This is a genomic window from Acholeplasma laidlawii PG-8A (genome assembly GCF_000018785.1).
Classification (GTDB): domain Bacteria; phylum Bacillota_I; class Bacilli_A; order Acholeplasmatales; family Acholeplasmataceae; genus Acholeplasma; species Acholeplasma laidlawii.
Genome location: NC_010163.1, coordinates 115,344 through 230,686 on the forward strand (window position 1 = coordinate 115,344; position 115,343 = coordinate 230,686).

The following is a 115,343-nucleotide window of genomic DNA, read 5'->3' on the forward strand; positions in this document are numbered from 1 at the left end:
TTATGTCGATATGATCTCTAATGAAATTAAACGTATTTTTGAGTTAGTGAATGTAAAGTATGACAAATTTATACGTACAACAGATACATATCATAAAGAAGTTGTTCAAAATATCTTTGAAAAATTACTTGAACAAGGTGATATTTATCTAGGTAAATATGAAGGATGGTATTCTGTTGCTGATGAGGCGTTTTTAAATAAGGCGGATATCGTAGATGGACTAGCACCTAGTGGAGATATTCCTGTATGGATGAGTGAGGATACTTACTTTTTTAAATTAAGTAAATATCAAGATAGAATCGTTAAACATATTAAAGATAACCCATCATTTATTGAACCTGAAAATAGACGTAATGAAGTACTACAAAGTTTCTTAAGTGAAAAACTACCAGATTTAAGTGTATCTAGAACTTCTTTTAAATGGGGGATTCCAGTTAAAAGTAATCCAGAACATGTTATTTATGTTTGGATAGACGCTTTAAGTAACTATATTACAGGTTTAGGTTATAATCTAGATAGTAATAGTGATGCTATGAAAGATTTTTGGCCAGCGGACCTACATTTAATTGGTAAAGATATTATGCGTTTCCACGCTGTTTATTGGCCAGCACTGTTACTAGCATTAGGCTTGCCATTACCTAAAAAGATTTTTGGTCACCCATGGGTTTTAGTAGATAAAAATAAGATGAGTAAGTCTGTTGGTAATACGCTTTATACAGATAATTTGGTTAAACATTTTGGTGTAGATGCTCTAAGATATTATGTATTACATGAGATTCCTTTTGCAGCAGATGGTAATATAACTTATGAGTTAATGATTGAAAGAAATAACTCTGATTTAGCAAACACTTTAGGTAATTTAGTAAACCGTACCATTGGTATGGTGAATAAATACCAAAATGGTTTAGTTAAAAAAGTGATAATCAACGAACCATTTGATTATAGTTTAAAAAATAAGTGTGAAGCACTACTTGATAAAGTAAGTACTTTAATGAATGAACTTAGAGTAGGTGATGCGATTGAAGAACTTATGATTGTTGCTAGAGCAGCAAATAAGTATATCGATCTATCAGAACCTTGGAATTTAAATAAAAACGGCGAAACTGAAAAGTTAAGTCATGTATTATATAGTTTAGTTGAGACGATTCGCTTCTTAGCTGTCTTCCTACAAAGTTATATGCCAGAAACTGCTTTAAAAATATTTGAGCAATTAAATATTGAAGCATCTGGATTAGATAGTGTTAAAACATTTGGGTTATACCCAGAACAACAAATTGGTACTGCAAAAGTATTATTTGAAAGATTTGATTTAGAAAAGAAATTAAATGAGATTATAGGGTAAATAGATGAATAAACTTAAAGCTTGGATTGGTTCCACAAAGTTTCAAAGGCAAATTAAACCAGAAATAAAAAGAACGATCGCTGTCATAGTATTTACAGTGATTTATGGTATTGGTGTTACCTGGTTTTTAGAGGCTAGTGTTATACCAATGTATACCGGTGGTATACCAGGGCTAGCACAATTAATTAGAGATTTTATGAAGTTCACGCTTGGCATTGACACTTCTGGGTGGGAAGGTTTATTTTTTGGATTGTTTATTACACTATCCAATATACCAATTATGATTTTAGGTTGGTTTGGTGTATCTAAGAAATTTGTTATTTACTCCATGATTTCAGTTATTATTCAAGCAACCATGTTAGGATTTATTCCTTCTATTAATATTGGATTATCAAGCGAATCTCAAGCCTTGACAGCAACCATTTTAGGTGGAATATTCATAGGTATTGGTGTGGGTGGTGCCTTAAAATATGGTACATCCACGGGTGGACTTGATGTCATTGCACAATATATTTCATTAAAAAAAGGACAAAGCGTCGGCTTTGTCTCAATGGTATTAAATATTGTAACAGCTTTACTGGGTGGTTTAATCACAGCACCCGACCTGATTGCAAGAGGTGTTTTACCAGGTGTTACCCAAACACTTGCGGCAGCAGGTATCGTTATTAGTTATACCATTTTAAGATTAATTATTACAACGATTGTTACAGATAAACTGCATACCGCTTATCATTTTACAATGGTTGAAGTGATCACCAATAATCCACAAGACATTGTTTCTGATATTTTATCAAACATTTACCGTGGGGTTACATTAATTAATGTTCAAGGTGGTTATACAAAACAAGATAAGACATTAATTAAAGTAGTGATTTCAAGTTATGAGTTTACGACACTTCATCAGCTTGTTAATAGGCTAGATAGTAAAGCATTTATTGTTGTGACACCAGTAAAACAAGTCTATGGTAATTTTAAAAAGCGCACCATTGCATAATAATTTTTAATAGGGGGATTTATGAAAGACTTTATTATAGCTACAACACCAACACTTGAAGGATATCGTATTGTTAAATACATTGATGTGATCTTTGAAGAAAATATTTTTGGTGTAAGTTTAAATACATCTGTCCAATCATTTAATGATATATTTAAAGGATTTTCAGGTGAACGATATGATGCAATGTCTGATCGTATCGAAGAAGTGAAAATAGAGGTTAAAAAACGTTTTATTAGAAAAGCTATTCGCCATGGTGCAAATGCACTTATTGGTGTTGATATTGAAACGACCACAACTCAAGCGGGTGGTATTACAATTTCAATGTCAGGTACAGCTGTTATTGTTGAAAAAATATAAATGGTGTAGCGTGAAATTCACGCTACACCATTTTCCTTTATTTAAACATTTTGAAATAAATTTGGGTTAATTAGGGGAAGTAGTAAAGGCTGAAGGTAAGCACTAGCAGTCACACTTGAAATTAAGCTTCTTAAGTGTGGATAAATAATTTGAACAGCTGGTAATTGTAAGAAGTTTTCAATATCAATTTCACTAGAGTCTTCTGAGAAATTAAATGTTGCAGACATATGTGCGGTTAAATCAATTGGAAAGGGATGAGTTTCACTATTTAAAACACTAAACATGAGGGTTAGTGTATACGTAAAGTCATCTTCTTTAGCAAGTTGTTTGGTGTAAATGGGATTCATTTTAAAGTTACCCTTTAAGTTATGATTGATAATAGATATCTTTTTAGTTTGAATGATAGTATTAAGTACTTTCATATATTCACATCCTTTTACTTTATTCTATCACACAATCACTCTATGGTCTAAATATTATAGTTTTACCAATCTACTAATGAGCTTTATGATATAATTAAATCAAATAAGATCAAAAAACTAGCGAATTTTTAAACAAGTTGGTTAGAGGGAGAATTTTTTGATTATACTGGTTATATTGTTGGTTGTTTTTGGTTTATCCATACAGATTTTAATGATAAATACTCACAAAAGAAATATTTTGAGAAAAGACTACATTGCGCTAAATGTAGCACTTTACATAGATGCTTTTGCAACTATGCTTTTTATCTTTAGCGTCTACTTTGATGCCCCTACATATTTTCATTTAATATTTGAATACTTGATTTTTGTATCTATGGGTATCTTGTTTTTGATTATTATGCGTATCCTCAGTTCAAAATCTGAAAAACGTATTATTGCAACCTTTTCAATCGGTATTATAGGTGTAGGACTTATTATGATATTTGGTACTAAGATGGATAAAGTGCTTGCTCAATCCTTGTTACTTGTTATCTTATTATCTAGAATTCTGATTGTGGATTTTAGGAAGGTTTATCCATCTAAGTATATAAAATCTACCGTTTACTTGTTGTTTATCACAGAAACTGTGCGTTTTATTACGGAAGGGTTCATCACATCAGATCTTTTATATCACACCTTCACAGATACTTGGGTTTCTGCATTTTCATTCATTTTAAGGGCACTTTCAATGGTGTTTATTATTATCTTACATGACCAATTATCCATTAATAAAAATCTTGCAAAAACATTAGATATTCAATCATCAGCTAAACTACTTAACCAAGTCTTTGATCAAAATCCAAACGTTGTGATTCTAACCAATATGAAGCGTCAAATCATATATGCAAACAAGCAAACCATTAACTTAACAGGTTATTCAGAAGAAGAACTTATTGGAAGTACACCTAGTCTATTAAAAAGTGGTCTAACACCAAGAAAAACATATGATGAGCTTGAAAAAGCACTAAGAGCTGGTGAAAGCTGGGTGGGTGAGTTTATTAATAGAAAGAAAAATGGTGAAATATTTACTGAGTTATCTAAAATTATGACACTTAAAGGTGTCAATGGAAAACCTATGTTTCACTTAGCAATAAAAAATGATATTACAAAAGAAAAAGCATATTTACAAGAGTTAGAATATCGTTCAAATCATGATGATCTCACAGGACTTTTAAGACGTCAAGTTTTTATCCAAAAACTTGAATCTAATATGGGCATAAACCATGAACATAATCATTATTTCATACTGATGGACATCGATGAGTTTAAGTTCATCAATGATAATTATGGTCACTTAATTGGTGATGATATTTTAATTGAATTTAGTAGCGCTTTAAAGGAAGTGTTTGATATTAGATCTTATATTTGTAGATTTGGTGGCGATGAGTTTGCAGTCTATTTACATGATTATGAACCTGAACAGGTCAAACTTCTAATAGAACGCTTATATCAAATCCTTTCTAACCACCCAATCGAATCCATTTCTAACGAATACAGATTGAGGTTTAGTTATGGTTTTACTAAGATTGAAATACCCGTAGATTTCAGCAAAGTTTATGAAAATTCGGATAAAAATCTATATGAACATAAAGCCACTAAAAATAACTTAAGAAGATAAGTAGAGATAACTTCATTCCAATGATTAATTAATCACATATTTAGCATGATATACTTGACAAATCAAAGGGAATATTATATTATATTTCACGGTACGTTTTAAAGCTTATATTCCACAGCCCTTATAGCAGTGTAAAATTATAAGGAGAAAGTCTAAAAAAATATGAAAACATTTATGGCAAATGAATCAACAATCCAACGCAAGTGGTATGTTGTCGATGCTGAAGGTAAAACTTTAGGTCGTTTAGCAACTGTAGTTGCTAGCGTTTTAAAAGGAAAACATAAACCAACCTACACTCCACATGTAGACTCAGGTGACTATGTGATCGTTATTAACGCAGAAAAAATTAAATTAACTGGTAACAAATGGAATGATAAGATCTATTATAAGCATTCAGGTTATGAATCAGGTCTAACTGAAACACCAGCTAAAGAATTAGTAGTTAAAAAACCTACAGCTTTAGTTGAAAAAGCAGTTAAAGGTATGATTCCACATACATCTCTTGGTAGAGATATGTTTAGAAAACTGTTCGTATATGCAGGACCTGAACATAAACATCAAGCACAACAACCAGAAAGTTTGGAGGTATAATTACATGGCAAAAGATTTAGTTCAATACTTAGGTACAGGACGCAGAAAGTCATCTGTTGCTCGTGTTATCCTAACTCCTGGTACAGGAAAGTTTATTGTTAATGGTAGAGAGTTTGAAGAATATATTCCTTCAGCTGCAACACGCCTAGACGTTCTACAACCATTAGAATTAACTGAAAATGTAGGTAAGTTCGATGTTAGAGCTAACGTTAACGGTGGCGGTTTAACTGGACAAGCAGGTGCAATCCGTTTAGGTATTACACGTGCACTTATGGAAGTTGATGAAGACTTACGTAAAGTGTTAAAACCAGCTGGTTTAGTAACTCGTGATCCAAGAGCTAAAGAACGTTATAAATACGGTCTAAGAAAAGCACGTCGTGCAACTCAATTCTCAAAACGTTAATATTTATATACATTCAAAAGAAAACTTCCATGATGTGGGAGTTTTTTCTTATTAACCGATTTTATGTGTCTGTAGCTACATTAAGTGGTGCAATAGAAAGTTAAAATTTGTATGTTTAGTTAATTAGGAATAAGAAGTTAGATAAATAACAAGCATAATACATAATAAACTTGTTTATTCAGTCGAAATAATTTATAATAAAGGTTGCGAAATGAGGGTGAACATGAAAAAGTTTAGAGCGCGTTATGCACCATCACCTACAGGACATTTACATATTGGTAATGCAAGAACAGCATTATTCAATTACTTATTTGCTCGTCACCATGGTGGCGACTTCATTATAAGAATTGAAGATACCGATGTTGCAAGAAATGTTGAAGGTGGTATTACATCTCAATTAAATAATTTAAAATGGTTAGGTATGGACTGGGATGAAGGCGTTGATGTTGGAGGTTCTTTTGGTCCTTATAATCAATTAAGCCGTCTAGAACTGTACAAAAAGTACGCATTTGAGCTACTTGAAAAAGGTTATGCTTATAAAGATTTTAAAGAAGGATCAGAAGATTTTGCGATCCGTTTTAAGGTTCCAGAAAATGTATTATATGAATTTGATGACGTTATTCGTGGTACACTGAAATTTGAATCAAAAGATGTTGAAGACTGGATTATCTTAAAAGATAATGGTATTCCTACTTATAACTTTGCTGTTGTTATTGATGATCACTATATGGAAATTACCCACGTGTTTAGAGGTGAAGAACATATTACAAATACACCTAAACAACTCATGGTATATGATGCTTTAGGTTGGGAGTATCCAACATTTGGCCACATGACAATTATTGTCAATGAAGACCGTAAAAAGTTAAGTAAAAGAGATACTAATACAATTCAATTTATTGAAGATTATAAGAACTTAGGTTTCTTACCAGAAGCGATGTTAAACTTCTTATCATTACTGGGATGGAGTCCTAAAGATGATGAAGAAATTTTATCAAAAGAAGAACTTATCTCATTATTTGATGAACATAGACTAAGTGCTGCACCAAGTTACTTTGATAAGCAAAAGTTAGCTTACATCAACTCTAGATACTTAAAAGCTTTATCTATGGACGAACTAAAGGATCTAACCAGACCATTTTTAATCAATCACGGCATTGAAATTAAAAATGAAGCATGGTTAGAAAGTTTATTATCCATCTTAAAAGATAGATTATCCTATGGTGCTGAAATCACTAAGTACTATGATCAATTCTTCCATCATGATTTTGTTTTAGAACCAGCTGTTTTAGAAGAAATTAAAGAATTTGATAATGAAGTTGTTATTAAAGGCTTTATGGGTGCAATATCGTCTGTTGACTTTACAGATGACGTGGCAATTAACCAAGCACTTAAAGATACCGGTAAAGCCCTAAATATTAAAGGTAAACCACTATTCATGCCGATTAGAATAGCAACTACTGGCGAAGCACATGGACCAAGCCTACCGGTATCATTAAGTTTACTAGGTAAAGAATTAGTAATTAAACGCATGAACAAAACTTTAGAAGTACTAAAAGGAGAAACTAAATGAAAAAAGTTTTAACAATTGTTGCTTTTGCATTATTGCTTGTACTAGCAGGTTGTACATCACAAGCAAGATCTAATGCAAGAGCATATGTAACATCTATCTCTGCAACATCTACAGAAGTTCAATTTAAAGTAGAATTAAGAGACCCTGATACAGAATTAGATAGTAAAACACTCGTAGTTAGAGTGAAAACAAGCGGGGAAGCAGATGTTGACCAAACATTAGAGTTATCTACTGCAACACCAAGTAAAACAATTAAATTTACTGATTTAAAAATGGGTAGTAGTTATGATGTATATGTCTTTGGTCAAAAGAATAATAAACAAGTCCAACTATATTATTTAAGTGCTACATTTAAAACATTAAGTCCTGGTGATGAAGAAGCAAATCCAATTGTAATTACAACAACAGAAGAATTTAAATCAATGGATTCTAAAAAACACTATGCTTTAGGTAATGACCTAGACTTCGGTAATGTATCTATGATGCCTTTATTTACATCAGGCACACCATTTAGTGGTAGTTTTGACGGTAAAGATTTTACCTTAAAAAATATCAATATTACAGCTGAAGATGATGTATATAAATCATATCTATCCATCTTTGGTTATGCATCTAAATCAACGATTAAAAACGTTAAATTAGATAATGTACATATTGATAACGAAGCTAAACCATACATTGGTATCCACTATGTAGGATTAATCGTAAGTAAAGTATCAAACAATGCATTCTTATTAGAAAACATTGAAATAACAAATTCAAGTGTAACCATTAGCCACAATAGAAATCAATCCGTAACAAACCGTAACTTGTATGTTGGTTTAGTGGGTGGTTCTATGCAAGGTACATTAAGAAATATCGTAGTTAAAGACTCTATCTTAAATGTTGAACAAAATGCCTTAAATGGTGTATATGCTGGAGCACAAGCTGCAACTGCAGGTACATACGTAGGTGGTGCATTTGGTTTAATTGAACAAGATAAAGGTACAGGTATTGAACAAATAGCTGTAGTGGATACAGATGTTAATGTAAATATCAACCAAGATAAAGCAAGCTTAGGCACAGGTGTATTATTTGTTGGCGGTGTATTTGGAGCATATAGAAGTGATCGTAATACAGCTGAGATTTATTCAAATGCAGCAATTTCTGTATCACACACAAAACATGCAAATACAGCAAGCGATAAATTAGATACAATCTATGCTGGTGGTATTGTTGGTTCGATTATTAAATCAAGATTAAATGAAGTATTATTTAATGGTGAACTTACTATTAGTGCATCTGATGTATTAAACAGAGTACACACAAGTTTAGTTGCAGGACAAGCTACAACATCATCTACTAAGTTATTAGCAGGTGGTATTATAGAAGTTACAACTACAAATGGTAACCAAGTTGCAACAGCAAGCGAACTATACCCATATGCTTGGGCAAACAAAGTAAATGAAGTAAAAATTCTGAACAGTGCAGCAATTAATTTTGATGGTACTGCAGTTGATTTATCAGCATTTAATGTAGTTACATCAGCAGCTGATTTCTTAACATCTGAGTTTGTTTTAAGTCATTTAAACTAAACATAATTTAGTCAGATATCAATTCAATAAATATATAGTATAATTAAGGCTGGCAAATATCATTTGCCAGCTTTTATTGTTAAAAAAGGACACTTTATGGCACTTACACTTATTATATTTTCACTTACAGTAGTTATACTTATCTTGATGGTTATGTTTAAACCAAAACTTTATTTTGGTAATTTTTCTATAGAATCATTTTGGCTTGTTGCAGTTATTGGTGCACTTTTATTAGTGATATTTCAACTGGTATCTCCAAGTGAGATCTATCAAAGTTTAACAAAAAGTACTGGGATGAATCCAATTAAACTACTTATCATTTTTATTTCAATGAGTGGTTTATCTGTGATGCTTGATGAATTGGGATTTTTTAAGAAAGTATCTATTCTGGTTTTAAAAGCTGCGGGTACAAGTCAACTAAAGATTTTTATCTATTTATATATGACGGTATCCTTTTTAACGATATTTACTTCTAATGACATCATTATTTTAACCTTTACACCGATTATCATCTATTTTTCTAAACACGCTAAAATCAACCCAATACCGTATCTATTATCAGAGTTTGTAGCAGCCAATACATGGAGCTTAATGTTTATGATTGGTAATCCAACCAATATCTATTTAGCTTCAGCATTTAATATTACGTTCTTTGAATACTTTAAAGTTATGATGATTCCAACGATTGCTGCAGGTACATTTACATTTATTATCTTATGGGTGTTATTCAATAAAGATTTAAGAAAACCAATGGATAAAACCATACTAGATAATGTAGTACTAGATAGACCGGTACTTGTATGGGTTACTTTAATTAACCTAGTACTCGCAACCACGTTTCTTACCCTATCATCTTATATAGCTATAGAGATGTATTTGATTGCATTATGCTTCTTACTATTTAATGCATCCTTCATGGTCTTTTATCAAGTGTTTGTTTATAAAGAACATCCGGCATACTTTTTAAATACTGTTAAAAGAATGCCGTGGAATTTAATGCCTTTTGTTATCTCTATGTTTATTATGGTCATTAGTCTTAATAAATATGGGGTTACAGAAAATATAGAAGCTATGTTATCTAATTTAGATAGTTTATATGGATATGGCTTAACGTCCTTTATATCAGCAAACTTTTTAAATAATATACCAATGTCCGTGTTATATGCAGACATTATCCATCATATGCCTTTATTACCACAACAAGCACTTAACCGTGCGATATATAGCTCAATTATTGGATCTAATATTGGAGCTTATCTAACACCCATTGGAGCACTAGCTGGTATGATGTGGATGCGTATCTTAAAGAAAGAAGACATAGATTTATCCTTTGGTAAATTTATTTCATATGGTGCATTATTATCTATTCCAACCATGTTGATTGCATTAGTTGTATTACAGTTATTTATATAAAATAAATCTAAGGTTATATAGAGATTACTATATGACCTTTATTTATTATAAGAACTTTAAATCAAGGAAATTCTAACAATCTATAGTGATGAATCATGTATAATAAGAGTAATAGACGTTTAGGAGGAAAGTCAAAAATGAAACATACTTTAAATAAAATATCTAAAACGAGATTTATAAGAGGTATTAACTGTCCAAGGTTCTTTCCTTTATTTGAAATCTATAAAAGGGGAAGTAAGGATGCAACGGTATCCTTTACAGATGATTTATCAGATTTAATGACCGAAGAAAATGAGGCAAAAAAACAAGCCTTATTTGAACAAATGATTGAATATGAAACAGATGAAGAAACTGATGAAACAGAAGAAGTAGATTTAATTAATGTTGAAAATAAAAAATTAGAAGTGATGTTGCCATACTTTAATAAGATGGAAGAAATATCCGCTAAGTATGTACAACATAAATTTAATGCACCAGTGGTTGCAAGTACTGAAACGCGTGATCAAAAAAGATTTGAAGCAACCATAGGTGATTATAGTTTCTATAGTTTCTTGGATATCTACCAAGAAACTGATGACATCATTAGAGTTATAGAAGCTAAAGCAACCACATCTTCTAAATTTATGGATTTAACATTTACAGAAGATAAAGAAAAGTTTAACTTTTTTGAACTTACACCTGAAGGTATATTAATGTCAAGAGAAGCTCTAGGCTTACCGGTTGGAGAAAAGTACTTCAAGAAAAAACAAGCAATTTTAAAAAGAACCAATCCAATTGGTGGTTATCTTTATGATATTACCTATCAAAGATATGTGATAGAGCATTTCTTTAAGAGTAACAATATAGAAACGAAACCAATGAAATATTATCTAGCAATACTAAACCACAAATACATTTTTGATGGTGTTTATAAAGATGGACAACCTGATTATTATAAAGATATGGATAAGGAAAACTTCCTTATTCGCTTAGTGGATGTTACAGATTTGACTGGGAACTTCTTAGAAAGCTTTGAAGCAGATGTTGAAGAAGTAATTCATAGACTAGATCACATGACATTAGTACCTTTTCCACTATGTCCTAGAAAAGGTAAGAATAAATGTATGTTCCATGATATATGTTATAAAGACATACCTAAAAAGGATTCTATTTTTACCTATATTGGAAATCATAATGGATTTACCGATGAAAAAGGGGAAAAATATAAACCTGAAGATCTCATTAAGATGAACATGAAAATGGCACTAGACGTGCCATACTCATGGTTAACAAGAGAAAATAATCAAATTCAATATGAGGTCTTGAGTTCCGGTAAACCTTACATGGATAAACCACGTATTAAAGCCATTTTAGGAAAACTAGAGTATCCACTCTATCACTTGGATTTTGAAACCTTTGGTTCACCATTACCGCGTTTTAAAGGTGAGAAGGCTTATGACCAATCAGTCTTCCAGTTTAACTTACATATTGAACATGCTCCAGGTGTGAGTGATAAGGATTTAGATTCATATGTATATCTTGCAACAGACCACTTAGATCAGCGCTATCAGTTAACTAAGTACTTATGTGATCTAATAGGTCCTAAAGGTACGGTGGTTGCATGGAATGATTCATTTGAAAAAACTAGAATGAAAGAACTTGCTAAACTATTCCCTGAATTTAGTGATAAGCTAAATGATATTATTAGTAGAACATTTGATTTATGGTATGTCTTTAAAGGCAGTCACCATAAGTTATATGACAAGTGGGGTATTCCGGAGAAGAAAGGCTTTAATTATTACCATGAAGCACTCCAAGGATCTTTTTCAATTAAAAAGGTATTACCTATTTTTGTTCCTGACTTAAGTTATTCTAATTTGGATGTTAAAAATGGGGATGAAGCAGTCGTTGTTTATGGTAATTTTCCAAAGATGAACAAACAAGAATTCGAGTTTAATAAACGTGGATTAATAGAATATTGTAAACAAGATACTTGGGCGATGGTCGAGTTATTAAAGTCATTGCGTGAAATCATCTAAATGCTTTGCATAAAGGGGCTATTTTTTAGTATAATACTATGTAAAGGAATGTTTACTACATGTTAAAAATATATAACTCACTGTCAAACAAAATTGAAGAATTTAAGCCAATTCATGAAAAAAAAGTAAATATGTATGTGTGTGGACCTACAGTCTATGATGATATACATATTGGTAATGGTAGACCCGTTGTCTTTTTTGATGTTGTTAAGCGTTACTTACAATATCTAGATTATGGCGTTAAATACGCATCTAACATCACTGATGTGGATGATAAGATCATTGACAGAGCCCAAAAACTACATATAACTGAAAAAGAACTAGCTACTACTTATACCAACAATTTTTTTGAAATAGCTAAAAAAATTGGTGGATATAATTTTGATGTCACACCACATGCAACCAACTATATTGAAGAAATGATTAAGTTTATTGGTGAACTAATTTCTGATGGGTTTGCATATAAGACCCAAAGTGGTGTCTATTTTAGAGTGGATAAAATCAAAGACTATGGGATATTGTCGAACCAACAGGTTAAAGACTTAAAAACTGGAGTCCGTATTGATTTAGAAACTGATAAAGAAAAAGACTATGATTTTGCTTTATGGAAGAACACAGAAGAAGGTATTAAATATCATGCACCTTGGGGTGATGGTCGTCCTGGGTGGCATACAGAGTGTGTTGTCATGACAAACGAAATCTTTGGTGGTGAAATTGATATTCACGGTGGTGGGTTTGATTTAAAATTTCCACACCATGAAAATGAAATTGCACAGTCTGTTGCAAAACATGATCACCATCTAGCGAAGTACTGGATGCATGTTGGTAGACTGGATTTAGCTAATGAAAAGATGAGTAAATCATTAGGTAATGATATCAAACTTAAAGACCTTGTTCAAGTCTATAATCCAAATGCATATCGCTTAATGTTGTTAGCACATCATTACCGAGCGCCAATTCAGTTTAGTGATGACTTAATTGAACAATATCAAAAGGCTTATGATAAAATATCATATACACTGAATAAGTGGCATTTTCATATGATATTAAACAATATCAATGAAAATGGATTAGATCATGAAAGTATGGAATACTTTGAAGGATTTATGAACGATGATTTTGCTACACCTAGAGTTATTTCCTTAATTGATAAACTCATTAAAGACTTAAATAAAGCATTTAAAGTAGAAAACTACAACACGATCATACAAATACTATCCACATTAGGTATAAACCCTAATATCCTTGAAGTTTTAGAAGATGATATTCAAAACTATAATAACTGGCAACAAGCAAGGTTAGAGAAAAATTATGAGAAGGCTGATATCTATAGAAAACCATTATTAGATAAAGGTTTTATCTAATGAATGGGTTAGCACTTGCATATTTAGGTGATGCTTATTATGAACTTGAAATCAGAAAATATTTGATTACTCAAGGTATTAGAAATGTAGGTAAACTACATACTGAAAAGGTTAGATTAGCATCGAATGAAGCACAAGCTTCGATTATGAATTATTTTCTTAGTTTAGAGATTTTATCTGAAGAAGAAATTGATGCCTATAAAAAGGGTAGAAATAAATCTCACAACTCAAGAAAACAAATGGATATGGTGACATATCAACAAGCAACCGGATTTGAAAGTTTAATAGGCTATTTATCGATAATTGATGAGCAACGCGCTAAAGATTTAATTAATCTAGGTATTACATTTATAAAACAGGGTGGTTACAATGGCTAAAGATGTACAAAATGAACTGTTGGCGCTCTTAGATGAGCAAGACAAAGAACCAAAAACTAAAAAGAAATCAAAAACTCCTCAAACAGTCATTGTCGAAGAACCTTTCGAAATGAAGGGGGATCCTTTAGGCTTGATTGAAAATAAAAAAGTTAAAAGTGCACACACTCCAACTAGAATTAAGTCAAAAGGTGATATTGTTATTGAAAGATATAATCCGGATGTAGAACATGGGTTAACTACAGATGACGTTGAAAAAAGACAGCTTGCCGGGTTAGTGAACCTTTCTGATAAAGGTTCTACTAAAACATTAAGCAGTATCATTTTTTCAAACGTATTCACGTTCTTTAATATGCTTATTTTAGCGATTGTTATTATTTTACTTATAACAGGTGCTAAATTTACACAAACAGTATCGATTGTTATTGTTGCAATGAATACAACCATTGGTATTATTCAAGAAATTAACGCTAAAAAGATGATTGATAAATTATCTTTATTATCTGCACCAACAGCGATGGTTATAAGAGATGGCCTAGAACAAGAAATTGGTGTTGCAGATGTAGTGATTGATGAAATCTTAAAATTATCTGCAGGTAAACAAATTATTGTGGATGCTGTTGTAAGACAAGGTTCAGTTGAAGTCAATGAATCCTTGCTTACTGGTGAGTCTGATCCGATTGTTAAAAAAGCAGGGGACACTTTATATAGTGGTTCATTTGTTATTTCAGGTTCTGTTTATGCACAAGCAACAGCAATCGGAAATGATATTTATATAGAAAAATTAACTTCTCAAGCTAAAAAGTATAAAAAACCTAAATCAGATATCTTCAGATCTTTAAAATTAATTGTTAGAATTATCGGATTTTTAATTATCCCAATTGGTGCTGGTTTATACATGCTTGGATTAAATGGTAATTATGATCAAATCATTCAACCGATATTAGTAGAACGTACTGCGGGTGCAATTATTGGTTTAATCCCATCAGGACTGTTCTTATTAACATCTGTAGCGCTTGCTGTTGGGGTTGTTAGATTAGGTCAAAATAATACTTTAGTTCAAGAATTATATTGTATAGAAATGTTAGCACGCATTGATACATTATGTTTAGATAAAACAGGAACGATTACTGATGGTTCAATGACAGTCAAATCTGTTATTGAATTTGAAACAGTTCCAGGGTTAACTTTAAAACAACTAGTCTCTGCCATGCTTAATGCTCAAAATGATTCAAACTTAACATCTGATGCTTTATATGAACGTTTTGGTAATCAAAAGCGTATTCGTCATAAAGCGATTATTCCATTTTCATCTGCTAGAAAGTATTCAGCAGTTGAATTTGAAAAATATGGAACGTTTGCACTTGGTGCACCAGAGTTTGTATTAAAACAAGATTACAATAAAATTGCTAGTGAAGTTGAAAAACAAGCCAATGAAGGTTACCGTGTATTAGCAGTTGTTCATACAGATGATCCAATTGAAGGTAAAGAAGTAACGGGTAAATTAAAACCGATTGCTTTAATTATGATTGAAGATACGATCCGTGCAGATGCACCGGATACCATTCAATATTTTAAAGACAATGGTGTGAATGTCGTTGTAATTTCTGGGGATAACCCACTTACAGTATCTCGTATTAGCCAAAGAGCTGGTATTAAAAATGCTGAAAGTTATGTGTCACTAGAAAACATGTCGGATAAAGAAGTTGTTAGAATTGCTAATAAATATACTGTCTTTGGACGTGTAAGTCCTCATCAAAAGAAACTATTGGTAGAAGCAATGAAAAACAATGGTCACGTTGTTGCGATGACTGGTGATGGTGTAAATGATATTCTTGCTTTAAGAGAAGCAGATACATCCATTGCGATGGCATCTGGTTCTGAGGCAGCAAGAAACGTGAGCCACTTGGTCTTAATGGATTCTAACTTTGCAAACATGCCTAAGGTTGTTAGCGAAGGTCGACGTGTTATTAATAATATTCAAAAGGTGTCTAAACTTTATTTAACTAAGACATTCTTTACATTGTTCTTAAGCTTACTTATTATTATTAGAGGTTTAATGGGGTATGAAGCACTATATCCTTTAAAACCAAGTCATTTATTGATTATGGAAATATTAGTCATTGGTGTACCATCATTCTTTATTGCGTTAGAATATAACAATAACCGTATTGAAGGTAACTTCTTGGCTAAGATCGTTAAAGATGCACTACCTGGAGCTATTGTAGTCTTATTAAATGCACTCATTATCTTTAGTGTTGCACATACATTAGGTCTTGATGTAGGTATGGGTTCCAATCAACACAGTGGTATTTCAACCCTGATTGGCCTAACTGCAACTGCATTATCATTTATGGTGTTATATAGTGTGTCTAGACCACTAAATCCAAGACGTAGTATCTTATTCTTTACGATGCTATCCTTAGCAGTGTTTGGTGTGTTCTTACTACCAGAACTACTAGAGATTCAACCAATTATTACGATTAATAATGTCACACATTCTACACCGATGACATTACCTCAAAATTTATTACTTATTGTATTAATTTATACAAGTTATCCACTAATGTATATACTAACCAATTTAGGCAAATGGCTAAAGACAGCTGTTAGACGCATTATACATGTCATTTCGGAAATGAAGTAAAGGTGCATTAGATGCACCTTTTTCTTAAAAGTAAGGAGAAAAAATATGATTATTTACGGAAAGAACGTTATTAAAGAAGCAGTTTTGAATAAAAGACCAATCTATAAACTTTATTTAGATGAAAAATCTAGCGATAGTAAGTTCATTAATTTTTTAGAAAACAATAATATTAGTTATGAACTAACAAATAAGGGACAATTAAATAATTTAACCGACAATGCCGTACACAATGGTGTAGTAGCTGATGTTAAAGATTATCAATACCTAGAATTAGATGTTGTATTGGATAAAACACGCAGGCAACGCTTTTTAATGCTAGATGAGGTTCAAGATCCACATAACCTAGGAGCTATTTTAAGAAGTGTTGAAGCAACCAACTATGACGGTGTGATCATTTCCAAGAAACATCAAGTACCACTTACAGGTGTGGTTGCAAAAACATCTTCTGGAGCGATAGAACACGTTAAGCTGATCTTAGTATCCAACTTGTACCAAACGATTCTTAAACTGCAAAAAGAAGACTTTTTGGTTGTTGGTACAGCAGGCGAAGCAACTGCAAGCTATAAAGAGATACCAAAGAATCAAAACTTACTGATTATTATGGGTAATGAAGGCTTTGGGTTAAGACCTTTGATAAAAAAGGGTTGTGACTTATTAGTATCGATTCCAATGCTTGGTAAAGTAAACAGTTTAAATGTGAGTGTAGCAACCGCGCTACTCTTATATGAAACAATTTAGGTAAGTGCTATGTATAAGAATGATTATGAACTCATCTACTTATATCGAACGACAAAATCCGAAGAAGTGATTTCCATAATCTTTCAAAAATACAAACCACTTATTTTGAAAAACATCTATAAATTTTATATACCAAGTAAAGATCATGATGATTTTTTTCAAGAATCATTAATGACCTTATTGGATTGTATCCACACCTTTGATGAATCAAAAAACAAAACTTTTACAAAGTATTTTGAACTTGTCTTATACCGTAAGTTTATTACCTTAAAAGACAAGTCTTCAAAATATGTTTTAATTGAAAAACCAGAGCTCATCAAAGAAAGTTACACGCCAAATTATGAAGTGACTAATATAGATAATCTTTATTTATCACCACTAGAAAAACACATATATACAATGTACTTTGAAGATAAACTTACGATTGATACGATTGCCTTAAACTTAAATAAAACTCAAAAAAGTATAAAAAATGCGGTTTACCGTATAAAAGTCAAACTAAAGTAGTTAATAGTTGTTATAATAGAGTTGAAATAAGCTTTTAGGGGGACTAAATGAATAATCAAAGAAAACTCAAATACGGTACAATTGTATTTGTACTAAGTATTATCAATGTTGTATTACTCGCTATTATTGGTATTGGTTTTATATTTTTAAATGGATTTATTCAAATGATTCTTAATGTAGAGTTTGAATCTACATCAGATATTTTAAATATAGTATTTAATATGTTGGGACTTATAGTTGCATTAATGGCTGTATTTGTTTTGTTTGCAGGTTATAAGGCACAATACAGTAAGGGCTGGAATATAGCGATTGTAGTTGTATGCGGATTTATCTTATTAAGTTATAGTATTTCAAGTTTTGATTTATTTACAATAGCACTCTATGGATCTTTGTTAGTATTTGCTATATTAAATATAGTTGATGCAAATAACCAAGAAAGTTCCACTTATAAAGCAAAATCTGCAACAGATTTAGAGTCGAAATTAAAAGCGTTAAATGATCTATTTGATAAAGGATTAATTAGTCATGAAGAGTATCAAGCATCTAGACAGGAAGCAATCCGCAAAATTGATTAAGTTAAAATTCTAAAATGAATTAAATAAACTATGTAAAACTATAATTTTATAATATTATTGTTTATATAATGTGATATAATAGTTTAGCATTGACTTAAGTGAGTTACTTGTTGTAAAATAATATTACCAACAATTAACCACTACAAAAGGTGGTTTTTTAATGAGAGAAAAAATAATATTAGTATGTAGTGAATGTTTAAGTAGAAACTTCACAACAACTAAAAACAAACAAACATCAAAAGAGAGACTTGAAATGAACAAGTTCTGTCCAAGATGTAACAAACATACACTTCATAAAGAAAGTAAATAGGAGTTGATTTTTATGGCAATCAAGAAAAAAGAACAACAACCACAAAACAAACTACTTGAAATACTATCCACAGAATATAAAGGTGAATCTTTAATTCTTGGTATATTAGCAACCATTACAGCAGGTTTAGCTATCATGATTATTGGTAACGTTCAAGGATTTCATATCCCTGAGAGTTTCCCGGTATTAGGTGGTTCACCAAATGACATGATCTTTGCGTGGACAGTACTTGTTATTGCATTACTTGGTCTAGCACTTGTTATTTATCCATTTTTCTTACCAGCATTCCCGGAATTAAGAAAAGTGAGTTGGGCAGGATGGCTAGAGTTCTTAGATAATGCTGCACGTGTTATTATCTTCGTACTTATCGTTACAGGATTTGTATCAGGTGTAGATATTATTATCTTAAGATTACTAGAAGGATTAATATAATGGCAATTAGAACGCCTAAAAGACGTTGGTATGTCATTCAAACTTATTCCGGATATGAAAAAGCTGTAAAAGAAGACTTAGCCAGACGTGTAGATTCTATGGGTATGCAAGATTATATTTACCAAATTATCGTACCTGAAGAAACATATATTGAAAAGAATAAAGACGGAAAAGATAAAGAAAAGGTTCGCCAAATTTATCCAGGTTACGTTTTTGTTGAAATGTTAGTTACAGATGATTCATGGTTCGTTGTTAGAAATACGCCAAGAGTTACAGGTTTCTTAGGTTCATCTGGTGGTGGTACAAAACCAGTTCCACTATTAGAAGAAGAAATTAGACCAATTCTCTTAAAAGCAAACGTTATTTCTAAACCTAACTATGAATACTTACTTGGTAAAGAAGTTCAAATCATTTCAGGTGCATTTGAAGGCCAAATTGGTAGAGTATCTTATGTAGATGCTGACCAAGAGAAGATGATGGTAGATATCGATGTATTTGGTAGAGCTACTCCAACGGAAATCGACTTTACTCAATTTAAAGAAATCTAAAATATGAGACATCCATTTGGATGTCTTTTTTTAGTGTTTATAGACTTATATTTAGATGAAACAAATTTTACAAATATGGATAATCATATGATTATACTTAATTTATACTTAGTTATTTGATATAATCAAAGCGTAGGAAAGAAATGGTGGTAATACATATGAAGAAATACTTAATTGCAGGCCTGGTCATAGAATTTGATTATCGTTATGATCAATATTTCAAAAATAACATCGAAAACTATATATATGAAGGTAGTAGAGAAGTCGATCATACAATCACTGTGAAATATGCTCTAGAACTTCAAAAACCAACATCTAAGCTTCACAGAATCTTTTCAAAAAGTGTTTCTGGTTTAAAAGCATATATGAACTATGATGAAAACTATAGAAACATTGAAATTTGGATTGATGAAGATACATTTACAGATGCTGCGACAGCAGAATACGTTTATACTGGTATGATCTTTTTAGAATTAGCTCAACGCCATGGTCTACTACCACTACACGGTTCAGCAATTAACTATAAAGGGGATGTGATCTTATTTGCTGCGCCAAGTGGCACAGGTAAATCAACACATGCCAGAATGTGGAAGCACCTGTTTAAAGATGATGTATCATGGGTAAATGATGATAAGCCGTTACTTGATGTTACAAGTGAAGGTATCTTTGTTTATGGTGCACCATTTAGTGGACAGTACTCTTCTAATACTAATGATAAAAAACCACTTAAAGCTATTGTATTTTTACAACAAGGTATTACAGATAATGTTCAAAAATTAAATGAAAAAGAAGCATTAAAACACCTAATGACCAATACATTAAGACCAACTGAAGAAGCACTTTGGGATCAAGCTTTAAATCATTTTGAACAAATTATTAAGGAAATTCCAATTTACTTACTGGATGCTAGTTTATCTACATCCGCAGTGAAGTCTATTAAAAAGGCGATTTATAATGAATAAATATTATTCACAACAAAACCAAATCATTAAAAAGACAATGTTACTGTTTGTAACATTGTTTTTAACTGTTATAATGGTATCTTGTAAACCTAAACAAGATACTGGGGCTATTGAACTGATTAATCAAGCATATGAGGTCTTAGCACTAGAGTTTCAAGAAGGGGATACGATAGACAGTGTAACTGGTGACTTTAGATTACCGTTATTTGTTAAAGAATTCCCTGATGTAGCCCTTTTGTGGTCCTCAGGTACTGAAACTATCATTAAGCCACAAGGACTGTTTGCAGTGATTAATAGACCTCAAGAAGATACTAGTGTTGACCTAACTGCTACCTTAAGTTACAAAAAAGAAGCAAGAGATAAAATATTTAGCATCAATGTATCAGGCTACACAGACTATGAGTTTACTGGTTACTACGAAAGTTTAAGTGGACTACTCATGGATGAGTTCACAGTCGAACTCTCATCTATGATTAAAACAAAGGGTCGTGCCACAGGTACTACTGCACAAGTTAGACAAATTGATAACTATGAAGGTCAAAACTATAATATCTATACTGGATTTGAAGCATATGGTAATAGAGAACACGTTTGGCCACAGTCTCACTTAGGTGTTATAAAAGATGATCTGCACAATCTACGTGCTGCAAATTCACAAGTAAATTCTACCAGAGGTAATAAGTTCTTTGTAGATAATCCATTGGGTGGGTCTTGGAAAGTTATTGGTAACGGATTTTATCCGGGTGAAGATCATATTGGTGATGTAGCTAGGATTATCTTATACATCTATATTAGGTATGAGCTTAATATTCAACTGGTTGGACAACTTGATTTATTCTTGATGTGGCATGAGATGGACCCAGTAAGTCCATTTGAAATATCTAGAAATAATAAGATCTATGCAATACAAAACAATAGAAACCCATTTATTGATTATCCAGATCTTGTAGATATCATGTTTAATAATTGAAAAATATGACCGTTTATAGGTCATATTTTTATATATATGTAACCGTTATTATAAAATTAGTATAAAGATGCATATATTACTTGTAATTTGAGTTTAAATTATGTATATTGATATGTTACGCGAAAATTAAAGGAGAACATTCACACTATGAAAAACTTGTAACAATATTACAATCATGCTTATTTCAATATTTATAGTTTCATGTGAATCCATTGATACACTGCCGACTGAATTGCTTGAAAAAGTAGAAATTAATTTATCAGAAGGGGATAGACTAGATCATATTACTTCTGATTTCTCATTACCTTCTGGCTTAGAAGATAATAAAGAAATTACAATTACTTGGACATCAAGTGATCCTGTTGTTATCTTAATAGAAAATAACATGGGAAAAGTTACTAGACAAAGTGCTGATAAATCAGTTACTTTAACTGCTAAAGTAACTTTAGGTAGTAATTCAAAAGATATTACCTTTGATTTAATCGTTATTAAATTAGAAGATGTTATTACACCAGATACAACTAAACCAGTTATTACGGGTGCTAAAGACATCAACTATACAATTGGTGATGCTGAACCATCTTACTTAGATGGTGTGTCAGCAACCGATGATGTAGATGGAGAAGTTGATGTTACTGTAGATACTACTAATGTTAACTTAAGCGTTAAAGGCGTTTATAACATTATTTATACTGCAATGGATAATGCAGGTAATAAAGAAGAAGTTACTGTAATAGTAATTGTAACAAGTAATGAAGTACCTGTAGTTGGTGAAACTGTTACATTTAAATACACTGGTACTACTACTGGTAATATGACAACTGGAAATAATGCAGTCTCAGTTGGACTAGTAGAGTCAGTATTTAATGTCACAACAGACTCTGTAGGAGAGTTTAATAATATTATTGGTTTAAATAAAGATGGATCTGTAAGATTATATGCAGATAGAACAACTGGTAATGGTAATACATTAACAGTTGCAACATTAGGTGAACAAAAAATCAATGCAATTACAATTGTATTTGGTGTAGGTTCAAACACTGTTGAAGGTGAGACAAGTGGTTTATTAAAACTTGGTTCACAAGAAATCACATTAGGCTTAGCTGATTTATCAAGTACTACTAAAACATATACAGATTTAGATATTAAAGAATTTAGCTTAAAGAATACAACAACAGGTACTAAATCAGGTCAAATCTGGATTGTATCTATTGATATTACTTATGGTGGCTCAGGTTCAGTTACACCAGGTGAAGATGCTGTTGCACCTGTAATTAGCGGTGCTAAAGACATTACTTATGTAATTGGTCAAGATGCTCCAAACTACTTAGCTGGTGTATCTGCACTAGATGCAGTTGACGGTGTTGTTCAAGTATCAGTGGATGCTAGTGCTGTAAACTTAGAAGTTTCTGGTACATATGATGTTATCTACACAGCTACTGACTTAAAAGGTAATGTTGCTGAAGTTGTTGTACAAATTACTGTGACTGATGGTGAAGAAGTAGTTGATCAAGAAACATTAGTTCATCACTTCCAATTTACAGGTGATTTACAACATGGTTATTCTGATAGTGCTGAAGCATCTGTATTAAAGGATACTGTTACAAATAAAAATGTAGATATTTTAAAGAAACGTGCAAATACAACTGGTAATGAATTAATCTTATCTGGTGCATCCACATCACAAACAACTGCTTGGATTGTGTTTAACTTCCAAACAAAGATTAATAAAATCACATTTAACTTAAAAACTTGGAGTGATCTAGATTTAGCGGCAACAACTGTTGCTAAGCTACAAACTAAAGTTGGTAGTAATTGGGTTGACATCTTAGATTTATTACCACACTTAACAGTGGATGGTAAATTAATTGAAGTCACTGATGTTGAACTAGATAACTTACGTATCTTTGTAGATGCATCTGTAGGTACTCAAAATACAGCAAGAATTAAAATCTCTGATTTAAAAATGTTTAATCTAAAACCTGCTAAACCAGCAGAACAATTAAATGTAGAATTAGACCGTAATCAATTATCAATTCCAACAACATTTATTGAAAATGGAGTAGCAACACTTTCAAAAGTTGGTGCTAAAGGAAGTACAATTGTTTGGTCATATACAAGTGCAACAAACACAAACAACAATTTAATTAATCTTTCAACTGGTGCAGTAACTGTACCAAGTGAAGGTCAAGTAGAGGTAAGCTTAACAGCAACACTTACAAATGGTGAATTTTCTTTAACAAAACAATTTATTGTTAAATTAGGTGAGGGTAACCCAACAACTATTTTATCTGTTAGAGGTGAAACAAACCAAAGTTTTGTTAAAACAGTTGGTGTTGTTACATCTGTTTATACTAAAGGAAATGAACTGTTTGTCTTCATGGAAGACCAAACAGCAGCGATTTTAGTTAGAATACCAACTTCACTTAATGCAACACTAAAAGCTGGTGATGAAATTGAAGTTAGAGGTACAAAACTAACTGAAAACTCAAATATTTATATTGGAAATATTCGTGGTGTTAAAAAGTTAGCCACTAAAGAAGCATCTCCACTAATTATTACTGCTGACAAGATAGCAAACAATCCATCCAAATTAGTATCTATCTTTGGTCTAATGTCAACTAAATATACAAATACTCAAACAAACTATGTGTTACATACAAATCAAGGTAGTTTTACAATCTATGTACCACAAGATTTAAACCAAACTGAAAAATTAGCAATTCAAAACAAATTAGCAAACCTAGACCCAGGTCTAAGAGTAAGTGTCATTGCACCAGTTTACAAAGAAGGATCAAATAACTATATATTTGTAACAAGTGCTAGTGAGTTAATAGTAGATAACACAGTTGACTTTAACAACGTCTCTGCAATTATTTTAGATAACATTGTACTACCTACAATTGGTACATCAACATCAAGTAATCTAGACTTAACAGTAGCAGGAGAATTATTATTTGGTGCTACTATTAACTGGGTATCTTCAAACCCTGCTGTATTATCAAATACTGGTGTAATTAACCAAGGAGATAATGATGTTGTAGTTACATTAACATATACTATCTTATTTGATAGTGAAGTTGTTGAAACTAAATCATTTAATATTACAGTTAATTCAATTTCAAGTTTTACAGGTTACTATTCAGTATTAAATGGTTTATCTGGTAATGCTTTTAAATCAGCTTTAACAAATATGATTAAGACTATGGGTTCACAATCAGGTTCTACAAGCCAAGTACAAGCAATTGATAATTACAATGGAAAAAACTATAATATCTATACTGGTTTTGGTGCATATGGTAACCGTGAACACGTTGTACCAGCATCTAAACTAAGAGCAGTTGGTGCTAAAGAAGATGACTTACATAACTTAAGAGCTGCAGTAGTATCAGTCAACTCAACACGTTCTAATTATCCATTTACAAATGCTGCAACAGGTGCTAATTGGAAGTTGATTAATGGTGCATTCTACCCAGGTGAAGAACACGTAGGGGATGTAGCGCGTATTGTATTATATATCACATTACGTAACAACATTAAGATTACTGAAGTTGGTTCATACCAAATGTTTTTAACATGGCATGAACAAGATCCAGTAAGTGATTTTGAGATATCTAGAAACGAAAAAATATTTGGAATTCAAAAGAGCCGTAATCCATTTATTGATCATCCAGAATTAGTAAATGTTTTATTTAGCTAATCACTTTGACTAATAAGTCTTAGAAAGTAAGCTTAGACTCATCAATTATAAAAGGCAATAAACTTAATAAGATGTTAGTAGTGATTTATATAATCTATAAAAATACTACTAACATCTTTTTTCATAAAGGGTTAGTATTTCAAATTTAGGATATAATATATAATAACTTAATCACAAGGATGTAGATTTAATAAAAATTATGTCTTAGAAAAGTCTAAAAGAAAAATTAATGGTAAAATAGGGTAAACTAGGGAGAAGTTTATGAGAAAAATAAGTATTGGATTCATGATTCTATTTTTTACCTTTATATTGGTATCTTGTAGTGCTAGTCCAAGCGATATGGAGTTTAGACTACAGCAACCTACGAATATAAAAGTAGAAAAAAATATTTTAACATTTAGTGAGGTAGAGGGAGCAAGTTCATATATTTTAAGTATTAATGGAGAAAATATTAATATATATGAAACAACATATACCTTTACAGAAGATGGGTCATACAAGGTGCGTATACAAGCGCTTAGCGGTGTAGAAGACTTTGTAGATTCTTTGTTTACGGATGCTTATGAGTTTAAGGTTAGATTCTTACAATATCCAGATGATATTGGAGTTTTAAATAACCAAGTATTCTTTACACGCGATGAAGATGCTGACAGCTATGATGTAGAAATTAATGGCACAGTATACAATTCAAAAGAAGATTTACCACCATACTTAGAACCGGGCACCTATGAAATACGCGTTAAGGCAAGAAGTGATATGTATAATGAATCTGAATTTTCTCCAATAACGAAAGTTATTGTAGATAAATCAGATAGAGTAGTTACAAAGCATAACTACCAGTATAGTATTAACTCTAAATTTGAGTTACCACTATACACCTATAAAACAATAGGTTTAAACTATATTGAACTATTTGAAGCAAAAAAAGAAGATGATCATTTAGTAGAAGAAAATGCATTAAGTGAACGTATAGACTATTACGCGTTTAATCAAACTATCTACTTTAGCACAAGTTACATGAATTTTTTAACTAAGAATCTAAAAGATAATCAGCAATTAAAACAAGAAGTTTTAACATTTGTGATTCACACGAATTTAGGAGATCATGAAATTACACTTGAGATTAATAGATTAGATACACCTTATGCTTATAACGGTCAAATTCAAAGTACTAACTTTAAAGATGACGTAGAATTCTTATTTGAAACATTTGATTATGTATTTATCAGTGTAGAAGGTTATGATATTAAGGATATGCATTTTAAATTTGAAAATGGTGAATTAATCCTTTATGCAGACTACATACTTGATACTTATGGATTTAAAAGAAGTGCTGAAAAATTAGAATTTACTGTGATCTTTCAAAAAGATGGTATCAACTATAAATACCCAATATATATATTAAAATAGGTGGATAAAATGAAATTAAAAAAAGATTATATTTTAAAAACTGTTGCTGGTGAACATATTGTAGTACCTATAGGTGTTGAGGCAACTAAATTTCATGGCATGATTACATTAAATGAAACAGGTAAGTTTTTATTTGAAAACTTAAAAGAAGAAACAACAGAAGAAATACTTATCATGAAACTACTTGAAAGTTATGATGTGACACCTTCTCGTGCTAAAACAGATGTTGATAAGTTTCTTGGGTTACTAAAGAAACACAATTTATTTGATAATTAAACATAGTATTTTATTATTTACAGGTGACATTTTAAATGTCACCTGTTTTATTAAGTAATAAGAAAATATAAGTAATAAACGCTATTATATTGGAAACTGGGAGCGTTTTACTAAATTAGTTGATTTATTTTAATATATATAATACAATGTAGTGTTACTTGTAAATATTGATTCATGCAAAGGGGCACTTACTTTAAAATGTACAATAAAGTTATTAGTCTAATGGGTAGCATTTTATCAAATTTAAATATAAGAGACTGACCATTTTTTTGGTCGGTCTCTTTTAATGATTTAAGTGAGATTATGGTATCTAAATGATTAGTAAATTGAATGTAAACATTAAGTAAAGTCTTAGGATCTAAGGTCTTAGATCATGAATTTGTATAGTATACTAATGAAGGTATCTTATAAGTAAATAAAAATAAATAAAGGGAGAGAAAAGACATGAAGAAAGAAACACTTAAAAAGAAGACTTATGATAGTCCAACTATAGAGGTTACTGAGTTTTCAATGAAGGATTCGATTGCTACAAGCGGTGTTGGAGCTGCGTTTTTTGAGCAAGTATGGGGCGGCGGAGGAAGTGTATAATGAAAAAAATTAGTATTTTCTTTTTAGCATTAGTTGGATTAGTACTTATTGGTATGCACGCTGCACCTAAAGCTGCAGCTGCGGGGTTTGGCAATACTTATTCGTTTGATGTTACTATTGTACATGGTGAGAGTAATCTTGATGTACATAAACCAGATCTAGGTAGTTTTAATCATGGTAATAAAGTATCTATTGATATTACCTCTTTAAATGGTTTAGAGGCAGTTAATTCTAAACAATTTGCGTTCTTTGTTGTTAATGGACAAATAATAGAAAATAATTTAGAACAATTTATGGTTACATCAAATAGTAAAATTACGGCTGTCTTCACAAATGGTGAAGAAAAGGCTGCAGTTTTTATTGATTCTAACGGTGAGTTTTTATCAGTTGATTATGTTGATGGGGAAACAGCTCCAGTCGCACCTAGTGTCGCTAACTTATCAAAACCAGGGTTAACACCTGTTGCGTTTGGGGTTCTAGATCCAATCTCGGAACATACAGTATATGTCGTGGATTATGTACTTACTAATCCAGAAGCAACAGTCATGATTAACGGCGAAGCTCATCCATATAACTCAGTTGTTACATTAACTGCTGAAGGTCCATTTACACACTGGGAAGAAGATGGGGTTGTTGTATCGTATAATCCTAATTATAAATTCTCAGCGTTACGAGATAGAATAATTACTCAAAAGTCAGATGGTGGAACACCTTCAACAATTATTACACTGTCAGATGATTTGGGTTTAAGAAGTAGTGAAGGTAAATCTAGTTTCTTAGGACAGTTTGAATTAACCGCTGGTCAAGAGTTTGTCGAATCTGGTATCTTGGCAAGTGATGTATTTGTTAATAACTTAACAATTGACACACCAAATGTACAAGTTATCTCATCAGACGCTATTCAACCAAACACTAATGAGTTTTTAAGAACTGTTGATACAGATGCATTCGCACTTATTAGAGGATATGTTAAAACTAATACGGGTGTTTACTACTCTGATAATTTTACACCAAAAACAAATACAGGCTTGATGATATATGAAGTTTATGGTGGCGGTGGTAATAGTGGAGCACTTTATACGAATGATTATGCTGTTCTTTATAATGGAACTTCAGTTGACATTGATTTATCAAATTATACGCTACAATATGCAAGTGCTACTGGCCAGTTTACCAATAAAGATGAACTAAGTGGTACGATTTTAGCAGGTAAATACTTTGTAGTAAAATTAGGCGGTGGATCTACAGAATCTGATCTTCCAAGAGTTGACTTTACTGGTACTTTAAACCTATCTGGAACAAGTGGTAAGATTGCACTTGTTCTAGGTACGACTGAAGTGTCAACTAATGATTTATATAATGTAGTAGACCTTGTAGGTTTTGGTTCAGCAAATAAATATGAAGGTAATGCAGCGGTCGGTGTTTTAAGCAACTCAACATCGGCTAAAAGAAGTAGTTTTATTGACTCGAATAATAACGGTGAAGATTTTACTGTTGGAACACCAGACCTGACGTATACATTAGATGGAGAATTTTATACGGTAGCATTTAATACAAATGGTGGAAATACTATATATGATGTAGAAGTTTATGAAAATAATAAAGTATCACAACCTACAAATCCGACTAAACCAGGATATGTATTTGAAAATTGGTACACTTCAGCCGACTTTACCACTGTGTTTGATTTCAATACCTTAATAAATATGGATACCACTATTTATGCTAACTGGTTGGTTGAACGAACAGTGACATTTGTTGATGGAGAAACAACATTGAGTACATTAAAAGTAGCTAATGGGTTAAAAGCAACAAGGCCATCAAATCCTATTAAGTCAGGATATGCATTTGTTGATTGGTATGAGGATTCTGAATTTACTATTTTATTTGATTTTAATACAGAAATCACAGCCGATAAAACGGTTTATGCTAGATTTGATTTAGATGATACTCCTGTAGTCGATACTATTGTGTCGGTGTTAAAACCCACAGATTCAGGATATCCGACATCATATGGTAATATGACCTGGACTAGAGATACAGTTACATTCAGTGGTCAACAATTGACTAGGAATGGGAATGGAAGTTCAACGCCTTATGTAATACAAGGTAACAGTAATAGAAATCCTAGGTCAAATATAACTTCAAGTCAATTGCCAGGAAACTTACAGTTTGTAAGAATAACATTGGCTAGTTCAGGTACATTTGCCGGGGCATCAGCAAAAATGTATGTTGAAGTTTCTAGTACATCTGATTTTTTAGTAAGTACGAAATATGGTATAGGATCAGGCTATACATCAAACGCTAATATCACATTAACAGGCCACGCGAATGGAACTACCATAACAAATGCACTCACTTTAGCTGACCCCACACCAACAACTCCAAGTATTGTCTTTAATATTTCATCTGATAATGCACGTTTTGTAAGGATTGTTTGGGAAAGTGGAGCATCTTATTACAGTTCAATTGAATTTGAATATAATTCAAAGTAAATAACCCTACTGAAGACAACGAATCGCCAATAATTACATTAGAACCGGGCGTAAGTCCGGTTCGACTCTCAGTAGGGGATTCATGGACATTACCTACTGCAACTGCAGTAGATAATGTTGAAGGTGAAATTTCATTTATAGATGTAGATACTACACTTATCAATCAATTCTATAATAGTTCTACAAGTCAATATATATTCACAACAACAGGTACCTATGAAGTGGAATTCACTGCAGCAGATGAATCCGGAAATATAGCTACCAAAGTTATAATAATTATTGTGAGTGATGGTGTAGATAGTTATACAGGCTATTATGAGTCTATTAATGGACTTAGTGGCCAAGCACTAGTAGATGAATTGTATACTGTCCTAAATAATACAGGACAATATACTACAACAACATATGGCGCAGCTAGATATCATCTAGAACAAACCGATGCATGGATAGGATTTAATACAAACTACTTGTATTTAATTTATACAGATACATTAAAGGGATCTGTAAGTAGTGGATATCCTGATGAAGGATATGCACTAGCAAAATGGGATGAAGGTGCTACTTGGAATAGAGAACACGTTTGGGCTAAATCTTTATTTGGTACAGGTAACTACGAACCGGGAGCTTCAACAAGAGGTATTGATGCAGACTTACATAACTTAAGAGCTGCCGACACAACTGTAAACTCCACAAGAAGCAACAACCTATTTATTAACCAAGTATACAATGCAGGTGGTTTTGGTAACTACAATTCAAAATGGTATCCAGGAGATCACCATAGAGGGGATGTTGCTAGAATCTTATTCTACATGGATATTAGATGGGGTGGTTTAACCAACTTATCTAACATAGGTGATTTAGCAACACTGCTCCAGTGGCATGAACTAGATCCAGTGGATGATTTTGAAATCAATAGAAATAATCTAATATATGGATTCCAAAACAATAGAAATCCATTTATTGATCATCCAGAACTTGTCGATAAAATTTGGGCATAATAAATCAATAATCAATCATAATAAGCAGCAATCACATATATGAATGTGTATTGCTGCTTTTAATGAGATTATGTAATCAAAATAGAATCAGATATAAATTCATAACGTTTTTATTAAACATAACTAGATTTATGTAGAGCTCAATACAGATAAGCATTATATGAATTAGCTTAAATATGTTACAATATGATGTTAGGTTTATAAAAATATATAGAGATAGATTAAATCTTTGTATAATAAAAATAGGGGATTTGTAAAATGAAAAAAATAATGATAGTCATAGGTTTGTGCTTTCTATTCATATTAGTAGGTTGTACTACAAATAATAATCGTGACATAAGTTATAGTTATGTGTTCATTGGTGAAGATGAAAGAACTTTCCAAACAACACTTACAACAAAGAATGAATTAGATTCAATCAAACAAAAAATCAATGTGATAGAGAATAATTTAAAAGAGATCACACTTGATGAACCAGATTATAATCAATCAACAGTAAGTACATTTGGTTTTAGTTATAATGAGTATCGTGGTGGAAGATACTATTATTACACATTTGCCTTATACTATAAGATTGTTGATTCAAAACTAGAGTACACTATTCATAAAAATAAACAAGAGATGAGAGTTCGTGTACATAGTAAAGTACTCATGGAATATATATACTCAAGTAAAGAAGAAGGTACTTTAGTTAACTATACATTTGGCTTGTATTATAATGAAACTCCAAATGGTTTACAAACTCAAAAATATATACTAAAAATAAGTGAATCTGATGATAACTTGGTATATAAATTTGGTGGTTTTACTTTAACAAATAGTAATTATTAATAAGATTAAAAACAAGGATGGAATAATATGATGAAAAAGCTTAGCTTAGTCTTAAGTGTTGTAATGATTCTTATATTAATTGGGTGTGTAGATGATAAACCAACTACAAGATTGGAAACACCAACAAACCTAAAATTTGAAATTGCAACGCTTACGTTTGATGAAGTAGAGCATGCTACAAGCTACATTATTATTGCAGAAGGACTTAATGCAATCGTAAATACGAATAGCTACACCTTCCCACATGAAGGTGTATATAAGGTTCGTGTTGTTGCAAGAGCTAAAGGCTACCTTGATTCACTGTACTCCACGGAACTTGAGGTGGTTGTAAGTTTCACAGATCAAAAACCATACATGATATCAAGTAAAGATATAACAACTAACTTTAAGGATGACATAAAACTTTCCTTTGCTAGCTTAGGTTATACGTTTAAAAGTCTTAATGGATATGCTATTACTTCAAGTGACTATACATATGTAAATGATGTACTCACAATCAAGGCTAGTTTTCTAAAAACAGCATTTGAAAAAGAAAGTGAAAGAACATCTTTAATATTTTCATATACATTTGAAAAAGACGATCAAACACACTTAGGTTTTATTACAATTAAAAAATAAAATACATTAAAATTCCTATCAAATTTGATAGGAATTTTATTATATGGATGTTAATAGATGTTATAATATTAAGTGAACAGTTATCCAAAAACATATGAAATGTGGACCACCACATTTAAATAGAGCTATAGATAAATGTATCTTAAAAAATAGAGGGAGATTTTTTAACATGGCATATGTTATAAGTAGTTTTATCTTATTTGTAGTATTTCTTGCAGGAGCAATTGGTATCATTGCAAACTACAAACATAAATATGGAAGTAAAGTTTATTTTTCCATACTGGCTGCACCGTTAGCATTTTTAATACTCTTATTTGGTTCATTTACAACCGTAGGTGCAAATGAAGTAGGTATTATATTTGATGAATTAAATGGTGGAGTTTTAGAAGAGACCTATGGTCAAGGGTTACATGCTAAATCACCATTTAGACATGTAACAACTATATCTACTACAAATAGAACATCTTATATAGAAGTGTATTCTCAAACTGAAGATAGTATTTTTGCAAAGTTTGAGATTACTGTAATTTATAATATAGAAACAAATAATGCAGGGCTATTTTATAGAACAACAGGTAGTGTAGATATTTCTTCACAACAGTTGAACTCTATTGTTAAAAAGAACTTACAAAGTATAACTACACAACATAATATATTTGATATTATGGGTGTGTCATTAGAAGAGGTACGTGCTGCATTTAGAGATGTCTTATCAAATGATCTAATGAATATCTATCATATAACATTAGTATCAGTTTCTATTGATGATGTAGATGCAGGTACTGAAATTGAACAAATCATTCAAGATAAAGCAAAAGCAATTCAACAAATTGAAATCGCACAACAAGAAAAAGCAAGACAAGACGTTATCAATGAAACAAATCGTATTAAAGCTGAAATTGATGCAGAGATTGCTTTAATTAAAGCACAATCTGATTTTGTAGTAGCTGAAAAACAAGCAGAAGCTCAAGCTGTATTAAATGCAGCAGCAGTAAATGCAATTCAAACAATGTATGACCTACAGTTTGAAACGCCTGCAGAAAAACTAGAGTTTGAGACAAATGGTACAGGAGGATATCTAACAATTCAAGAGGTTTCTACAATTGTTATTAAACAACTTTACTATGATGTATGGGATGGCAAATTACCTACTGTTATTACAGACGGATCAGGCATTATTATTCAACCATAATTAAATATATATATAAATCATAATAACCCAATCACTTTCATGTGATTGGGTTATTTCTATATGGATAACTACCCATCACCACATAATTTATAAATTATATCGGGAAATTTTTTTCCGATATAAAAGAAGTTAAATATGATATAGAATTAAAATAATGGATTATTTGACACGTTATTAGGCATTTTTAAGTGTTTATGTACTGCAAGGGTTATCTAAATCGGGAATATTATTTCCGACTAGTCTTAATAATCGGGAAATTATTACCCGATTAAGGGGAACCATTAAATTAATATTGGCGTAACTCTTACATATTACCACGATCTATAAAATTGATGCACCTTACCACAAATCTTAATAATCGCATCGGGAATTAATTTCCCGATATTGCATTAAAAAAGTGATCTACTCTAAACTTTGTAGACCACTTCAATAACTTTATCTAAAATCAGTTGTTAAATATACTTTAACGTTGTTTACATCTTTAATATACACCTTATCACTGTCTTGGGTTAATGTGATATGAGCTTTGTCTATACGTTCTAGTAAAGTATTATATCTATCCTTTGGAATATATAAGGTATAAGATTTTAGACCGACTGCATTATCTGGATTATTTGGTATATTTTGACCATTCCATATATTAAAACCAATATGGTGGTGATAACCTAAATCACTTACGAATGCTGCTTGTGGGCCATATTCCATAGTGTTTTGAAATCCTAATATATCAATGAAGAAAGTTCTTGCTGCTTTCATGTTAGCTACATGTAAATGGATATGTCCCATGATGGTTTCATCAGGAATTTTAGTAAATTGTGTTTTTAGTGCTTTATTAACTAAGTCTTGATAGTCCATTGGACTGTTTACAACTTCATCAAATCTTGGCCATTCATTTTCTGGTTTATCTGCATAAACCTCAATACCATTACCATCTGGATCATCTAAGTAAAGTGCTTCACTAATACCATGATCAGCACCTCCAGATACTGGTGTTTTAGTATCGATCATATGCTTAATGAATTGTCCTAAGTGTGCTCTTGAAGGAAGTAGTATTGCGAAGTGATATAGACCGGTTGTAAGTTGTTTTGGCATAGATAGTGTATTATATACTAATGTTATTAAATGTGTATTGGTGTGTGTACCTAATTTATAGGTGTTATCAATTTTTTCTAGTAGTTTAAAACCAAATACTTCTTGGTAAAACTTTAGTGATGTTTCAATGTTTGAAACCATTAAAGTAACATCTGTTACTTGCATAAATTGATTAGAGTGAAAATTGTTCATGTGTAACCTCCTAAAGTATTTATGTTACGAGTTTATTATAACAGTGATAGTATCTTTTGGGAAGTAGGCACTTCTTGGTAACTATGTTACTTTACAACAAAATCCCAAAATAAAATCCATTCAAGCAAATGACTTGAATGGATGGGTTTATTGTTATTTCTTGTAAATGGTCATCCCAATACCGTAATCATGGATAAGTGTATCTGGTTTACATCTTATGAGTTTTAATATGACGTAGAAATCTCCTACACAGCCAGCGGTATGAATTGCTAGTATGATATATAAACCAAGAGAGTGCATCGGGAATAAATAGATGGATGCGACAAGTAGTGGTGTAATGATCATAAATGGTGCAATACCTGTTAGGATATAGTGATTTTTATAAAAGTAAATACCCTCCACGGATGCAGATGCTGCCCATCCGTGGAATTTATAACTAACCTTTTCTTTAGTACCTAGCTTAAAGAATATGCCATGAATGAGTTCATGAATGATGATTGAAAAGAATGCGAATACTAAATATAGAAGTATGTCTAATGGATTCATCGTAATGGGATCATTATAGGGATTTAAATCTAAATATATAACATAACCTAAAATGAAAGGTAGTATCAATAAAATAGAACCAATATTTAAGAATACAAGTATTTTCTTATCTTTTAAATTGATACTTAATTTTTCTTTGTAGCCAGTTGGTAGAGTATGATAACTTCTAATACGTTTCATGATAGTAACCTCATTATTAAGACTTATAATCGACTACATTATAGCAGTAATTAAATAAAAAGTGTTGAAAGATTGTAAGATGAAATGTCACAAAATTTTCATATCTTTTTTAGTGTGTGTGAAAATGCGGAGAGGTGACACTTTTCTTGTTGACATACACCCTCAATAATGATAGAATATTCACGCGTGTAAACACACCATAGTGGGAGAAATATTCGTACCACATACTTATTACAAAAGAAGGAGGTCGTGTTATGGCAGAAAAGAAAAAAGTAGTCAAACAAGTTAAGTTGCAAATTCCTGGCGGTAAAGCAACTCCAGCTCCACCCGTTGGTCCAGCACTCGGGCAAGCTCAAGTTAACATTCCGCAATTTGTTAAACAATTTAACGATATGACTCAAAATATGGTTGGTTATATTGTACCAGTTGTAATCTCTGTTTATGATGACAGAACATTCTCAATTGAAACAAAAACTCCACCTGCTTCTGACTTACTAAAGAAAGCAGCAAATATCAAAGCTGGAGCAAGTAATCCAAAGAAAGATAAAGTTGCTACAATCACTAGAGCACAGTTAGAAGAAGTTGCAAAAATGAAAATGCCGGATTTAAACGCATACGATGTGAAAGCAGCATCTAAGATCATCGAAGGTACTGCAAAACAAATGGGCATTATAGTTTCAGAATAATTTAGAACTTTAAAGTTTCTAAATTGTGGGAGGATATCCCGTTATACCACATTTAGGAGGAATTTCATGAAAAGAGGAAAGAAATACTTAGAAGCAGTTAAGTTATACGATAAATCAGTTGCTTACACTGGTTTAGAAGCTGTAGAACTTGCTAAAAAAACATCTGTTGCTAAGTTTGATGCAACCGTCGAAGTCGCATTCCGCTTAAACGTTGACCCTAGAAAAGCTGACCAAAACCTTAGAGGAGCTATTAGCTTACCTCATGGTACTGGTAAGACTGTTAGAGTTGTCGTTATTGCAAAACCAGAAAAAGCTAAAGAAGCTTTAGCAGCTGGTGCGCTAGAAGCAGGCGATGTAGAGTTAATCGATAAGATTGGTAAAGGTTGGTTTGATTTCGATGTTATGGTCGCAACACCAGATATGATGGCTCAATTAGGTAAATTAGGTAGAGTATTAGGTCCAAAAGGATTAATGCCAAACCCTAAAACCGGAACTGTTACATTAGACGTTGCTAAAGCTGTAGAAGAAATTAAAGCAGGGAAAATCGAATATCGTACAGATAAAGTAGGTAACATCCATGCACCAATCGGTAAAGTATCATTTGATTCAAATAAACTACATGAAAACATGTTAGCTATTTACAATCAATTAGTACGTATTAAACCAGCTACGGTTAAAGGTACATATATCAAAAAAATTGCTCTTTCAACAACTATGGGCCCTGGCATCATGGTTGAAGAAAACAATATCAAAAAGTAAGACACAACAATTAATTAAATATTTACCAAAGACAGTAGCTGTGGTATCCACTTAATTTGCTACCGAGGAAAAATAAACCTGGAACTTATTTTCTCTCTTTATATGTCTTTATATATTAAGAGGGATTTTATTTATTAAAAATGAAATCCAAAATCAAAACCTTACAAAAGGAGGCACTCATGAAGAAACAACTTCAACGTAAAGTCGATCAAGTGGCAACATTAACTGATAAATTCAAAATGGCTAAAACAATTGTTATGTTTGAATATAAAGGATTATCTGTTGCAAATTTAACATCACTAAGATCTGAATTACATAAAGAAAACATCGATTTAAAAGTTTACAAAAACAATATCACAAGACGTGCCGCAATCAATGCAGGATTCGATGCTTTAGAACCATCATTAACAGGTCCTTTAGCAGTTGCAATATCATATGATGATGTTGTAGCTCCAGCTAAGATCATTAATGAATTTGCAAAGAAAAACAAAACGGTTGTGATAACATCTGGTGTTATTGAAGCTAAAGTAGCTGACCAAGTAGCAATTATGGCACTTGCAAACCTACCATCAAGAGAAACTTTATTAACACAACTAGCAGCTGGTCTATTAATGCCAGTAAAAGAAATAGCTATTGGATTAAATATGCTATTAGAAACTAAAGAATAATTAAGGAGAATACACACATGGCTAAATTAACAAAACAAGCTTTCGTAGAAGCTTTAAAAGAAATGTCTTTATTAGAAATTAAAGAACTAGTGGACGGATTAAAAGAAGAATTTGGTATTGACCCATCAGCAGTAGCAGTAGCAGCAGGTCCTGCAGCAGCAGCTGAAGTTGAAGAAAAAACTGAATTCAACGTAGTATTAAAATCATTCGGTGACAAGAAAATCGAAGTTATTAAAGTAACTCGTGAAGTAACTGGATTAGGTCTAGTTGAAGCTAAGAAATTAGTTGAAACTGCAGACGCTGTAATTAAAGAAAACGCTAAGAAAGACGAAGCAGAAGCTCTTAAAGCTAAATTTGAAGCAGCTGGCGCAGTCGTTGAAATTGTTTAATTTAATTTAAATGAATGTTTAAAAACCTGAGATTACTCGGGTTTTTTCACTTCTTTTTTATAGGTGAATTTATGTCGCATTACTTTAGAAATGATCCCAATTTAATCAGTGAAGAAACTACGTATCAAGTCGAAATGTTTGATCAAAAATTTACATTTTTATCAGATAAAGGTGTTTTTAGTAAAGACCACTTAGATACTGGTTCATACGCACTTATAGCTAATTTAGATATACCAACTCATGCAAAAAGCCTACTGGATGTGGGCTCAGGCATAGGCGTCATAGGTATTATCTTAAAAAAAGTACATCCAAACTTGGATGTTACTCAAATAGATATTAATACACGTGCACTAGAACTTAACATTAAAAATAATAAACTCAATCAAGTTGAAACAACCGTGTATGAGTCTAATTTATTCAGTCATGTAGACAAAACATTTGATTGTATCGTATCTAACCCGCCTATACGTACGGGTAAAGCTACCATATACAACTTATATAAAGATGCCTATAAACATTTAAATACATATGGACAATTGTGGATAGTCGTTAGAAAAGATCAAGGTGCTAAATCTACAATAGATTATTTATCAACAATTTATGAAGAAGTAGAACTTGTTAAACGACATAAGGGTTTTTATGTGATACGCGCACAAAAGAGATGAAAACTGCCGTTTGTATTGACACTATTGTATACAATGTGGTAAAATTATAAAATGCATAGAAATGGGTTTTTTATATATTTATATATATAAATGAAGCCTAATACAAGAATTTTAAATAACGATAGGAGTGTGGATTCATGAGTTATAAAACCGTAAAATACGGAAAAAAAGCAGAACGACGTGATTATTCAAAAATGTTACATCAGGTTGAACTGCCGAATCTTATCGAGATACAGACTAAATCCTTTGAGGAGTTTGTAGAAACTGGTATTGATGAACTGTTAAAAGACATTTCACCAATTGAAGGACACAATGGTGACTTGAAACTCTACTTTGAGGAGAGTTCATTATCCGAACCAAAGTATTCTACTATTGAAACCAAGATTCGTGATCTAAACTATTCTAGACAATTATCTGCTAGAGTTAAATTAGAAAACGCAATTACAGGTGAAGTAAGAGAATCCACCGTATTAATGACAGACCTTCCTATGATGACACCATCAGGGACTTTTATCATTAATGGCGCTGAACGTGTAGTTGTATCCCAAATTGTACGTTCATCAGGTGTGTATTATACATCTGAATTGGATAAAAAAATAAACCAAATTAAGTACTCTGCACAAGTGATCCCAACACGTGGTGCTTGGATAGAGTTTGAACAAGGTTCTAAAGAGATTTTATATGCTAAACTTGACCGTTCTAAGAAAGTTCCATTAACAACTTTCATTAGAGCATTAGGGTTTACTACTAAAAAAGATATTGAAGAAACTTTTGGTCGCTCAAGCTTAATTACCAACACTTTTGAAAAAGATGAAACCAAATCACCAAATGAAGCGGTTATTGATCTTTACTCAAAATTACGTCAAGGTGAAAAAGTTCCGGCTGATGCAGCACGCGAATTCATTAGAATGCGCTTATTTGATGCTAGACGTTATGATTTAGCTAAAGTAGGACGTTATAAATTCATTAAGAAATTAGACGTATTAGCAAGAGCAGAAGGTACATACTTAGCAAACGATATCATCTTAGATGGTGAAGTGTTAGTTGCTAAAGATACACACCTTACAAAAGAAGTTATTCAAATTTTAGCTCAAAATCGTGATGCATTTAGAAAACAATTAATTACTAAAGAAAATAACTTACAAAATGAAACTGCTGATGAAATATTAGCAACTACTTTACCAGAAGGTGGTAACACACTTTATGCTAAAGAAAATGTTGTGAACTTAAAAACTGGTGAAGTTTTAGTTAAGAAAAATGAAGCTATTACTGAAGAAGTTTTAACAAACTTAAGAAAAAATAGACATTCAATTGACGAAAAAGTCATCAAATACTTCTTAACAGAAGACGTTTACAAAAAAGAATCATTACGCCAAGGCGTTATTTCTGAAATTCTTGATGTATATGTATATGATGATGCAGGCGATAAATCAAACGTTATCCGCATTATCGGTAGTGACCAAAGAGAAGATAGAATCTTCGTAGCAGTATCTGATATTGTTGCAAGTATTTCATACTTCCTAAACCTATATGATGGTTTAGGTAATGTAGATGATATCGACCACTTAGGTAATAGACGTCTAAGATTAATTGGAGAGCTATTAAAAAACCAATTTAGAATTGGTTTAGCAAGAGCTGAAAAGAACATCAAAGATAAGATGTCAACAACAAACTTTAATGATGCAACACCTGCAAACGTTATTAACATGACGCCACTTGTAGGTGCTATTAAAACATTCTTTGGTTCGTCACAATTATCACAATTCATGGACCAAATTAACCCACTAGCAGAGTTAACTCAAAAACGTAGAGTATCTGCCTTAGGTACCGGTGGTATTGCAAGAGATAGAGCTGGGGTTGAAGTACGTGACGTGCATAACTCTCACTACGGTAGACTCTGTCCAATTGAAACACCAGAAGGTCCTTCAATTGGTTTAATCTCCTCACTTGCTACATATGCTAAAGTCGATGAATATGGCTTTATTAAGACACCATTCTTAAAAGTTGTACAAAACGGAAATGAAACATCAGTGACTAAAGAAGTTATTTATTTAACAGCTGACGAAGAATCAGATCACGTGATTGCATCTGCTGCTACACCAATGGATGAACATGGTTTATTCATTGAAAGTAGAGTGATTGCAAGACGTAATGGTGAAACTGGTATTTATGATGCTAATGAAATCACTGCAATGGACGTTAGTCCAAAACAGGTCGTATCTGTTGCGACATCTTCCATTCCATTCCTAGAACACGATGATGCTTCTCGTGCGCTTATGGGTGCGAACATGCAACGTCAAGCAGTACCTTTATTACAACCTACATCACCGATTGTTGGTACAGGGGTTGAATACCGTGCAGCTAAAGACTCTGGTGCTGTAGTCATTGCTAAAAACTCAGGTTATGTAACCTATGTCGATGGTAAGAAGATTATCATCACACCAGAACCAACTGATACAATTAAATCAGGATCTAAAACACTATATAAAGTGGGCGGAGAATTTGATTATGGTATCGCTAAGAAACTATATGAAACCAAATCAGTTCAAAATGATCAATATGATTTAGTTCAATTCTTTAGATCTAACCAAGATACTTTAATATTACAAAAACCAATCGTTATGCAAGGTGAGTACGTTGATGCAGGCGATGTCATTGCTGATGGCCCTTCAACTGAAAATGGTGAATTAGCATTAGGACGTAACGTAACCGTGGCATTCATGACATGGGAAGGTTATAACTATGAAGATGCTGTCATCATGAGTGAAGACTTAGTGAAGCATGACGTGTATACATCCATTCACATTGATGAATATGAAATTGAAACAAGAGATTTAAAACAAGCTAATGGTAAAGAAGAAATCACAAGAGAAATTCCTAACGTTGGTCAAGAAGCAATTAAATTCTTAGATGAACGCGGTATTATCGTACCAGGCTCTGAAGTTAAAGAAGGCGACATCTTAGTTGGTAAAATCACACCAAAAGGTGTATTTGAACCAACTCCATCAGAAAAATTAATTCACGCTGTTATTGGTGATAAAGCTAAAGAGTATAGAGATTCATCCCTACGTGTACCTCATGGTGGCGGTGGTGTAGTTCAATCTGTTCAATACTTCAGTAAGAAAAATGGTGATCAATTACCAACTGGTGTAAACGAACAAATTAGAGTTTATATTGCTAAAAAGCGTAAAATCACTGAAGGTGATAAGATGGCTGGGCGTCACGGTAACAAGGGTGTTATTTCTAAAATTTTACCAAGAGAAGATATGCCATATTTAGCAGATGGAACATATGTTGACATCATGTTAAACCCATTAGGGGTTCCATCACGTATGAACATTGGACAAATCTTAGAAATTCACTTAGGAATTTCGGCTCAAAAATTAGGTATTAAAGTTGCATCCCCAGTATTCGATGGTGTGACTAACGATGAGTTAGGCGCAATCATGGAAGAAGCAGGTATTGCACCAGATGGTAAGACTACATTATATGATGGTCGTACCGGAGAACCTTATAACAACCGTATTTCGGTTGGTGTAATGTACATGATCAAACTATCGCATATGGTGGATGATAAACTACATGCTAGAAACGTTGGACCTTATACATTAGTTACACAACAACCAATGGGTGGTAAAGCTCAAAACGGTGGACAACGTTTCGGGGAGATGGAAGTTTGGGCACTTTATGCTTATGGTGCTGCACATACACTTCAAGAAATGTTAACGATTAAATCAGATGATATGATTGGACGTAATAAAGTGTATTATGCAATTACACACGGCCAAGAAATACCAAAAGCAAGTATTCCTGAATCCTTTAGAGTATTAACAAGAGAACTTCAAGCCCTAGGCTTATATGTAGAACTCATTGATGCAAACAAGGGAGAGAATGAGGCGATCAAGTCTTTAGTAGACAACTCGTCCAAAGGTTTTAACAAAGGGAGGTTTTAATCATGGCTAAGAACGAAGTATTATCCTTACCTGTAGATTCTTTAAAATTAAGTCAAACTGCATTAGATAGATTAAAACTATCTGGTATTAGTCGTTTAGAAGATTTCAATACATTTAACTTAAAAGAACTTCAAATGTTATTGAGTGATTCTTTTAATGAAGTCCTTCCAACATTAATTTATTACAAATTACCAAGAGATGTAAGAGATTTATCATTATCAGATGAAGTTGTTTCAGTACTTGAAACAGCAGGTATTAAAGATTTAGAAGCATTAACAAAATATGACAAATCTACACTTTATCATGTGTTTAAAGACGATGAGTTCTTATTAAAAGAAATCAACGATTTATTTGAACTATATCACGAAGAAAAATTATCTACTCTTAATGTAGCAACAGAAGTTTTTGAAGAAGTAGCACTTCCTCAAGAGGTATCTGTTGAAGACAGAGTAAATAAGATCATTCAACCAATTCGTAAAACATATGGTTCTAAAGCATTTACGCACTTTAAAGTGAGACTTGCAAGTCCAGATGAAATTAGAAACTGGTCTTATGGTGAAGTTATTAACCATGAAACTATTAACTATAGAACATCAAAACCTGAACCAGGTGGACTATTTGATGAAAGAATTTTTGGACCTACAAGAGATTACCAATGTGCTTGTGGTAAGAAACAAACTGTAAACAAAGGCCAAATTTGTCCAAAATGTGGTATTGAAATTACAGAGTCTAAAGTACGTCGTGAACGTATGGGACATATTAACTTAGAAGCACCTGTTGTGCATACATGGTACTTAAAGAACTCTCCTTCAAGATTAGCTATCCTATTAGGCATTAAAGCTAAACAATTAGAAGAAGTTGTTTACCATGCAAGTTATATTGTGACTGACCCAGGTCAAAACACACCACTAGCTAAAAAACAAATCTTATCCGAACAAGACTATTCTTTACTTGTTGAAGAATATGGTTCAAGATTTACAGCGCTTACTGGTGCTGAAGCGGTTAAAAAATTACTTCAAGATCTAGATTTAGATAAAGAAGTTAAAAATTTAAGAAAACGTCTTAAAACAAGTTCTAAACAAAAACGTGATCGTATTATTAAACGTTTAGATGTTGTTGAAGCATTTAACCAATCAGACAATAAACCTGAGTGGATGGTTATGGATGTTATTCCAGTCATTCCACCAGATTTACGTCCAATGGTTCCACTAGATGGTGGTAGATTTGCTACAACTGACCTTAACGACTTATATAGAAGAATCTTAAACAGAAACAACCGTTTAAAGAAACAAAAAGAACAAATGGCGCCTCGTTTAATTACTAAGAACGAAAAGCGTATGTTACAAGAAGCAGTAGATGCATTATTCGATAACGCGAAACGCGGTAAGAAGGCTGCTGTTGAACGTAACCGCCACTTAAAATCATTATCTGATTTACTACGTGGTAAACAAGGTCGTTTCCGTCAAAACTTATTAGGAAAACGTGTGGACTACTCTGGACGTTCAGTTATTATTGTTGGTCCAGACTTAGAGATGTACCAATGTGGTATTCCTCGTGAAATGGCAATTACATTATTTAAACCATTTATCTTACGTGAATTACAACTAACACATGGTGCAGAAAAGAAAAATGCAAACGCTAAATACGAAAGACGCGATGACGACACATGGCGTGCACTTGAAAAAGTTGTACGTGAGCACCCAGTATTACTAAACCGTGCGCCAACGCTACATAGACTTGGTATTCAAGCATTCGAAGTGAAATTAATTGATGGTAAAGCGATTCGTCTACACCCACTTGTTACACCTGCGTTTAACGCGGACTTTGACGGGGACCAAATGGCGGTTCACTTACCACTATCACCAGAAGCTCAAGCAGAAGCAAGATTATTAATGCTTGCATCTAACAACATCTTAAACCCTAGAGATGGTAAACCAGTTGTTACACCATCTCAAGATATGGTTTTAGGTAACTATTACCTAACTATTGAAGAATCTAAAGATCGTAATTTTGGTGATGATCTTGAAAGAACTAAGAAACACCAAGAAAAGCATCGCCATGAAGGTAAGTTCTTCTCATCTATTGATGAAGTTAAGATTGCTTATGAGAATAAAGATATTTCTTTACATACAAGAATTATCATTAAACCAGAATCAGTTAAAGACACATTTACAGTAGAACAAAAGAACATGTATTTAGTGACAACATTAGGTAAAATCATCTTTAACGAAATCTTACCTGAAACATTCCCTTATGTAAATGAACCTACAATGTCTAACTTAAGTGAAAAGACACCAGACATTTACTTTATTAAAAAGGGTGTGAATCCAAAGGATGCACTAAAGCATATTCCTACACCTGAGCCATTTAAGAAGAGATTCTTATCTATGGTTATTGCTCAAGTATTTAAATTATTCCACATTTCTGAAACATCAAGAATGTTAGATAAATTAAAAGACTTAGGATTTAAATATTCAACAGTTGCTGGTATTACAATTTCTTATGCAGACATCAACGTATACTCCAAGAAAAAAGAAATGGTTGAAGCAACCGAAGAAGAAATTAATGAAATTGAAGAATGGTTCGAAGATGGATTACTAACAGATTCAGAACGTCGTAAACTTGTTATTGATAAATGGACAAATGTTAAAAACGAAATTCAATCTGGTATTATGAAAGAATTCGATAAAGATAACAACATCTTTATGATGAGTGACTCTGGTGCCCGCGGTAACGTATCTAACTTTACACAGTTAGTCGGTATGAGAGGACTTATGAGTAACCCTAAAGGGGAAACGATTGAAGTTCCAGTTCAATCATCATTTAGAGAAGGTCTAACCGTATCTGAATTCTTTATCTCCACCCACGGTGCGAGAAAAGGTTCTACCGATACCGCGCTTAAGACCGCAGAATCTGGTTACTTAACACGTCGTTTAGTCGACGTATCACAAGACGTTATTATTGTTGAGGATGATTGTGGTTCAAGCCATGGTGTTTATGTAGAAGCAATTAAAGATGAGTCAGGTAAAGAAATCGTTCCATTATACGATAGAATTTATGGCCGCTTTGCTGCACATGACATTATCAGTCCAAAAACTGGTGAAGTATTTGTGAAACGTAATGAACTGATTACTGAAGAAATCGGTTTGGCAATCGTTAAATCAGGTATGCAAAAAGTTGAAATTAGAAGTATTATGACATGTACATCAAGTCATGGTATTTGTGCGAAAGACTACGGTATTAACTTAGCTACAAACCAATTTGTTGAAGTTGGTGAAGCTATTGGGGTTGTTGCTGCTCAATCTATTGGTGAGCCAGGTACACAGTTAACCATGCGTACATTCCATACAGGTGGGGTTGCTGCTGGTGCCGATATTACTCAAGGTTTACCACGTATTCAAGAGTTATTTGAAGCACGTAATCCAAAAGGTAAAGCAACGATTTCAGAAGTTGAAGGTAAAGTTAAAGATATCTCACGTCGTGGTGGTTCAATTAGCATTACAATTACTGATACCCAAGGCACTGAATACAAATACACGCTTGATCCAAACATTGAAGCTTTAGTTAAAAAAGGTCAAGATGTTGTTGCAGGTCAAAAACTATCTAGTGGATCTATTAATCCAAAAGAATTACTACGTGTAACAGATGTTAAAACAGCATCTAACTACATTTTAGAAGAAGTTCAAAAAGTTTACCGCGCTCAAGGGGTTGAAATTTCTGACAAGCACGTTGAAGTTATTATTCGTCAAATGTTACGTCGTATCATGGTAATTATTGAAGGTGATACCAACATCTTACCAGGTACAGAGGTATCTATTGATGAGTTTAAACGTGAAAATAAAGAAGTACTTAAAAACCGTGGTCGCTTAGCTGTTGGTCGCCCAATACTATTAGGTATTACTAGAGCATCTCTAAGAAGTGATTCCTTCTTATCTGCTGCATCCTTCCAAGAAACTACAAGAATCTTAACAGATGCTGCAATTAGAAGTAAGAAAGATGAATTACACGGACTAAAAGAAAACGTCATTATCGGTGGATTAATCCCAGCTGGTACAGGTATACTGCAAGAAAAATTCTTCCATTATGATCAACCAGAAGATAAAAAACCAATATATGATGATTTTGAATAATCATTAAGTAAAATCATTTTTAAAAGAGACTATTTCATATAAAAATAGTCTCTTTTTATATGAAAATGCTAATAATTTCAATAATTTATACTTTTAAAGTATAATATAGGTGTAATCAATTAAGTTAAGTCAAGGCTGTAAAGACTCAAGGGAGAAAGTTTTTACAGTCATAAAAATCATAAAAAGGGGTACGTTTTCGTATCCCTTTTTATCTAATCGGTTATAATAGAGTTATAAACCAAGTTGGAGGTAGACATATGATGTTCAAACAAGAACCCGGACGATTTTATATAAATGATGAATCGGGTAAAATGATTGCAGAAATTACTTATAAATATATTGGTGAATATATTGCAGCAACACATACATTTGTTGATCCTGTATTAAGGGGACAAGGTATTGCACAAAAGTTAGTCGATGAAGTTGTAAGACTTTCAAGAAGTGAAGGGAAGAAAATAGATCCTGTTTGTCCATATGTAAAAAATCTATTCGAAAAGGATATGCAGTATAGTGATGTGTATTTAAAACGTTAGATTATAGTTATTGACAGTTTTAAATTTAAGGTATGTTAAAATATTTGTTGTGTGATAAATAATTACATAGATTAGGGAGAAATCTATGCAAACTGTAAATATAGCTTTATTTGTTTATTCATTTATCTTATTGATTTCTATATATTTATCAAGTGGACAAGTTAGGTATAAGTTAATGAGTGATAGGCTTTTTAGGTCACTCATTAGAGTAACCCTGCTTCTTTTAATGGTTGATATGATAGCTAGGTTTGAGGGATTAGACTATTGGTTCTATCCTGTTTTTAGTCGTGTAGGTAATTTTGTATCCTATGGTATAAGTCACTTTATATCATCATTATGGTTCTTATATATTCATAATAGAATTTATACAGATACTGAACGAACAAAAAACTTATACAAATACTTTTTCCTAATTAATTTGGTAAACTGGATTTTACTAATTATCACTCAGTTTACTGGATGGTATTATTATTTGGATAGTTCAAATATATATCACAGAGGACCATTATTTTTCTGGACACAATTAGTCAATGCTGTAATTTTACTTAGTTCACTTGTATTACTTGTATTAAAACGTAAACGTATTGAACAAAACACGATGTTTGCATATATTTTGTTTAGTTTAATTCCGGCGATTGGCTTAACTTTACAAATTATATTACCTGGAATTGCCTATATTCCAAATTCAGTGGCTGCTGCACTCATTATTCTATATTTATTCGTTCAAAACAATAAAGTAAGATATGATCACTTAACCGGCATATTTAATAGAAGGCACATGGATTATTATTTAGAAGATAAACTAATAAGTGCAAAGCGCGGTAAACCATTTTCAGCTATTTTATTTGATTTAGATGATTTTAAAGATATCAATGATACATTAGGTCACTCTGTTGGTGATATTGCGATTAAAAAGACTGCGAAAATACTTGCCAGTGCAAGTAGTAAACATGAATTTTTAGCACGTTATGGTGGAGATGAGTTTTTGATCATAACAAGTAAGTATGAAAAACAAGATATTGATGAAATAGTAAAAAGGGTCTATGATGGTATTAATCAGTTTAATAAAATCAATGATAAATTTAAACTAAGTATTAGTCATGGTTATTATGTATATCATAAGGATTTAAATTTAAGTCGAGATCAATTCATTGATGTTGTAGATAGAAATATGTATGATAATAAAATAAAAAAGAAAAATTCTAGAGTATGATACAAAACACGATATTAAATCAATTAAATGAAAAAGGATTTGTAGTATCTAAAATAAGAGGGGTAAGTATGTGGCCCTTCTTTAATCAAAAAAATACGCAAGTCTATATTAAGAGTGCTCTTAACTACAATAAAAATGACTGTATTCTTTTTTTAAGAGATGATGGTAGTTTAATTATGCACCGTATTCTTTACTTAAAAAAAGACTTCTTCTTAGTGTGTGGGGATAACCAGTCACAATTAGAAAAAGTGTATTGTAGTCAAATAAAAGGTAAAATGACTGAGTATTATATTAATGGACATACCAGACGTCCAATAGGTATAAAATATCACGTGTATGTAAGATGGATAAGAATTACTAGGCCGATAAGAGTTATAAGAGATCTATTAAAGCATATCATAAAAAAAATAATCAACAAAAAATAACTTACAAGGAGATATGTAAATGTTTTATTATAAGCAAGCAAAAGTGAATATGATTACATATCTTGTTATTATTGTTTTTTTAAGTTTATTGGCTTTAATACCTTCTGAAGGTGATAATGAACTTATTATTTATCTATTAGGTGTTTATAGTTTTATTTGTGTATTTAATATGTTTTTGTATGTCCAAATCAAAAAACATATTAAAGGAAATCGTGTGATCCCAAGGTATATGAAAGTTGTAGTTCTTACATCACTTATCATAGTAGTTTTCTCACTTATATTTAATTTAGAAGCTGCAATTGATTTTTATAATGAAATCAAAGACAGCAAAAAAATACATTAATGTTTAAAAAAACGTAGCCGGATAGTTTAAACTTATCCGGCTTTTACTATGTAAATTTTATGAAAACGTATTCATTATAGTTTCATTTGAATTAATTTTAAAATCATATAAAATAGGGCTATAAAACCAATTCATATAACACAAGGAGAATTTAATATGGAAAAAGACACACTTATCTTAAACGAGGTAGATCTTTTAGTCACGTCTGCTTTAGAAGCACTTGACGAATACATGGAGTTTACCCAAGAGAAGATTGATGAGATTGTAGCCAAAGTTTCTGTTGAAGCAATTGATGCACATGGCCGTTTAGCCAAGCTTGCTGTAGAGGAAACTAAACGAGGGGTATTTGAAGATAAAGCAACCAAGAATTTATTTTCAGTAGAATATGTCATCAATCATATGAGACACCTAAAAACTGTAGGGATTATCTCGGAAAATACAGTAACGGGTATTACAGAGGTAGCTGATCCTGTTGGGGTAATTTGCGCTATTACACCAGTAACGAATCCAACATCGACGACAATATTTAAGTCATTGATTGCACTTAAAACTAGAAATCCAATCGTCTTTGCGTTTCATCCAAATGCGCAAAATTCATCAAAGGAAGCGGCTAGAATTATTAAAGAAGCAGCGATTAAATCAGGTGCTCCAAAAAATTGTATTTCATGGATTGAACATCCAAGTTTAGATAATACAAATAAACTTATGAACCACCCGGGGATTGCAACTATTTTAGCAACTGGTGGTAATGCAATGGTTAAGGCAGCTTACTCATGTGGTAAACCAGCTCTTGGTGTCGGTGCAGGTAACGTACCAGCATACATTGAAAAAACTGCAAACATTAAAACCGCAATCAATGATATTGTTATGTCTAAGTCATTTGATAATGGTATGGTATGTGCATCTGAACAAGCAGCTATTATTGATAAAGAAATCTATAAAGAAGCTTTGGCGGAATTTAAAAAGTTACATACTTTTTTATGTAACAAAGAACAAAAACAAATGCTGGAAACATTTATGTTCCCAGATGGTGTCAAGCTTAATCCTTATGTTGTAGGTAAGAGTGCACATCACATTGCAGAACTTGCAGGTTTCGAAGTTCCTTTAAATACCAACATTTTACTAGTAGAATGTAAAAGTGTTGGTAAAGAAGAACCACTTACAAGAGAAAAACTCTCGCCAGTATTAGCAATTCTTAAATCAAATGATGAAGTACATGGTGTAGCACTTGCAAAAAGTATGGTAGAACTTGATGGTTTAGGACACTCTGCAGTGATTCACACACAAAATGATGAACTTAAAAAAACCTTTGGTTTAGCACTTAAAGCGATACGTATTATAGTGAATTCACCAGCGACTTTTGGTGGCATAGGTAATGTATATAACAGGTTTATACCATCACTTACCTTAGGGTGTGGTTCTTATGGTAAAAACTCTGTTTCTGATAATGTCAGTGCCATCCACTTACTTAATATCAAACGTATCGGTGAAAGGAAAAATAATATGCAATGGTTTAAGGTTCCATCTAAAATTTACTTTGAAAAAGATTCTATTGAATACTTAAGACAAATGAGAGATGTTAACAAGGTTGTCATCATCACAGATAGAGTGATGGTTGACTTAGGTTATGTTAAAAAAGTAACTGATCAACTAAGTTTAAGACGTAATCATGTTGTATATCAACTATTTACCGATGTTGAAGCTGATCCATCCATTGAAACAGTTCATAAAGGTTATGAACTGATGAAATCCTTCCAACCAGATACGATTATAGCTATTGGTGGTGGTTCACCAATGGATGCTGCAAAAGCTATGTGGTTATTCTATGAAAACCCTGAAGTAGATTTTAACGACTTAAAACAAAAATTCATGGATATTAGAAAACGTGCATTTAGATATCCTGATTTAGGTAGAAAATCTAAATTAGTATGTATTCCAACAACCTCAGGTACTGGTAGTGAAGTGACTCCGTTTGCAGTTATCACTGATAATAAAGAGTCTAAAAAATATCCATTAGCAGATTATTCATTAACACCAACTGTAGCTATTATTGACCCTGCACTTACACTTACTCAACCAAAATCTGTTACAGCAGATACTGGAATGGACGTGTTAACACATGCAGTAGAAGCTTACGTTTCAGTACTTGCTAATGACTATACAGACTCACTTGCAATTCAAGCAGTTAAAATGGTATTTAAATACTTAAAACGTGCATTTGATAATGGATTGGACTTTGAAGCAAGAGAAAAGATGCATAATGCATCTACCATGGCAGGTATGGCATTTGGTAATGCATTCTTGGGTATATCTCACTCTATGGCTCATAAAGTAGGTGGAAGATATCATATACCTCATGGTAGAATTAATGCAATCTTATTACCACATGTCGTTTTATATAATGGTACAGTTCCAGCTAAGTTATCTACTTGGCCAAAATACACATATTATGTAGCAGATGAAAAATACATGGAACTAGCTAGAGCAATCGGATTAGATCCTAAATCTAAAGAAGAAGGCGTTAAGATGTTTGCTAAGGCATGTCATGATTTAGCAGTATCATTAGGTATTAATATGAGTTTTGCTAGTCAAAAAGTAGAAGAAAAAGATTTCTTAGAACACAGTGAAACTTTAGCTTATCTAGCTTATGAGGATCAATGTTCAACAGCTAACCCTAGACTACCTTTAGTAGCGGATATGAAGGTGATCCTAGAAAATGCATATTACGGCAAACTAGATATATAGTATATATTCAAATAATTAAATCAAAGACTTTCAAATAACTTATAGGTTTTAGTAAATCTTGTAAGACAAAAGTTATTTGAAAGTCTTTTTTTACTATTTAAACACAAAAAACGAAAATTATTTTCACCTAATGAAAATATATGCTAATCTATTGTATAAAATGATATTAAATTGCTAAATGATATACGAAAGTAAATCGAGTGTAATATAATCATAGGTAAATATGGAAGCGTTTTTATAAGGGGGAAAATATGATAAAAACGGTAGAAACAAAAAAGAGGGCATATGAGTGTCCTGTTATTGAAGTGGTCAAGTTTGAAGAAAATGTTCGAACTGGATCCGAGGGTTCAGCAAACGTGAGTGACTGGTGGTTTGAGGTATAGGTGATGAAGAAACTTACAATTATTGTAACTTTCCTAGTAACTCTATTACTAGTAACACCTTTTGTATTTGCAAGTAGTGGTGCACCTACAATGATAGAGGGTGCATCTATTAGAACAAGTGGAGAACAAGGTTTGAGATTTTATGCAAATCTTGAAAATGAAGCTGTAACTAGTCAAGGATTTTATCTTGTATATGGTGAAACTTCAGTAGTGAATCTTCAAACTGCTATTTCTAATGCAGTTGAAGACAATGTCATGTTAAATGGCAAAAAGGTTTTCAAAGTAGAAGTTGAAAACAGAGAACCAAATGGTGATTTCAGTGTTGTTTTAACTGGTATACCTGAAGTTGGTTATTTAGATAAAATAACTGCAATTGCTTATGGTGTTGTAGATAATGCAGAAATATTTGTAAGTGCTGGTACTACAAGATCCATTGGAGAAGTAGCTTATAATATGATTAAAGCAAATGATTACAACCAAGTGGCACTGGATATACTTGAATCTATTGATATCAATCATAGAGCACTTGTAAGTACTCATTGGGAAACGTACGAAGAATCATCTGCAATCTTTGAGACAGATCCATTAATATTAAAGACTCAGTTCATTAATGATTGGAATGCCAAATTCGGTACAACTTTAACGGATTTAATAGGAACTGCTTTTCATACAAGTGCAATTGTTGGTAAAACAGACCAAGCAGCTCAAGGATCAATGACTAATTTGACTGGAATGAGAATCTATGCATTCTTCAAAGATGAATTATATAGTTTAAAATGGGGTTGGCTTCTAGACTATATTATAAAGTATGGAAGTGGAATTATTCACCCAGCAAGACAGGCTGTTGCGTTAAAGGGCGATGGAACAAATAACAACCAAATACTCTATGATGCAAGCCATTTCAATTATTCTCTAGTTAATTTTTTTAATATGAGTAACCAAACTGGAGGTTATGAGCCTATTAATTTTACACTTCCAGGCTCTAAAGCTAGATATCAGGATGTTGTAAATTTTAACAATACAATACCTAAAATGTTAAGTATTTATAATTTATCAAAAATTGGTGATAGTGTTGCACTACCGCAAGATTTATCAAAGGATGGATATACGTTTAATCAAAGTTTCACAGAAGGAACTAATGTACATACAATAAGTTATATTTTGACTGGTCAAGGAAAAGTGCTTGAACCTAATTTTACAATTGTTAACTACAATATTAGCTATTTAGATGGTGCTGAAGAAGTGTTACCAAATGATTTATATAATATTAATCAATCTTTAACTTTACCTACCTATGAGAAACCGGACCATATCTTTGAGGGCTGGTTTGATAATCCTTCATTTACAGGTTCACCTGTAACCAGTATTTCCATGGGTACTACAGGAAATAAGGTGTTTTATGCAAAAACATCGCTACTAGATGATCCGGTTATTACAAGCTTAATTTCACAATTACCAACACATATTATGAATGATTATGTCCTTCCTAATGCAGAAGGTGTTACATGGCAACTAAAAGCAGGACAGGACACTACTTTATACAATGTTGAAACAGGAAAATTACTCAGATTCCCTGGTGAATCAACACTACTAACTGTAGTCCTTAACAAAGGAAGTATTAGTCAAGATGTAGTATTAAGATTTGGTATAGCAGATCCGACAAAAACACAATATTATTATAACGCTGATGCCAACTCAGTAGCGCAAACTGGTGGAACATTTACTACGCAACAAAACAAATCAGGATTCGGTGGGTATACAATAATAGTAGGTACAAAACAATACTTTATTGGGTATAGATCCCATATCTCACTTTCTGGTACAACAGCAAATGAAATAATGACAATCTCTCAGCTAAGACCATATGGGTTAGGAGGAGCAAATAATTATAATTTAGGATTGCTCACAGGAGGTATACCTGCAACTAATTCAAGAGGTTATGGGGTATTGTATGAAAATACAGGCAATGTACCGGTTCAATTTGATTTGAGAGAAACATATGGAAGAGCAGATTCTGGTTATGCGGGTTATGGTAAATTTATATTAAAGCCTGAAGGAAATGGACAATATAAAGTTAGTGCTCTATTACCAAACCATACTGGAGGACTGATGGTAACCTTAAACCAGGGCGAACTATTATGGGCACCCCACACTTGGGAAGTAGCTGGAACTTATTTATATCAACCAGGCGCAACAAAAGGGGTACTATTAGTAAACTCTATAATCAAAATTGAGACATTTAAAATGGATTTCACAGACTAGAAAAAATTAATAAGGCGCTATTTAATAGCGCCTTATTCTTATCAGAAAGGTACTATGAACACATATAAAATAGCAGATCTAATCATCAAAATGAATCCTAAACACGATCCACTATTAAGTCAAGCTAAAGCTTACTTAATAAATACGAGAGAATTAGTCGATTTTGTAATCCCTGATTTAACAAAGGATGTTTTAGCATATCATAATGATAATCAAGATTTAACAATCGGAGACTGTGAATACATTATGTATGCTTCTTATTTTTATACTAAGCTGATAGAATATAATGGTATATACTTACATGCGTCAGCTGTAGTTAAAGATGGTTTTTGTTATATGTTCTCTGCACCAAGTGGTACAGGAAAATCAACACATACTAATCTATGGCTTAAGAATATAAAAGATTCACTTATTTTAAATGATGATAAACCCGCAATTAGAATATTTGACGATACTATTTATGCTTATGGTACTCCATTTTCTGGCAAACATGATTTAAGTATCAACCAAAAATACCCTTTAAAGGGTATATCATTTATATATAGAGATTCTAAAAATACCATCACTAAAATCAATCCAAATGAGTCATTATCTTTAATGATGGCACAAACAGTTAGATCTAAACAAGAAAAATATTTAGTTAAAACACTATCTATGCTAGAAACTATCTTAACTAAAACACCAATATATAAAATGGGTTGTACAATATCCAAAGAAGCCGCATTAATGTCGTATAACACTATGAAAGGGCAGACACTATGAAGATCAAAAAAACAATAATTATCATACTAGTATGTTTAACCACTATACTATTATCAGGATTTACAAAGCCAAATTCAAATGATATAAAATCATTTGAATTTGAGTTTGAAACCAATCAAAAATTAAGAGCAGTCTGGGTTACACCAATTGTAGGAGAAGTCTCTACATTTACAACTGAAACTGCCTTTAAAAATGAAATGAATCAGATGTTAGATATCTTAGAACATTACAAAATAAATGCACTTATCTTTCATGTTAGAACACATAACAATGCTTTATATGATTCAGAATTAAATCCTAAAGCAACCGTTTTTGGTAGTGTTAATTTTAATAATTTTGACCCTTTATTATGGCTAGTTAATGAAACTCAAAGCCGTGGTATTGAGTTTCATGCATGGCTAAATCCTTATAGAGTGGGAACTAATTATGTAGGCACAATGCCTGCAGAAAACCCCGCATCAAATGCTAGTAACATATTAAGTAATCCATCGAATTCGGCACTTAAGATATTAAACCCTGGAGAACCTGTTGTACGTGATTTTATAGTTGATACTGTAATAGAAATTATTGAAAAGTACCCTGTAGATGCAATCCATTTTGATGATTACTTTTACACTAATTTAGGGGCTAACGGAGCACTTTCTGGTGCAACCACCATTCTAGATGAACCCGATCAGCAAACATATGTAACTTATGGTAGTGGATTTAATACAACGAGTGCTACTGATAAAGCAAATTGGCGTAGACACCAAGTTAATACCATGGTTCAGGCCGTATCTAATGCGATAAAAAATTATAACCAGTTAAATGGTAAGCATATACAATTTGGTATATCACCTACGGGGATATACAAAAATGGGAATGGTGTAGTAACTTATGATGAGTTTGGTAAACCAGTTACAACAGGATCTCTTACTACTGGTCAAACACATTATAGTTCTTATCTATTTTCAGACTCGCTTCACTGGATAAAAGAAGGCTGGTTAGATTATATTGCCCCACAAAGCTATTGGGCAACAAATCACAGTGCAGCATCCTACTATAATGTAATGGGCTGGTGGGAAAAAGTAGTTAAATATTTGGACGTTAATCTCTATTCTGGTATTGGTCTATATATGGCAGATGAATCGACAAATACCTTTAACTGGAAAGATGATATGTTAGAGATGCGTACTCAATTAGAATATTTAGAGACACTTAATGATGTAGATGGATTAAGTGTATACTCATATAAATATATTAGAAATCACTATAACAATCAAAATTCTACTTCAGCAAATCAAATGGAAAATGCAGCTCACTTATGGCAAGATTATTTAGTTTTACCACCACTTAAAAGTATGGAACCCATACTTTTAGATGGTGTATCTAATATCTTGCATGAAAATGGGGTATTAACCTTTGATAGACTGGATGGTGCCAAACAGTATTACATATATAGATCACAAACTAGCCTAACATATAGCCAATCTGAAATTGTAGGTGTTGTTGGTAGAAGTAATGATTTAAGTTTATCTTATAATACAGGCGATATCCAAAATCAATATGTATATGGGATTCGAGCACTATCCTATACAAATCATTTAGGTAGTACCACAGTAACTAATGATATTTCAATGATTGAGGGGGCATCGATTAGGCTTGCTACCGAATCAAGTGGACAAGGCTTAAGATTTTATGCAAATAAACCTCAATCTGTTTTAAGTGATACACATGGATTTTATATTGTTTATGGTGAGACCACAAGGCAAGATTTATTAGATGCAATAAACAATCCTATAAATAATGAAATTATAGTAAATCAAAAGAAGGTATTTAAAGTTGAAGTGCCTGATGTTGAAGTAGATGGAACGTATTCGGTAGTAATTACTGGTATACCAAGTATAGGATATACTCAAAAGATAAGTGTATATGCTTATTACACAAATAATCAACAAACCTATATATCTTCTAATGCCTCTATAAGATCACTACTTGAAGTAGCGGTTCGAATGGAAAATCTAGATCAGGGTGTTACTCAGAGCAAAGATATTATTAATGAGGTTAAAGACTCAACAAAGCATATCGTAAGAAATGCTTTTAATGCATATGAAATTACTGGTATTTTTGAAACGAACCACAATCTAATAAAAGCAGAATTTATTAAAGATTGGAACACTTTATTTCAAACTAACTGGACAGAACTAAATGCACAAGACTTTTATAACCATGCAATTGTAGGTAAACTATCTGGTGCTGAAACGCTTGCTGGTAGTAGATTATATCAGTTCTTTAATCACACAAATTATCAATTAAAATGGGCATGGTTATTAGATTATCTACTAAGTATTGATGGTACTGTTTGGACTTCAAGACAAATAGAAGCTATTAAACTAGATGGTACATTTGAGTCATACACTAATTTATATAGTGGTAATCATCTGATTTATTCTATCTATAATTTCTTTTATGAATCACATGTGGTAGGTGGATATACTGCAATTAATTTCGTTACTAATAAGCAATTTTATGATACAGTAGTTAATTTTAGTAATAGTATCTATTTAAAACTAGATAACTATGATTTCTTAAGTGTAGGTCAATCAATTAAACTTCCTAATCCACCGGCTGATTTATCAGCAAACTTTTCACATTACCTGATTGGGTCCACAACATATTATCCAGGGGATAACTATGTTGTTACAAGTAATACAAAAATTAAATTTATGTATCAGTAAAATCACCGAAGGTATAGATGTAAAAAATAATACATTTATACCTTTTTCTAGTGATATGAAATTAGAAACTTTGAATTGTAAGTGATTTATTATAAAATAGTGTGTAAAAGCAAAACAACAAAGGAGTACACGATGAAAAAAATATATACCCTATTCATATTGATATCAATACTACTTTTAAGTGGTTGTATCATATCAAATGATGATGAACCAAAAAGCTATGAAGTAGGTCTTGATGTACTATATGAACTAAATGATGAAGTCAGAGGTTTAGATATCATTGTTGATTTAACCATGGAATTTGATGTGAGTGAAGTGACTGACTTTTATGTCACACTATCATACATGGTAAATGCAACAACAGAAGATTTAGATTATAAGTTGCAATTACCAAGTGCTACAAAGGTAAACTTTTTTGAAGTCACTGGTAATCAAGCAGTTCAAACCTTAGAAGAAGTTATATTTGATTATAAAGGTGATTATATAAGTGCATATGTAACTGTACAGTTTAAAAAAGGTATAACGAATCATGTATATGAACTAAAAAGTATAAAGTCAACGAACCTTTATGAACTTGCATTAGTATCAGAGGGTACATTTGCAACTGAAATTTTAGAATCATATGAACCAAGTGCTGAGTTTCCTGAACTAGAAATTAGTTTAACTGCTTCATTAAACAATGAATTTAGAGGTTTTGATTTAGCATCAGTTCTAACCTCTAATGAGACCTTAGAGAGTTTAGAAGTGACTTACGGGTTTATTTACATACTTAATGATGATGAAGCAATCTATTTAAACACACCCGAGGTTACAAATATTACCAAGGAAGAAGTTATAACACTTGATTTATTAACGAACTTTGATACAAATATTAAGAATACTACGTTAGATTATGAGCTAGATAGAGTTTATGCGAGATCTTTTGTTACTGTAACTAAATCAGATGAATCATATACATACTATTCAGAAATCATTAATTTTACGCTATATGAATTAGCACTAGAATCTACCGGTGCATTTGCTGAAGAAATCATTACTGAAGTAGAATATCAAGAACCAGATCAAACAGTATTAACAATTGTAAGTATTAACGCAAATACTACAAACTATACAATTACTCTAGTAAGTGATCATGCAACTGCAACCATCTCAACAGATTACTTAAAAGTCACAGTTGTAGTTACATTAGATACTGGGTATAGTTTTTCTAATAACCTTATCTTTAAGTTTAATAATAAAGTAGTTAGTGTATCAAATTATACAATAGTTAATAACAAATTAACTTATATATTTAATGATCCGAACTGGTCAGGTATCTACTAATGAAAATAATTAATATAAAAAAAATAGTAGGTGTACTTGTTATGCTATCTTTAACATTCATGGTATTTGCATCAGCTCCAAAACTTGCTGCAAATACGCCGGTTACCCCAAATAATACAAAACAAGAGTTTCGTGCAGCATGGGCATCACACCTAATTGGTAGTATGCCTGCATACACGTCAGAATCACAGTTTAAAGCACGTGCAACAGAAATCCTTGATATACTTGAGTACTATAACTTTAACGCCATTATTATGCACTTACGTACGCATAATAATGCATACTATGTATCTGAGTTAAGTCCTAAGGCTGCAGCGTTTGCAAATGTGAATTTCAATACCTTTGATCCAATGCTTTGGTTTATAGAAGAAACACATAAGCGTGGTATGGAATTTCACGGATGGTTAAACCCATACCGATTAGGTACAAACTATGTAGGCACAATGCCGGCAGAAAACCCTGCAAGTAACCCAGCAAACATTTTAAGTTATAATGGTGCTTCCATCTTAAACCCTGGTTTACCACATGTAAGGGATTTTGTATCTGACACGATTGTAGAAATATTGGAAAGATATCCGGTAGACGCGATTCATTTTGATGATTATTTCTACATCAATTTAGGTGCTAACGGATCAACTAGTGGTTCAAATAATATCTTAAATGAACCAGATCAACAAACATTTGTAACTTATGGCAGTGGATATAATACAAGTAGTGCACCTTCCAAAGCAGACTGGCGAAGACATCAAGTAAATCTCATGGTTGAGTCTGTTTCAAACACCATTAAAAACTTTAATCAAGCAAACAATACCCATGTTCAATTTGGTATATCACCAACCGGTATCTATAAAAATGGTAATGGTGTTGTTACGTATGATGGAAATATACCTATAACTTCAGGATCTGATACGGGTGGTCAAACACACTATTCAAGTTATTTATTTGCAGACTCAGTTAAATGGGCAACAGAAGGTTGGATAGACTATCTACTTCCCCAAAGTTATTGGGCAAACTCACATCCTATCGCAAGTTATAACAAAATTATGACTTGGTGGAATGATGTCTTTAAGTATTTAGATGTTAATCTTTATTCTGGTATTGGTATTTATATGGCAGATGGTACGGGTAATACCTACGGCTGGCAAACCAATAACAATGAAATGAAAAATCAATTAGAATTCATTAAAGGCTTGGAAAATGTTCAAGGATCTAGTGTCTATAGTTATAACTTTGTAGATAGCGCATATAAAGGTAGTAGCGCAAAATCAGCCACTCAAATGCAAAATGCTAAAAGTACCTGGGGTGATATTGCAGTCTTACCTGAGTTAAAGAGTATGGCTCAAATTATGCCCGGTAAAGTTACTAATTTAAAACATGTAAATGGTACCTTATCCTTTAATAAAGCAGTAGATGCTAAACAATATTATGTGTACCGTTCAAAAACTGCATTAAACTTTACGAATGCCGAAATTGTTGAAGTCATTCGTTCGAGTGATAACATAATAAATTACCAGACAGGTGATTTAAATAATGAATATACCTATGCAGTACGCGCATTGTCATACTCTAATACATTAGGTGATGCAGTAACGATATTAAATCCGGCAAATGATACAAGATTAAATGTTGTTGAAGGTGCATCGATTCGAACTGCACCAAATGAAACGAATCAATCACTTAGATTCTATGCTCAGTTTGACGATGTACTTGGTCAAACTGAACAAGGATTTTATATGTAGAAGGTGATGTATCGTTAGCTGAATAAAATCACGAGTCAACGTAGAAACAACCATTCAGTTTTCCATAAATGGACAAAGTGTTGTTAAAGTACCTGTAAACGACGTAGATAATACGGGTAAATTTACAACGGTGATTAAAGATATAACGCCTGCTGATTTCAGTAAACTCTATACAGTTTTCGGATACTATAAAAAAGGTGGTGTCATTACACTATCTAATAATAAAACAACAAGATCTGTATTAGAAGTGGCGTATAAGATGACCTATGCAGATCAGGCAACACCACGAATTGAAACGTATACCAATCAATTAAAACTATTTGGTGAAGACGCTTTTGGTCAACTAAGAGTTACAGATAAATATGAGACGAACCATATAGAACTAGCTAAGGCATTCTTAAAAGACTGGAATACCAAATTTGGTTTAAGTTTAACTCAAATTGATTTAGAATCATTTTATAGTAGTGCAGTCTATGGTAAGGTAGCTAGTAATAATAGTCTAAGTGGTAGTAGAATTTACGAGTTCTTTAAAGATCAAACTCTTAACTTAAAATGGGGCTGGCTACTAGATTATATTGAGTCGGTGGATTCAAAAATTTGGCCATCTAGACAAATTGTAGCACTCAAAGGAAATGGTACAAATCCAGAGTACTCAAATATCTATGAAGGTAGACACTTTATTACCTCGCTAATTGGATTCTTCAATGGTACACATGCATATGATGGGTTTCCAACAAATGATTTTACAGATGTTACTATGTATGACAATCTAGCTGATTTTGTCGACAGCATACTGGCAAAACCAACAGCATACCAATACGTATATATAGGTGATGAAGTTAAATTACCTATTCAAAGTAACTCAAATTTTAGTCACTATCTCATGAATGGTCAAATATATCATGAAGGTGATACACTAATCATTGGAGATAATCTCGTTATTAAACTCGTATTTGATTAACATTTTCATACCACCCATCCTTGAGTCTATTTAGATAAGGATGGGTGGTTTTTATTAAGAGATATCCAACGATGTCTAAGGTAAATAATGTAAAAAAATAACAAATTAAACATTAATAAGTTGACAATTATCTACCAAAAATATATAATATAACAGGTGTGAAACTTTTATCAGAATTCCACTTAACATCTTGGCTTCACAAGGCCAAAATAACAATTATGAAACACATGGACATGTGTTTTAGGAAAGGAAATTAGAATATGCCTACCATATCTCAATTAGTTACAACTTCTCGTCAAGACAAGAATTACAAATCTAAATCTCCAGCATTACATTATGGTTTTAACAGCCTTAAAAAAGAAGATTCAGAATATAATTCACCTCAAAAACGTGGTGTTTGTACTCGTGTTACTACAATGACACCTAAGAAACCTAACTCTGCATTACGTAAATATGCTCGTGTTAGATTATCAAACGGTACTGAAGTAACAGCTTATATCCCAGGTGTCGGTCACTCATTACAAGAACACTCCGTTGTACTTGTTCGTGGGGGACGTGTAAAAGACTTACCAGGTGTACGTTATCATATCGTACGTGGTGCTTTAGACGCGACTGGTGTTGCAAACCGCATGCAGGGTAGATCCAAATACGGTGCTAAGCGTCCAAAAGCCGCTAAGAAAAAGTAATTCATAAATAAATTACAAACTATAAAACTCACATTAAAAATCTAGTAAAGGAAGAAGGTGAACAATATGCCACGTAAAGGACATATCGTAAAACGTGATGTATTACCAGATCCGATTTACAACTCCAAATTAATTACAAGAATCGTAAACACAATTATGGAAGATGGTAAAAAAGGAACTGCGCAAGGTATTTTATACGGTGCACTAAACCGTATTAAGGACCAAACAGGTCGTGAAGCTATTGATGTATTCAATGAAGCTTTAAACAATATCTCACCAATCTTAGAAGTTAGAGCACGCCGTATTGGGGGTCAAAACTATCAAGTACCAGTTGAGGTTAGACCTGAAAGACGTCAAGCACTTGCATTAAGATGGTTAGTTCAATATGCTAAGAAACGCAACGAGAAAACAATGGAAGAAAGATTAGCAAAAGAAATTTTAGACGCTTCTCAGGGCACAGGTGCCGCTGTTAAGAAACGTGAAGAAGTACACAAGATGGCTGAAGCGAATAAAGCATTCGCTCACTATCGCTGGTAAGAAGGGAAGTTAAAACTATGCCACGTCAATATTCATTAAAAATGACTCGTAATATCGGCATCATGGCACACATTGATGCTGGTAAGACGACTACAACTGAGCGTATTTTATTCCATACCGGTAAAATCCATAAAACAGGTGAGACACACGATGGTGCATCTCAAATGGACTGGATGGCTCAAGAACAAGAGCGCGGTATTACAATTACCTCTGCAGCTACAACCTCTGTGTGGAGAGATCACAGAGTAAACATCATCGATACCCCGGGTCACGTTGACTTCACAGTTGAAGTGTCTCGTTCATTACGTGTATTAGATGGCGCTGTAACTGTCATTGATGCTCAAGCGGGTGTTGAACCTCAAACAGAAACTGTTTGGCGTCAAGCAACCGAATATAAAGTACCAAGAATTGTTTATGTAAACAAAATGGATAAAATTGGTGCTGATTTCAATAACGCTATTAAAACGTTACATAGACGTTTAGGTGTTAAAGCAAACGCGATTCAATTACCTATTGGTACTGAATTAGACTTCAGCGGGATTATCGACTTAGTCACAATGACTGCAGTTGAATATTCTGGTGATGCACTAGAAACAACAAAAGAAATTCCAATTCCTGCACATTTAGAAGAACAAGCAATCGATATGAGAAATGAACTTATCGAAGCTGTTGCAGAATTTGATGATGAATTAATGGTTACATACCTTGAAGGTGAAGAAGTTTCAGTAGAATTACTAAAACGCGCAATCAGAAAAGGTGTACTAGCTGTTGAATTCTTCCCGGTTGTTGCTGGATCAAGTTTTAAAAACAAGGGTGTTAGAAAAGTGTTGGATGCAGTTATTGATTACTTACCTTCACCACTTGATATTCCACCAGTACTTGGTCATACATCAGAAGGTGTCGAAGTATATCGTCACGCTGATGATGAAGAACCATTTACAGCTTTAGCATTCAAAGTCATGACTGACCCATTTGTTGGTAAGTTAACATTCTTTAGAGTTTACTCAGGTAAAATCAAGAGTGGTTCATACGTACAAAACACAACAAAAGGTGAACGCGAAAGATTTGGTCGTATCTTACAAATGCACGCAAATACACGTCAAGAAATTGATGAAGTATATGCAGGTGATATCGCAGCTGCAGTTGGTTTAAAAGTTACTACTACAGGTAATACATTAGCAACACAAAATGATGATATTATCTTAGAAAGTATGAACTTCCCTGAACCAGTTATTGAAGTTGCTGTTGAACCAAAAACTAAGAATGACCAAGACAAAATGGGTCAAGCTTTAGCAAAACTTGCTGAAGAAGATCCAACATTCAAAACATATACAAATACTGAAACTGGCCAAACAATTATCGCTGGTATGGGTGAGTTACACTTAGATATCCTAGTAGATCGTATGAAACGTGAATTCAAAGTTGAAGCAAACGTTACAGAACCTCAAGTATCTTACCGTGAAACATTAACTGTACCAAATGAAATTGAAGCTAAGTTCATCCGTCAATCAGGTGGTCGTGGACAATACGGTCACGTTGTAATTGACTTTGAACCAAACCCAGGTAAAGGATTTGAATTCGTTGACAAAATTGTTGGTGGGGTTATTCCAAGAGAATATATTCCATCCGTACAAAAAGGTTTAGAAGAAGCTTTAGGTGGCGGTATCCTTGCAGGGTTCCCTGTTGTTGATATTAAAGCTACATTAAAATTCGGTTCATACCACGATGTCGACTCCTCTGAAATGGCCTATAAAATTGCTGCAAGTATGGCATTAAAAGATGCTAAAAATAAAGCAAATGCTGTCATTTTAGAACCAATTATGGATGTTGAAGTTGTTACTCCAAATGATTATGTAGGTAACGTTATTGGTGATATCACAAGCCGTCGTGGACGCTTGGAAAGCCAAGAAGGTAGAGGAAATGCAATTTCTATTCGTGCCTTCGTACCACTATCAGAAATGTTTGGTTATGCAACATCACTAAGATCTAACACTCAAGGTAGAGCAACATTCGTTATGCAATTTGATCACTTCGATAAAGTACCTAAGAGTATTCAAGAAGAAATCATTAAAAAACGTGGTTCAAACTAATCCACTTCACAAAAAATTAGTAATATGATAAAATATCTATTGATAGGCTATTGTATTAATTAAAAATTATAGGAGGCTTTTGCGTTATGGCAAAACAAAAATTCGAAAGAACAAAACCACACGTTAACGTTGGAACAATCGGACACGTTGACCATGGTAAAACTACATTAACTGCTGCAATTACATCAGTACTTGCAGGAAAAGGTTTAGCTACAAAAAGAGATTATAACCAAATCGATGGTGCACCAGAAGAAAAAGCTCGTGGTATAACTATTAACGCATCTCACGTTGAGTATGAAACTGTAAACAGACACTACGCTCACGTAGACTGCCCAGGTCACGCTGACTATGTTAAAAACATGATTACAGGTGCTGCTCAAATGGACGGTGCTATCTTAGTTGTTTCTGCAGCGGATGGTCCAATGCCACAAACTCGTGAACATATTCTTTTATCACGCCAAGTTGGGGTACCTAAATTAGTAGTATTCTTAAACAAAGCTGACTTAGTTGATGACGAAGAGTTATTAGACTTAGTTGAAATGGAAGTTAGAGAATTATTATCAGAATATGATTTCCCAGGAGATGATATTCCAGTAATTAAAGGATCTGCTTTAGGCGCTTTAGAAGGTAAACCAGAATGGGTTGCTAAAGTTGAAGAATTAATGGATGCAGTTGATGCATACATCGATACTCCATTACGTGCTACTGACAAACCATTTATGATGCCAGTTGAAGACGTATTCACAATTACAGGTCGTGGTACAGTTGCTACAGGACGTGTTGATCGTGGTATCGTTAAAGTTGGTGACCAAGTTGAAATCGTTGGTATTACTGATACTAAAACTACAACTGTTACAGGTGTAGAAATGTTTAGAAAATTATTAGACCAAGCTGAAGCTGGAGACAACATCGGTGCTTTATTAAGAGGTGTTGATCGTGAAGGTGTAGAACGTGGTCAAGTATTATCAAAACCAGGTACAGTTAAACCTCATGCTAAATTCACTGCTCAAATTTATGTATTAAGTAAAGAAGAAGGTGGACGCCATACAGCGTTCTTCTCAAACTATCGTCCTCAATTCTACTTCAGAACTACAGACATCACAGGTATCATCACTTTAGGTGAAGGTACTGAAATGGTTATGCCAGGTGATAACGCTGAAGTTACAGTAGAACTTATTCACCCAATCGCGCTTGAAGAAGGTACAAAATTCTCAATCCGCGAAGGTGGTAGAACAGTTGCTTCTGGATCAGTAGTTAAAATTCTTGCTGACTAATTAAAGTTTAAAAACTTATGGAACCTATCCTGTTGGATAGGTTCTTTTTTATATACAATATATGTAATTCTTACGAGATTCATACCACAAAACCCCATCTGAAATACTATCTATGATATAATTTACTAGGAACAAATAAAAGGATTATTATATGATAGATACCCATGCACATATCAATACAAAAGAATTTGATAAAAGATTAGATGAAGTTTTAATGAACGCCAAATTAAATGGTGTGGATAAAATTTTAGTTGTCGGTATGGATACATACCATAACTTACGCGCTATTGAACTAGCTTCTACGTTTGATAACCTGTATGCAAGTGTTGGTATACACCCAACAAGTTTAAGTGGAGATGTTGAAGACTTACTTCCACTATTTAAACATAAGAAAGTAGTTGCTGTTGGAGAAACTGGCATAGACCTTTATTGGGATAAGTCCAATTTAGATGAACAAATAAAGTATTTTACAGAACAAATTGAACTGGCCATTTCACTTAACTTGCCAATTATTGTTCATACAAGAAATTCTTTTAATGAAGCCTATGAATGTCTTCTACCTTATAAAGGTAAAATTAAAGGTGTATTTCATTCCTTTTCATCAAATATAGAAGATGCAAAAAAAGCAATTGAACTTGGATTTCTAATTGGTATATCCGGTGTTGTAACCTTTAAAAAGGCTACAGATTTACATGAAATTGTTGAAAAAATAGATATATCTCACATGATTTTAGAAACGGATTCACCGTATCTAGCACCTGTACCTTTTAGAGGTAAGATGAATGAACCAGGTTACACCAAATATGTATTAGAAACTGTTTCAAAAATTAAAAACATGGAAATCCATGAAGTAGATAAAATTACCACTTTAAATGCAATCAAGTTATTCCAATTGGAGGAAACACTATGAAAAAAATATTGAATATCTTATTACTCTTAGTATTAATTTTCACCTTAAGTAGCTGTACAGCACTTGAAGCATATGCAGATAATATTAGACCAACTACTTACGCACCAGCTTTAACAGAATCTGAAGCAGGATTTATCGAGATGTTACCAGATTTGAAACGTGCTGGTATTTCAGTCAATAATCCTACAATTTTAGGTGATGAGACACAAACTAGAAAAGGTTCTGGTGTGATTATTAAAAAAGAAACTGGTGGGTTAAATACCGTATACTATGCACTGACTACACAATGGGTTGTAGAAAATTCACTAACGGTGACAATATTCACTGAAAATGGCACAAGTATTTCAGGTCAAGTGTTAAACTCTAAAATAAGTTATGAGGCTGATGAAGATATCGCTTTGATTAGATTCTCATCTTCAGAGAATTTACATGTTGTAGAACTCAAAAGAATTGATGAGGGTGTATCACTAGATAATTTAACTATTTTTTCTATAGCAACGCCTATTTCAACAGCGTATTTAAACTTTGTAACAAACCCTGCGCTCATTATGGGTGTTTATGATAACCGTATTGTACATGGTACAAATTTAAACTTTGGAACCCTTGGTTCACCGCTTTATTTAAAATCAACGGGAGAACTTATCGGTATTAATGTGAAATATTCATTTACAGCTGGTGGTCGCCCTGAAGTTTTAATTAATGAAGCGATACATATTAATAGGGTGATAGATCTTGTTGAAGGGTACCTATAAGTCTATGAAAAAAGTATACGCATTTAGTTTAGTGCTATTACTACTTTTATTAACGAGTTGCTTGCCTAGTGACATAGCACATCCAATAAGGGATGTGCCAACAGAAGCCGAATTTCAAGCGTTAGTAGAAGATTTAAGTGATAGTACAGTCAATTTATTTGGCTATTACATGACTTTTGAAGTGTCATTAGGATCAGGGTTAATCTTTGATAGAGAACCTTCAAAAGACGGTATGTATTACTATTATGTTTTAACGAATAATCATGTGGTGGAAACCATGACTTATATGAAAGTTAAAACAAATCAAGGTAACATCGAAATTGGTGATATCTACGCTTTTCCACTCTCAGAAACTGATAACGATGACATAGCAATTGTTCGTTTTGAATCTAGTTATGAATATCCATTAATTGAAATTAAACCACTAGATACTGAAACAAATACTCACGTTCAATTATCTGTTGGACAATATGTATTTGGTATAGGTACGCCAGTATCTAAAGATAATTTTAATTTAACAACTAATCTAGGTATTATTTCTGATCTTAATAGCTACTATGTCAGTCATACAGCAAATATTAATCCAGGTAACTCAGGGGGACCACTATTTAGTTATGATGGTACATTTATTGGTGTCAATACTCAACGTGTTGAAATCATTAATGGTGAAACAATTTATTTAGTGGGTGATGCCATCCATGTTAATAAAGTAGCAGAAGTTATTCAAAGAAGATTAGGTAATGTGACACCTAAATTAGGTATTATCATCCGTCCATATGATGATTTTGTAAGTATGGAATATGAAGCATATTTTGGTGATAAAGCAGCAGACTTTGATCCTTATGATTATGTACCTAAAAATTCTAGTGGTGTTGTAATCATAGAAGTTAATAGTACAAGATCAAGTGCTGGTGTTTTAGAAAGATTTGATTTGGTTCAAAAACTAAATGGTGTTGAGATTAAATCAAATGAGGACTTAATTAATGCAATCGGCACACTTCAAGTAGGTAATACTTACACATTTGAAGTGGTTAGATTCAATGAAGATTTACACATATTTGAAAATCTTGAACTGGAGGTAGTTATCAAATGAAACTTGTACATAACTATTTAACAAAAACAAATCAAACGATAAGCTTTGCAGAATCTATGACTGGAGGACGCTTAAGTTACGAATTGGTTAAGTTCCAAGGTGCTTCAAAAATCTTTAAAGAAGGATTCATTTTATATAGTGATGAAGCTAAGGTGAGAACCTTAAAAATGGATCAAAAAGATATTGATAAATATGGTGTGGTTTCACATGAAATTGCATCTTTAATGGCAACTCAATTACAAAAAATTACAGGTGCTGATTTTGCTGTATCAGTGACTGGTTATGCAAGTGGAAAAGATAAGAATATGGCTTACGTAGGGGTTTTACACAAGGGATTACTCTATGTAGATGATATTGTTTTCTACCCAGAAGATAGCCGTGAACAAAACATTAAAACAACCGTTAGAAAAGTTGTGAAAATGTTACATGAAATTATCAAAAAGTAAGGTTGCTATTTCATTTATTTAGTGATATAATTAGAAAGCATGTAAAAATGCAAAAAATTGATCCTTGTCAGAGATGACCAAGAAGTCCAAAAGGAGGAAAAAAAACGATGAGAAAGTACGAATTAATGTACATCGCTAATCCACAATTAGACCCAGAAAAATTAAAAGGTCTTGTTGCTAACCTATCAAACGTAATCACATCAAACGGTGGTTCTGTTTTATCTTTAAAAGAAATCGGGTTAAAAGATTTAGCATACGAAATCAACAAACATAGAAAAGGTTACTATGTATGGATGTTGGTTGAAGCATCGCCAGAAGCGATTGCTGAATACAAACGTGTCGTTAATATTACTGAATCAGTGATTCGTAATATTGAAGTCAAAGAAGGCGAATAATTATGATTAATCGTGTCGTATTAGTTGGCCGTATAACAAAAGATGTAGACCATAGAGTGACCACCTCAGGTGCAAGCGTTGTGAGTTTTACATTAGCTGTGAATCGTAATTTCACTTCTGCAAGTGGTGAAAGAGAAGCAGACTTCATTAACTGTGTTACATGGAGAGCATCTGCAGATTTCATGAAAAATTATGTTAAAAAGGGTAACTTACTAGCTGTTGATGGTCGCATGCAAACAAGAAATTATGAAGATAATGATGGCCGCACAGTATACATTACAGAAGTTGTAGCAGACAGCGTACAACTATTAGAGTCTAGAAGTTCTAATCAATCTGATAACTCTGGACAATATAGAAATAAATATGAGGCAAATCAATCAAATGATGCTCAAGATGAATTGTATGAAAGTACAAAAAACTTGATTGCTGATGATGATTTACCATTTTAAGAAAGGAATTTAACAATGCAAGACAGAAAAAATCGTGCTGGTGGATTTAGAAAACGTAAAAAAGTTTGTTTCTTTACACAAAATAAATTTACCCATATTGACTTTAAAGATACAGAATTGCTAAAAAGATTTATCACTGAACGTGGTAAGATCTTACCAAGACGTGTGACTGGTACTTCAGCAAAATGGCAAAGACCACTAGCTGTAGCTATTAAACGTGCTCGTCATATGGCATTATTACCATTCGTTAAAGAATAATATAAAATTAAAATTATAATTCAAAACAGAAACTAAATAGAGTTTCTGTTTTTTTTAAACATTAAATTATCGTGCGAAGAATGAAACATTCACCTCATAATCACTAAATTATGATATAATTTATTAAAGAAAGGGGCTTATATGAATGCGTAAATTAATCAATGGAATTTTAATCACTTTATGGGTAATAGCTTTTTTGGTATTTACTCTAGTAACCTTTACAGAAATGTTTAATCAAATTCCTAACATTAAATTCATCTCCTATATGACTTTTATAGTTATAACACTTTTAGCAGTGTTTGTTTTAATATTAACTATTGTAAATAATTATAAACAGTACATTAAGAATTTACAGAATAGACTTGCAAGGTGGAGTAAACTATCACCACGTGTCAATCAAGTTGGTGATGATGCCTTTCATGAATTACCGATAGGTATTTTAGTACTTGATGAAGGATTAAAAGAAATTAAATGGGTGAACCAATATGCTAAAGTCATATTTGAAGGTAGGTTAATTGACCGACCTGTTGCAGAGATATCTGCATCTTTAGCAGATTATTTATTAAGTGATAATAAACAACCCATAACTATCTCAGTTAAAGACCAAAAATATGAAGTGTTATATAAAGACTCTTTCCAAGTTATCTACCTATTTAATGTTACATCCAGAGAAAATGTGAAGTTGGAATTCATTAAAAACTTACCAGCTATTGGTATATTAAATCTTGATAACTTTGAAGATAATATGACAAACTTTGATATCTCAGAACAAACGAGTATCAAAGGTGAGTATTTATCAGCCATAGCAGATTGGGTAGATGAATACAATGGTTATTTAAAACCATACGGTGATAACCGAATGGTGATGTTAATCAAACGTAAACGATTAGAAGATATGATGGCTAAGAAGTTTGATATCTTAGAGCATATACGTGATATATCAACCAATTATGGTATTAGAGTGACCTTATCCATTGGTATTGCATCATGGGATTTAGAATATGATGAATTATCAGATTATGCCCAAAACGCGATTGAACTTGCTGAAAAGCGTGGTGGTGACCAAGCGGTTGTAAATATTCAAAATCAAAAGATTGCATACTTTGGTGCGAAATTAGAATCGATTACTAGATCAAGTAGAACCAATGCTAGGCTAGCTGCTCAAATGCTAGGGGATACCTTAAATAAGGCAGACCAAATCTATATTATGGGTCATGATCAAACGGATTTAGACTCATTTGGTGCAATGATAGGTGCACTTAAAATGTCACTTACAACACCGGATATTGCTGCATATTTAATTGTTGATATGGAAAAGTTAGATCCGACAGTTACTGATGTTTATAATTACTTATTATCCATGAATCACCTAGTAACCAAACACGTTATTACAACTCAAGAAGCCCTAGCACGTAAAACTAAAGATACTCTGCTCATGATTTTAGATACTCAAAACCCGCAAATCGTTCACAGTAAGGAACTTCTTGATTTAAAATTAAAGACTGCTGTCATTGACCACCACCGTGGTAATGAAGCATCCATTAAAGGCGATTTCTCGTTTATTGATCCGGGTGCCTCATCTACAGTAGAGCTTATGATGGAGTTATTTAGTTTCTTCCCTGTTGAAATACAATTAGATGCTCCTGAGGCAAGTGTCATGTATGGTGGTATCATTTTAGATACAAACACCTTTACATATAGAACCAATGCTAGAACGTTTGATGTTGCATCTAAGTTAAAAGATTATGGTGCAGACACCATGATGGTTAAAACATGGCTAAGAAGTGATTTAAACAGAATTATTAAACAAAACGAATTACTGGGTAAAGTTGAAATATTCTTAGATAGATTTGCTATTGTAAAGACCGAAGACGTCTTTAATGATCGTACGTTTATTGCCCAGCTTTCAGAATCCTTACTAGAAATTAAAAATGTAGATGCATCCTTTACAATTGTTAATTTCTCAGATGGTACTGTTGGTATTTCAGCACGAAGTTTTGGTGCAATTAACGTTCAGCTACTCATGGAAGAAATGGGCGGTGGTGGACATTTAAGTTCTGCAGCGACCCAAATTAAAGATGTAAGTGTCAATGATGCTTACCTACAATTAAAACATATATTAGAATTAGAATATGGAGGAGACAATACACCTATGAAAGTTATATTATTAGAAGATGTTAAAGGTAAAGGTAAAAAGGATCAAGTGATTGAATTAGCAGGTGGTTATGCCAACTACTTAATTTCAAATAAACTTGCTGTTTTTGCAAATGAGGAAAACATTAAAAAACTAGAAGATAAAAAAGAAAAAGAACGTGAAGAGGCTGCAAAATACTTAGAATTAATGAAGAAGGTTGCTTCTGAAATTGAAGGTAAATCTATTACATTATCTATTAATGTTGGTGCGGATGGTAAACGCTTTGGTTCGATTACAACAAAGCAAATCGTTGAAGCATTCCATGAAAAACATGGTGTGATGATTGATAAAAAGCGTTTAGAATTAGCAAATGACATTGGATCTGTTGGTATTTATCCAGTAACTGTAAGTTTAGATAAAGGTGTAAAGGCAACATTTGAAGTAAATATAATTGAAAGAAGAGATTAGTTATGGCCAATAAAATTCCTAACGCAGTAGATGCTGAAAAATCAGTATTAGGGGCTATTCTTTTAGATAGTCAAACTGCACCGAATATTTTTGATGAGATCTCCGAAAGTGATTTTTACTTAAATGCACATGGACTTATCTTTCAAGCAATGAAGGATTTGTATAATGATCGTAAATCGATTGACTACACATCATTAAAATCAATCTTAGAGCATAAATCTCAATTAGAAACTGTTGGTGGATTATCTTATATTCTTGATTTATCAGAATATACTGTATCCATTGACCATATTGATACCTATATTGAAATTGTTAAAGACTTATCCTTAAAAAGAGATGTTATTAGAATTACACAAGAGCTTGCTACTCAAGGTCTTACATCAGATATTAACTCTGCTGAATACTTAGATAAAGTTGAAGGTGCAATCTTAAGTTTATCTCAAAGAAGAAAAGTTGGAGCATTTAAAAATATCGAAGATATTGTTGGCGATGTCACCGAAAAATTACATCACTTACAAAATCAAAAAGGTGAAGTAACAGGTTTAAGAACTGGTTATGCTACATTAGATAAATATACGAATGGGCTTCAACCAGAAGAACTTATTATCTTAGCTGCTAGACCTGCTGTTGGTAAATCAGCGTTTGCGATGAACCTAGCTTTAAATGCTGCTAAGTATAATAAAGGCGGTAAAGCGGGCGTTGCAATTTTCTCTCTTGAAATGAGTAATGAACAATTAGTAACCCGTATGATAGCAAGTATGTCTCATATAGAAAACTCTAAATTAAGAACAGGTTTTTTAACACCACAAGAATGGCGTAACTATGAGAATATGACAGGTATTTTAAATGACTATAATATCTATTTTGATGATTCATCTTCATCAAATATCAATGATATTAGAGCAAAATGTCGCCGTCTTGCTCAAGAAGGTAAATTAGATTTTGTTGTGATTGACTATCTTCAATTAATTCATGCTGATGGTAATAACAGACAAGAAGAAGTTTCTAAAATCTCTAGAGCTTTAAAACAAATGGCTAAAGAATTACGTGTTCCGGTACTGGCATTAAGTCAGCTTTCTCGTGATGTTGAAAAATCAACGGATAAGCGTCCAACGCTTGCGCACTTAAGAGAATCTGGTTCGATCGAGCAAGATGCCGATATTGTTATGTTTATTCATAGAGAAGAATACTATGCAGCATCAAGTGATGGTGAACAAACAGGACAAACAGAAATCTTGGTGCGTAAAAACCGTCAAGGACGTATTGGTGAAATTAACTTTATCTTCTCACCTCAATACTCAAGATTTGATGAACAATCCAATATTGAAGAAGCTTAATCATTATAAAACAATAACAAAAAAACCTGGAAAATTTCCAGGTTTTTGTTTATATGCACACTATTTATTGAATGCGGAAAACATCCAAATGTGTTTTTCAAATGATGCAACAGCACCAATTAACATATCTGCTGTTTGTTCATCTTCTTGTGATTGACTTTCCTTAGTTAATGCTTTAAATTCAGTAACTAATTGTTTTAGGTCATCCACTAATTCGTCTACCATCAATTTAGAATCTAATGTCTCTGTTTCTTTAAGTGTTGTTAGTTTTAGATAGGCACTTAAAGTAGATGCTGGTTTACCACCGATAATAATTAATCTTTCAGCAAACGCGTCATATAATTCATTGACCTCATCGTAAAGTGATTCAAACTTTTCGTGTAAAGTGAAGAAGCCTTTCCCTTCAATAAACCAGTGAAAATGATGTAGCTTTGTGAAAAGTGTTGCAAGATTGGCTACCTGTTGATTCAATCCATTGTGTAATTGATTGTTCATAAAATATACCTCCTTTGTATGACTATATCATATCAAAAATAGGGTGTTTTGTGGTAAAATATACAAGCATGTGGCAGAAAGTTGAGGCGTTTATGGGAAAGAATAGTTATTTCAATATATTTATTTCGTTTTTTAAAATCGGACTATTTACCTTTGGTGGTGGATATGCAATGATGCGTGTTATGGAACGAGAATTTGTAGAAAACAAAAAGTGGATGGATTCAAAATCCATGTTAGATTTACTGGCAATATCACAATCTACACCTGGACCGTTTGCAATTAATAGTGCAACCTATATTGGTTACCAACAAAAAAAGGTTGGGGGATCAGTTGCAGCAACCTTAGGTGTTGTATTACCATCCTTTATCATTATTATATTAATTAGTATATTTTTAGAAGCGTTTAGTCAAAACATTCATATTCAAAATGTTTTAAAAGGTATTAATGCAGGTGTTGCTGTATTAATATTCAATGCGTGGTTTTCTTTATCAAAAAGCTTAGGAGTGACTGTGATCAATGTCATACTCATGGCTATTGGATTTTTAATCTCATTATTTATACCAAGTTTCTCTGTTGTATACTTAATTATCATTACTGCAATATTTGCAATCATTTATGGACTATTCATGAATCGAGGAAAAGTAGATGCTAATTGAGTTAATACAGTTATTCCTAATATTCTTTAAAATCGGTTTATTTACATTTGGTGGTGGTTATGCAATGATACCACTTATCCGTAATGAAGTTGTTGGTGCAGGCTATCTATCGATTGTTCAAGTAGATCAATTTATTGGTATTGCGGAATCAACACCTGGTCCTTTTGCAATAAATATAGCAACTTTTGTAGGATATAACTCGTTTGGTGTATGGGGTTCAATTTTGGCCACTTTAGGGGTTGTTTTACCAAGTTTTATCATAATTATCTTAATTGCTATATTTAGTGCTAAAATATTAAAGTCTAAACCTGTTAGATATGCATTAAGTTGGATTAATCCATTAACTGTAGGTCTTATTTTGTCTGCTGGGGTTTCAGTTGTAATTAATGCGATTTTTGGTAGTATTGAAGGTTTAGTTGCATTTAATACAGATTATATTGCCTTGGTGATATTTGGTCTTGTATTGGTTGTGTCATTTGTATTTAAAAAGATAAATCCTATATGGCTGATCATACTATCGGGTATACTTGGATTTATTGGTTATACTATTTTCTAAGGAGAAAATTATGTTTGAAAGATTAGAAGTCATGAGAAAAACGTATTATGCGTTACAAGAAAAATTGGCATCAGGTATTAGTGATGTCAAAGAGATTACAAAACTCATGAAAGAACTTAAAAGTTTAGAAGATGCTGTCGTAGCATATGAAAAATATTTAAGTTTAAAAGAACAATTAAAAGATTTAGAAGAACTACTTGAGTTAGAAACTGAAAGTAGTGTTTTAGAAATGGCGAAAGCTGAAGAAAAATCACTAGAAAGTGATATTGAAAACTTAGAAGAAAGTTTACGTATTTTACTTCTACCTAAAGATCCAGATGACGATAAAAACGTCATCATTGAAATTAAGGGTGCAGCAGGTGGAGATGAAGGTAACATCTTTGCAGGTGATTTATTTAAAATGTATTCTAAATATGCTGAAAGTATGGGCTGGAAAGTTACACTTGTAAATACAACACCAGGTTCTAGTGGTGGTTTTGCAGGTATAGAGTTCATCATTTCTGGTGAGAATGCATTTAGTTATTTAAAACACGAATCCGGTGTACACCGCGTACAACGCGTACCTGAAACAGAAAGCCAAGGGCGCATTCATACTTCAACTGCAGTCGTACTTGCATTACCTGAACAAGAGGATATTGAGTATGATGTCAAGTGGGAAGATATCCGTTTTGATACATATAACTCATCAGGTGCAGGTGGACAATCTGTTAATACAACTTATTCAGCAGTTCGTTTAACGCATATACCTACAAATGTCGTTGTAACATCACAAGAAGAACGTAGTCAACATGCAAATAAGGATAGAGCTTATAAATTATTAGTCACTCGTATTTATGATAAAATTCAACAAGAGCAACTAGAAAAAGAAGGCGAAAGTAGAAAAGCTTTAATCGGACGTGGTAACCGTAGTGAAAAGATTAGAACCTATAACTACCCACAAAACCGAGTAACAGATCACCGTATTGGTTTAACCATTAATAGACTAGATGCAATTATGGAAGGTCGTATTGATTTAATTATCGAACCACTCATTAACGAAATCCAAAAAGAAGCATTAGAAGGACAATCAAAGTGACACTTCAAGACTTAGTAAAAACCTATGAAAAAAGGGTTATCAGTTTAGGTAAAGAACCACATGCAATGAGTTGGTTAATTACCGAATTATCAGGTTATTCACCAACAGAGTTTTATTTAAAGATGAATTCTAAAGTAAGTGAAGAACTCATTAACAAAATCGAAGATGGTTTTAAACGCTACGCCATAGAAGGTACCCCTGTACAACATATTGTAGGTTACTCTTACTTTTATGGTTACAAATTTAAAGTCAGTGATCAAGTATTAATACCAAGAAGAGAAACAGAACAATTAGTGGAAGAAACACTACTTATCTATGACACATATTTTGAAGACCAAAAAGTCGATGTACTTGATTTAGGTACCGGTAGTGGAGCGATTGCTATTACATTATCTATTGAAGAACCTAACATGCAAGTAGAGGCATCAGATATCTCTGTGACAGCACTTATGGTTGCAAGAGAAAACCAATTAAACTTAAGCAGCAAAGTGAATTTTATTGCATCGGATTGGTTTAGTAACATCAACAAAAAATACGATATAATCGTCGCAAATCCGCCTTACATTCCAAATGATGAAGCAGTAGAGGATGTTGTAACAAAAGAACCTAGTTTAGCCCTTTACGGCGGTGTAGATGGACTTGAACCTTATGAGATTATCTTAAAGAATGCTAAAAACTATCTAAAAGAAAAGGCACTCATTGCCTTTGAACATAGTATGTATCAAAGTGAAAATTTAAAAACTTTAATCTTAAAATATTTTAAAGATGCTAAAGTAAGACAACTAAAAGACTTACAAGGTAAAGATCGTATGACGTTTGTTGGTTTAGGTGGTGTATTTAATGACTAAATTACTTATTTTCCCAACTGATACTGTTTATGGATTAGGCACACCTTATTTAGATAAGGAAGGCTTAAAACAAATCTATGAAATTAAAGGTAGAGACTTTAATAAACCCATAGCAATTTTAATTTCAAACTTAGAACAAGTAAAAGAGATTGCTAAGGCGAGTGATAATGCTTTAAAAGTAGCATCTAAATTTTGGCCAGGTGGGTTAACACTTATCTTTGAAAGTAGTGATGCTTACTATCAACAAAGTGGAGAAAAAACAATCGGACTTAGAATGCCAAATCATAAATTAGCTTTAAAGTTAATCGATGAACTAGGACCACTAAAAACAACCTCTGTAAACTACTCAAATCAACCACCATTAAATGATTATGATGCAATCATGAAGGTATTTGGTGATAAAGTAGACAAGGTTTACCCAAATGAAGAGTCTTTAAGTGAGGTATCGTCTACAGTCATAGACTTTACACATGATTTACCATCACTTATTAGACAAGGTGACATCACACTTGATGAAATAATGAAAGTTCTTGAAAAATAGAACTTTTTTCATGAAAATTTTTCATTATATGATAAAATGATAAAGGCTTATAAAAGGAAGTATAAAATATGGAAATTAGAAACGTTGCCATCATCGCTCACGTCGATCATGGAAAAACTACTTTAGTAGATAAACTACTACAACAATCAAGTGAATATCGTGAAAACTCACACATGCAAGAACGTGCAATGGACAACATTGATATTGAACGTGAAAGAGGTATTACAATTCTTGCAAAAGCTACCTCAATTGAATACGGTAATTATCGTATTAACATTATGGATACCCCAGGGCACGCCGATTTTGGTGGTGAAGTTGAACGTATTATGAAACTTGTTGATGGTGTATTACTATTAGTAGACGCTAAAGACGGTGTCATGCCACAAACAAAATTCGTTTTAAGAAAAGCTTTAGAAGAAAAATTAAAACCGATTGTTGTTATCAATAAAATTGACAGACCATTTGCAGATCCTAAAAAGACTGTAAACCAAGTGTTTGACCTATTTATTGATCTAGGTGCAACCGATGATCAATTGGAATTTCCAATTATTTATGCTTCTGGTTTATTAGGTTTATCAAGTTTTGATGTTGAATTTGAATCAGCTAAAAATATGAAACCATTATTAGATACAATTGTTAACCATGTATCTAAACCAGATGTTAAACTTGATGGACCATTACTTTTCCAACCAGCATTAATTGACTATAATGACTATGTTGGTCGTATGGGTATTGGTAAAGTATTTCAAGGCACATTAAAAGTAAACTCATTTGTATCTTGTCTACGTCCTAATGGAAAAGTAGATAATTTTAGAATTCAAAAACTATATCGTTATAGTGGTTTAACAAAAGTTGAAACTGCTGAAGCTTATGCTGGCGATATTGTTGCGATTGCTGGATTAAGTGATATCTTTGTTGGAGACACCATTACTGAAGTTGGTGAAACTACAAGATTACCTTTACTACACATCGATGAACCAACTGTTCAAATGACTTTCTTAACAAATAGTTCACCTTTTGCAGGTCAAGAAGGTAAGTTTGTTACAGCAAGTAAGATTGATGAAAGATTAACTAGAGAAGTTCAAAAAGACGTATCCTTAAAAGTGGAAAAAGAACCAGGTTCTGAAAGTTGGTTAGTTTCAGGACGCGGAGAATTACACTTAGGTATTTTAATTGAAACAATGCGTAGAGAAGGCTTTGAATTTGCTGTATCTAGGCCTAAAGTTATTATTAAAAATATCGATGGCGTATTAAGTGAACCACATGAAGAAGTTCAAGTGGATACACCTAATGAATTTGTTGGTAGCGTGATGGAATTACTCGGTAACCGTAAAGGTGAAGTTATTAAAATGGACCAAGGTGTTAACGAAACAAGACTTGTATATAACATGTCTTCACGTGGATTAATTGGCCTTATGACACAATTTTTAACTGCTACTAAAGGTTATGGTGTACTAGCACATAGTTTCTTAGAATACAAAAAAATGTCAAATGACAATATAGGTAGTCGCCAAAACGGAGCACTTGTCTCACTTAAAGATGGTCAAACTACAGCTTATGCCATTGGACACTTAGAAGATAGAGGACAATTCTTTATCGAACCAAGAGTCAATGTTTACGAAGGTATGATTGTTGGTATGAATAATAAAGATAATGACTTAGTCATCAACGTCGTTGAAGAAAAGAAATTAACAAATATGCGTACATCTGGTAAAGACAATACAGTTGTCTTAAAAAGACCAATTGAAATGAGTTTAGAAGCATGTATGGACTTCATCAATGATGATGAATTAATTGAAATTACTCCAAAATCAATTCGTATTAGAAAAAAATATTTAAAAGCAAACGAACGTAAAAAAGCAAACTATAGTCAAAATCAATAATTGATATGAATATCAACCAATTAATCGATATTATTATGTTATAATAAATAAAAATGAGGATGGTGACATATGAAAATAGGCATTGGCGCAGATCATGCGGGATTTAATAGAAAAACTGAAATCATTGAGTACTTAACTAAAAAAGGTTATGATGTTGTTGATTTCGGAGCACACTCAGTAGACCGAGTAGATTACCCTGATTATGCAAAAACAGTTTCAGAAGCTGTTGTAAATAAGGAAGTCGAAGTCGGATTATTAGTATGTGGTACTGGTATTGGTATGAGTATTGCAGCAAATAAAGTCAAAGGTATTAGAGCAGCTCACGTCTTTGATGAATTAACTGCTAGACTTGCAAGAGAGCATAATCATGCAAATGTGATTGCTTTTGGTGGCAGAAACCAAACAACATCAGAATCAAAAATTATTGTTGATGCATATTTAAATGCACATGAAGAATCTCGTCATCAACATCGCGTAGACAAGATTGCAGCTATTGAAAATGGTGAGTAAACCATGGGCAAACTTGTTGTATTAAATCACCCATTAATCGATCATAAAATGGCACTTATAAGAGATAAAAACACCAGTACAAAAACATTTAGAGAAACTGTTGGAGAAATTGGTGCATTAATCACTTATGAAATCACAAAAGATCTAGAAACTGTTGAAATTGAAGTGGAAACTCCAATTCAAAAAACAATTTGTAGACAATTAAAAAAACAACTTGTTATCGTTCCAATTTTAAGAGCAGGACTCGGTATGGTGAATGGTATTCATGATATGGTACCAAGTGCAAAAATAGGCCATATTGGTTTATATAGAGATGAAAAATCTCTAGAACCAGTATCTTATTATGCAAAATTCCCAACAGACATATTAGATGGTGTAGTGTTAGTTGTTGACCCAATGCTTGCAACGGGTGGATCAGCTACTGCAGCAATCACTGAACTTAAAAATCGTGGAGCTAAAGATGTTAGATTTGTTGGTCTAGTAGGGTGTCCTGAAGGTGTTAAACGTCTTCAAATGGATCATCCGGATGTACCAATATATTTAGCAGCATTAGATGAGAAACTTAATGAGGTTGGCTACATTGTACCAGGACTTGGAGATGCAGGAGACCGCCTCTTCGGTACTAAATAATGAATCCATATGTGACTTATATTGTATTTTGGTCTGTATTTGTAGTAGGTTTCTTCGTAAGTTTTAGAATTCTACAAGCAATAGAAATAGAAAAATATTTCAAAAAGTATAGACTCTTTGAAATCAATGCAGCATATTTAATTCTTTCATTATTAACTAGTTACTTTTTAGCTAAAATGTTATTAGACATTATTGAATTATTTCCAAGGAACTAAAATATCTTTAGTTCCTTTTTCTTTTACCAATTTAAACAAATGACGATGTTCTTCAATTAAACTTAAGTCATCCGTAAAAGAAAGTTCATATATGACGTCACCTAAAAAATCTTTATGTGTGATAAAGTCTTTAAAAAGGTGATCGATTAAACCGATTTGATCATATTTAAATGTGACTTCAAAATTGGTTGTAGTTATCTTTTTTAAAATAGGTGCATCAATTAAAACTTGTGAGATAGATTTAGCATACGCTCTAATTAAACCACCCGCACCAAGTTTGATACCGCCAAAATAGCGCACCACAACAGCAAAACAATTTTGTAGATTGTGTTTGTTTAAAACCTCAAGCATGGGTACGCCTGCTGTACCAGAGGGTTCACCGTCATCATTTGATCCTTGAGAGTTTTCAAAGACATATGCTGTACAATAGTGGGTTGCTTTAGGATAAGTCTTTTTAATGATTTTAAGTATTTCAGGCATGTCTAAAATACTATCTATGGGTGTAATAATAGCTATGAATTCTGACTTATCAATAATAATTTTATGTTCAATTTGTTTTTCTAGATAATACATATAATCACCTTATATAAAAGTATATCATAAAAACATATAAGTTTTTCACACATTTATTGAGTCCTCCCTTTTTATAATGTGCTATTTTTGATATAATGTTAAAGGTATATAAAATAATTGGTAGGTTATAAAAATATGAGTTTAAAATCAGCGAAAAATTTAATCAGAGATTTAAAGAAACATGGCTATCAAGCTTACTTAGTTGGAGGCGTGGTCAGAGACTTTCTAATGAAAGCCAAGTTTAGTGATATCGATATAACTACCAGTGCCAAACCATATGAAGTTATGAAACATTTTAAGGCGGTCCCTACAGGTATTAAATATGGTACGATAACTATCATGTATGATAATGTATCCTTTGAAGTGACAACCTTTAGAACAGATGGTCCTACATCTGACTTTAGACATCCGGATTCCGTCATTTACTCAGATAACGTTAATGATGATGTGATGCGTCGTGATTTTACAATGAATGGTATCTTAATGGATGAGTATCAAAATATCTATGACTACGTAGGTGGTCAAAGAGATATCGAACATAAAATCATCCGTGCGATTGGAGATCCAAACGAACGCTTTAAAGAAGATGCACTACGTATGTTACGAGCATTCTATTTCCAATCCAAATTAGGCTTTGAAATAGAACCTGTAACCAAACAAGCAATTCAAGATAATGCACATTTAATTAAAGAGTTAGCGATGGAACGCATTCATGCTGAACTCATTAAAATACTTAAAGGTAAACATCTAAAAACGGCCTTAAACTCCATGATTGAAACAGGTATACATAAAGTACTACCTGGATTAGAAAAAGGGATTATACATACCGCTAATTTAGAAGAAATGCCTTTTATTGATACATTCTTTGCTTTATCATTTACTTTAAACAATGGATTTATTCCGGCTAAATGGACATTTTCAAATAGACACCGTCATAAATATCAAAAGGCAAGTGAACTTGCTTTAATGCACCCAACAACAATTCCAGATACTGCACTGTATCACTATGGATTAGAGATATCTTTACTTGCTAATAAAGTGAACTTTAACTTAGGTAAACAAAGTTATCAAAATCAATCACTTCAAGAAAGATTTAATAACTTACCACTAAAAAGTGAGTTGGATCTTGCACTGACAAGTCAAGAGATTATGAATATTGTAAATAAAAAAGCCGGTGCTTGGTTAGGTAAATTAAAAGCACACATGATTGATCATATTCTAGAAAAGAAACTGTCTAACAATAAAGAAGCATTAACAAGTTTTGTTAGTACATATGAGGTGTAACAGATGGACATAATTATTGGTAAAGTAGAATCTATTAATAAAGGTGACAACTATTGTAATGCATCTTTATCCTTAGAAGATAAAAAACATTTCAATGTGAAATTAAATATGGAAGATGATCAATTACTTGCTATAGGTAAAGTATTTGTCTTTGAAGTAGAAGCTTTTTACAAAGAAGAAGTTAAACAATTTAAAGCACTCAAGATAACACCTTTAGAAGTTTCAGATGTTCCTAAACAAGATAAAAATAGACTGTATTCATTATTCTATGATTATGCACCAATTCCTTTAAAAGATATTCGTCTAGGTATTGAATCCTTCTTAAATAGAATAGAAAATAAGATTCTAAAAGATGTAACAACACTTGTATATGAAAAACATGAAGGTCAATATTACTTGCATCCTGCAGCGACTAAATTTCACCATGCCTATGTAGGTGGCTTAGCTTATCATACATTTACCATGTTAAAATTAGTCGATGCGATGTTAAGTGTATATGACTATTTGGATAAAGACTTACTCTATGCAGCTACGATACTACATGACATTTCAAAAATTGATGAAATGACGGGTGTAGATGGCGAGTATACAACAGAAGGCTTACTCATTGGTCACTTAGTGATGGCAAGCATTGAAGTTGAAAAAGCTGCAACCATATTAGGTGTAGAAGATAGTGAAGAAGTACTTTTATTAAAACACTTAATCGTTTCACATCATGGACAACTAAATTTCGGTTCTCCAAAAAAACCTCAAACTGGGGAAGCATTGCTTCTTTGGTATATTGATTCCATTGACTCTAAGTTTACAGAATTAAAAACAGCCTTAGAATCTACTAAAGCTGGTGAGTTTACTCAAAGTGTTGCAGTACTAGATAAGATGCGTTTCTATAAATCAAAACTTAAAAAATAACGAATTATCCTTAGGTCCTAGACTTAGGGATTTTTTTTATGTAGATATATATAGAAAAATGCGACTATTTCTAGTCGCATTTAAACTTGTATATTTATGAATTAAGCACCTTGTAATACGTTGAAGAAATCACCGTATGAAGCTGCGAATGATGCATTGTATGCACGATCATAGATTGTTGAACCTGTACCATCGATACCATCAAAGTAAGCATAACTGAAGAATTGGTTGAAGTTAGCATCTCTTAATACTTGTAATCTTGCATTTAAGTCTGCATTAGCTAATACGATATCGCCTTCAAAGATGTATTGGAATGCAATTTCTAATTGTGCGAATGTAGAAGTATATTTAGTATTTGAGAAGATTGGTCCGAAGTATTTAGATATTGTAGTTTGTAGTGCTGTTGGCAAGGTAGTAATACCCTTTTCATCTTTAGCTTCTTCAATATAGATATATAATTGTTCCCAAGTAATTTCATTACCATCGTTGTTGTAACCAACAACTTTTGTACCTGATACGTAAGGATTATCTAATTTTGAAGTGTAATCTAATTTTTCAGATTCTGCAACTGCTTCTAATAAAGCTGATTGTTGGTGTACGAATGATTTAGCAATAACTAAATGCCATCCAAATGCTGTACGAACTGCCGCATTACCATCTGATTCAATCTTAGATGCTGAATCGATGTTTGTTGGAGCATACATTGGAAGAAGTGCATTAGCACGGTTAACTTTTTCTTCTTGAGTTGGAGCAACACCATTATCAGGTGCGTTTACTTGATCTTTAATGTATTGAGCCATGTTAATTGCATATTCGTAGAAGTCTGCATCTAAACCGTTTTGTGAACCTGGGAAGTTTGTCTCATTTGAGATTGTTCCTAAGTCTTGGTAAACAAGTTTGATACCAGCTTTTCTAAATGGAACCCAAACGTCTTCACGGTTGAATGAGTTGATGTATTCATCAATTTCTTCTTGTGTAGCATCTGTACCTGGGTAGGCAACAGTAGTTAATGTATAACGTGTTGAGTTATTGTATGATTGAACAACATTTTGTAAACCTTGAGTAATAGATGGTGCTAATTTTGCACGTTTGTTAACTTGAATAATTAATTGTTGGATTAATACTTCTAATTCATCACGTGTAGCTTGATCTAATTCATTTGGATTGTCTGGTTGTCCATCACGGTCTAAGTCGATTTGGAATAATAAGTGTGATGCATCAATTGCTACATCATTAGCTTGTAATGTGTTTGCAAGTGTTGCTAACTTAGTATAAATATTGTTGTCAACTGTATCGTGATCAAAGTGAACTGTTAAGTCTTCTTGGAATAATTTTCTTAACTCTTGTTGTACATAGATTTTATCTAATGCATCTTCAGTAGCGCTTCTACCATCTTGTGCCCAAGCACCAAATCCTAGAAGTAAGAATTTTTCAATACCCATAGTTGCTGGGAAACCAGCTGATTGGTATTGGTTTGCTAAGAACGGGTTTACATATTGAGTTTCAAATTGTTTTCTGAAGTCTTTCATATCATCAGCTGTAATTTCAGCACCATAAGCATCTCTTAATTTTTCAATGAAGATAATGTCTAATGCAGTTGATAAGCCTAATGTTTCTTCTACATAAGCGAAGAAGTCATTTACAGTTAATACTGTACCATTTACATCTAATAATGTGTTGTTGTCTTTATAACCTTTTGAACCTTTATATTCATTTTGATTAGCGTATAATTCACGAATAATTGGATCATAGATATTAATTTTAACATCTTTATATCTTTCAGTTACTTTAGAAGTTACGTAAGTAGTAGTTAGTCTTTGTTCGATTAATTTAGCATAAGCTTCATTTTTGTAAGCTTGTGCTGGTTCGTTTTCTAAGAACTTAACATTTTCAGCATCAGTTTCATCTAAGATATCTTTATCATCATCACGGTTGTCATCTAATAAGAATAATAGATATTGACCACCAGCGATGGATTGTACTTGACGTGAATATGGTTTAGCGTAAGGTACATCATCCGCATCACGGCCATTACCACCATCATATAATACGTTTGAATCCATGTTGTATACTGTATTTCTTAAATCTGCTGCTGAAGCAAATCTTGGATCAGTATATTCCATTGTGAATTCAGCGATTAAGTCATTCATTGAAATAGCACTTGATGCTAAGTCAGCTGCATAAGTAGTATCGTGTAATTCATCATAGATTTCTAAGAATACTTGTAATACTTGGTTATTACCTTGTGCATCATCTAATAATAAAGCTGCATCAGTAGTAGAGTTGATTACATATTTGCTGTAGTATGTAGCAAAATCAGTATTTCTGTAGTCAACAGTCTTTAAATTGTTTGGATCTTGTTTAAGATCGTTAACTAAGATGTCTAAAGCTTTTTGATGATAACCATCTGTACTCCATTCAGGGTGAGAAGAACCACCTTGTAAAATGTCGATTAAATCTTGATCAGCGATATTTGGAATTCTATACCATTCACCACGTGAGTTTGACTTAATAGAGTGTTTACGTAAAGCTGTTTCATACTCTAATACAGATTCGAATTTAACAATAACTACTGAAGTGTCATAACGACCAGCAATATTATTCTTGTAGTAAGTAACTGCATGAGCTTCGGAAATGTAAGCTGTTGAGTCTTCATCGTTAATATCGCCTGTTTCAGCGCCGACTGTATCCCCTAATAAGCCATTTGCATAAACTTTCTTTTGAACTGGTAATTTGTATTGATCAAGTAAAGCATCAATTATCCCTTGATAAGCTGGATAAGCTGCTTTGTTGACATAACCAAATACAAATGGAGCATCTTTATCAAAGTCAACTGCTTGACCTCTCGCGATCACATCTGCTATAACATCATCTAAGAAGTTGATTAAATCGTCTTTATCAACACCTGGATTTGTAATAATAAATGAGTCCACAAATGATAAGATTCTTTGTGCAAGCATACTATCTGGAAGATCATTTAGTTGCTCTGGTGTGATTGCTGCAGATGAGAAGAGTGCTGTATTGATTTCTTGTTCAAATGCTTTAACCTCGAAAACTGATAGATTTGCCTTGTCAATTACTACATCAGCAAAAACTACCTCATCAATATAAGTGTTTAATCTATTAATTGAAGATGTTCTTAATTGATCATATAATTGTTTTTCTGTTACAGTGTTGCCGCCTATTGTTACGTAGGCATTATCTCCCAATGAACCATATGGAACCTTATTTGTTGGTCCACATGCCACCAAGATGAGCGCAGAAACTGCTACCATTAAAAAAATAGCGATTTTCCTAGCTGAGAATATTGTTTTTAATTTATTCATAAATGCGATTCACTCCTTAATTGTGTTGAAAAAATTACAGCACATATAATATAGCATTTTTTAGCGCTTATTGCAACCACTTTTTACCTGTTTTAACATTTATATCATGCTAAAAAATGCTTAAAACTATGCTACAATAGTGATAGGTGAAAAATTATGGAAGTATTTGTATTAGCCTCAGGCTCTAAAGGAAATATAACATACGTTAAAAACGAGGTCGTATCATTCTTTATTGATGTAGGTATTAGTTATAAAAAGATTGTTCAAAAAATGAAAGCATATGGTGAAGATGTAAGCGCTGTAAACACGCTATTTTTGACACATGAACACTCAGATCACATATTTGGGTTACTTGGGATGCTTAAGGCTGGACATTTAAAAGAGGTATATTTAACTCAAGGAACACTAGATTCTTTAAGTAGTGAAGTGAGACAATTACTACCTAAAACAGTGATTATAAAAGCCGATGAATCCTTTGAATTTAGGCAGTTTAAAGTACTGCCAATTTTACTGTCTCATGATGCAAAAGAACCGGTTGGGTTTAGGTTTGATTGGAGAGAAAAAAGCTTCGTTTGTTTAACTGATACTGGGTATGTAGATGAGTCATATCATGAGGTCTTAAAAGATGCAGACCTTTATCTTTTAGAGTCTAATTTTGACCCTAAAAAACTACTTGGTTCAAGAAGACCTTTCGCATTAAAACAACGTATTTTAGGTATTCAAGGACACCTTTCTAATGAAGAGGCTGCTGTCTTAATGAATAAACTCATTCAAAATAAGAGGTCTAAATGGATTGTTGCACATATTAGTGAAGAATGTAATGATGCCTTTGACATTGAAAAAGCAATTGTAGATCATGTAGAAGACTTACTTAAGATTGATGTGATCTTTGCATCACAAGAATCCTTACCGGGTATTAAACTATGAAAGTAAAGATTATTAGTGTTGGTAAAGTTAAAGATAAGGGATTAAATGAATTAATCAATTACTACGCAAAACAAATAAAAACCATTGAAATGGTTGAAATAACAGATGAAGCAAGTATCACAGGTATGGAAAAAGAAGGACAAAAAATATTGTCTAAAATCGCAAAAGATAGTTATGTCATATCACTAGCTATTGAAGGTAAGATGTTAGATAGTGTTGAGTTTGCAGACACCTTAGATCATGTCACAACAAACTTTGGTCCGTCAATTACCTTCATCATTGGTGGCTCATTTGGTTTAAGTCATGCTGTTAAAGAAAAGTCAAATCTGCTTTTATCTTTTTCAAAGATGACTTTCCCACACCAGTTAATGAAACTATTTTTAGTAGAACAAATTTTTAGAGCACAAGCTATTTTAAACAATCACCCTTATCATAAATAAAGGTGATTGTTTTTATTAAGATAGATTCTAATGATTAATCAAGACTTTTAGTGTAATTGCTGGTAAAATTAATGTAGATATAAAATATAAACTATATAGGAAAGGATATATATTATAAAAGAGATATACTCTTTTATAATATTGAGAAGATAAGTATGGGTAAACAAATCAAAATATCCAAGGAACAACGTAAAAAAGGTTTCTTAAATGGATTTAAGAATTTTATCATGCGTGGAAACGTTATTGATATGGCAGTGGGTGTAATTGTTGGTGGAGCTTTCGGTAAGATTGTTACAAGTCTTGTCAATGACATTATATTACCTCCAATTGGTGTTTTATTAGGCGGTGTGGAGTTTAGAGACTTACAAGCACTGATTCATCAAAAACCAGTTTTAGATGATAATGGTGCACAAGTCGTGATTGATGGTATTGCACAATTTAATAATGTATATATTCGTTATGGGAATTTAATTCAAATCATTTTAGAATTCTTAATTATTGCATTTTCTATTTATCTCGTTTTATATATCTTTATAAAACGTAAGGAACAAGAAGAGAAATTTATTGCTGAAGAAAAAGCAAGACTAGAAAAATTAGAAGCTGAAAAAAATCCTCCAAAACCAGCACCAAAACCAGAAGACATTCAATTGCTAATCGAAATTAGGGATTTACTAAAGAAAAATGAAAAGTAAATTTAAGGTAATCGTCTGCTCTAACTCTGCAATAGATTATTTAGAGTATGATAAGCAAATTGATATTTTTAGAAGTATGATTCACTTTGGGGATGAATCTTATAACGATTTTATTGATTTAGATGCTAAAACATTTTATGAGCGCATTAAAAAAGAACCAGATAATATACCTAAGACAAGTTATGTAGCACCAGGCTACATGCTAAATACATTTGATAAACTCTACAAAGAAGGGTTCACTGATGTGCTAGTCATTGTCATAGCTAAACCACTTTCAGGTCTTCATGATGCAATTGTTCAATTGTCCAAAGAAACTAAACTCAAGGTTCATGTGTATGATTCAAAAACACTTGCATACCCTGAAAGTTATATGGCAATGACTGCACAAAAGATGTTTAATTTAGGCGCTAACCTTAAAGAGGTTTTAGGTGTTTTAGATTATATAAGAGATCATCATAAAATGTATTTTGCTGTTGATACATTACTATATTTAGTTAAAAATGGTAGGTTATCTAAATTAAGCGGTACCTTAGGGTCTATCTTAAAAATTAAGCCAGTACTTACCTTATCTAAAGAAGGTAAGGTCGAAACACTAGAAAAAATTAGAACCTCTAAAAAGGCACTAGAGCGTATTGTAGATCTGTATTTAGAAGATACTAAAGATAAAGATGTTATCACCTTCATATCACATGCACATCATGATGATGGTGTGAAGTTAATATCTGATATGGTACATAGAGTCTACCCAAATAGAGAGATTGTTACCAGTTACTTAACACCGGTTGTGGGTGCACATTGTGGCCCTAAGGCAATTTCTATTGGATATATTATTAAACAATAATAAAATTTTTGTGTTGTAAAGTTTTTTGAATTATGATAATATACTATCAACATAAGAAAGTTGGTCACATTATGTTTATAAATCAAGCTTATTACTACTTTTATCAAATGTAAAAGGACTTGCAGCAAAGCGCATTCCTTTTTAAGTTATTAAAAGAAGTTAAGGAATGTGACCCCAGCATAAACAATTAATGATTATGACTCCTTAAGGGCTACAAACCTTTAAGGAGTTTTTTGTTTCAAAAAATAGAAAGAGAGAAAAAAAGATGATTGTTCAAATGAAAAAAGGTGCAACTAAAGATGAAGTTGATCACATACAAAAATATTTAATCAATAAAGGCTTTGGTATTAAAGACGCTTCAAGTGATGAAGTGACACTGTTTGGTGTTTTAGGTGATGTGAAATCTTTAGATCCTACACAACTACGTGTATTTTCCGGTGTTGAAAATGTGACAAGAATTTCTAGTCCATACAAGTTAGCTTCAAAAGCATTTAAAAAAGAACCTACCATTATCACTTTAAAAAATGGCGTTGTGATTGGTGGGGATGATTTTGTTGTTATGAGTGGTCCATGTAGTGTGGAAAGTGAAGAACAACTAAGAATTATTGCTAAAGCAGTTAAAGATAGTGGTTCTAATGTTTTAAGAGGTGGTGTATTTAAACCACGTACTTCACCATATGCTTTCCAAGGATTAGGTATTGAAGGTTTAAAAATGATGCGTAAAGTGGCAGATGAATTTGGTATGGCTATCATTACTGAACTTATGGGTACAGAGCATATAGATGAATTTGTTAAATACGTAGATATCATTCAGTTAGGTGCAAGAAATATGCAAAACTTTGACCTACTTAAAGCTGTTGGTAAAACAAATATTCCAGTACTTCTTAAAAGAGGTTTAAGTGCTACGATTGAAGAGTGGCTCATGAGTGCCGAATACATTATGGCATCCGGTAATGATCAAGTTATCTTATGTGAACGAGGCATTAGAACTTTCGAAAAATACACAAGAAATACACTGGATATTTCTGCTGTATTAGCAGTGAGAGAACTCTCACACCTACCTGTGATTGTAGACCCTTCACACGCTGCTGGTAAATGGGAAATGATTGAATCTTTATCGCTAGCTTCACTTGCTGTTGAAGCAGATGGCATTATTGTTGAAGTACACCATGACCCAGAAAATGCACTATCTGATGGTGCACAAAGTTTAAAACCACATAAGTTTGAACATATGATGGATCGTCTTGAAAAAGCATCTACAGTATTTTCAAAACAACTGAAACGATGAAGATATTTATTGTTGGACTTGGTCTTATGGGAGCAAGTTATGCTCAAAAATTAACAAGTGTTGGACACGATGTTTTTGGGTTTGATAAAGATCATAACACCAACTTAAAAGCGCTTAATGAAGGTGTTATAAAAGGTTATAATTTAAAGGATATGAAAGATTGTGAACTTGTCATACTTGCTTTATATCCAAATCAAATATTTGAATTTATCAAATCAAATTTATCTTACTTTGATACACAACTAATAACCGATATCAGCGGTACTAAAACTAAACTTCTAGATGAGGTGTTAGAATTACTACCTAAATCAATTAATTATGTATCCCATCACCCGATGGCTGGTAGAGAAAAGTCAGGTTATGATCATAAAGATGTAACGATGTTTAAAAATGCTAATTTTTTAATCATCGACTCACACCATGCAAAACCACATCACATTGAAACAATTAAAAAACTAGGATTAGATTTAGGATTTAAAAGGCAAATTGTTTTATCTGCCTATGAACATGATGAACTTATTGCACATACATCCCAGTTAACCCATTTAATTGCAGTATCGTTGATGCTTATGAATAAAAATGAACATACAAAAGATGCGACTGGAGATTCATTTAGAGATTTAACAAGAATTGCAAATATTAATGAAATCTTATGGACAGAACTCTTTTTAGATAATAAGAACGCTCTTATCCAAAAAATAGATGAATTTGTAGATGTTTTAGGTGAACTTAAACATGATATATTAGCCTCAAATGAAGTTATATTGAAAGAAAAGCTTAAAGAATCTAAGAAAAGGAGAATTAGCTTTGATGAGACAAACACTCGATAATTATGAAATAGTAGTTAAACAAAATTTGATGAATGATTTGGGTGAGGAAATAACTAGTGTTTATCCTTATAAAGATATTTTTGTTATTACTGACCATAATGTATTTAAACTATATGAAAACTTATTAACAACGAAGTTAAATATGTTTAATTTAAAATTTGTAAGTGTTGAACCAGGCGAACAATCAAAATCTTTAAGCACCTACCAAGAAGTTGTTCAAAAATTACTTAAATTAGGTATGAGAAAGAATCATTTACTTATTGCCTTAGGTGGTGGTGTAGTAGGAGATTTAGCTGGATTTGTTGCAGCTACTTTATTTAGAGGTGCACCATTTATTCAAATACCAACAACGTTACTAGCGATGGTAGATTCATCAATTGGCGGTAAAACTGGTCTAGATTTAAATGAAGGTAAAAATTTAATTGGTGCTTACAAAAATCCACTTAAAGTTTTAATTGATCCTTCATTTTTAGATACATTACCTAAAGTAGAATATAAAAATGGATTAGCAGAAGTATTAAAACATGGACTCATTGGGGATCCTAAATTATATGAATATTTAAAAGTAAATGATAAATTAACACTGAATGAAATCAAACGTGCAATTCAAGTCAAAGTGAACATTGTTAAAAAAGATCCGTTTGAACAAAACGAACGTATGTTCTTAAATTTTGGACATACCTTTGGACATGCAATCGAGCGTCATTATGATTTTGCAATCAAACACGGTGTAGCAATTAGCTATGGTATGTTAATTAGTTTAGAATTAGGCATTAAAGCAAAGATTACACCAGCACATCTTTTTGATGATGTTAAAAACATTTTATTAAGATTAGAACTAGTTAAAGAACCTTTATTAGATAAAAAACAATTTATAGAATATATAGGTTTTGACAAGAAAAACCTAGCGGATGGTTTACGTTTTGTTTATATCAAAAACATAGGTGAACCAATCATTAAGAAAGGTGTTGAAATATAAAGTGCTAGAAATTATTCCAACCAATTTATCAGGTGAAGTAAAGATTGTTTCATCTAAATCTTTATCACACCGATATGTACTTGCAGCAGCTCTTGCACATGGACAATCAAAGATTGATAACATATTAGACTCTGATGATTTAATAGCCACACAAAGCGCTTTAAAAAGTTTAGGTGCAACCATTAATCAAGGATTAATTACAGGTGGTAAGGTTCAAAGAGTACATGAAACTATTGATTGTTTTGAGTCTGGTTCTACATTAAGATTTTTAATTCCGGTCGCAATGCTTCAAGATAAACCTGTGACATTCACGGGTAAAAATCAACTACCATTTCGTACTCAAGAAATGTATGAAAACCTCTTTAAAGAAACTTATCAATTTGAGCATCCAAAAGATAAGTGGTTACCACTTACTGTAAGTGGTCCACTTAAAGGTGGTACATATCACTTAAGAGGTGATGTAAGTAGCCAGTTTATTACAGGCTTACTTTATGCTTTACCACTTGCACCAAATGATTCTGAAATTATTTTAACCTCGCACTTAGAATCTGTTGGTTATGTAGATATGACACTCGATGTATTAGATAAATTTGGTATTAAGATTATTAAAACTGTAAATGGTTATAAGATACCTGGAAACCAACACTATAATCCGGGCAACTACAGTGTAGAAGGTGATTTTAGTGGGGCAGCATTTTTTGTTGCAGCAGGCTTACTTGCTGGACCAATTCACTTAACTAATTTAAATCACCATAGTTTACAAGGTGATAAAGAAATTATTGATCTTGCAGTGAAGATGGGTGGAGATATTACACCCACAAGTGAAGGTTATTTGGTTAAACCATCTAAATTAAAAGGTATTTCTATTGATGTCGGACAAATTCCAGATTTAGGTCCGATACTTATGGTACTTGGTGCACTTGCAGAAGGTACTACAATTATTCATAACGCATCTAGATTACGTATTAAAGAATCTGATAGATTAAATGCTATGGTAACAAACCTTAAAGCACTTGGTGCAAACATTAAAGAAATAGGGGATACTGTAGAAATTAAAGGTGTTTCTAAACTAAAAGGCGGCGTTCTAGTTTCAAGTTATAAAGATCATAGAATTGCCATGTCGATGGCGGTTGCCTCCATCATGTGCGAACAACCAATTACACTAGATGATGAGACTGTAGTGTCTAAAAGTTATCCAAATTTCTTTGAAAGTTTTAAAGCGTTAGGAGGTCAAGTAAAGTGAGTTTAGAACCCTTAAGAAATGAAATTGATAAAGTGGATAAAGAACTTGTCAAATTATTAGAGCGCCGTTTTGAATTAGTAAAAGAAATTGGCGACTATAAGAAGTTACATAACTTGCCAGTTCTAGATCTAGCAAGAGAACAACAAGTACTTCAAAAGAAAAAGGAACAACTCTCCAATAAGGACTTATGGCCTCACTTTGAAAAGTTGTTTCAACATATTATGAATATCTCAAAAGAATTAGAAAAATGAAAGTATTTGGATTAATTGGACATCCATTAGGGCACTCTAAGTCGCCTAAATTACATAAAATCATTGCTAGTTATTTTAGTAGACAACTAGTTTATAAATTATTTGATATGGATCACATCGATAAAGTAAAACCATTGATTGAAGGGTTAAAAAATGGTACATATCATGGTTTTAATGTAACCATTCCATATAAGGAAGCAGTGCTTCCCTTTTTGGATATCATAACACCTAAAGCTCAAAAGATAGGTGCAGTAAACACTATCTATTTTAAAGATAATCAAGTCATAGGTGACAACACTGATTATGATGGTTTTTTATATTTAATTAAACAACAATCTATAATAAAAAAAATCATGAACCCTATTATATTAGGTAGTGGTGGTGCAGCAAAATCAAGTTATGCGGTGTTAAAAGATCTTGGATTTGACTCGGTTGTTGTATCAAGAAATCCAAAGGATAATGTGCACTTTAATCACATCATAAGTTATGATAAACTACCAAGTTACTCATATGATTTGGTTGTAAACACGACACCAATTGGGATGCATCCAAATATTAACCAATCGCCACTGGATGAAAGTTTAGTACATGATAAATTTGTTATAGATCTCATCTATAATCCACTGGAAACTACTTTAATGAAATATGCTAAACATAGTATTGGTGGACTTGATATGCTCATTGTTCAAGCATTTAAAGCTCAAAATATATGGTTTGGTGAAGAAAAAGAATTAAAAGATGATATATTAAATCATATCAAGGAGGACGTATATGAATAGTTTCGGCACTTTATTTAAAGTAACTTTATATGGTGAATCACATCAAGATGCTATAGGTATAGTTATTGATGGTGTAAAACCCGGTCTTAAAATTAACTGGGATGATGTAGAAGGCGACCTAGCTAAAAGAAGACCAGGTGCTGTAGGTACAACACCAAGAGTTGAAAAAGATAAACTAGAAGTTACATCTGGTATATTTAATGAATATACTACAGGTTCTCCACTACATATTATGATCAGAAATGAAAATGTTATTTCTAAAGACTATAGTCATCTTAAAAGTCAACCAAGACCAGGACATGCAGACTTTGTAGCTAGTATGAAGTATCAAGGATTTCATGACTACCGAGGTGGGGGTCGTTTTTCTGGAAGACTAACTGCACCACTTGTGGTTGCAGGTAGTATTGCAAAACAAATGTTACCGTTTGAGTTTAGTCATGAACTGATTCAAGTGGGATCTCTTACAGATATGTCACAACTCGATACATATTTACGTGAAGTACATAACCAAGGAGAATCTGTTGGTGGCATCGTTGAAGTTCGAGTAAAAAATATGATAGTTGGACTAGGCGAACCTATGTTTGAAAAGTTAGATGCTAAAATTGGTCAAATGATGTTTTCAATACCGGCTGTAAAAGGTGTTGAAATTGGTACAGGTTTTAGTGGCGCAACTCTCTATGGTTCTGAGTTTAATGATGTCTATGAAGATGAAACCGGAAAGACTTTAACCAATCATTCTGGTGGAGTATCTGGTGGTATTTCTAATGGTAATGATTTAGTCGTAAAGGTTTTTGTTAAGCCAACTAGCAGTATTGGTAAAGCACAATCTTCATTCAATTTAGAAAGTAAACAAAAACAGTCTTTTGAAATTGGTGGTAGACATGATACTGCAATTGTAAGACGTGTAGGTATTGTACTAGAAAATGCACTTGCTATTGTATTAGCAGACCTATATTTATGGAGTAAAATATATAAATGATGTTTTATAAACAAGTGTTACACACAACAATTAAATTAGTCGTTGTAGCAATTATATCAGCAACTATAGCCTATTTTGTTGGTATAAATGACTACATACTTGTTGGTACAATAGGTATTTTATCTGTATCACTTACAAAAAAAGACACCATTAAAGATAACATCAATAGATATCTAGATGTATTGTTAGGTTTAGCACTATCCGCATCTATCTTCTTTATATTTGGTTTTAATTTATATGCACTGATTATATTTTTAGTCCTATTTATTTTTGCATCATATGCCTTTAAAATAAACATTGGATTAATACCTGCGCTTGTTTTAGCAAAACACTTATTTGATGCACAAAATATCGAATGGCTATTTATTTTTGAACGTGTAGCAATTATTACAATTAGTGTTGGTACAGCACTCATTATGAATATGCTATATCCTGAATTCCATAATAAACGTATGATTTATTATGTGAGTGAAGTTGATGAGAAATTAAAAGACCATTTATTTATGTTAAGTATATATCTAGTTAAAAAAGAAGGCAGTAAAGACTTCTTAAAACATTATGATTTATTAAATGAAGAAATCAGTAAAATGATTATGCTTGCTGAAGCAAGTGATAAAGATAAGTTATTTGATAACGATCATAGATATCTTGCATATCTTTATATGAGACGCAATCAATTAAACTATATAAATAATATGTATCAAAGTGTTCAGAGAATGGATACTTCACATCCATATGAAAATACCATTTCGAACTTTATTAAAGAACTTATTCTAGATATAGGTATTGATGATAAAGCGACTAAACAATTAAGTAAATTAGATAACATGAAAAAGGTATTTAAAGAAGAGTCTTTGCCTAAGACAAGAGATGAATTTGAAACGCGTGCATTACTCTTTCATATGTTAGAAGATTTAGAAGAACTACTTCACGTTAAGGTAAGATTTCATGAACGTTACCCCAACTTCATATTAACACTTTAAAAAAATAAGGATAACTTATCAAATTTGATAGGTTATCCTTATTTATTATGACAGGGTCTTTATAAATTCTTTGGCGTTTGCCACTGTAATTTCTTTACTAGTGACTAAATGGTTTACAACTTCATTAATGTTTGAAGGTTGTGCACCAGCTTCAAGTGCAACGTTTCTTGCATGTAATCTCATATGACCTTTATTAATACCGTCTGTAGTAAGTGCATAAAGTGCTGCAAAGTTTTGAGCAAGCCCAAGACATGCTGCAACTTTCATAAGCTCCATCGCATTTTTAACACCGAGTATTTTATGTGATAACTTAACCTTTGGTAGAATTCCCATAGAACCACCAACTGTACCAAGTGCCAAAGGTATTTTTATTTCACCAACTAAAAAATCATCTTTAACATACCACTTGGTCAGTGGAATGTATTTACCACTAACTGAAGCATAAGCATGCGCACCAGCCTCAATTGAACGGGTGTCATTACCTGTTGCAAGCATTAGAGCACTAATACCATTCATAATTCCTTTATTGTGTGTTGCTGCTCTATACGGGTCAATATGTGCATATGTAGAAGCAGCTGCAATATCTTTATGAATAACATCGGAGTTCTTTAAGTGTTTTGGATCAATTTTTACAGAAGCAGATACTAATGCATCCACGGCTAGGTTGGATAGAATACTCATTAAAACTTCAGCCTTATAATCAATAGTTACAAAATGACTAATAGCTTCTAAAATGGTATTGATGGTGTTTGCACCCATGGCATCTAGTGTATTGATACTTGCATAAAAGCATACAAAGCCTTGAGTTTTATCTTCGACTTTAAATGACAATAAACCACCACCCAAATTATGAATTTGTGGGTGTGCTTTATAAGCAATATCTTTAAATGTTTCTTTATGACTATTTAAGTAATCAATTAATGCTTTTGGATCAGATACGTTTTTAAAAATAATTTGACCAATCATTACACGATTGATTTCATCAATTTTAAAACCACCATTACGATAAATTATTTTAGCGGCATGAGCAGCACCAGCAATGACTGAAGGTTCTTCAGTTGCCATCGGTATATGGTATAAGACATCGTCAATTAAAAAGTCTGGAGCAACGCCTAAACCCACTTCATACGTCGTAATAAAGTTTTCAATCAAGTGGTCAAAAACAATATCACCTGCACTTTTGTTTAGACTTGCATCGAATCTATCAATAGATTCTAATGCTTCAATACGTTCTTCAATAGATTTTTTGTAAAAGTTTTTTAGTAATTTATTCATAATTCACCTCTAGTCCATTTATTATAACATGCAAAATCTACAAAACCTTAACTCTTGTGTTATAATTTCTTATACATGTTAAAAACATATTTAGGAGCAACGCATGAAAATTGGTATTCATAAAATGTCGTTTTATGTCCCAAAGTTTTACTTGGATATAAACACTTTAGCACATGCTAGAGGTATTGACCCGTTAAAATATACAAATGGCTTACTTACACATAAAATGAGTGTAGCACCATTTAATCAAGACATCGTGACACTTGCAGCAAACGCAACTTTAAACTATCTAACTAAAGAAGATATCAAAGCAATCGATTTAATACTATTTACAACAGAAAGTGGTATAGATTATTCCAAATCAGCAGCAACACATCTTATCAGTATCTTAGGTTTAAGAAATGATGTGAGAGCACTTGAGATGAAACAAGCGTGTTACGCTACAACTGCTGCCCTTTATTTTGCTAAAGGACATATTTTACAACATCCTGAATCTAAAGTATTAGTGATAGCTTCAGATATTGCAAAATATGGGTTAAATAGTTCTGGTGAACCAACTCAAGGCGCTGGTGCAGTGTCTATGATTGTGTCTAGAGAACCTAACATTATGGTGTTAGAAGATCAATATGGTATTCATTCAGAGGATATCTACGATTTTTGGAGACCAGATGGTTTAGATTATGCCCAAGTGGATGGTAAGTTCTCAAATGAAATGTATAAAAAGTTTTTCTTAAAAACATTTGATAACTACAAAATGCAAACCAAACATACGCTAGATGATTTTGCTGCATTAACATTCCATATACCTTATCCGAAAATTGGATTAAGAAGTTTAGAATTGGTTGCAGATAAAGCAAACAATCCTAGCCTATTTGAAAACTTCTATACAAGTATTTCATACAACAAATATATTGGTAATATCTATACAGGTTCCCTATTCTTATCTATTATTGCTTTACTTGAACAAGGTAACTTAAAAGCAGGTGAGCGTATCGGGATGTTTGGATATGGTTCAGGTGCTGTTGCAGAGTTTTTCTCAGCAAAACTTGTTGAGGGTTATAAAGCACATCTAAACAAAGAACTACATGAAAAACAACTTTCAAATAGAACTGAACTGGATATGGAAAAATACGCTGTATACTTAACTCGAAAAGTTACAAATGACACTGTATTAGAAGATGATCTTGATGTTAAAGTTCAATTAAAATCAATCACAGATTATAAGAGAAATTATCAAAATAATTAAAAAAAATACGCATATACTGGAGATGTATATGCGTATTATTATTTATATATTTAGGACATTAAATCATGTTATATTAAAAAACTATTTTTTTACCGGTTTTTTAGGAGCAGGTGCTTGTTTAGCAGCTGGTTTTTGTGGAGCAGCCATGATTATTCCCCTTTCGTTATTCATGATAAATAGCCAAATCTTTTAACTCATCTTTCAATCTCCACTTAGAAATTAAGTTAAATGATTATGTGTAATTAGTGTTAACCAAAATTACCACTTCAACTATATTATACGCCTATAAAATGAGGAATTCTTGATAAATAATTACATAAAACATGAATAAATATTCATAATATATAATGACTGATTTTTGGTATGAAACTTATACCTTTTTAGGTATGAAATTCTTTAAGTAAAATAGCTTACTATGACCTGAACTTGAACTATACATGCTATAATTTAGTTATGATTAGAGATCTTAGTTTAATCCCAGGTGTGGGACCTAAAAATTTAAAAACATTTAAGCGTCATGGTATTTCTAATACTTATGATCTTGTAACTAATTTACCTAAGAAATATGAAAACTTTTCTCTGGTAGATGTAGAAAATCTAAAGCACTTAGAAGAAGCTACCATTATTGGTTTAATTAGTGCGCCTTTTTATACTGTAAAAAAGCGTGTTGTGTTAACAACTACGACCTTACTTGTTCAAGATAAGGTTGTTAAACTACTTATCTTTGGAAGAGACTACATTTCAAAAGAGTTTAGTCTCAATGATAAGGTCATCGTAAAGGGTAAGTATAATATGTTTAAAAACGAGATCAATGTCACATATATCTCAAAAAAAATAGATACACCCAATATTCAACCTAAATATCAAATTGAACATATAAGTGACAGAACCATTCAAAAAATGATTGAATACGTATTTTCAAATAACTTGGTAGATGTTTTTGAAACACTACCAACTAAGTTTATTGAACATGAAAAACTTATGCATAGAAAAACTGCAATTTTAACGATGCATTTTCCTAAAAATGAAACGGATTTAGAAATTGCTCAATATAGATTTAAAGTAGAAGAAGCTTTCTTCCATCTTATGAAATATCATTTGAGTATGCCACCTAAACTAAAAAGAACACCACTATCATATGATATCGGTTGGGTTAAGGAACAAATTAGTTTATTACCTTACCAATTGACATTAGATCAACAAGAAGCTGTCAATGATTGTTTTAGAGATTTTAAAAGTGATTATTCAATGTATAGATTAATTCAAGGTGATGTTGGTACTGGTAAAACATTTGTCACATTCATTGCAGCATTAGGTGCAATATCAGCGGGATACCAAGTAGCCTTTTTAGCACCAACAGAAATTTTAGCAAGACAACACTATGAAAACTTTAATAAGCATTTTGGTCATCTACCAAGTGGATTACTGACATCCTCATTAAAGGATAAGAAAGAAACCATGAATCGTTTAAATTCAAATGATGTCAACATTGTTTTTGGTACCCATATCCTAAGTTCAGAAGCTGTTATCTTTGACAAACTTGGATTAGTTGTGATTGATGAACAGCACAAATTTGGCGTTGAAACTAGAGAAAGTCTAATTAAAAAAAGCGTCACAGGTGATACGATTTATCTTTCTGCAACACCAATTCCAAGAAGTTTATCACTGACCTATTTTGGCAGTTTAGAAGTGTCCAACATCAAACAAAAACCGGTTAACACACCACCAATTGAATCTTACTTATTAGATGACAAAGATATATCTAAAATTATTGCAGCACTTAAGGTTGCAGGGCAAAACAATGAACAAAGTTTTATTGTAGTACCTGCAATTTCAGAAGGGAATAAATCACACTCTATTCACAGCGTATTTTCAATTTTAGAACCTCACTTTAACCCGGATAACTTTTATGTCATTCATGGTCAACTAAAATATGAGGAAATTGAACTTATTATGGACAGATTCATGCAAAATCCCAAAGGTATATTATTATCAACAACCATCATTGAAGTTGGTATCGATGTTAAAAATGCCAGTACAATCATCATTATGGGTGCAGATAACTTTGGGTTATCTCAACTACACCAATTACGTGGACGTGTTGGTAGAGGTTCTATTCCAGGTAAGTGTTATTTTGTAAGTTCTAAAAAGGATGTTGAAAGACTAAACTTTTTACTACAGACAACTGATGGATTCTTACTCAGTCAATATGACTTAAAACTTCGTGGCCCGGGTGTTTTTTCATCGATTATTCAAAGTGGTTATACAAGGTTCGAATATCTTGATTTAAATACAGATTTAAAACTTTTACAAGGCATTGTAAAGGATGTAAAGTACTATGTAGAAAATATTGAAAAATATCCGTATTTGAAAAAAAGAATTTTCAAATCGAACGTGATATAATCAATATAGTAATGCTTTAGAAGGGATGATTTAATATATGATAAAACTAGCAATTGATGGTATGGGTGGCGACAACGCACCTAAAGAAATAGTAGAGGGCTCTATTTTAGCTTTAAAGCAGTTTGATGACATTGAACTTACTATTTTTGGTGATGTTGATAAAATGAAACCATATTTAATTGAACATCCAAGATTAAAGGTAGTTCATACACCGAAATATTTTGAAATGGGTGTAAAAGATATTGGAAGACACACCTTAAGAGATGATAAAGATACATCGATGTTAATGGCGATTAATCATGTAAAAGAAGGTTTAGCGGATGGTGTAGTGTCCAGTGGTCCTACACAAGCACTTATTTTTGCATCATTTTTTATGATTCGTCCGATGAAAGAAATGAAACGTGTAGCGATTGCACCCATGGTACCAACCGTGATTGGAAAACCTACAATCTTACTTGATGCAGGTGGAAATATTGATGCAAAAGCTGAGCATCTTTTAGACTTTGCAATATTTTCAACAATTGCCTTAAAAGAAGTTTATGGTGTTAAATCCCCTAAAGTTGGATTAATTAATATTGGTACAGAACCCGGAAAAGGTAGAGATATTGATAAAGAAACTTTTGAGTTATTAAGTAAGCATCCATTAATTGATTTTTACGGCAACTTAGAACCAAAAGAAATTTTAACATCTGATGCACAGATCTTACTTTCTGACGGATTTACTGCAAATATCGTCATGAAAACCATGGAAGGTACAGCAAGTGCCTTAGGTAAAATTCTAAAAAGAGAAATTAAAGCAAGCTTCTGGGGTAAACTCGCAGCAGTTTTATTCTTGAAAAAACCATTAAAGAGATTTAAACAATCCATGTCTGCTGATGAAGTAGGTGGAGCATTAATTGCAGGGCTTGATAAAGTTGTAGTTAAAGCACACGGTTCTAGCGAGGCTTACGCATTTATGAATGCTATTAGACAAGCTAAAACAATGGTTTCACATGACGTGATTGGTAAAGTAAAAAATGTATTGAGGGGTCAAGATGAATGATTTATTGAAACAACTTAATATTGAAACAAAACATATAGATTTATACCTTCAAGCATTAACGCATACATCTTATGCGCATGAAAACCAAACAGATCATAATGAACGATTAGAGTTTTTAGGTGATGCAGTGATTGAATTAATGATGAGTACATACCTATTTACTCATGATCAATCCAATCAAGGTGTTTTAACTAAAAGACGTGCTCAAGCAGTTCGTGAAGAAGCACTTGTTTTGTATGCCCAAAAAATGGATTTAGAATCGAAGATGCGTTTAGGCAATGGTGAGCAAATAGCAAAACCAAGCATGATCGCCGATGCATTTGAAGCGTTTTTTGGTGCACTATATATGGATCAAGGATTTGATAAGACTTATGAAATCTTTAATAAGGTAGTCATACCACATTTAAATTTAGTGGAGCACATTAAAGACTATAAAACTCAACTTCAAGAATTTATTCAACTTGAAAGGAAAAGTTTATCTTATAAAACAGTTAAAGTGGGTGGACCATCACATCGCCCAATATTTAAGTCTGAAGTATTTTTAGAAAACAGTATTATGTTGGGCACAGGACAAGGTAGTTCCACCAAGGAAGCCGAACAAAATGCTGCAAAAGAAGCACTAAGTAAAGTAGTAAAGGAGCGTAGTTTATGATTAGAAAATTATATGAAGAGCATTTTTTAGAAATTGATGCACTATTAACTAAAGAATGTAAGCGACTAAAATTAAGTCCTAATGAAGTGGTTGTTTTAAAAACATTGTTTCAAAACTACAAAAAACGCACCTTTTCTATCTTAAGTATTACAAGAAAAATTGAACTTTCAAGTAACGATGTTGCTAAGTGTGTAGATAAACTTATTAATAAAGGTTTTATATCTTTAGGATTAGAAACTAGAAATGATAAAGAAGTTGAAGTGTTTGACTTATCAGGCACATTTGATAGAATCACAGAGCTTTATGAATCTGATATGGAAGATATTAAACGTGAACGTTATGAAACTCAAATTTCACACACCATCGAACTTTTAGAAAAGCATTTAGGTAAGGCATTATCTAGTTTAGAACTTGACATAGTTCGCTCATGGTATGACGAATCTTTATATACGCATGACGCTATTATTTCTAAAATTGAAGAAATAGGACCATCTGGAAAGTTTTCACTTAAGTTTTTAGAAAGAACATTAAATAGAGAAAAATATATCGCAGAACCACTTGATGAACAAGCAGAACGCGCGATTGATGAAATATTTAAGGCTATCTAATGACTAAAAGTCAACGTATATTTTTCAGTCACTATTTAGAAGAGCTTTTCCCAGATGCAAAAGCAGAACTAGATTTCACAAATAATTTTGAACTGATTGTTGCAGTTGTACTATCGGCACAAACAACAGATATCGCGGTCAACAAAGTCACAAAGGATCTATTTAGAAAATATCCCACTCCAAACGATCTCATGCATGCAGATGTTGATGATGTTATGGACACAATTAAAACAATTGGTCTATATAAAACAAAATCCAAAAATATCATTGGTCTTGCTAAAAGATTAGTTGAAGATTATGATGGACTTGTACCAAGTGAAAGAAAAGATTTAGAATCACTACCAGGTGTTGGTAGAAAGACAGCGAATGTTGTATTATCTAATGCATTTGGTATACCAGCGCTAGCTGTAGATACGCATATCTTAAGAATTTCTAAAAGACTAGGGCTTGCAGATGAAACAGATGATGTACTCGAAGTTGAAATGAAATTGAATAAACAATTTCCTAAAGAACTGTGGCATAAACTTCATCATCAACTTATCTTTTTTGGACGATATCATTGTATTGCTAGAAAACCTAATTGTGATACGTGTAAGATGCAAGATATGTGTCCACACTTTAAAAATGTAATTTCTAAACAATAAAAAAATATCAAATAACAAAATAAAAATCTACATTTTTCTTTGAGAAGATGTAGATTTTTATTATTGTAAACACTATAATGAAGCCAAAAAGGGAGATTTTCAATGTATATAAATTTGGGATATTTAAGAGGGCAGATAAGATTACGAAACCCAGAGATAACAAACAATAGTGACAACATAGGTTCTATGTTGAAATACCACCGGTTGAAACTTAATTTAACACTCGAAGATAGTTCCGATGGTATTTGTAGCGTAAGTTATTTATCTAAAATAGAAAACAGTCTAATTAGACCAAGTGAAAAATACATACTACAGCTTGAAGAAAGATATAATGCTAAATTCTTTAACATAGGTAACCAGCACAATGAACTACTACATCAACTTATAGAAAATTTGTTCTATGAACAAGAAGAAGTAATTGATGATGCTTTGTTTACCGAAGATACGTATCAATCTAGATTAAACAAAACTGGATACCTAATTAGTCGAAACAAGTTTAACGAAGCCAAACTAAACCACCAAGAACTCAATCCATATATTAAAAATTTAAATGGTATTGAACTTAAATTTTATATATTTCTAACATCTAAACTACTTAGCTTTGAAGGTAGACTAAAGGATGCTTTTTCTGTTTTAAATATAGAAACAGATCATTATCCACTATTACATCTAGATATACTCATAGCTTCTGAAAGAATACACTTAGCAACTAAAATGAATCATCATCCATACATTGTACTTACCTATGAAGCATTGATAGATCAATGTATAGAAAATGAATTTTATCATAAAGTACACGAACTTAAATATCACTATCTAACCTACATGGTTCAATTTATTAATGAGCCAATGCTTAATGAACTCTTGGATAAATCTAAAAACTTAAAACCCGATCAAAGAGCTTTTGTAAAGGCTAAATATTTCTTCATGAATATGGACTATGAACTAGCTATTGAAACGCTTAATAGTGAACCTTTAAACAGTAAGGCGTCACTCGAATTAAAACTCCTTATTCTAAATAGGCTAAACCAATCTTCTATCATGAATGAATCACTTAAATCATTGTCTAATATTGACAACAAGCAACTTAAATTAATACACGCCTACTTAGTACTTAAAAATACCAGAGCTACAAATATTGAGTCCTTAGTTCAATTTATTCTAACAGAGGTTTTAAAATCAAATGATCTACCAGATGACATCTTATATTTAAATTTTTGGTACGAAGAAGGGTTGCAATGTTTAAAGAAAGTAGGCTATTATAAAGACGCAACTAAGTTGGGTAGATTAATATTTAGAAAAATAAAAGATTTAACGACTATTTTTGATTAAATAACTAAATAATGTGATACACTATAAATAGTTTAATAAACTAAAAAAGATGAGTGGGAGGTTTACATGGTTATAAAAAAATGTACACTATTCATTATAGGTAACAATAAATAATTTATTTGTAGGACTTATAATGAAGGCTTATTTATTTATAAAATACCCTTCATTCAGATATAAAAGCTTTTTTATATGTATCTTTAAGAGGGGAAACCCTCTTTTTATTATCTAAAAACACGACGAACAAGGAGAACATCATGAAATTTAAATCCCTTATGAAACTAGCCAAAGGACACTTGTGGGGCTATATTATCTTAATTATCTTAACGATATTCCACCGCTTCTCATACTCCTATGTGCCTTTATTCACTCAATATATTATTCGTACTTTAACGCTTCGTTTAAGTACTGACCCATTACCTCCTGATTTACAAACGGTCAATCTACCAGCATTTGTAGTAAACTTCTTTGAATCCGGTGAAACGATTTTAATGATCGTGTTTTATGTTGCGATTACATTAATATTTTATCAAGCATTTAGATACTTGATGATGTATTTTGAATTAAGTTTACGTGGTCGTATTCAAGAAAGTATTGCAAAAAAATTACGTAATAGATTATATGATCACATTCAAAACTTAAGTTACAAATATCACAACAATGCAGATAGTGGTGACTTAATACAAAGAGTTACATCAGACGTTGAAACTACAACAGGTTTTGTAGTCTTACAGTTTATGCAACTTATTGGACTATTTGCATCACTATTTAGTGGTGTATTCCAAATGTATCATATTAATACCACCATCATGTGGGTGTGTTTAGCAGTTATTCCCGTCTATGCGATCTCATCTATTTTCTACTTTACAAGAATTGAAAAGATATTTGAAAAAGTTGAACATGATGAATCAGAGATGATGACAGTCATTCAAGAAAATGTGAGTGCTTCAAAAGTTGTTAAAGCATTTGCTAATGAACCATTTGAATTAGAGAAAATGGAAAAGAAGAACAAGCAATACACCAACAGTAATATACGTGCTAACAAAGTAGTAGCAATATATTGGGGAAGTATGGACTTTATCTCAATGGCACAATATGCACTTGTTACTGTATTAGCCATCCACTTTGTAAGAACTGGTGAAATGGATGGTGCAAGTTTTGCTGCATCCTTAATGCTAATTGGTTTATTAGTATGGCCAATTCGTGGGTTAGGTCGATTAATTAATGAATTTACTAAAGCGTTTGTTGCGATTGGTCGTATCAACCATATATTTGAAGAAAAAACTGAATATGAACAAGATGGTCATTTAGAACCAGAGATTCATGGTCATATTGTTTTCAACAAAGTAAGTTTTAAATTTGAAGATGATGCAAACTATTTATTAAAAGATATCTCATTTGAAATTAAACCAGGTGAAACAGTTGCAATTATTGGTAAAACTGGCAGTGGTAAAACCACAGTTATTAATCTATTAATGCGTATGTATGAATATGAAGGATCCATTACAATCGACGGTGTTGAGTTAAGAGAAATCAAAAAACAACACATGAGAAAATCCATTGGAGCTGTCCTTCAAGATCCATTCCTTTATTCTAGAACGGTCTATGAAAATATATCGATTACAAATAAAACAGCAAGTAAAGATAAAATTATTACAGCAGCTCAAACTGCAGCACTTCAAAATGATATTCATACCTTTAAAAATGGTTATGAAACGATGGTTGGAGAAAAAGGTACTACGTTATCTGGTGGACAAAAACAAAGAGTTGCGATTGCGCGTGTACTAGTAAGTGATAAACCAATACTTATATTTGATGATGCACTATCTGCTGTTGATAATAAAACAGATATGATGATTCGTGGTGCATTAAACCAAAAGGAACATCAATCCACAAACATTATTATTACACACCGTATTACAACAGCGAAAGAAGCTCACAAGATTATTGTCATAAATAATGGACAAATTGAAGACATCGGTACACATAAAGAGCTCGCACATAAAGATGGTCTTTATAACAAATTATGGGGCATTCAAGGTAAACTTGAACAAGAATTCCTAGACTTAATTGAGGAGGGTGCTTAAGATGCAACATCAAGAACAAGAAAACGAAATTAAAAAAGTATCACTTCCTGTTTGGGGTAGATTATTTAAAATAATATTAAAAGATAAACGTAGTTTTATCATCATGATTTCTATTGGTGTATTTGTTGCACTTCTAGATGCACTCACTGTAGTCATTCAACAATATGCACTAGATACATTTATTGAAAAAGGTGATTATACATTCTTTACTCAGTACACAATTCTAAACATCCTTGTTGCACTAGGGTTTGGTTTAGGGATTTGGGGTTTTATTTACCAAAGTGGAAAAATTGAAGCCAATGTCAATTACCTATTAAGAAAAGAAGCGTTTAGAACACTTCAAAGATTGCCATTCTCATACTATGATAAAACCCCACAGGGTTGGATCATGGCTCGTATGACAAGTGACTCAAAAAGGCTTGCTAACATCATTTCATGGGGTATCGTTGATGTCATTTGGTCACTGCTACTTATGATATTTACACTAACCATTCTTTATTTTTATTTTTGGAAATTAGCAATCATTGTGACACTTGCAATACCTATGATGTTTCTAGTTACATTGCTATTTAGAAAGCGTGTATTAAAAAGACACCGTCAAGCAAGACACTATAACTCTGAGATTACCGCAAAATATTCTGAAAGTTTTCATGGTGCTAAAACATCTAAGTCCCTCGTTATTGAATCTGAAAACCTAAATGAATTTAAACAAACAACAAACAAGATGTATAAGGCAAGTGTTAAAGCGCAAAGCCTATCAGCAATGTATTCTGCTGTATTATTACTCGCTTGTTATATCTTTGTAGCGATTGTCATGTATACGGGTTCAAGCTTTACCATTGAAGGTGCAATCACCATCGGGGTAGTATACTTATTCATTAGATCAACAGTGAGTTTCTTTGATCCAATTATTAACTTATCTAACTTTATTTCCCAACTCCAACAAGCACAAGCAAGTGCAGAACGTATCTTAGAGCTTATTATGACAGAATCTCAAATTAAAGATAGTGATGAAGTCGTATCTAAATACGGGGACTGGTTTCATAAGAAAAAAGAAAATTGGGAACCACTTAATGGTGATATTGAATTCAAAGATGTTACATTCTCATACAATGAAAATGAAATCATCTTAGATAACTTTAATATAAACATAAAAGCAGGTATGAGTGTTGCATTAGTGGGACATACAGGTAGTGGTAAGACAACCATTGTAAACTTAATCTCAAGATTTTACGAACCAACTCAAGGTCAAATCTTATTAGATGGCGTAGACTATAAAGATAGAAGTATCTCATGGCTACATGAGAAATTAGGCTATGTATTACAATCACCACATCTATTTTCAACAACCATTCTAGAAAATATCCGTTATGGACGTTTAGATGCAACAGATGAAGAAGTCATTGAAGCCTCAAAAGCAATCGGATTACATCCGTTTGTAGAAAAATTAGAAAACGGCTACCAAACACATGTAGGTGAAGGTGGTGGCTTGCTTTCTATGGGACAAAAACAGCTCATCTCGTTTGCTAGAGCAATCCTTGCAGAACCAAGTATCTTAATTTTGGATGAGGCAACTTCATCGATTGATAGTGAAGCAGAATCATTAATTCAAGATGCTACTAAGAAATTATTAAAAGGGCGTACGAGTTTAATCGTTGCTCATAGATTATCAACGATTGTAGACTCTGATTTAATTGTCATGTTAGATCAAGGTAAGATTACTGAACAAGGTACTCACCATGAACTGTTATTAAAACGAGGGGCTTACTACGATCTTTATAGAAATCAATTTTTAGAAGAAAAATCAAAAGTTTATGAAGCTGAAATGAATAAACTATAAAATAAAAGTAAAAAGACAGTATGTTTCCTACTATATAATAGGAGGTAAAAAACATGCTGTCTTTTTTTAATCTACTTATGAATATTGCTATTTTATGGACCAATGAAGTGATTTTAATGCCTATTGGAGCATCACTGGATAAGTATAAGAATTTGCCCGAGGCTACTTTATATGTAAATGATGAAGTTGCAGTAGATAAATTAATGTATTATGAATATGAAATCAACTACACAAGTTTTAGCGTCATTAGAACCCATGTAGTAGGTACGTACACGGTTTGGTACCGAGCGCACTTTCCTACCTTAGGATTTGAAAGTGAAGTAGCTATTACTTTTATTGTCAAGGATACGATGCCACCAACGATAACTGGTCCTATGGATTTTTATGTAGATGTTGGAACTAAATCCATTGATTATAAAACACTTATTAACTATACAGATAACTATACGGTAGATAAGGATTTAATTTTAAACATCTATGCTGGTCAAGTGAACTTGAATCAACTGGGTAGTTATCAAGTGACATACAGTGTAAAAGATAAAGCATTTAATGAATCGATTTGGGTAACAACTATCCATGTAGTAGATAATGTAAAACCCGTAATCAAGCAAAAAGCGGGTATCACAATTTTAATAGGAGAGGCCTTAAATTTAGATAAGTTTTTTACCTTTAGTGATAACTATGACACTGTGCTTGATGTAAGTTATGATGATACATTGATCCACTATCAAAATCCCGGAAGCTATCCTTTATCAGTTACTGTAAAAGATCAATCAGGAAATGAAGTCACTGTAGATGTTCAAGTACAAGTAGTCGACACAACAAGTCCGGTTATTGTATTAAAAACGAACAATATAAAGGTAAATTACTTAACCGACCTCACTAATGATTATCTAAGGTCCTTTATCATAGATGTTAAAGATAATGTGGATAGTTTAAACATAGAAGATGTTTTAATAACAAGCTACATCGATACCCACATACTTGGTAAATATGAAGTGATTTATAACATAAGAGATTCAAATAGCTTAATAGGAGAAGCAAAACTTGCTGTTGAAGTTATAGATAACGAAGCACCTAAAGTAAGTATGAGAGAAGATATTTATGTTGATGTACATAGTTTAGAGCCATATATTTATGACTACTTAATCATTGAAGATAACTACAACAAATTAGAAGATTTAACAATCACTAAAACAGGAAGTATCACGATGTCAAAGTTGGGTGCTTACCGGGTCATTATAAAAGTAGTTGATCAAGCAAAAAATGTGGCAGAGTATCCAGTGATTGTAAACGTCATTGACCAGATAGCACCAGTCTTAAAAGTACCTAGTGAACTTATGATAACAAACTTTTTAAGACCGGACTATCTAAAAATAATCGAAGTCAAAGACAATTATGATAAGGATATAGTAGTTATCATAGAAGATGCTGATATGAACTATAAAGAGCTTGGTGAACACCAAGTTACAATACGTGCTATAGATAGTTCTTTAAATGAAACAGTAGAACACATAGTGATTAAAATCATTGATTTAAGTTATCCTGAAATTATTTTAAAGACACATCAGGTATATCTTCCTTACGGTGTAGATAGTGTTGACTATCTATCGTATGTAGAAAGTGTGTTTGACAGTTATGATAAAGATTTATCTATCTTTGATATAAAATATAAGTCTACTTTAGATTTTAATAAAGTGGGCTTATATCAGGTGATATATGAGTTAACTGATAAATCGAATAATGTAGGAACACAACTACTTTATATCTACTTAACTGATTTTGAAAAACCAGTGATTGAAGCAACCCATATCACCATCAAAAAAGGTGCATACTTTAACTATAAAGATCATGTAACTGCTTATGATAACTATGATGGTGATATATCTAATTTAGTTAAAATGAACCCGCAATTTGTACCTATCCAACAAGTGGGTTACTATGAAATACTATTTTATGTACATGATTCATCCGGAAATTACTCAGAAATTAAAGTCTTACTCACCATAGAAGCTACAAATGATGTAATGGATTACATATATTATATTGTTGGTGGTGTAATTATTTTAGGTAGTATCATAATTTACTACATATACATCAAAAAACGTGAAAATATCTAGTATTTTTAGTATAATATGAACTAGTATAATAATGAATGTAGAAAGTGTGTATGATATGGCAATTTTAGTTGTATACTGGACCGGAACAGGGAATACAGAAGTCATGGCTAAGAATATCTATGATGGTATTATCGCTGCAGGGGTTGAAGCAGATTTAAAACAAATAGATGATTGTTTAGCAGATGATATTTTAAATTATGAAAAAGTGGCAATTGGTTGTCCATCTATGGGTATTGAAGAGTTGGAACCTGAAGAATTCTTACCATGGTATGAAGAAGTAGAACCTATTTTAGGTGATATGCCACTACTCTTATTTGGTTCTTATGGTTGGGGCGAAGGTGAATGGATGGATTACTGGGAAGAGCGTGTACACGATCTTGGCTTAAACCTTTTTGAAAAGGGTATAAAAATTGCATCCATGCCATCAAGAAAAGAATCAGAAGAGATTAAAGAGATTGCTAAAAGATTTGCTCAAAGCTAAAAGGATTTTAATCCTTTTTTGCTATTTTAGGTATAATAGTAATATGAGGTGTGACTAATTTGATTGGATCGCTATATACGCAAAGTTCATATTCTATCTTAAAATCTACGCTCCATCTGGAGACTATTTTTAAGCATGCAAAACAGGAAAACCTAGACTTTGTAGCAATTACTGATGATAATAATTTACACGGTTTATATAAAGCTTTAGTCTTAAGTAAAAAATATCAAATACCTTTAATTTTAGGATTTCAAAAAACATTTAAAGTACTTGGTTATGATTTAGATTTACTCATCTATGCACAAAATGATGAAGCATTAAAATCACTGATTGAATTAAACTCATTAACAGCTAGAACACCGGATATACCATTTGAATCCTGTGTTCAACTATTAAATAAGTTGATCATTGTTTTACCAAGTACTCAAAGTTTTATCTACCAACATTATGAGATGAGTGAGCGTATTTATGAAGTTATTTCTTCATTACATAAATCACTAAAAAAC

105 protein-coding genes and 1 other annotated feature (2 of these 106 cut by a window edge) are annotated in these 115,343 nt (G+C 32.5%); of the genes, 98 read left to right on the forward strand and 7 right to left on the reverse strand.

The genetic code is table 11. The features are described 5' to 3' along the window. The 3 genes in view from metG to ACL_RS00665 are tightly spaced (at most 21 nt apart) and all read left to right on the forward strand, a layout consistent with a single transcriptional unit that may run on beyond the window. A protein-coding gene (gene metG / locus ACL_RS00655) for a methionine--tRNA ligase (protein WP_041633719.1) crosses the window boundary here: on the forward strand, window positions 1-1,342 show its 3' portion. The gene continues 227 nt to the left of window position 1, outside the view; 1,342 of the gene's 1,569 nt are visible here — the last part of the coding sequence; its start codon lies off the left edge, out of view; the stop codon is at window positions 1,340-1,342. A gap of 4 nt (window positions 1,343-1,346) precedes the next feature. After that, the gene (locus ACL_RS00660) at window positions 1,347-2,336 is read left to right on the forward strand and encodes a YitT family protein (RefSeq protein WP_012242090.1); all 990 of its coding nucleotides are present in this window, start codon (window positions 1,347-1,349) and stop codon (window positions 2,334-2,336) included. 21 nt (window positions 2,337-2,357) lie between these two features. Continuing rightward, on the forward strand, window positions 2,358-2,696 hold the full coding sequence (locus ACL_RS00665) for a YbjQ family protein (RefSeq protein WP_012242091.1): 339 nt from the start codon (window positions 2,358-2,360) through the stop codon (window positions 2,694-2,696). A gap of 41 nt (window positions 2,697-2,737) precedes the next feature. On the opposite strand, the gene ACL_RS00670 is transcribed toward ACL_RS00665, so the two are convergent. Next, window positions 2,738-3,118, reverse strand: coding sequence for a protein-export chaperone SecB (locus tag ACL_RS00670; protein ID WP_012242092.1), 381 nt, complete (start codon window positions 3,116-3,118; stop codon window positions 2,738-2,740). Window positions 3,119-3,356: 238 nt separating this feature from the next. Between ACL_RS00670 and ACL_RS07115 the strand changes: the two genes are divergently transcribed. The 27 genes from ACL_RS07115 (at window position 3,357) to ACL_RS00800 (ending at window position 33,882) form a co-directional block, all read left to right on the forward strand. Beyond that, window positions 3,357-4,775, forward strand: coding sequence for a sensor domain-containing diguanylate cyclase (locus ACL_RS07115; protein ID WP_049751932.1), 1,419 nt, complete (start codon window positions 3,357-3,359; stop codon window positions 4,773-4,775). 162 nt (window positions 4,776-4,937) lie between these two features. Continuing rightward, window positions 4,938-5,366, forward strand: a complete 429-nt coding sequence (gene rplM / locus ACL_RS00680) for a 50S ribosomal protein L13 (RefSeq protein ID WP_012242094.1) — start codon at window positions 4,938-4,940, stop codon at window positions 5,364-5,366. A gap of 4 nt (window positions 5,367-5,370) precedes the next feature. Further along, the gene (gene rpsI / locus ACL_RS00685) at window positions 5,371-5,769 is read left to right on the forward strand and encodes a 30S ribosomal protein S9 (protein ID WP_012242095.1); all 399 of its coding nucleotides are present in this window, start codon (window positions 5,371-5,373) and stop codon (window positions 5,767-5,769) included. A gap of 223 nt (window positions 5,770-5,992) precedes the next feature. Then, window positions 5,993-7,342: a glutamate--tRNA ligase gene (gltX, locus tag ACL_RS00690; RefSeq protein WP_012242096.1), complete on the forward strand. Its 1,350-nt coding sequence runs from the start codon at window positions 5,993-5,995 to the stop codon at window positions 7,340-7,342. Continuing rightward, window positions 7,339-8,916: a hypothetical protein gene (locus tag ACL_RS00695; RefSeq protein ID WP_012242097.1), complete on the forward strand. Its 1,578-nt coding sequence runs from the start codon at window positions 7,339-7,341 to the stop codon at window positions 8,914-8,916. Before gltX ends, ACL_RS00695 begins: the two co-directional genes overlap by 4 nt. Window positions 8,917-9,012: 96 nt before the next feature. Next, window positions 9,013-10,329, forward strand: coding sequence for an ArsB/NhaD family transporter (locus tag ACL_RS00700; RefSeq protein WP_012242098.1), 1,317 nt, complete (start codon window positions 9,013-9,015; stop codon window positions 10,327-10,329). Window positions 10,330-10,466: 137 nt separating this feature from the next. Further along, entirely contained in the window at window positions 10,467-12,347 is a 1,881-nt protein-coding gene (locus ACL_RS00705; RefSeq protein ID WP_041633721.1) for a DUF2779 domain-containing protein, read from the forward strand. Window positions 12,348-12,406: 59 nt separating this feature from the next. Beyond that, window positions 12,407-13,711, forward strand: coding sequence for a cysteine--tRNA ligase (gene cysS, locus ACL_RS00710; protein WP_012242100.1), 1,305 nt, complete (start codon window positions 12,407-12,409; stop codon window positions 13,709-13,711). Next, complete coding sequence (locus ACL_RS00715; protein WP_012242101.1) at window positions 13,711-14,088, forward strand: Mini-ribonuclease 3; 378 nt, start codon at window positions 13,711-13,713, stop codon at window positions 14,086-14,088. The genes cysS and ACL_RS00715 overlap by 1 nt, the downstream gene beginning before the upstream one ends. Next, the gene (locus ACL_RS00720; protein WP_049751933.1) at window positions 14,081-16,732 is read left to right on the forward strand and encodes an HAD-IC family P-type ATPase; all 2,652 of its coding nucleotides are present in this window, start codon (window positions 14,081-14,083) and stop codon (window positions 16,730-16,732) included. The genes ACL_RS00715 and ACL_RS00720 overlap by 8 nt, the downstream gene beginning before the upstream one ends. A 45-nt stretch (window positions 16,733-16,777) precedes the next feature. Further along, window positions 16,778-17,470 carry a 23S rRNA (guanosine(2251)-2'-O)-methyltransferase RlmB gene (gene rlmB / locus ACL_RS00725; RefSeq protein WP_012242103.1) on the forward strand — a complete coding sequence of 231 codons (693 nt, stop codon included), beginning with the start codon at window positions 16,778-16,780 and terminating at the stop codon, window positions 17,468-17,470. A 9-nt stretch (window positions 17,471-17,479) separates the two neighbouring features. Then, on the forward strand, window positions 17,480-17,977 hold the full coding sequence (locus tag ACL_RS00730; RefSeq protein ID WP_012242104.1) for a sigma-70 family RNA polymerase sigma factor: 498 nt from the start codon (window positions 17,480-17,482) through the stop codon (window positions 17,975-17,977). Window positions 17,978-18,024: 47 nt separating this feature from the next. Then, complete coding sequence (locus ACL_RS00735; RefSeq protein WP_012242105.1) at window positions 18,025-18,552, forward strand: SHOCT domain-containing protein; 528 nt, start codon at window positions 18,025-18,027, stop codon at window positions 18,550-18,552. A gap of 160 nt (window positions 18,553-18,712) precedes the next feature. Then, window positions 18,713-18,862, forward strand: coding sequence for a 50S ribosomal protein L33 (rpmG, locus tag ACL_RS00740; protein WP_012242106.1), 150 nt, complete (start codon window positions 18,713-18,715; stop codon window positions 18,860-18,862). Between the two features lie 12 nt (window positions 18,863-18,874). Beyond that, window positions 18,875-19,294: a preprotein translocase subunit SecE gene (locus ACL_RS00745; RefSeq protein ID WP_012242107.1), complete on the forward strand. Its 420-nt coding sequence runs from the start codon at window positions 18,875-18,877 to the stop codon at window positions 19,292-19,294. Further along, window positions 19,294-19,842: a transcription termination/antitermination protein NusG gene (gene nusG, locus ACL_RS00750; protein ID WP_012242108.1), complete on the forward strand. Its 549-nt coding sequence runs from the start codon at window positions 19,294-19,296 to the stop codon at window positions 19,840-19,842. Before ACL_RS00745 ends, nusG begins: the two co-directional genes overlap by 1 nt. 158 nt (window positions 19,843-20,000) lie before the next feature. Continuing rightward, window positions 20,001-20,804, forward strand: a complete 804-nt coding sequence (locus ACL_RS07120; RefSeq protein WP_049751934.1) for a hypothetical protein — start codon at window positions 20,001-20,003, stop codon at window positions 20,802-20,804. Further along, entirely contained in the window at window positions 20,797-21,774 is a 978-nt protein-coding gene (locus ACL_RS07125; protein WP_012242111.1) for an endonuclease, read from the forward strand. The genes ACL_RS07120 and ACL_RS07125 overlap by 8 nt, the downstream gene beginning before the upstream one ends. Before the next feature lie 175 nt (window positions 21,775-21,949). Beyond that, window positions 21,950-25,474, forward strand: a complete 3,525-nt coding sequence (locus ACL_RS07130; protein WP_012242112.1) for an immunoglobulin-like domain-containing protein — start codon at window positions 21,950-21,952, stop codon at window positions 25,472-25,474. Between the two features lie 261 nt (window positions 25,475-25,735). Continuing rightward, on the forward strand, window positions 25,736-26,884 hold the full coding sequence (locus ACL_RS00770) for a hypothetical protein (RefSeq protein ID WP_012242113.1): 1,149 nt from the start codon (window positions 25,736-25,738) through the stop codon (window positions 26,882-26,884). Window positions 26,885-26,893: 9 nt separating this feature from the next. After that, on the forward strand, window positions 26,894-27,160 hold the full coding sequence (locus tag ACL_RS00775) for a PqqD family protein (protein WP_012242114.1): 267 nt from the start codon (window positions 26,894-26,896) through the stop codon (window positions 27,158-27,160). Window positions 27,161-27,604: 444 nt separating this feature from the next. Further along, a complete protein-coding gene (locus tag ACL_RS07440; RefSeq protein ID WP_012242115.1) occupies window positions 27,605-27,748 on the forward strand; it encodes a hypothetical protein in 144 nt (47 codons plus the stop codon). Next, on the forward strand, window positions 27,748-30,243 hold the full coding sequence (locus tag ACL_RS00780) for an InlB B-repeat-containing protein (RefSeq protein ID WP_012242116.1): 2,496 nt from the start codon (window positions 27,748-27,750) through the stop codon (window positions 30,241-30,243). The genes ACL_RS07440 and ACL_RS00780 overlap by 1 nt, the downstream gene beginning before the upstream one ends. A gap of 221 nt (window positions 30,244-30,464) precedes the next feature. Then, entirely contained in the window at window positions 30,465-31,241 is a 777-nt protein-coding gene (locus tag ACL_RS00785) for an endonuclease I family protein (RefSeq protein ID WP_012242117.1), read from the forward strand. A 258-nt stretch (window positions 31,242-31,499) separates the two neighbouring features. Then, on the forward strand, window positions 31,500-32,072 hold the full coding sequence (locus ACL_RS00790; protein ID WP_012242118.1) for a hypothetical protein: 573 nt from the start codon (window positions 31,500-31,502) through the stop codon (window positions 32,070-32,072). Window positions 32,073-32,099: 27 nt separating this feature from the next. Next, a complete protein-coding gene (locus ACL_RS00795; RefSeq protein WP_041633724.1) occupies window positions 32,100-32,690 on the forward strand; it encodes a hypothetical protein in 591 nt (196 codons plus the stop codon). A gap of 169 nt (window positions 32,691-32,859) precedes the next feature. Next, a complete protein-coding gene (locus ACL_RS00800) occupies window positions 32,860-33,882 on the forward strand; it encodes an SPFH domain-containing protein (protein ID WP_041633726.1) in 1,023 nt (340 codons plus the stop codon). A 435-nt stretch (window positions 33,883-34,317) separates the two neighbouring features. On the opposite strand, the gene ACL_RS00805 is transcribed toward ACL_RS00800, so the two are convergent. Beyond that, entirely contained in the window at window positions 34,318-35,166 is an 849-nt protein-coding gene (locus tag ACL_RS00805; protein ID WP_012242121.1) for a VOC family protein, read from the reverse strand. Window positions 35,167-35,319: 153 nt separating this feature from the next. Then, the gene (locus tag ACL_RS00810; protein ID WP_012242122.1) at window positions 35,320-35,892 is read right to left on the reverse strand and encodes a DUF3267 domain-containing protein; all 573 of its coding nucleotides are present in this window, start codon (window positions 35,890-35,892) and stop codon (window positions 35,320-35,322) included. Window positions 35,893-36,146: 254 nt separating this feature from the next. Here ACL_RS00810 and rplK point away from each other — a divergent pair, with 254 nt between their 5' ends. The 32 genes from rplK to dnaB all read left to right on the forward strand — a co-directional run bounded on the left by rplK (window position 36,147) and on the right by dnaB (window position 75,377). Further along, complete coding sequence (rplK, locus tag ACL_RS00815; protein WP_012242123.1) at window positions 36,147-36,578, forward strand: 50S ribosomal protein L11; 432 nt, start codon at window positions 36,147-36,149, stop codon at window positions 36,576-36,578. Window positions 36,579-36,644: 66 nt separating this feature from the next. Beyond that, window positions 36,645-37,337: a 50S ribosomal protein L1 gene (rplA, locus tag ACL_RS00820; RefSeq protein ID WP_012242124.1), complete on the forward strand. Its 693-nt coding sequence runs from the start codon at window positions 36,645-36,647 to the stop codon at window positions 37,335-37,337. Window positions 37,338-37,344: 7 nt separating this feature from the next. After that, window positions 37,345-37,477 (forward strand) — a sequence feature (ribosomal protein L10 leader region). Window positions 37,478-37,516: 39 nt separating this feature from the next. After that, entirely contained in the window at window positions 37,517-38,005 is a 489-nt protein-coding gene (gene rplJ, locus ACL_RS00825) for a 50S ribosomal protein L10 (protein WP_012242125.1), read from the forward strand. Window positions 38,006-38,022: 17 nt separating this feature from the next. Then, entirely contained in the window at window positions 38,023-38,394 is a 372-nt protein-coding gene (rplL, locus tag ACL_RS00830; protein ID WP_012242126.1) for a 50S ribosomal protein L7/L12, read from the forward strand. A gap of 71 nt (window positions 38,395-38,465) precedes the next feature. Beyond that, window positions 38,466-39,059 (forward strand): class I SAM-dependent methyltransferase, encoded by a 594-nt coding sequence (locus ACL_RS00835; RefSeq protein ID WP_012242127.1) that lies wholly within the window; start codon window positions 38,466-38,468, stop codon window positions 39,057-39,059. 137 nt (window positions 39,060-39,196) lie between these two features. Then, window positions 39,197-43,012 (forward strand): DNA-directed RNA polymerase subunit beta, encoded by a 3,816-nt coding sequence (gene rpoB, locus ACL_RS00840; RefSeq protein WP_012242128.1) that lies wholly within the window; start codon window positions 39,197-39,199, stop codon window positions 43,010-43,012. Between the two features lie 2 nt (window positions 43,013-43,014). Next, complete coding sequence (gene rpoC / locus ACL_RS00845) at window positions 43,015-47,142, forward strand: DNA-directed RNA polymerase subunit beta' (protein WP_012242129.1); 4,128 nt, start codon at window positions 43,015-43,017, stop codon at window positions 47,140-47,142. Between the two features lie 257 nt (window positions 47,143-47,399). Then, window positions 47,400-47,675 carry a GNAT family N-acetyltransferase gene (locus tag ACL_RS00850; protein WP_012242130.1) on the forward strand — a complete coding sequence of 92 codons (276 nt, stop codon included), beginning with the start codon at window positions 47,400-47,402 and terminating at the stop codon, window positions 47,673-47,675. Window positions 47,676-47,760: 85 nt separating this feature from the next. After that, window positions 47,761-48,888, forward strand: a complete 1,128-nt coding sequence (locus ACL_RS00855) for a GGDEF domain-containing protein (protein WP_012242131.1) — start codon at window positions 47,761-47,763, stop codon at window positions 48,886-48,888. After that, entirely contained in the window at window positions 48,885-49,313 is a 429-nt protein-coding gene (locus ACL_RS00860) for a S24/S26 family peptidase (RefSeq protein WP_012242132.1), read from the forward strand. Before ACL_RS00855 ends, ACL_RS00860 begins: the two co-directional genes overlap by 4 nt. Before the next feature lie 19 nt (window positions 49,314-49,332). Then, window positions 49,333-49,656: a hypothetical protein gene (locus ACL_RS00865; RefSeq protein ID WP_012242133.1), complete on the forward strand. Its 324-nt coding sequence runs from the start codon at window positions 49,333-49,335 to the stop codon at window positions 49,654-49,656. Window positions 49,657-49,812: 156 nt separating this feature from the next. Further along, window positions 49,813-52,401 (forward strand): bifunctional acetaldehyde-CoA/alcohol dehydrogenase, encoded by a 2,589-nt coding sequence (gene adhE / locus ACL_RS00870; RefSeq protein ID WP_012242134.1) that lies wholly within the window; start codon window positions 49,813-49,815, stop codon window positions 52,399-52,401. A gap of 251 nt (window positions 52,402-52,652) precedes the next feature. Further along, entirely contained in the window at window positions 52,653-52,784 is a 132-nt protein-coding gene (locus ACL_RS07550) for a hypothetical protein (protein ID WP_012242135.1), read from the forward strand. A gap of 3 nt (window positions 52,785-52,787) precedes the next feature. Further along, window positions 52,788-55,046 (forward strand): InlB B-repeat-containing protein, encoded by a 2,259-nt coding sequence (locus tag ACL_RS00875; protein WP_012242136.1) that lies wholly within the window; start codon window positions 52,788-52,790, stop codon window positions 55,044-55,046. Between the two features lie 54 nt (window positions 55,047-55,100). Next, window positions 55,101-55,808: a hypothetical protein gene (locus ACL_RS00880; RefSeq protein ID WP_012242137.1), complete on the forward strand. Its 708-nt coding sequence runs from the start codon at window positions 55,101-55,103 to the stop codon at window positions 55,806-55,808. Further along, a complete protein-coding gene (locus tag ACL_RS00885; RefSeq protein ID WP_012242138.1) occupies window positions 55,805-58,525 on the forward strand; it encodes a glycoside hydrolase family 10-like protein in 2,721 nt (906 codons plus the stop codon). Before ACL_RS00880 ends, ACL_RS00885 begins: the two co-directional genes overlap by 4 nt. 132 nt (window positions 58,526-58,657) lie before the next feature. Next, window positions 58,658-59,848, forward strand: a complete 1,191-nt coding sequence (locus ACL_RS00890; protein ID WP_012242139.1) for a hypothetical protein — start codon at window positions 58,658-58,660, stop codon at window positions 59,846-59,848. Then, on the forward strand, window positions 59,848-61,587 hold the full coding sequence (locus ACL_RS00895; RefSeq protein ID WP_012242140.1) for a glycoside hydrolase family 10-like protein: 1,740 nt from the start codon (window positions 59,848-59,850) through the stop codon (window positions 61,585-61,587). The genes ACL_RS00890 and ACL_RS00895 overlap by 1 nt, the downstream gene beginning before the upstream one ends. A gap of 130 nt (window positions 61,588-61,717) precedes the next feature. Continuing rightward, on the forward strand, window positions 61,718-62,548 hold the full coding sequence (locus ACL_RS00900) for a hypothetical protein (protein ID WP_041633727.1): 831 nt from the start codon (window positions 61,718-61,720) through the stop codon (window positions 62,546-62,548). A gap of 260 nt (window positions 62,549-62,808) precedes the next feature. After that, window positions 62,809-63,234, forward strand: a complete 426-nt coding sequence (gene rpsL, locus ACL_RS00905) for a 30S ribosomal protein S12 (protein ID WP_012242142.1) — start codon at window positions 62,809-62,811, stop codon at window positions 63,232-63,234. Between the two features lie 66 nt (window positions 63,235-63,300). Further along, entirely contained in the window at window positions 63,301-63,771 is a 471-nt protein-coding gene (rpsG, locus tag ACL_RS00910) for a 30S ribosomal protein S7 (protein ID WP_012242143.1), read from the forward strand. A 17-nt stretch (window positions 63,772-63,788) separates the two neighbouring features. After that, entirely contained in the window at window positions 63,789-65,861 is a 2,073-nt protein-coding gene (gene fusA, locus ACL_RS00915; RefSeq protein WP_012242144.1) for an elongation factor G, read from the forward strand. A gap of 86 nt (window positions 65,862-65,947) precedes the next feature. After that, complete coding sequence (gene tuf, locus ACL_RS00920) at window positions 65,948-67,135, forward strand: elongation factor Tu (protein ID WP_012242145.1); 1,188 nt, start codon at window positions 65,948-65,950, stop codon at window positions 67,133-67,135. 151 nt (window positions 67,136-67,286) lie between these two features. After that, a complete protein-coding gene (locus tag ACL_RS00925) occupies window positions 67,287-68,045 on the forward strand; it encodes a TatD family hydrolase (protein ID WP_012242146.1) in 759 nt (252 codons plus the stop codon). After that, window positions 68,042-68,797 carry a S1 family peptidase gene (locus ACL_RS00930; protein WP_012242147.1) on the forward strand — a complete coding sequence of 252 codons (756 nt, stop codon included), beginning with the start codon at window positions 68,042-68,044 and terminating at the stop codon, window positions 68,795-68,797. Before ACL_RS00925 ends, ACL_RS00930 begins: the two co-directional genes overlap by 4 nt. Before the next feature lie 4 nt (window positions 68,798-68,801). Then, the gene (locus ACL_RS00935) at window positions 68,802-69,890 is read left to right on the forward strand and encodes a S1C family serine protease (protein ID WP_012242148.1); all 1,089 of its coding nucleotides are present in this window, start codon (window positions 68,802-68,804) and stop codon (window positions 69,888-69,890) included. Then, a complete protein-coding gene (locus ACL_RS07135; protein ID WP_012242149.1) occupies window positions 69,887-70,336 on the forward strand; it encodes a CinA family protein in 450 nt (149 codons plus the stop codon). The genes ACL_RS00935 and ACL_RS07135 overlap by 4 nt, the downstream gene beginning before the upstream one ends. Window positions 70,337-70,443: 107 nt before the next feature. Next, window positions 70,444-70,731, forward strand: a complete 288-nt coding sequence (rpsF, locus tag ACL_RS00945; protein ID WP_012242150.1) for a 30S ribosomal protein S6 — start codon at window positions 70,444-70,446, stop codon at window positions 70,729-70,731. Window positions 70,732-70,733: 2 nt separating this feature from the next. Continuing rightward, window positions 70,734-71,180 carry a single-stranded DNA-binding protein gene (ssb, locus tag ACL_RS00950; RefSeq protein WP_012242151.1) on the forward strand — a complete coding sequence of 149 codons (447 nt, stop codon included), beginning with the start codon at window positions 70,734-70,736 and terminating at the stop codon, window positions 71,178-71,180. Between the two features lie 15 nt (window positions 71,181-71,195). Then, entirely contained in the window at window positions 71,196-71,438 is a 243-nt protein-coding gene (rpsR, locus tag ACL_RS00955; RefSeq protein ID WP_012242152.1) for a 30S ribosomal protein S18, read from the forward strand. Window positions 71,439-71,583: 145 nt separating this feature from the next. Then, complete coding sequence (rplI, locus tag ACL_RS00960; RefSeq protein WP_012242153.1) at window positions 71,584-74,040, forward strand: 50S ribosomal protein L9; 2,457 nt, start codon at window positions 71,584-71,586, stop codon at window positions 74,038-74,040. Between the two features lie 2 nt (window positions 74,041-74,042). Next, window positions 74,043-75,377: a replicative DNA helicase gene (gene dnaB / locus ACL_RS00965; RefSeq protein ID WP_012242154.1), complete on the forward strand. Its 1,335-nt coding sequence runs from the start codon at window positions 74,043-74,045 to the stop codon at window positions 75,375-75,377. 60 nt (window positions 75,378-75,437) lie between these two features. On the opposite strand, the gene ACL_RS00970 is transcribed toward dnaB, so the two are convergent. Further along, window positions 75,438-75,872, reverse strand: coding sequence for a Dps family protein (locus ACL_RS00970; RefSeq protein ID WP_012242155.1), 435 nt, complete (start codon window positions 75,870-75,872; stop codon window positions 75,438-75,440). 92 nt (window positions 75,873-75,964) lie between these two features. Between ACL_RS00970 and ACL_RS00975 the strand changes: the two genes are divergently transcribed. The 9 genes from ACL_RS00975 (at window position 75,965) to ACL_RS01015 (ending at window position 82,786) form a co-directional block, all read left to right on the forward strand. Next, window positions 75,965-76,528, forward strand: coding sequence for a chromate transporter (locus tag ACL_RS00975; RefSeq protein ID WP_041634531.1), 564 nt, complete (start codon window positions 75,965-75,967; stop codon window positions 76,526-76,528). Then, the gene (locus tag ACL_RS00980; RefSeq protein WP_012242157.1) at window positions 76,518-77,084 is read left to right on the forward strand and encodes a chromate transporter; all 567 of its coding nucleotides are present in this window, start codon (window positions 76,518-76,520) and stop codon (window positions 77,082-77,084) included. The genes ACL_RS00975 and ACL_RS00980 overlap by 11 nt, the downstream gene beginning before the upstream one ends. Window positions 77,085-77,094: 10 nt before the next feature. Beyond that, window positions 77,095-78,159, forward strand: a complete 1,065-nt coding sequence (gene prfA, locus ACL_RS00985; RefSeq protein ID WP_012242158.1) for a peptide chain release factor 1 — start codon at window positions 77,095-77,097, stop codon at window positions 78,157-78,159. Further along, complete coding sequence (gene prmC, locus ACL_RS00990; RefSeq protein ID WP_012242159.1) at window positions 78,156-79,007, forward strand: peptide chain release factor N(5)-glutamine methyltransferase; 852 nt, start codon at window positions 78,156-78,158, stop codon at window positions 79,005-79,007. The genes prfA and prmC overlap by 4 nt, the downstream gene beginning before the upstream one ends. Further along, entirely contained in the window at window positions 79,000-79,548 is a 549-nt protein-coding gene (locus ACL_RS00995) for an L-threonylcarbamoyladenylate synthase (RefSeq protein WP_012242160.1), read from the forward strand. Before prmC ends, ACL_RS00995 begins: the two co-directional genes overlap by 8 nt. Window positions 79,549-79,616: 68 nt before the next feature. Beyond that, window positions 79,617-81,431: a translational GTPase TypA gene (gene typA / locus ACL_RS01000; RefSeq protein WP_012242161.1), complete on the forward strand. Its 1,815-nt coding sequence runs from the start codon at window positions 79,617-79,619 to the stop codon at window positions 81,429-81,431. 69 nt (window positions 81,432-81,500) lie between these two features. Beyond that, window positions 81,501-81,941: a ribose 5-phosphate isomerase B gene (gene rpiB, locus ACL_RS01005; RefSeq protein WP_012242162.1), complete on the forward strand. Its 441-nt coding sequence runs from the start codon at window positions 81,501-81,503 to the stop codon at window positions 81,939-81,941. 3 nt (window positions 81,942-81,944) lie between these two features. Further along, window positions 81,945-82,571: a uracil phosphoribosyltransferase gene (upp, locus tag ACL_RS01010; RefSeq protein ID WP_012242163.1), complete on the forward strand. Its 627-nt coding sequence runs from the start codon at window positions 81,945-81,947 to the stop codon at window positions 82,569-82,571. After that, entirely contained in the window at window positions 82,571-82,786 is a 216-nt protein-coding gene (locus tag ACL_RS01015; RefSeq protein WP_041633731.1) for a DUF1146 family protein, read from the forward strand. Before upp ends, ACL_RS01015 begins: the two co-directional genes overlap by 1 nt. On the opposite strand, the gene ACL_RS01020 is transcribed toward ACL_RS01015, so the two are convergent. Then, window positions 82,769-83,359: an IMPACT family protein gene (locus ACL_RS01020; protein ID WP_012242164.1), complete on the reverse strand. Its 591-nt coding sequence runs from the start codon at window positions 83,357-83,359 to the stop codon at window positions 82,769-82,771. The genes ACL_RS01015 and ACL_RS01020 overlap by 18 nt on opposite strands. Before the next feature lie 135 nt (window positions 83,360-83,494). Between ACL_RS01020 and ACL_RS07140 the strand changes: the two genes are divergently transcribed. Both ACL_RS07140 and ACL_RS01030 read left to right on the forward strand, forming a co-directional pair. After that, window positions 83,495-84,643: a CCA tRNA nucleotidyltransferase gene (locus tag ACL_RS07140; RefSeq protein WP_012242165.1), complete on the forward strand. Its 1,149-nt coding sequence runs from the start codon at window positions 83,495-83,497 to the stop codon at window positions 84,641-84,643. Between the two features lie 3 nt (window positions 84,644-84,646). After that, the gene (locus ACL_RS01030) at window positions 84,647-85,552 is read left to right on the forward strand and encodes an HD domain-containing protein (RefSeq protein ID WP_012242166.1); all 906 of its coding nucleotides are present in this window, start codon (window positions 84,647-84,649) and stop codon (window positions 85,550-85,552) included. A 101-nt stretch (window positions 85,553-85,653) separates the two neighbouring features. Here the strand turns inward: ACL_RS01030 and ACL_RS01035 are convergent, their stop codons facing one another. Next, window positions 85,654-88,878: a hypothetical protein gene (locus tag ACL_RS01035; protein WP_012242167.1), complete on the reverse strand. Its 3,225-nt coding sequence runs from the start codon at window positions 88,876-88,878 to the stop codon at window positions 85,654-85,656. A 156-nt stretch (window positions 88,879-89,034) separates the two neighbouring features. On the opposite strand from ACL_RS01035, the gene ACL_RS01040 reads away from it, so the two are divergent. From ACL_RS01040 to ACL_RS01095, 12 genes are all read left to right on the forward strand, one after another. After that, window positions 89,035-89,805, forward strand: a complete 771-nt coding sequence (locus ACL_RS01040; RefSeq protein ID WP_012242168.1) for an MBL fold metallo-hydrolase — start codon at window positions 89,035-89,037, stop codon at window positions 89,803-89,805. Further along, a complete protein-coding gene (locus ACL_RS01045) occupies window positions 89,802-90,245 on the forward strand; it encodes a 23S rRNA (pseudouridine(1915)-N(3))-methyltransferase RlmH (protein ID WP_012242169.1) in 444 nt (147 codons plus the stop codon). The genes ACL_RS01040 and ACL_RS01045 overlap by 4 nt, the downstream gene beginning before the upstream one ends. Window positions 90,246-90,400: 155 nt before the next feature. Next, window positions 90,401-90,937, forward strand: coding sequence for a large conductance mechanosensitive channel protein MscL (gene mscL / locus ACL_RS01050; RefSeq protein WP_012242170.1), 537 nt, complete (start codon window positions 90,401-90,403; stop codon window positions 90,935-90,937). Next, on the forward strand, window positions 90,927-91,778 hold the full coding sequence (locus ACL_RS01055) for a DegV family protein (RefSeq protein ID WP_012242171.1): 852 nt from the start codon (window positions 90,927-90,929) through the stop codon (window positions 91,776-91,778). The genes mscL and ACL_RS01055 overlap by 11 nt, the downstream gene beginning before the upstream one ends. A gap of 265 nt (window positions 91,779-92,043) precedes the next feature. Then, window positions 92,044-93,066, forward strand: coding sequence for a 3-deoxy-7-phosphoheptulonate synthase (gene aroF, locus ACL_RS01060; RefSeq protein WP_012242172.1), 1,023 nt, complete (start codon window positions 92,044-92,046; stop codon window positions 93,064-93,066). Then, complete coding sequence (locus ACL_RS01065) at window positions 93,063-93,896, forward strand: prephenate dehydrogenase (RefSeq protein ID WP_012242173.1); 834 nt, start codon at window positions 93,063-93,065, stop codon at window positions 93,894-93,896. The genes aroF and ACL_RS01065 overlap by 4 nt, the downstream gene beginning before the upstream one ends. After that, a complete protein-coding gene (gene aroB / locus ACL_RS01070; RefSeq protein ID WP_012242174.1) occupies window positions 93,877-94,875 on the forward strand; it encodes a 3-dehydroquinate synthase in 999 nt (332 codons plus the stop codon). The genes ACL_RS01065 and aroB overlap by 20 nt, the downstream gene beginning before the upstream one ends. A gap of 1 nt (window position 94,876) precedes the next feature. Beyond that, window positions 94,877-96,118 carry a 3-phosphoshikimate 1-carboxyvinyltransferase gene (aroA, locus tag ACL_RS01075; RefSeq protein WP_049751968.1) on the forward strand — a complete coding sequence of 414 codons (1,242 nt, stop codon included), beginning with the start codon at window positions 94,877-94,879 and terminating at the stop codon, window positions 96,116-96,118. Next, window positions 96,115-96,369: a chorismate mutase gene (locus ACL_RS01080; protein WP_012242176.1), complete on the forward strand. Its 255-nt coding sequence runs from the start codon at window positions 96,115-96,117 to the stop codon at window positions 96,367-96,369. Before aroA ends, ACL_RS01080 begins: the two co-directional genes overlap by 4 nt. Next, window positions 96,366-97,148, forward strand: coding sequence for a shikimate dehydrogenase family protein (locus ACL_RS01085; protein ID WP_012242177.1), 783 nt, complete (start codon window positions 96,366-96,368; stop codon window positions 97,146-97,148). The genes ACL_RS01080 and ACL_RS01085 overlap by 4 nt, the downstream gene beginning before the upstream one ends. Further along, window positions 97,141-98,127: a chorismate synthase gene (locus ACL_RS01090; protein ID WP_012242178.1), complete on the forward strand. Its 987-nt coding sequence runs from the start codon at window positions 97,141-97,143 to the stop codon at window positions 98,125-98,127. Before ACL_RS01085 ends, ACL_RS01090 begins: the two co-directional genes overlap by 8 nt. Further along, window positions 98,124-99,110, forward strand: a complete 987-nt coding sequence (locus ACL_RS01095; RefSeq protein ID WP_012242179.1) for an aromatic acid exporter family protein — start codon at window positions 98,124-98,126, stop codon at window positions 99,108-99,110. The genes ACL_RS01090 and ACL_RS01095 overlap by 4 nt, the downstream gene beginning before the upstream one ends. Before the next feature lie 45 nt (window positions 99,111-99,155). Here the strand turns inward: ACL_RS01095 and ACL_RS01100 are convergent, their stop codons facing one another. Beyond that, entirely contained in the window at window positions 99,156-100,385 is a 1,230-nt protein-coding gene (locus ACL_RS01100) for a hydroxymethylglutaryl-CoA reductase, degradative (protein WP_012242180.1), read from the reverse strand. Window positions 100,386-100,488: 103 nt separating this feature from the next. Here ACL_RS01100 and ACL_RS01105 point away from each other — a divergent pair, with 103 nt between their 5' ends. From ACL_RS01105 to ACL_RS01160, 13 genes are all read left to right on the forward strand, one after another. Next, on the forward strand, window positions 100,489-101,631 hold the full coding sequence (locus ACL_RS01105; RefSeq protein ID WP_012242181.1) for a hydroxymethylglutaryl-CoA synthase: 1,143 nt from the start codon (window positions 100,489-100,491) through the stop codon (window positions 101,629-101,631). A gap of 28 nt (window positions 101,632-101,659) precedes the next feature. Beyond that, window positions 101,660-101,824: a hypothetical protein gene (locus ACL_RS07445; RefSeq protein ID WP_156501462.1), complete on the forward strand. Its 165-nt coding sequence runs from the start codon at window positions 101,660-101,662 to the stop codon at window positions 101,822-101,824. A 260-nt stretch (window positions 101,825-102,084) separates the two neighbouring features. Then, the gene (locus ACL_RS01110; protein ID WP_012242183.1) at window positions 102,085-104,034 is read left to right on the forward strand and encodes an ATP-dependent DNA helicase RecG; all 1,950 of its coding nucleotides are present in this window, start codon (window positions 102,085-102,087) and stop codon (window positions 104,032-104,034) included. Between the two features lie 37 nt (window positions 104,035-104,071). Then, a complete protein-coding gene (plsX, locus tag ACL_RS01115) occupies window positions 104,072-105,076 on the forward strand; it encodes a phosphate acyltransferase PlsX (RefSeq protein WP_012242184.1) in 1,005 nt (334 codons plus the stop codon). Beyond that, window positions 105,069-105,728 (forward strand): ribonuclease III, encoded by a 660-nt coding sequence (gene rnc, locus ACL_RS01120; protein ID WP_012242185.1) that lies wholly within the window; start codon window positions 105,069-105,071, stop codon window positions 105,726-105,728. The genes plsX and rnc overlap by 8 nt, the downstream gene beginning before the upstream one ends. After that, window positions 105,725-106,336, forward strand: a complete 612-nt coding sequence (locus tag ACL_RS01125) for a DnaD domain protein (RefSeq protein ID WP_012242186.1) — start codon at window positions 105,725-105,727, stop codon at window positions 106,334-106,336. Before rnc ends, ACL_RS01125 begins: the two co-directional genes overlap by 4 nt. Then, window positions 106,336-106,980 (forward strand): endonuclease III, encoded by a 645-nt coding sequence (gene nth, locus ACL_RS01130; RefSeq protein ID WP_012242187.1) that lies wholly within the window; start codon window positions 106,336-106,338, stop codon window positions 106,978-106,980. The genes ACL_RS01125 and nth overlap by 1 nt, the downstream gene beginning before the upstream one ends. A 186-nt stretch (window positions 106,981-107,166) precedes the next feature. Next, a complete protein-coding gene (locus ACL_RS01135; protein ID WP_274376770.1) occupies window positions 107,167-108,312 on the forward strand; it encodes a helix-turn-helix domain-containing protein in 1,146 nt (381 codons plus the stop codon). Between the two features lie 254 nt (window positions 108,313-108,566). Continuing rightward, complete coding sequence (locus ACL_RS01140; protein ID WP_012242189.1) at window positions 108,567-110,396, forward strand: ABC transporter ATP-binding protein; 1,830 nt, start codon at window positions 108,567-108,569, stop codon at window positions 110,394-110,396. Between the two features lies 1 nt (window position 110,397). Next, window positions 110,398-112,236: an ABC transporter ATP-binding protein gene (locus ACL_RS01145; RefSeq protein ID WP_012242190.1), complete on the forward strand. Its 1,839-nt coding sequence runs from the start codon at window positions 110,398-110,400 to the stop codon at window positions 112,234-112,236. A 53-nt stretch (window positions 112,237-112,289) separates the two neighbouring features. Continuing rightward, a complete protein-coding gene (locus tag ACL_RS01150; protein WP_012242191.1) occupies window positions 112,290-114,356 on the forward strand; it encodes a hypothetical protein in 2,067 nt (688 codons plus the stop codon). Between the two features lie 31 nt (window positions 114,357-114,387). After that, a complete protein-coding gene (locus ACL_RS01155; RefSeq protein WP_099750358.1) occupies window positions 114,388-114,837 on the forward strand; it encodes a flavodoxin in 450 nt (149 codons plus the stop codon). A 59-nt stretch (window positions 114,838-114,896) separates the two neighbouring features. After that, window positions 114,897-115,343 carry the start of a DNA polymerase III subunit alpha gene (locus tag ACL_RS01160; protein WP_041633735.1) on the forward strand. 2,493 nt of this gene lie beyond the right edge of the window, so 447 of the gene's 2,940 nt are visible here — the first part of the coding sequence; its start codon is at window positions 114,897-114,899; its stop codon lies off the right edge, out of view.

Excerpts from the sequence above, each read along its gene's own strand:
- ACL_RS00660 (WP_012242090.1), top strand. The coding sequence starts at position 1,347 with ATGAATAAACTTAAAGCTTGGATTGGTTCCACAAAGTTTCAAAGGCAA.
- ACL_RS00665 (WP_012242091.1), top strand. The coding sequence starts at position 2,358 with ATGAAAGACTTTATTATAGCTACAACACCAACACTTGAAGGATATCGT.
- ACL_RS00670 (WP_012242092.1), bottom strand. The coding sequence starts at position 3,118 with ATGAAAGTACTTAATACTATCATTCAAACTAAAAAGATATCTATTATC.
- rplM (WP_012242094.1), top strand. The coding sequence starts at position 4,938 with ATGAAAACATTTATGGCAAATGAATCAACAATCCAACGCAAGTGGTAT.
- rpsI (WP_012242095.1), top strand. The coding sequence starts at position 5,371 with ATGGCAAAAGATTTAGTTCAATACTTAGGTACAGGACGCAGAAAGTCA.
- gltX (WP_012242096.1), top strand. The coding sequence starts at position 5,993 with ATGAAAAAGTTTAGAGCGCGTTATGCACCATCACCTACAGGACATTTA.
- ACL_RS00695 (WP_012242097.1), top strand. The coding sequence starts at position 7,339 with ATGAAAAAAGTTTTAACAATTGTTGCTTTTGCATTATTGCTTGTACTA.
- ACL_RS00700 (WP_012242098.1), top strand. The coding sequence starts at position 9,013 with ATGGCACTTACACTTATTATATTTTCACTTACAGTAGTTATACTTATC.
- ACL_RS00705 (WP_041633721.1), top strand. The coding sequence starts at position 10,467 with ATGAAACATACTTTAAATAAAATATCTAAAACGAGATTTATAAGAGGT.
- cysS (WP_012242100.1), top strand. The coding sequence starts at position 12,407 with ATGTTAAAAATATATAACTCACTGTCAAACAAAATTGAAGAATTTAAG.
- ACL_RS00715 (WP_012242101.1), top strand. The coding sequence starts at position 13,711 with ATGAATGGGTTAGCACTTGCATATTTAGGTGATGCTTATTATGAACTT.
- ACL_RS00720 (WP_049751933.1), top strand. The coding sequence starts at position 14,081 with ATGGCTAAAGATGTACAAAATGAACTGTTGGCGCTCTTAGATGAGCAA.
- rlmB (WP_012242103.1), top strand. The coding sequence starts at position 16,778 with ATGATTATTTACGGAAAGAACGTTATTAAAGAAGCAGTTTTGAATAAA.
- ACL_RS00730 (WP_012242104.1), top strand. The coding sequence starts at position 17,480 with ATGTATAAGAATGATTATGAACTCATCTACTTATATCGAACGACAAAA.
- ACL_RS00735 (WP_012242105.1), top strand. The coding sequence starts at position 18,025 with ATGAATAATCAAAGAAAACTCAAATACGGTACAATTGTATTTGTACTA.
- rpmG (WP_012242106.1), top strand. The coding sequence starts at position 18,713 with ATGAGAGAAAAAATAATATTAGTATGTAGTGAATGTTTAAGTAGAAAC.
- ACL_RS00745 (WP_012242107.1), top strand. The coding sequence starts at position 18,875 with ATGGCAATCAAGAAAAAAGAACAACAACCACAAAACAAACTACTTGAA.
- nusG (WP_012242108.1), top strand. The coding sequence starts at position 19,294 with ATGGCAATTAGAACGCCTAAAAGACGTTGGTATGTCATTCAAACTTAT.
- ACL_RS07120 (WP_049751934.1), top strand. The coding sequence starts at position 20,001 with ATGAAGAAATACTTAATTGCAGGCCTGGTCATAGAATTTGATTATCGT.
- ACL_RS07125 (WP_012242111.1), top strand. The coding sequence starts at position 20,797 with ATGAATAAATATTATTCACAACAAAACCAAATCATTAAAAAGACAATG.
- ACL_RS07130 (WP_012242112.1), top strand. The coding sequence starts at position 21,950 with ATGCTTATTTCAATATTTATAGTTTCATGTGAATCCATTGATACACTG.
- ACL_RS00770 (WP_012242113.1), top strand. The coding sequence starts at position 25,736 with ATGAGAAAAATAAGTATTGGATTCATGATTCTATTTTTTACCTTTATA.
- ACL_RS00775 (WP_012242114.1), top strand. The coding sequence starts at position 26,894 with ATGAAATTAAAAAAAGATTATATTTTAAAAACTGTTGCTGGTGAACAT.
- ACL_RS07440 (WP_012242115.1), top strand. The coding sequence starts at position 27,605 with ATGAAGAAAGAAACACTTAAAAAGAAGACTTATGATAGTCCAACTATA.
- ACL_RS00780 (WP_012242116.1), top strand. The coding sequence starts at position 27,748 with ATGAAAAAAATTAGTATTTTCTTTTTAGCATTAGTTGGATTAGTACTT.
- ACL_RS00790 (WP_012242118.1), top strand. The coding sequence starts at position 31,500 with ATGAAAAAAATAATGATAGTCATAGGTTTGTGCTTTCTATTCATATTA.
- ACL_RS00795 (WP_041633724.1), top strand. The coding sequence starts at position 32,100 with ATGATGAAAAAGCTTAGCTTAGTCTTAAGTGTTGTAATGATTCTTATA.
- ACL_RS00800 (WP_041633726.1), top strand. The coding sequence starts at position 32,860 with ATGGCATATGTTATAAGTAGTTTTATCTTATTTGTAGTATTTCTTGCA.
- ACL_RS00805 (WP_012242121.1), bottom strand. The coding sequence starts at position 35,166 with ATGAACAATTTTCACTCTAATCAATTTATGCAAGTAACAGATGTTACT.
- ACL_RS00810 (WP_012242122.1), bottom strand. The coding sequence starts at position 35,892 with ATGAAACGTATTAGAAGTTATCATACTCTACCAACTGGCTACAAAGAA.
- rplK (WP_012242123.1), top strand. The coding sequence starts at position 36,147 with ATGGCAGAAAAGAAAAAAGTAGTCAAACAAGTTAAGTTGCAAATTCCT.
- rplA (WP_012242124.1), top strand. The coding sequence starts at position 36,645 with ATGAAAAGAGGAAAGAAATACTTAGAAGCAGTTAAGTTATACGATAAA.
- rplJ (WP_012242125.1), top strand. The coding sequence starts at position 37,517 with ATGAAGAAACAACTTCAACGTAAAGTCGATCAAGTGGCAACATTAACT.
- rplL (WP_012242126.1), top strand. The coding sequence starts at position 38,023 with ATGGCTAAATTAACAAAACAAGCTTTCGTAGAAGCTTTAAAAGAAATG.
- ACL_RS00835 (WP_012242127.1), top strand. The coding sequence starts at position 38,466 with ATGTCGCATTACTTTAGAAATGATCCCAATTTAATCAGTGAAGAAACT.
- rpoB (WP_012242128.1), top strand. The coding sequence starts at position 39,197 with ATGAGTTATAAAACCGTAAAATACGGAAAAAAAGCAGAACGACGTGAT.
- rpoC (WP_012242129.1), top strand. The coding sequence starts at position 43,015 with ATGGCTAAGAACGAAGTATTATCCTTACCTGTAGATTCTTTAAAATTA.
- ACL_RS00850 (WP_012242130.1), top strand. The coding sequence starts at position 47,400 with ATGATGTTCAAACAAGAACCCGGACGATTTTATATAAATGATGAATCG.
- ACL_RS00855 (WP_012242131.1), top strand. The coding sequence starts at position 47,761 with ATGCAAACTGTAAATATAGCTTTATTTGTTTATTCATTTATCTTATTG.
- ACL_RS00860 (WP_012242132.1), top strand. The coding sequence starts at position 48,885 with ATGATACAAAACACGATATTAAATCAATTAAATGAAAAAGGATTTGTA.
- ACL_RS00865 (WP_012242133.1), top strand. The coding sequence starts at position 49,333 with ATGTTTTATTATAAGCAAGCAAAAGTGAATATGATTACATATCTTGTT.
- adhE (WP_012242134.1), top strand. The coding sequence starts at position 49,813 with ATGGAAAAAGACACACTTATCTTAAACGAGGTAGATCTTTTAGTCACG.
- ACL_RS07550 (WP_012242135.1), top strand. The coding sequence starts at position 52,653 with ATGATAAAAACGGTAGAAACAAAAAAGAGGGCATATGAGTGTCCTGTT.
- ACL_RS00875 (WP_012242136.1), top strand. The coding sequence starts at position 52,788 with ATGAAGAAACTTACAATTATTGTAACTTTCCTAGTAACTCTATTACTA.
- ACL_RS00880 (WP_012242137.1), top strand. The coding sequence starts at position 55,101 with ATGAACACATATAAAATAGCAGATCTAATCATCAAAATGAATCCTAAA.
- ACL_RS00885 (WP_012242138.1), top strand. The coding sequence starts at position 55,805 with ATGAAGATCAAAAAAACAATAATTATCATACTAGTATGTTTAACCACT.
- ACL_RS00890 (WP_012242139.1), top strand. The coding sequence starts at position 58,658 with ATGAAAAAAATATATACCCTATTCATATTGATATCAATACTACTTTTA.
- ACL_RS00895 (WP_012242140.1), top strand. The coding sequence starts at position 59,848 with ATGAAAATAATTAATATAAAAAAAATAGTAGGTGTACTTGTTATGCTA.
- rpsL (WP_012242142.1), top strand. The coding sequence starts at position 62,809 with ATGCCTACCATATCTCAATTAGTTACAACTTCTCGTCAAGACAAGAAT.
- rpsG (WP_012242143.1), top strand. The coding sequence starts at position 63,301 with ATGCCACGTAAAGGACATATCGTAAAACGTGATGTATTACCAGATCCG.
- fusA (WP_012242144.1), top strand. The coding sequence starts at position 63,789 with ATGCCACGTCAATATTCATTAAAAATGACTCGTAATATCGGCATCATG.
- tuf (WP_012242145.1), top strand. The coding sequence starts at position 65,948 with ATGGCAAAACAAAAATTCGAAAGAACAAAACCACACGTTAACGTTGGA.
- ACL_RS00925 (WP_012242146.1), top strand. The coding sequence starts at position 67,287 with ATGATAGATACCCATGCACATATCAATACAAAAGAATTTGATAAAAGA.
- ACL_RS00930 (WP_012242147.1), top strand. The coding sequence starts at position 68,042 with ATGAAAAAAATATTGAATATCTTATTACTCTTAGTATTAATTTTCACC.
- ACL_RS00935 (WP_012242148.1), top strand. The coding sequence starts at position 68,802 with ATGAAAAAAGTATACGCATTTAGTTTAGTGCTATTACTACTTTTATTA.
- ACL_RS07135 (WP_012242149.1), top strand. The coding sequence starts at position 69,887 with ATGAAACTTGTACATAACTATTTAACAAAAACAAATCAAACGATAAGC.
- rpsF (WP_012242150.1), top strand. The coding sequence starts at position 70,444 with ATGAGAAAGTACGAATTAATGTACATCGCTAATCCACAATTAGACCCA.
- ssb (WP_012242151.1), top strand. The coding sequence starts at position 70,734 with ATGATTAATCGTGTCGTATTAGTTGGCCGTATAACAAAAGATGTAGAC.
- rpsR (WP_012242152.1), top strand. The coding sequence starts at position 71,196 with ATGCAAGACAGAAAAAATCGTGCTGGTGGATTTAGAAAACGTAAAAAA.
- rplI (WP_012242153.1), top strand. The coding sequence starts at position 71,584 with ATGCGTAAATTAATCAATGGAATTTTAATCACTTTATGGGTAATAGCT.
- dnaB (WP_012242154.1), top strand. The coding sequence starts at position 74,043 with ATGGCCAATAAAATTCCTAACGCAGTAGATGCTGAAAAATCAGTATTA.
- ACL_RS00970 (WP_012242155.1), bottom strand. The coding sequence starts at position 75,872 with ATGAACAATCAATTACACAATGGATTGAATCAACAGGTAGCCAATCTT.
- ACL_RS00975 (WP_041634531.1), top strand. The coding sequence starts at position 75,965 with ATGGGAAAGAATAGTTATTTCAATATATTTATTTCGTTTTTTAAAATC.
- ACL_RS00980 (WP_012242157.1), top strand. The coding sequence starts at position 76,518 with ATGCTAATTGAGTTAATACAGTTATTCCTAATATTCTTTAAAATCGGT.
- prfA (WP_012242158.1), top strand. The coding sequence starts at position 77,095 with ATGTTTGAAAGATTAGAAGTCATGAGAAAAACGTATTATGCGTTACAA.
- ACL_RS00995 (WP_012242160.1), top strand. The coding sequence starts at position 79,000 with ATGACTAAATTACTTATTTTCCCAACTGATACTGTTTATGGATTAGGC.
- typA (WP_012242161.1), top strand. The coding sequence starts at position 79,617 with ATGGAAATTAGAAACGTTGCCATCATCGCTCACGTCGATCATGGAAAA.
- rpiB (WP_012242162.1), top strand. The coding sequence starts at position 81,501 with ATGAAAATAGGCATTGGCGCAGATCATGCGGGATTTAATAGAAAAACT.
- upp (WP_012242163.1), top strand. The coding sequence starts at position 81,945 with ATGGGCAAACTTGTTGTATTAAATCACCCATTAATCGATCATAAAATG.
- ACL_RS01015 (WP_041633731.1), top strand. The coding sequence starts at position 82,571 with ATGAATCCATATGTGACTTATATTGTATTTTGGTCTGTATTTGTAGTA.
- ACL_RS01020 (WP_012242164.1), bottom strand. The coding sequence starts at position 83,359 with ATGTATTATCTAGAAAAACAAATTGAACATAAAATTATTATTGATAAG.
- ACL_RS07140 (WP_012242165.1), top strand. The coding sequence starts at position 83,495 with ATGAGTTTAAAATCAGCGAAAAATTTAATCAGAGATTTAAAGAAACAT.
- ACL_RS01030 (WP_012242166.1), top strand. The coding sequence starts at position 84,647 with ATGGACATAATTATTGGTAAAGTAGAATCTATTAATAAAGGTGACAAC.
- ACL_RS01035 (WP_012242167.1), bottom strand. The coding sequence starts at position 88,878 with ATGAATAAATTAAAAACAATATTCTCAGCTAGGAAAATCGCTATTTTT.
- ACL_RS01040 (WP_012242168.1), top strand. The coding sequence starts at position 89,035 with ATGGAAGTATTTGTATTAGCCTCAGGCTCTAAAGGAAATATAACATAC.
- ACL_RS01045 (WP_012242169.1), top strand. The coding sequence starts at position 89,802 with ATGAAAGTAAAGATTATTAGTGTTGGTAAAGTTAAAGATAAGGGATTA.
- mscL (WP_012242170.1), top strand. The coding sequence starts at position 90,401 with ATGGGTAAACAAATCAAAATATCCAAGGAACAACGTAAAAAAGGTTTC.
- ACL_RS01055 (WP_012242171.1), top strand. The coding sequence starts at position 90,927 with ATGAAAAGTAAATTTAAGGTAATCGTCTGCTCTAACTCTGCAATAGAT.
- aroF (WP_012242172.1), top strand. The coding sequence starts at position 92,044 with ATGATTGTTCAAATGAAAAAAGGTGCAACTAAAGATGAAGTTGATCAC.
- ACL_RS01065 (WP_012242173.1), top strand. The coding sequence starts at position 93,063 with ATGAAGATATTTATTGTTGGACTTGGTCTTATGGGAGCAAGTTATGCT.
- aroB (WP_012242174.1), top strand. The coding sequence starts at position 93,877 with ATGAGACAAACACTCGATAATTATGAAATAGTAGTTAAACAAAATTTG.
- ACL_RS01085 (WP_012242177.1), top strand. The coding sequence starts at position 96,366 with ATGAAAGTATTTGGATTAATTGGACATCCATTAGGGCACTCTAAGTCG.
- ACL_RS01090 (WP_012242178.1), top strand. The coding sequence starts at position 97,141 with ATGAATAGTTTCGGCACTTTATTTAAAGTAACTTTATATGGTGAATCA.
- ACL_RS01095 (WP_012242179.1), top strand. The coding sequence starts at position 98,124 with ATGATGTTTTATAAACAAGTGTTACACACAACAATTAAATTAGTCGTT.
- ACL_RS01100 (WP_012242180.1), bottom strand. The coding sequence starts at position 100,385 with ATGAATAAATTACTAAAAAACTTTTACAAAAAATCTATTGAAGAACGT.
- ACL_RS01105 (WP_012242181.1), top strand. The coding sequence starts at position 100,489 with ATGAAAATTGGTATTCATAAAATGTCGTTTTATGTCCCAAAGTTTTAC.
- ACL_RS07445 (WP_156501462.1), top strand. The coding sequence starts at position 101,660 with ATGCGTATTATTATTTATATATTTAGGACATTAAATCATGTTATATTA.
- ACL_RS01110 (WP_012242183.1), top strand. The coding sequence starts at position 102,085 with ATGATTAGAGATCTTAGTTTAATCCCAGGTGTGGGACCTAAAAATTTA.
- plsX (WP_012242184.1), top strand. The coding sequence starts at position 104,072 with ATGATAAAACTAGCAATTGATGGTATGGGTGGCGACAACGCACCTAAA.
- rnc (WP_012242185.1), top strand. The coding sequence starts at position 105,069 with ATGAATGATTTATTGAAACAACTTAATATTGAAACAAAACATATAGAT.
- ACL_RS01125 (WP_012242186.1), top strand. The coding sequence starts at position 105,725 with ATGATTAGAAAATTATATGAAGAGCATTTTTTAGAAATTGATGCACTA.
- nth (WP_012242187.1), top strand. The coding sequence starts at position 106,336 with ATGACTAAAAGTCAACGTATATTTTTCAGTCACTATTTAGAAGAGCTT.
- ACL_RS01135 (WP_274376770.1), top strand. The coding sequence starts at position 107,167 with ATGTTGAAATACCACCGGTTGAAACTTAATTTAACACTCGAAGATAGT.
- ACL_RS01140 (WP_012242189.1), top strand. The coding sequence starts at position 108,567 with ATGAAATTTAAATCCCTTATGAAACTAGCCAAAGGACACTTGTGGGGC.
- ACL_RS01145 (WP_012242190.1), top strand. The coding sequence starts at position 110,398 with ATGCAACATCAAGAACAAGAAAACGAAATTAAAAAAGTATCACTTCCT.
- ACL_RS01150 (WP_012242191.1), top strand. The coding sequence starts at position 112,290 with ATGCTGTCTTTTTTTAATCTACTTATGAATATTGCTATTTTATGGACC.
- ACL_RS01155 (WP_099750358.1), top strand. The coding sequence starts at position 114,388 with ATGAATGTAGAAAGTGTGTATGATATGGCAATTTTAGTTGTATACTGG.